This is a genomic window from Pseudorhodobacter sp. E13 (assembly GCF_003991405.1).
In the GTDB taxonomy this organism is placed as follows: Bacteria; Pseudomonadota; Alphaproteobacteria; order Rhodobacterales; family Rhodobacteraceae; genus Pseudorhodobacter.
Genome location: NZ_RPEN01000153.1, coordinates 56,238 through 169,190, shown reverse-complemented (window position 1 = coordinate 169,190; position 112,953 = coordinate 56,238). Strand labels below are relative to the sequence as shown.

Sequence of the window (112,953 nt, the reverse complement as noted above, 5' to 3'; positions counted from 1 at the left end):
GCGTCAGGCTTGTGCCGTGCGGCGGTCAATCTGTTGGCGGATCGGGGGTGCAACGTACATACCCGCCATCATCGCGGCAAGAAAGAGCATTCCGCCCCAACCACCAAAGCTGAGCGAGGCCATCGCCGGGCCGGGGCACAGGCCAGCCAGCCCCCAGCCCATGCCAAACAGCACCGAGCCGATGACCAGATTGGGGCCGATCTGTGTGGTGGGCGGCGCGGGCATGGTATCGCCCAGCAAGGCCGTGCGCCGCCGCGCCGCGATGCGCCAGGCAACGGCCATCGGCAGGATGGCCCCGCCCAGCACGAAAGCCAGCGTCGGGTCCCAATCGCCGAAAACGTCAAGCCAGCCTTGCACCTTGGTCGTATCCACCATGCCAGACACCAGCAGCCCCGCGCCAAACAGTGCCCCCGACAGGAAAGCGAAAATATTGCGTTGCATCAGATCACCCCAAAGACATGGCGGAACAGCACCATCATCATGCCGCCCGCAAGCAGGTAGAACACGGTTGCCACGATGCCCCGGAACGACAGCCGCGAAATCCCGCAGACGCCATGCCCCGAGGTGCAGCCATTCGCCAGCCGCGTGCCGATGCCCACCAGCAGCCCCGCCGCGATGATGACAATCGGGTTGCTGGTGATGTTGGTTTCCGCCCCGCCCATGATCGCAGCCAGCAGCGCCGGGAGCAGCACCAGCCCCGCGATAAAGGCCAGACGCTCGGCCCCGGTGGCGCGGCCGGAACCATCGACCAACCCCCCAAGGATGCCCGACGCGCCCATGATCCGCCCGTTCACAAGCAGAAACAGGGCCGCAGCACTGCCTATCATCAGCCCGCCGACAAGGCCCCAGACCCATGCCATTTCTATCATTCCAAACCTCTGTCTTTGTTGTCGCGCAGGGCAAGCCCCTGTTGCGGCCCCTTAAATACCATTCACCGGCACTTTCAAATAGGTCACACCATTGTCCTCCGGCTCTGGCATCTGGCCTGCCCGCATATTGACTTGCAAGGACGGGATGATCAGGCGCGGCATGGCAAGGGTGGCATCGCGCGCATCCCGCATGGCGATGAACTCCTCTTTGGATTTACCCGCGCCGATATGCACGTTCAACGCCTTTTGCGCGCCGACCGTGGTTTCCCACGCGTATTCCTCGCGCCCTGGTGCCTTGTAGTCATGGCCCACGAAAATCCGGGTTTCATCGGGCAGGGCAAGGATTTTTTGCACCGAGTCAAACAGCGTGGCCGAGGAACCGCCGGGGAAATCGCAGCGCGCGGTGCCGAAATCGGGCATGAACAGCGTATCGCCCACGAAAGCCGCATCGCCCACCACATAGGTCAGGCAAGCGGGCGTGTGGCCCGGCGTGTGCAGCACATCACCGCGCATCTGCCCGATCATGAAGCTGTCACCTTCCTCAAACAGCTTGTCGAATTGCGAGCCGTCGCGCTGGAACCGGGTGCCTTCGTTGAAGACCTTGCCAAAGGTTTCCTGCACCACGGTGATGCGCTGGCCGATGCCGATCTTGCCGCCCAGCCGTTCCTGAATATAGGGGGCCGCGGACAGATGGTCGGCATGCACATGGGTTTCCAATATCCATTGCAGATCAAGCCCTTGATCCTTTACAAAGGCAATCACCGCATCGGCAGACCGGGTATCGGTGCGCCCGGAGGCATAGTCAAAATCCAGCACTGAATCCACGATCGCGCAGGCACGGCCTTCCGGCTCGCGCAGCACATAGGTCAGGGTATTGGTGGCTTCGTCGAAAAATGCGTGAACCTGTGGTTTCATGATCGCCTCTCATTTCAGAACCTTTGCGGCTGATATAACATGGTTCAGACACATTACAAGATTTGAATATGAAATTTTAACGGGTTTTGATATGGGTCAAGGCAGGCCCTGCGGGACCAGCCTAGCATGGGTTCGGACCTGAGAGGAGCACAAGATGGATAGCCACACAGACCGCAAGGCACAGCTTTCCGCCCGTTTAGGCGATCTCGAAGCGCGTCTTGGCGCGATTGAGGTGGAACTGGACAGCCATCAAAGCAAGGATTGGGAGGAGATGGCGACCGAGCGGGAAGCCGATGAGGTGTTGGAAGGGCTTGGAACCTCTGGCCAGCAGGAAATCCGCAAGATCAAGGCTGCCTTGGCGCGGATGGAGGCCGGAACCTATGGGGTCTGCACGAAATGCGGGGCCGATATTGCCGAGGCGCGGCTTGATGTGCTGCCCTATACGCCGTTCTGCGCCACCTGCGCGGCCTGACCTGCGGGGCAGGGCGCACGGCCCAAGCGGGCCAGAAACAACCGAGACGGAGGGGATGAAGATGACAGATCGCAGCGAAACCGGGGCCGCCAACCTGAATCGGCCCACAGCCGAGACGCCTGCCGGGGCAGACACGCTGCTTGCCGAAATGCAGGCCCTGTTCTGCCTGATGCCGGGGGCCCTGCTGGCCCATGAGGGTCCGTTGCCCAGCGATGATGAAGTTGAGGCGATGTTTGACAATATGCCTGTCTAGAACAGGCCAATGCTGCGCAGACCACAGCGGCGGCGGTCGCTTTCTGGCGCAGGCTTTGCGGCTTTGTCTTGCAATATCAGCGCGCAGGCTTGTTAATATGCCCCAAGCGCGGCCAAAAAGCGGGACATGCGGATGCAAGGCAAGACACAGGAGCAGGTAACGCAGGAAACGCGCGGCGGGGTCTGCCTGTTGTGGATCGACAACCCGCCGGTCAATGCGCTCGGCGCAGAGCTGCGGCGCGCGCTGTCGGATGCGCTGACCCGTGCCAATGCCGACCGCGCCATCCGCAGCATCGTGATCCTTGCCAAAGGCCGCAGCTTTCCCGCCGGGGCCGATATTTCCGAATTCGGCAAGCCGCCGCAGGCTCCTTTGCTGCCCGATCTGTGCCGTCAGGTGGAATGCAGCGCCAAACCGGTGGTTGCCGCCTTGCATGGCACGGCCTTGGGCGGCGGGTTGGAACTGGCCTTGGCCGCCCATGCCCGTATCGCTCTTTCCGATTCACAGCTTGGTCTGCCCGAGGTCACGTTGGGCATCCTGCCCGGTGCGGGTGGCACGCAACGGCTTCCGCGCCTGATCGGGGCAGAGCAATCCTTGCGGCTGATGCTGACGGGCCGGCCGATTGCGGCGGCCGAGGCTTTGGCCATGGGGATTCTGGATAAGGTGGTCGAGGCTGATCTGACCGAGGCCGCCGTGACGCTTGCGATGCATCTGTTCGGCGAAACCCCGGTGCAAACCGCCGACCGGCGTGACGGGATGCGTGACGCCAAAGCCTATTTCGCGGCGATTGCGGCGGCGCGGAGGGCTGAGACAGGGGCAGAGTTGCCGGGGCCGGGGCGGATCATTGATTGCGTGGAGGCCGCACAGCTTTTGCCCTTTGAACAAGGGCTTGCCTTTGAACGCGCAGCCTTTGCCGAACTTGTTGTCACCCCCGAAGCCGAGGCGCTGCGGCATGTGTTCTTTGCCGAACGCCGCGCGCGGCAGATGGTCGGGGCCAAGGCCAAGCCGCGCGATGTGGCGCAGGTGACAGTGGTGGGCCATGGTGCGGATGCGGTGGCGCTGTGCAAGGATTTGCTGCGCGCCGATTACGATGTCACCTTGCTGGAACGCGATGCCGAAGCCTTGACCAAAGGGCTGGAGGCGGTGGCGGTATCGCTGGCCGCCGAGGTGAAAAGCGGCAAGCTGAGCCAAGGCGCGCATGATGCGCTGTGGGAACGCTTGTTTCCTGGCCTGCCCGGCGATGATGGCGATGCGGCCGATATGGTGTTTCTGACCGGGGCTTACCGTTTGCCGGGGGCGGATGTGCCATCCGTTTCAGCAGCGGCAGGGGCGGTGATCGTAACAATGGGGCGCGTGGGCGAAGGCGGCGCGCGCGGGGTGGGGCTGGTGCTGATGCCTGCCACCCGCAATGGCCGTCTGGCTGAGGTGCTGATCAGCCCGCAGACGCTGCCTGAAGCGGTGGCCACCTTGCTTGCCGTGCTCAAACGGTTGCGCCGCGCAGTGATACAGGGGCAGGGCACCGGGGTGAATGCCGGGCTAAGCGCGGTGTTTCAGGCTGCATTGCAGGCGTTGGAGGCAACCCATGGCGCCGAGGCGGTGCTGGCCTTGCTGGGCCGCTGGGGCATGTTGCGCGACAAGGATCGTCAGGCCGATGGCGCAGCAGCCCCCACCGGTCCGCAGGACCTGTTTGGCGGGCTGGCCGCCCCGGTGCTGGGGGCTTTGGCCAATGCCGGGCTGCGCATGATCGGGGAGGAACGCGCCCTGCGCCCGTCAGATATCGACCTCGCCTTCATCAGGGGGCATGGTTTTGCACGCCACGGCGGTGGGCCGATGTTCTGGGCGGCGCGGCGCGGGTTGATCGTGCTGCGCGATGATCTGACGCGCTGGGCCGATGATGCCCCCGATATCTGGACGCCCGCACCTTTGCTGGATGATCTGATCCGCCAAGGCATTTCCCTGCGCGATCTGGATGAGGCGTGACCCGCCCGCCGCCGCAAAAACGCCCTGTCAGGCCAGCACGATCCCGGCAACCACCAGCATCAGCCCCAGCGCCGAAATTCCCAGCGCGGCCATGTTATAGACTACGACTTTCTGAAGCGATGCACGCACCGTTTCTTCGGGCAGGCCTGAATTGCGCGCCCGCAGGGCCAGCACGATACACCAACCCAGCCCGGCAACCCCGACCAGAGACACCGCCGCACCAATCCAGACCAGTATTTCCATGATGCGCCCCTCCCTACCGAGCCGCCGCCCAGCGTCCCATCCCTGTGCGGTCATTTTCGCCTATCCGACCGCAGCTTTCCTGACAAGGTGGTCTATACTCCGCGCCCCGATTTTTCTGCCCGCGCCGATAAATCGCGTGGCCTTTGGCGGAAATGGCGAAACCTGCGCTTGAACAGCCCCCCTTGGCCGCGCTAGGGAAAGGCTTCCCTAGTCACGAGGCAAAGATGAGCGATCCAATCGACCAATACTCCGTCACAGCAGATGAATTGCGCGCCTTCATTGAACGGTTTGAGCAGTTGGACGCCGAAAAGCGCGATCTGGCAGAGCAGCAAAAGGAATTGATGGCCGAAGCCAAGGGCCGGGGCTATGACACCAAGGTTTTGCGCAAGGTCGTGGCGCTGCGCAAACGCAAGCCTGATGAAATCGCCGAGGAAGAGGCGGTTCTGGAAATGTATAAAACCGCGCTGGGCATGCAATAAGCCCCCGCCAAGGCCCCCCCGTCACGGCCCCCCCCCGTCATGGCCCCCGGTCAAGGGCGGGCCGTGGCGCAGACCCGTCAGGGTGCAAGAAATGTCACGCCATCCATCGCCATGATGCGCGACACGTCTTGGTCATAGGCCTCGGTGGTGCGCGCAATCAGGTCTTCGGTCCAGCCTTCCATCTCAATCTCGACATCGACCTGATCGGGCAGGGCGAATTTGTCCAGAAAGGCCGAAACCACCCGGCGGCGCTGCGCCACATTCTGCGGCGGATGGGTCTGCATGTAAGATGCCATGCGCTGCATCCCGTCGGCCGACATGATCGAGGCCAGAAGATCATCGGAATCAATCAGTTCAATATCGTCGCTATGGCCGGATACGGCCTGCAACACCTCGGGCCACAGCAGCGGCGTGTCTTCATCGCACCAGACCGTCACCGGAACCTTGGGGTTGATGCTGCGCAAATCGGCGATCAGCCGGGACCAGCGCAAAGACGGCACATCGACCCCGTCCATGAATTCGGCATAGCTGCGCCCGCTTTGCTTTTGGAACACCGCAGGCACAAAAGTTGCCGGGTTGCGGATGGCCAGATGAAATTCGGATTCGATATCGGGAAAGATCAGCCCGAAAGCATGCATCCGTTCCGCGCCGGAACTGTAGATGCCGCGCCGCACCGCACCTTGGGCATAGCCCAGAAAATTATCCCATGACAGGATCAGCCGTTCGGCCTCCGACTCAGACATGATCTGGTCCAGCACCAGTGCCTGCGTGTCCTGCGTTGCCGCCTGCCCCTTGAGCGACATCGCCGTGTCGCGCAGCAGGGTGCGATATTTTGCAGGGCCGGGGACGATAATGCCTTCTTCGGCCAGAACGCCGCGGTTTTTCAGCAAACAGCGCAGCAAGCGCTCTTCATCCGTACAATGGGCACCAAGGTGATAAACGATCCGCATCAAGGCCTTCCGGGTTTGTTCTATGCGACTGCTCTCGCATGGGTTCGGCGCGACTATACGGGCTTTTCTGGACAGATAAACCGCTTTCCTGTATCGCTGCCGATTATGACCGAGCAAAACACTCAACAACCACCCTCTGTGCCGCTTCTCGCGCGGTTTCGCCTTGCGCTGGATATCTGGTCGCTGGGGGCGGGGCTGATTGCGCTTTTGGTGCTGGCACCGGTTCTGTCGGTGATCTGGATCGCTTTTCACCCGGTGGAAAACATCTGGCCGCATCTGATCTCGACGGTGCTGCCGCGCTATCTGGGCAATACGGTGCTGCTGATGGGGGGCGTCGGTGTGCTGACGGCGGTTGTTGGCACGGTGACGGCGTGGCTGGTGGCGATGTATCGATTTCCGGGCAGTCGCTGGCTGGATTATGCGCTGCTGTTTCCGCTGGCCATTCCGGGCTATGTCGGGGCCTATGCGCTGGTTGATTTCTTTGATTATTCCGGCGCTGTGCAAACCGCGCTGCGGGCCAGTTTCGGCTGGGAAACCTCGCGCGATTATTGGTTCCCTGCCATGCGCACGCCGCAAATGGCGGTGTTGGTGTTGTCTGCGGCGCTGTATCCTTATGTCTACCTGCTGGCCCGCGCCGCGTTTCGCGAACAATCCAACTGCACCTATGAGGTGGCGCGCGCGCTGGGCTCTGGCGCGTTGGGGGTGTTCTGGCGCGTGGGTCTGCCCTTGGCGCGGCCCTCCATTGCCATGGGGGTGGCGCTGGCGCTGATGGAAACCGTGGCCGATTTCGGCACGGTGGAACATTTCGGCGTGCAAACCCTGACCACCGGCATCTTTTCGGTCTGGCTGAGCGGGGGGAATGCCGGGGGGGCGGCGCAGATTGCGCTGGTGATCCTGGCCATCGTCGTGCTGCTCTTGGGGATAGAGCGGATCAGCCGCCGCAATGCGCGCTTTCACCGCATGGCCCGCGCCTCGCGCCCGTTGGAGCCGCAGAGCCTGCGCGGGGCAGGGGCTTGGGCCGCCACGTTGGTCTGCGCGGTGCCTTTCGGCTTGGGCTTTGTGCTGCCGGTGGGGGTAATGCTGGGTCATGCGATCCAAAAGCCCGAGGCTTGGGTGTCCAAGGGGTTGTTTCAGGCGCTGGGCAATACCGTTCTGGTGGGCGGGGTCGCTGCCGCGCTGACTGTGGGCGGGGCGCTGTTTCTGGTTTACGGCGTGCGGATGGCGCGGCGCGGCGTGCCCCGCCTGATCTTGCCGGTGACATCGGTGGGCTATGCCGCACCGGGGGCCGTGCTGGCCGTGGGGGTGCTGATCCCGCTGGCCGCGCTGGATCATCGTCTGGCCGATGCCATCCTGCACCTGACGGGGTATGAGCCGGGCCTGCTGCTGACCGGCACCGCCGCGGCCTTGGTGCTGGCCTATGTCGTGCGCTTCTTCGGCATTGCGCAGGGCGCGGTGGATTCGGCCTTTGGCCGTGTCTCGCCGTCCTTGCCCTTGGCCGCGCGCTCCTTGGGGCGGGGGCCATCGGGCACGCTGACGGCGGTTTACCTGCCCCTGATGCGCGGATCGGTCGCCACAGCGCTGCTGATGGTCTTTGTCGATTGCGTGAAGGAACTGCCCGCAACCTTGCTGTTGCGCCCGTTCAATTACAACACACTGGCTACCCGCGTTTATGAACAGGCCAGCCTTGAACGGCTGGGCGATGCCGCCCCGGCGGCGCTGCTGGTGATGCTGGTCGGGCTTGCGGCGGTCTGGGTCATGGCCCACACAAATCGCGCCTGAGGCGATTTTCTGGCCCGCGACCTCTTGCGCGGCGCGGCGACTGCGGTTATTTGAGCGACAGTGCCCCTATAGCTCAGCTGGTAGAGCATCTGATTTGTAATCAGAGGGTCTGCGGTTCGATCCCGTATGGGGGCACCACTTTTTCTGACAGTGACAGCGGTTCTGGCGTGGCATTGGTTGTTCGATGTCAGGGTAAGGTCGGTCATGGCGCGCAAAAAAGCCCGCATGGCGGACCATGCGGGCTTGGGTCTTTGCAGGGGCTGGCGCGGGGTCAGACCTGTGCCAGTGCCTGTTCCAGATCGCCGATGATATCGGTCGCATCCTCGATCCCGATCGACAGGCGCAGGGTGTTGGGGGCGGCGCCTGCGGCTTTTTGCTGCGCCTCCGACAATTGCCGATGCGTGGTCGAGGCCGGGTGAATCACAAGGCTGCGTGTGTCGCCGAGGTTGGCCACATGGCTGAACAGTTTCAGCGCGGCGACCAGTTTCACACATGCCTCATACCCGCCTTTCAGCGACACGGTGAACAACCCGCCCGCGCCTTTGGGGCACACGCTTGCCACCCGCCCATGATAGGGAGAGCTTTGCAGCCCGGCATAGGTGACCGCTTCGACCTTCGGGTGCTTTTCCAGCCAAGCCGCAACCTTTTGGGCGTTTTGCACATGGCGTTCCATGCGCAGCGACAGGGTTTCGATGCCCATCAACGTGTAATGCGCGCCTTGCGGGTTCATCGTCATGCCCAGATCGCGCAGGCCGATGGCAATGGAATGGAAGGTAAAGGCCATGGCGCCCAAAGCCTCGTGGAACTTGATGCCGTGATAGGCGGGTTCCGGCTCTGACAGGCTGGGGAATTTGCCGGATTTCGACCAGTCGAAATTACCGCTATCCACCACGCAGCCACCTGTCACCGTGCCGTTCCCGGTCAGGTATTTGGTGGTGGAATGCACGACCAGCGTGGCCCCCAGTTTGATCGGCTGGCACAGATAGGGCGTGCCGGTGGTGTTATCGACGATCAGCGGCAGTCCCACTTTGTCGGCCACTTTCGCAATTGCCGGAATATCGGTGATATAGCCGCCGGGGTTGGCGATGCTTTCGCAGAAGATGGCGCGGGTGTTGTCATCGACCGCCGCTTCGACTGCTGCGACATCGTCGAAATCGACGAATTTCGCGGACCAGCCGAATTTGCGGATGGTGTTGGTGAACTGCTGGATCGTGCCGCCATAAAGACGGCTGGAGGCGACCACATTGCAGCCCGGCTGCATCAGCGGGAACAGCGCCATGATCTGCGCCGCATGCCCGGAGGAGCAGCACACCGCCCCCACGCCCCCTTCCAACGCCGCGATCCGCTCGCCAAGGGCGGCGACGGTCGGGTTGGTCAGGCGGGAATAGATGTAACCCACTTCGGCCAGATTGAACAAAGCCGCCGCGTGGTCGGCATCGCGGAACACATAGGCCGTGGTCTGGTAAATCGGAATTTGCCGCGCGCCCGTGGCCGGGTCGGGCTTGGCGCCGGCGTGAATCTGTAGCGTGTCAAAACCGTATTGGCTTGCGTCTGACATGTTGTCTCCCCTTGTTTTCCGCCCCAAAGGGCCAGTCTCCGGCGGGAACCTACGGGAAAGACAAGGGCAGCACAATTGCGCAGTTGCAGCGGCGCGCGTGGCGCTGCGGGCGGTTTTCCGGCCTGCGGCCCGCGGCGCGGAACAGTGTTTTGACAGGGGCCATCGGCGGAAAAAAGCCAATCCACCTGCGCGGCATTTGCCAGAATATCCGCACAAAGTTAAGGAAGCTGAATTGACGCTAGGAGAAGCCGATGCAAACCCTGACCCGCCGCGCCACCCTGTTGGGTCTGGTCGCCACGCTTTCCGCCTGTGGCACGCGCCAAAGCGAAGGCCGCAGCCGCCCCGAGACGGGGCCGTTCGACCCGCCTTTGCATGTGAATGAAACCCCCGGTTTGCGGCGGTTGATCGACCAATATGCCGACCAGTATGAGGTGCCGCGCAGCCTTGTCCACCGCATCATCATCCGCGAAAGCCATCACCGCCCCGGCGCGCGCAACGGCCCCTACTACGGGTTGATGCAGATTCTGCCCGCCACGGCGCGCGGCATGGGTTTCCGTGGCCCGGATCAAGCCTTGTTGGATGCCGAAACCAACCTGAAATACGGGGTGAAATACCTGCGCGGCGCTTGGCTTTTGGCCGATGGCAGCCAAGACACGGCCGTAAAGTGGTATTCAAAGGGCTATTACTATGAAGCCAAGCGCCGTGGCATGTTGAAGGAAACCGGCCTGCGCAGCTAAGGCGCAGCCTAGGCGCGTTCGTCCTTGGGTGAGCCCATCACGACATAAGAGGTGATGGAATTGACCTGCGGCAGCACGCCCAGCACCTCGGTATGAAAATGCTTGTAGGCGGCAAGGTCTGCCGCCTCGACCCGCAGCAGATATTCCACGGTGCCGGTGATGTTATGGCATTCGCGCACCTCGGGCGCACGGCTGACGGCGGTTTCAAACGCCTCTTGCGCGGCTTTGGTGTGCAGGTTCAACCCCACGCTCATATAAGCCACAAAGCCTATGCCCAGCTTGGCCGGATCCAGCACGGCGCGATAGCCCTTGATCACGCCGCTGCGCTCCAGCTCTTGGACGCGGCGCAGGCAGGCCGAAGGCGACAGGCCCACCCGATCCGCCAGATCAAGGTTGCTGATGCGGCCATCGCGCGTCAGTTCCTGCAATATCTTGCTGTTTATCTGGTCCAGTTTCGGCATTTGTTGCGTTTTTTTCTCTGATGCGGGGCAAATCGCAACTACACCCTGCCGAATATGGCCTATTGTTGCAAGCATGACCCTTGATATTCTGCTTGCCCTTCTGGCCTTTGCCTTCGTCACCTCGATCACGCCGGGGCCCAATAACATCATGCTGATGACGTCGGGCGTGAATTTCGGCTTTCGCCGCACGCTGCCGCATATGCTGGGGGTGGGGCTTGGCTTTGTGCTGATGGTGGCGCTGGTCGGGCTGGGGCTTGCGGGGGTGTTCAAGGCCGAACCGCGTGCGGAGCTGGTGCTCAAGGCGGTCAGCACCGCTTATATCCTGTGGCTGGCTTGGAAGATCGCGGGGGCGGCGGCACCACGGGCGGGGGCGGCTGCGGGCAAGCCGTTCAGCTTTGTGCAAGCGGCGGGGTTTCAATGGGTCAACCCCAAGGCCTGGGCGATGGCGCTTTCGGCCACGGCCAGCTATGCGCCGGGGCAAACGGCGCAAGAGATGGTGCTGGTGGCCTTGATCTTTGGCGCGGTGAACCTGCCTTCGGTGTCTGTCTGGGTGGTGATGGGGCAGGGGCTGCGGCATCTGCTGACCAAGCCGCAATGGCTGCGGGCCTTCAACTGGACGATGGCGCTGCTGTTGTTGGCCTCGCAATGGGCGGTGCTGCGGCTGTGATGCCAGTTGCGAGTCATTCTCATTCCAATTGACTTTGCGAAGCATTCGCAATATATACAGAGCATGACATATCAAAGCCGCCTGTCCCGCCGAAGCTTTCTTGCCACGATGCCCGCCGCACTGTTGGTGCCGCGTCTGGGTTTTGCTGCTGCACCCCCCAAAATCGTTGCCACCACCGGGATGATCGCCGATGCCGCGCGCCGCATCAGCGGGGCCGAGGTGACGGGCCTGATGGGGCCGGGGGTGGACCCGCATAGCTATCGCCAGACCCGGTCGGATATTGCCGCCATGGTGCGGGCCGATCTGGTGCTGTGGCACGGCTTGCGACTGGAGGCACAGCTGGTTGATTTCATGGGCGATCTGTCGCGCCGCGTCCCGGTGGAGGCGGTGGCCGAAACCATTCCGCAAGACCGTTTGCTGGCCTGGGCCGGATATGCCGACCATCACGACCCGCATGTCTGGATGGACCCGATGCTGTGGCTGGAGGCAGTGCGCGGGGTTGAGGCAGCGCTGATCCGCGTGATGCCCGACCGTGCGGCAGAGCTTGCCGCCAATGCTGCCACTTACCGGGCCGAGATCGAGGCGCTGGATGCCTATGCCCGCAGCGCGTTGGGCAGCATCCCGCAGGGGTCGCGCATCCTGGTCACGGCGCATGACGCGTTTTCCTATTTTGGCCGCGCCTATGGGTTCGAGGTGGAAGGCCTGCAAGGGATTTCCACCGAAAGTGAGGCCGGGCTGGCCCGGATCGGGGAATTGGTCGAGCTGCTGGTCAGCCGCAAGATCAAGGCGGTCTTCGTGGAAAGTTCGGTGCCGGACCGGGCGATGCGCGCCTTGGTCGAAGGGGCCGCCGCGCGGGGCCATCAGGTTGCCATCGGCGGAGAGCTTTATTCCGATGCCATGGGCAGCGAGGGCAGTTATGAAGGCACCTATCCCGGCATGATCGACCATAATGTGACGCTGATCGCGCGGGCCTTGGGCGGTGATGCCCCGGCGCGTGGGTTGTCTGGCAAATTGGCGGCGGGCGCGTAATGACGCAGGCGGCCCTGGCGTTTGACGCAATCTCGGTGCGCTATGGGGCAGTGACGGCGGTGGATGCGGTGACGGCGCAAATCCCTTCGGGCGCGATGACAGCGATTGTCGGGCCGAATGGAGCGGGCAAATCCACCTTGCTGAAGGCTGCGCTTGGTGTGGTTGCCCCGCAATCCGGGCAGGCGTTGTTTTTTGGGCAAGCGCTGGATGCGGTGCGGGAAAAGGTGGCCTATATGCCGCAACGCGCCTCGGTCGATTGGGATTTCCCGATCCGGGTGATTGATGTGGTGTTGATGGGTATGCAGCGGCAATTGGGCCTGCTGCGCCCGGTGCGCGCTGCTGACCGGGCCTTTGCGATGGACTGTCTGGCCCGCGTGGCGATGACGGATTTCGCCAAGCGCCAGATCGGCGCTTTGTCGGGCGGGCAGCAACAGCGGGTGTTTCTGGCCCGGGCGCTGGCGCAGCGGGCCGCGCTTTATCTGCTGGACGAACCTTTTGCCGGGGTGGATGCCAAGACCGAAGCCGCGATTGTCACCGTGCTGCAAGCGCTCCGCGATGAAGGTGCTGCGGTTGTTGCCGTGCATCACGATCTGGCCACGGTGCCGGAGTGGTTTGACCGCGTTTTGTTGCTGAACCGTAAGCTGATTGCGGCGGGGCCTGTGGCCGAAACCTTTACGCCCGATTTGCTGCGTCAGACGTATGGCGGTCAGTTGCCGCCGCAGAAAGTTGCCTGAGATGTGGGGGGCGTGGCCAATGGCAGATGCCTCCGGCGGGGATATTTTTGAATAGATGAATTTGGGTGCCCATCATGTTTGAGGCGCTGCTGTTGCAGTCTGGCTATAACGCCACTTTGGTGACGCTGGGCGCGGCGGCGCTTGGGTTGGCAACCGGGGCGGTGGGGTCGTTTCTGTTCTTGCGGCGGCGGTCTTTGGTGCCGGATGCGATGGCCCATGCCACTTTGCCGGGTGTGGGGATCGCCTTTCTGGTCATGGTTGCCATGGGCGGCGAGGGGCGGTTTTTGCCGGGCCTGTTGCTGGGGGCGGGTTGCACGTCATTGCTGGGCCTGTGGGTGTTGCAAGGCCTTGTGCGGGGCACGCGCCTGCCCGAGGATGCAGCGATTGGCGCGGTGCTATCGGTGTTTTACGGCGCGGGGATCGTGCTTTTGACCTATATCCAAGGATTGGGGGCCGGGCGGCAGGCGGGGTTGGAGGGGTTTTTGCTTGGCTCGACCGCGGGGATGCTGCGGGCGGATGTTTATCTGATTGCGGGTGGCGGGATCGTGGTTTTGCTGGCGTTGCTGGCGTTAAGGCGAGCTTTGGTGATGGTGGCCTTTGATCCGGGCTATGCGCGCGTGATGGGGTTGCGCCCGGAATGGGTTGATCTGGCGCTGATGGCGCTGGTGTTGGCGGTGGTGCTTCTGGGCATCCGTGTGGTGGGCGCGATATTGGTGGTGGCCTTGCTGATAACCCCTGCCGTTTGCGCCCGGATGTGGACCGACCGCGCCGGGGTGATGGCGGTGATTGCCGCTGCGATTGGCGGGCTGGCGGGCTATGGCGGGGCGGCGGTTTCGGCGGCGGTGCCGGGGGTGCCGACCGGGCCGGTGATCGTGGCCCTGTGCTTTGCGGTCTTTCTGGGCTCGGCCTTGATTGCGCCGCGTCATGGTTTGATCGGGCGCATGCGCGGGGGGCGGGGCTGATGGGGGCGGATTTCGTCGTTCTGTCGCTGGTGCCGATGGCCATTGCCGTTCTGGCCGCGATGGCTTGTGCCTTGCCGGGCAATTTCCTGCTGCTGCGCAGGCAAGCCATGATGGGCGACATGATGGCCCATTCGGTGCTGCCGGGGCTGATCCTTGCCTTTCTGCTGACGGGGCAGGTTGCGGGTTGGGCGATGTTTGCCGGGGCAGGGGCGGCGGCGCTGGTGTCTGCTTTGATGGTGGAGGCGATTGTGCGGCTAGGCCGGGTGGACCCCGGTGCTGCCATGGGCATGACCTTTACCACCATGTTTGCCGCTGGGGTGTTGTTGTTGGAACTGACAGGGGCCTCGGGCGTGCATATTGATGTGGAGCACGCGCTTTACGGCAATCTGGAAAGCCTGATCTGGCTGGATGCTTCGGGCTGGGCCTCGGTTATTGACCCTGCGGCCTTGCGGGGGCTGCCACCGGAACTGGGGCAACTGGCACTGGTGGTGGCGCTGCTGGCGTTGCTGATGCGGGTGTTCTGGCGGGTTTTGGTGATGGCGTCTTTCGATGCGGGTCATGCGGCGGTGATGGGGCTGCCGGTGGCGCTGATCTCCTTGGGGGTGGTGGCGGCCACGGCGATGGCCTCGGTCGCGGCCTTTACGGCGGTGGGGTCGATCCTGACCATCGCGATGCTGATCTGCCCGCCTGCCGCCGCGCGCCTGCTGACCAACCGCTTGGGCGTGCAGGTCTGGCTGAGCCTGCTGCTGGCCGCGCTCTCGGCCATTCTGGGTTATGTGCTGGCCGGATACGGGCCGTTCTGGCTCGGGATGTCGGCCTCTGTCTCGGCGGCGGGGATGATTGCGGTGGTGTCAGGCGTGATGCTGGGGCTGGCCGCGCTGTTCGGCCCGCATCGCAAAGCGGGCTAACCCCTTCCCAAGCGCAGCCCCCGCGCCTATAACCGCCGCAAACCCTGTCCCAGACCCGGAGCCCGCGATGCGCAAGGCCAGCCTGTCCCGCAACACCAATGAAACCAAAATCACTGTCGCGCTGAACCTTGATGGCAGCGGCCAGTCGGACATGCAGACGGGCGTTGGCTTTTTCGACCATATGCTGGACCAGCTTGCCCGCCATTCGCTGATTGATATGGAGGTCAAGGCCAAGGGCGATCTGCATATCGACGATCACCACACGGTAGAGGATTGCGGCATCGCTTTGGGTCAGGCGCTGGCACAGGCGCTGGGCGACAAGCGCGGCATCCGCCGCTATGGCAGCTTTCACCTTGCGATGGATGATGCGCTGCTGCGCTGTGCGCTGGACCTGTCGGCGCGGCCCTATCTGGTGTGGAACGTGCCGTTTCCGACCGCCAAGATCGGCAGCTTTGATACCGAATTGGTGCGCGAGTTCTTTCAGGCCTTGGCCACCCATGGCGGCATCACGCTGCATGTCGATATGATCCACGGCATCAACAGCCACCACATTGCCGAAGCCGCTTTCAAATCCGTTGCCCGCGCCCTGCGCGAAGCGGTGGAGCCTGACCCCCGCCGCGCCGATGCCATACCGTCGACTAAAGGCAGCCTGTGAATGCTGACAGTTCTGGTTGATTACGATAGCGGCAATCTGCATTCGGCGGAAAAGGCCTTTCAACGCATGGCGCTGGAGGTTGGCGGCGGTGAGGTGCTGGTGTCGTCGCGCCCCGAGGATGTGGCCCGCGCCGACCGGATCGTCTTGCCCGGCGATGGGGCGTTTCCGGCCTGTCGGCGCGCGCTGGGCAGCTATGGCGGCTTGTTCGAAGCGATTGAGGACGGCGTGACCCGCCGCGCCGTGCCCTTCCTTGGCATTTGCGTCGGTATGCAGATGATGGCGACTTGGGGCCGCGAATATGCGGACACCAAAGGCTTTGACTGGATCGGCGGCGAGGTGGTGCAGATCACCCCCAAAGACCCGGCGCTGAAAGTGCCGCATATGGGTTGGAACGACCTTGTGCTCAGCGGGGCAGGGCAGGTGCATCCGGTGCTGGAAGGGCTGCAAACCGGCGATCACGCCTATTTCGTGCATTCCTACCATTTCCGCGTCGATGACCCCGCGCAGCGGCTGGCGCATGTGGAGTATGGCACTGATATCACCGCCATCATCGGGCGTGATACGATGGTGGGCATGCAATTCCACCCCGAGAAAAGCCAAGCCAACGGATTGCGCCTGATCGGGAATTTTCTGCGTTGGGCCCCCTGAGCGCCGAGAGCGGGATGGACATGCAAGCCATCCTTGACCGCATCACCGAAACCGCGCGCGCGGCGACAGATCGCGGCAAGGTCGCAACCTATATCCCCGAACTGGCAGGCGTCGATCCGCAGCGCTTTGGCATCGCGGTGGCGCTGGCCGATGGGCAGGTGCTGCATGCCGGGGACGCGCAAGTGCCATTCTCGATCCAAAGCATTTCCAAGGTCTTTACCCTTGCCATCGCCTTGGGCCGCTTGGGGGACCGCTTGTGGAAAGGCGTTGGCCGAGAGCCTTCGGGGCAGGCGTTCAACTCCATCCTGCAACTGGAACATGAACATGGCCGCCCGCGCAATCCGTTCATCAACGCAGGGGCGATTGCGGTGACGGATGCGATTCTGGCGGGCCATAAGCCGCGGGAAATGCTGGGGGAATTGTTGCGCTTCATCCGCACGGCGGCAGGCGATGACGATATCCATATCAATGACGCCGTGGCCCGGTCCGAACAGGCAACCGGGCATCGCAACATGGCGCTGGCGCATTTCATGCGGGCGCATGGCAATCTGGCCAATGCGCCGGAGCTGACCTTAGGGGCCTATTTCCACCAATGCGCGGTGGAAATGTCGGCCGTGCAACTGGCGCTGTCGGGGCGGTTTTTGATGGCGGCCCCGGGCGCGCCGCGCATGGTGTCACCTGCCCGGGTGCGGCGGATCAATGCGATGATGATGATGTGCGGCCATTACGATGCCTCGGGCGATTTCGCCTATCGCGTCGGCCTGCCCGGCAAAAGCGGCGTTGGCGGCGGAATTCTGGTGGTGGCCCCCGGTCGCGCCTCTATCGCGGTGTGGTCGCCGGGGCTGAATGCGCAAGGCAATTCCAAACTGGGCACCGAGGCGATGGAACATCTGGCCCGCGAAACCGGCTGGTCGGTGTTCGGCTAACCCTTCAGTCGCCGCGCCAGCCGCCCGTCAATCACCACCAGCCCCAGCGTGATCAACCCCATCCCAAGGATATGGCGCAGGGCCAGCACCTCTCCCAGCACCACAATCGCCAGAAAAATCGCGCTGACCGGGATCAGGAATGTCACCAAGGCAAGGTTCACCGCCCCGGCAGAGGAAAGCAGCCGGAAATAGATCAGATAGGCCAGCGCCGTGGACAGCAGCGCCAAGCCGCCGATCGCCGCCAGTGGCACCACCCCGGCAAAAGGCTGCGTCCAAGGTTGGTCAACCAGCAGCACAAGCGGCAACAGCATCCCGCTGGAACTGGCCAACATGCCGAAAGCCGTTGCCAAAGGCGGCACACCCATCCGCTTGAACCGCCGCCCCCAGACGCTGGCGAAAGCATAGCACAGCGCCGCCGCCAGACAGGCCGCCTGCGCCAGCACCGTCCCGGCCCCCGCCGTCAGCGCCGCCGCCCCCATCATCACCACAACCCCGCCAAAGCCCAGCAACAGCCCCGCGCCCTTGGCCCCGGTCAACCGCTCATCCGACGTGGCCAGATGCGCCACCATCAGCGTGAACAGCGGCGTCGTCGCGTTCAGAATGGCGGCAAGGGCGCTGCCAATCTCGCCCTGTGCCAGCACGAAAAAGGTAAAGGGCAGCGCATTGTTCAAAAACCCCATGACCAACAGCGCCCGCCACACCGCCCCACCTTTCGGAAACGGCGTGCCTGTCAGCCACAGCACAAAGGCAAGGGCCGATGCCGCCAAGGCCACCCGCAGAAAAACGATGGTAAAGGGCGGCAGATGCCCCACCGCAAGCTGCACAAAAAAGAAAGACCCGCCCCAAAGCAGGGACAGGCCACAGAGCAGCAACCAGTCAAGGCCGCTCATCTTCATCTGGGGCGCGTTGGGCATCGTAATCTCCTTACCGATGCCCCGCCATAGCAAGCGCGCCCGCTGCGGGCGACCCGAAAGCTGCGCTTATTTCACGCGGCTCCAGACCTGCTTTTTGCAGATCGGCCCAAAACAGCCTGACACGTTCAACGTGTTCCCGCTCAGCGCCATCTTGGATTTGTATTCCTTCCCGGTTGATGGCTGCCAGATCCGCCCCCCCGCATAGGCACCATCGCCGCCGGGGGCCATATCCCAGACCAGACGCTTGCCGATATTGGGGGATTTGTATTCGCCCTTGTCGTTGAAGGTCCGCGCGATCACGCCGCAAATCTTGTCGCCACAGGCCGACATTTTCACATGGGCATAGGCCCCGTCATCCACCTGCGTTTTCCAGGTGCCGATCACCGGGTCCGCAGCCTGCGCCATGCCCGCGACCATTGCCAAAGCGGCGGCCAGAATAAAATGCTTCATCGTTGCTCCTCCCAAAGCCAGTTTTCATAGCATTGCGGCGAAAGACCGCGCCAATCAAGCGTGACGTGGGGTCGCGCGCTTATGGCCCGCCGCCCTTGGCATTTCCCCCCCTCTGTGCGAAAGACGCGGCCAACGCCAATCCACCGCCGAAACCGGAGCGCATGATGATCCTATACCCCGCCATCGACCTCAAAGACGGCCAATGCGTGCGCCTGTTGCGCGGCGAGATGGAGGCAGCGACCGTCTTTGGCGATGACCCCGCCGCCCAAGCCGCCAGTTTCGAGGCCGCAGGCTGCGAATGGGTGCATCTGGTCGATCTCAACGGTGCTTTCGCAGGCCAACCCGTCAACGCCTCGGCGGTGGAGGCGATCCTCGCCCGTGTCACGGTGCCCTGCCAATTGGGCGGCGGCATCCGCGATATGGCAACGATAGAGGCGTGGCTCGCCAAAGGCCTGTCGCGCGTGATCCTTGGCACCGTCGCCGTGGAGAACCCCGCATTGGTGCGTGAGGCGGCACTGGCCTTCCCCGGCAAAGTCGCCGTGGGCATAGATGCCCGCAATGGCCGCGTCGCCACCAAAGGCTGGGCGCATGAAACCGATGTCATGGTCACAGACCTTGCCCGCAGCTTCGAAGACGCTGGCGTGGCCGCCATCATCTACACCGACATCGACCGCGACGGCGCGATGCAAGGCCCCAATATCGCCGCGACCGAGGCTCTGGCCCGCGCTGTCTCTATCCCTGTGATCGCCTCGGGTGGCGTCTCCTCCATGGCAGACCTGATCGCGCTGCGCGACACAAATGTCATCGCAGGCGCCATTTCAGGCCGCGCGCTCTATGACGGGGCAATTGATCTTGCAACGGCGCTCAAATCCCTGAAACCTTGATTTCATCTTGGTGAAAATACCTTGGGGGGAATTGGCCGTCAGGCCAAGGGGGGCAACGCCCCCGCTTCCCTTCCCGACCCATCTCGGTTAAGAAAACCCATGCTTAAAACCCGCATTATCCCTTGCCTTGATGTTGCCGATGGCCGTGTGGTCAAAGGCGTGAATTTCGTCGGCCTGCGCGATGCGGGCGACCCGGTGGAGGCGGCGCGCGCCTATGACGCCGCCGGCGCGGATGAGCTGTGTTTCCTCGATATCCACGCCACCCATGAAAACCGCGGCACCATGTTCGATCTGGTCACGCGCACCGCCGAACAATGTTTCATGCCACTGACCGTCGGCGGCGGCGTGCGGACGCATGATGATGTGCGGGCGCTGTTGCTGGCAGGCGCTGACAAGGTCAGTTTCAACTCGGCCGCCGTTGCCAATCCCGATGTGGTGGCCGAGGCCGCAGACCGGTTCGGCAGCCAATGCATCGTGGTGGCGATTGATGCCAAAACCGTCTCCCCCGGCAAATGGGAAATCTTTACCCATGGCGGGCGCAAATCCACCGGGATTGATGCGGTGGAATTTGCCCGCACCGTGGCCGCCAAAGGCGCAGGGGAAATTCTCCTGACCTCGATGGACCGGGACGGCACGCGCGCAGGCTTCAACCTGCCGCTTACCCGTGCGATTTCGGATGCGGTGTCGGTGCCCGTCATCGCCTCGGGCGGGGTTGGCAATCTCGATCACCTTGTCGAAGGCGTCACCCTTGGCGGCGCATCCGCCGTGCTTGCCGCCTCGATCTTCCATTTTGGCGATTATACCATCGGGCAGGCCAAGGCCCATATGGCCGCCGCTGGCATCCCCATGAGGCTGACATGACCGCATCCGACCCCAGCGCCCTGGCCCGGCTTGCCGCCACCATCGCCGCCCGCAAAGGCGCAGACCCTGACAGCAGCTGGACCGCCAGGCTTTTGGCCAAAGGCCCGGAAAAATGCGCCGAGAAATTCGGAGAAGAGGCGGTAGAGGCGATCATCGAAGCCGTCAAAGGCGACCGCGCCAAATTGACCTCCGAGGCAGCGGATGTGCTGTATCACTTGCTGGTCATGCTTGCCGCCCGTGATGTGACGCTGACCGAGGTCGAGTCAGAACTCGCCCGCCGCGAAGGCACCTCCGGGCTGGCCGAAAAAGCCGCGCGGGGCTAAAGCCCCAACCGCGCCCATTCGATCTTGGGGCAGCGGTTTTCCACCCAAGCCACATCATGCGCCCGCGCAAGGCCGGGACCTGCGGCATAGGTCACGCCCAGTTGCAGCCAGATCGTGCGCAATTGCGGCAAATCGGCCAGCGCCTGTTCCACAATCGGCGGCACCGCATCGGAGGCGCGGAATACATCGACCATATCGACGGCAAAATCCTTCGGAATATCCTTCAGCGTGGCATAGACCCGCGCGCCTTGCAGCATCTCGCCCGCATGGCCGGGGTTCACCGGGATCACCCGCAGCCCCTTGCCAAGCAAAAACTGCATCACCCCATAGCTGGGCCGCGCGGGGTTCATCGAGGCCCCGACCATGGCGATCACCTTGGTATTTTGTAAAATCTCGCGGATCTGGGCATCAGGGGCGATCATTGGGGGGCTCCTTACAGAAAAAAGCGCCCGTGCCAAACTGGCCGGGCGCAAGTCGCGGAACGAGGGACAGTAAAGGGACAACGGGGGTTCCGAACCCGTGGTCGTCTTTCAGAAATGGGGTGCCGTGGCCGCAAATGAAGGGGCACTCGCGCAACTGTGATCGCATCTGTGATCAGCCCTTGCGCGAGGCTGCCGCATAAAGCGAAATCGCTGCCGCATTGGATACGTTGAGCGAGCCAAATCCGCCCGCCGCCGGAATCTGCACCAGAAGATCGCAGGTTTCGCGGGTTTTTTCGCGCAGGCCGGGGCCTTCGGCGCCCAGAACCAGCGCGACGGGGCGGGTGGCGGCCTGTTCCAAGCCTGCGGACAGGGTCAGATCGCTTTCCCCCGCCAGTCCGATCAGAAAATAGCCCATCGCGCGCAATTCTTCCATTGCATCCGACAGGTTGCCGACCCGCAGATAGGGCTGGCGTTCCAGCGCGCCGCTGGCGGTTTTGGCAAGCGCGCCGGTTTCGGGGGCGGAATGGCGATGCGGCGCAATCACCGCGCGCGCGCCGAACACCTCGGCCGAGCGCAGGATCGCGCCGACGTTATGCGGGTCTGTCACCCGGTCGAGCATCACGATCAAGGGCGCGCCCTTGCCGGAAATCGCCACCTCATCCAGCGCGCCCCAGTTCAGGGGCCGTGCCTCCAGCGCTGCCCCTTGATGCACCGAGCCTTCGTCGATCGGCACGTTGAACTTGCGCGGGTCGACGATTTCAGGCTCCAGCCCGGCGGTTGCAATGGCTTCGCCCAGCTTGTCGGCGGCGTTCTTGGTCAGCACCAGCCGCAGCTTTTCGCGCGCGGGGTTCATCAGCGCATCGCGCACCGCATGCAGGCCGAACAGCCAGACGGTTTCATTCGCGGCCTGCCGCTTGGCGCGTTCTTTTTCGATCACCCATGCGGGCTTTTGCGTTGCCATCTGATCTATCCCTTTCGGGGCGGGGTTTGCCCGCCCGATTGCGGCCAGAGAATGAGGGTTGGGGCTGATCGGTGCAAGCAGATTTCTGTGGGCGGCCCCATTTGCACGCATGTGACTTTTTCCGTCGCTTTGCGCTTGACGCCCCGAAAGCCCCGCATTATTCACCCCCCTCAGTGGGCGATAGGCCGCAAGGTGTGGCAGGGGACTGTAACTCCCTCGAGGCGACTCACGCCTGGTTCGATTCCAGGATCGCCCACCATTCTTTCCGCAAGGAAGGGGTGACAAAAACAAGGGGCCGGCAGAGCGATCTGCGGCCCCTTTTTTCATGCGGTTTCGCGCGGAAACCTGCGGTGAATCGCACGCGGAATGGCGTGCAAGTGGTTGTTTTTGAACATTAACACCTGATTTTTTAACCAATTTTTAATGCGAGATCGCGGCCCGAACCCACCGAATCTCGCACCCCAGCCAGACCCCAAGGCTTGCAACGCGGCAAGGGCGGCTTGGCCCGCATCAGGTCAAGCGCGCTACGCGTTAACAGACCCCGTCTTGCGCCTTGTAGGCGGCGAAGCTTTTGTCCGGCTCCGCTGCAAATCGGGTGTCCAGCAGGGTCATCCGTTCGATCCTGTCCAAGCGGAAATTGCGGAAATCGCCGCGCAACTCGCACCAAGCGGCCAAAAGCCAGACCGGGCTGGCGAAGATCAGCGCGAGCGGGCGCAGGGTGCGGCTGCTGGCCTGCGCATCGCCGTCCTTATAGGTGATGTCGATCTTGCGGCTTTGGCGAATGGCGCCGCGCAAGTCGGAAAAGCTGACCCGCCAGGGCAGGGCAGGCGCGGGAACGCCCGAGGGAATCGAATAGGTTGTGATTTCCTCTAGCTGGCCTTGCAGGGCTGTGGGCAGGGCGGCTTGAATTTTCGTCAGGGCCTCAAGCGCTTGCGCGGCAAAGCGATCATCTGTCCAGTGGCGCACCATGCTGATGCCAAGGCCGATGGCCTCCAGCTCCTCGACCGTGAAGGTGATGGGGGGCAGATAATAGGCGGCGTCGATCATATAGCCCACGCCTGCCGCGCCGCTGATCGGCGCGCCTGTCGCCATCAGGGTCTCTATGTCGCGGTAGATGGTGCGGGTGCAGACTTCACATTCCGCGGCGATTTGTTGCGCTGTCACGGCCCGCCGCCGCCCCCGCAGGAAATGCACGATTTTCAAAAGCCTGTCCGCGCGCCGCATGCTGTGCCTTTCGATTGGGGTGTTTTTTGTAGCTTACCGCATCACTGCTGACACCATGCTGTCAGCACAGGGGGGTTAAGAAGGCGGTAGTGTTGCAGTTATGTAAGGAAAACCGAGATGCAAAGAACCGCTGTAAACCCTTGGAATTGGTCGCTGCCCTTGGGCTACAATCAGGCCGAGGTGATTGAAGGGGCCACAAGGCAGGTGATCTGCGCGGGCCAGACGGCTGTGGACGCGACCGGGGCACCGCAGCATCCGGGCGATATGCGCGGCCAGATTGCGCTGACGCTGGACAATCTGGAAACGGTGCTGGCGGGGGCGGGGATGGGCCTTGGCGATGTGATCCGGCTGGTGATTTATACCACTGATGTGGATGCGGCCTTGCCGCAGTTTGATCTATTGGGGCAGCGGTTTGGCCGCTTTGGGGTCGCGCCCCCGATGACCTTGGTGGGGGTGCCGCGTCTGGCGGTTCCGGGGTTGATGTTTGAAATGGAGGCAACCGCAGCGGCCTGACGGCAGCATTGGGGCCCGTGCTGTGGGGCCCCGCCGGGGGGGTGGGTGAATCACCCACCCTACGCCTGGCGCGGGGCTTCTTGGCCGCTGCGGTCGTGAAGCGTCGGAAGGGGGCGTTTGGGGGTCGCTGGCATGGCTTGCGGCTTGTGGCTGGGCTGTGCATGATACTGCCAGAACCGCAGAGACAGATCAGGAGAGCCGCCCATGATGCGCACCCGTGCCGCCGTTGCCCTTGCCCCCGGAAAACCGCTGGAGGTGATGGAGGTCAACCTTGAAGGCCCGAAAGCCGGCGAGGTTTTGGTGGAGATCAAGGCCACGGGGCTGTGCCACACCGATGAATTCACCCGCTCTGGCGATGACCCGGAAGGAATTTTCCCGGCTATACTGGGGCATGAGGGCGCGGGTGTGGTGCTGGCGGTGGGTGAAGGCGTCACCACGTTGGAGGTGGGCGACCATGTGATCCCGCTCTATACGCCGGAATGTCGTCAGTGCGAATATTGCCTGTCGGGCAAGACCAACCTGTGCCAGGCGATCCGGGCGACCCAAGGCAAGGGGCTGCTGCCCGATGGCACGACGCGGTTTTCCATGCTCGATGGCACGCCGATCCATCACTATATGGGGTGTTCCACCTTTGCCAACCATACCGTGATCCCCGAGATTGCGCTGGCCAAGGTGCGCAAGGACGCGCCGTTTGACAAAATTTGCTATATCGGTTGTGGCGTGACCACCGGTATCGGTGCTGTGATCAACACCGCCAAGGTCGAGATTGGCGCGCGCTGTGTGGTCTTTGGCCTTGGTGGTATCGGGCTGAACGTGATCCAAGGGTTGCGGATGGCGGGGGCGGACCAGATTGTCGGGGTCGACCTGAACGACAGCAAGGAAAAGATTGCGCGCTATTTCGGCATGACCGATTTTGTGAACCCGACGAAGGTAGAGGGCGATATGGTCGCGCATTTGGTTGAGCTGACCAAGGGCGGTGCCGATTATACGTTTGACGCCACCGGCAACACCAAGGTCATGCGCACCGCGCTGGAGGCAGCACACAAGGGCTGGGGCGAAAGCATCATTATCGGGGTGGCACCTGCGGGGGCCGAGATATCGACCCGGCCGTTCCAGCTTGTCACGGGGCGGGTATGGCGCGGCACGGCCTTTGGTGGGGCCAAGGGGCGGACGGATGTGCCAAAGATCGTCGATTGGTATATGAACGGCAAGATCGAGATTGACCCGATGATCACCCATAAGCTGACCTTGGACCAGATCAACGAAGGCTTTGATTTGATGCACAAAGGCGAATCCATTCGCGCGGTGGTTGAATTCTGACACGGCGGGCCAGATCAGCACGCGAAACGGGGGCGGCCCATCGGGCGCGCCCCCCGATTTTTTTGCCAGAAATTCTACCAAAGCCATGATATCGCCACATCCAGACGTCAAAAACCGGGGGCAGATAGTGCGGTTCCGGCCCATTCGGGGCGGGGCGGCTTGCTGCATGCCCGGTCAGTCGTGTTCAAGGCGTTGTGAAAAATGAGTGATGAGCCTTTGGCCTTTCAGCCCCCGAAAACGGGGATCATGTCGCGTGCCGCGCGTGGCTCGGCCTGGACGGCGCTGTCTTTTGTGGCGGCGCAGGGGTTTCGGCTTGGCTCTAACCTGATCCTGACGCGGCTGCTGTTTCCCGAGGCGTTCGGCATCATGGCGCTGGTCACGGTGTTGCTGGTGGGCTTGACGCTGTTTTCCGATATGGGCGTGGGCCCCGCGATCATGCAAAGCAAGCGCGGGGATGAGGCGGATTTTCTGGATACCGCCTGGACGATCCAGATTGCGCGCGGGGTGATCCTGTGGTTGGCGGCCTGCGGTTTGGCCTATCCGGCGGCGCTGTTTTATGACCAGCCGATGATCGCCTGGCTGTTGCCGGTGGCCAGCCTGTCGCTGCTGTTCGCGGGGTTTGAGCCGACGCGGGTGGATACGGCAAACCGGCATTTGCTGCTGGGCCGCTTGACGGTGCTGGACCTTGTGGCCACGCTGATCGGGATTATCGTGATGCTGGTGCTGGCGGCGGTGACGCGGTCGGTCTGGGCCTTGGCCTTGGGCGGTGTGGTGACGGCGGCGCTGCGGCTGGCGCTGCTGACGCTGATGATGCCGGGGCATCGCAACCGCTTGCGCTGGGAAAAGGCGGCGGGGTCGGAACTGCTGAATTTCGGCTTCTGGATCTTTTTGTCGTCGGTGTGCGGGTTCCTCGTCTCGCAAGGCGATCGGGCGGTTCTGGGCAAGTTTCTGTCGATTGACGGCTTGGGCATTTACAATATCGGGGCCTTTCTGGCGATGTTCCCGATCATGCTCGGCTCTGCCGTCACGGCGCGGATATTGATCCCGATTTACCGCGAGCATGATGACGCGGCGGGGCAAGCGGCCCATGCGCGGCTGGTGCGGTTGCGGTTTTTCCTGACGGGGGGGCTGATATGCTGCCTGTGCTTTCTGTCGCTGGCGGGGCCGTTCATCGTCGAGCTGCTGTATGATCACCGCTATGCCTCGGCGGGTGGGGTGATGGTGGCGATTTCAGCGGTGCAGATGATCGCGGTTGTGTCGCTGACCTATGATCAGGCGGCGCTGGCGCGCGGGGATTCGCGCGGGTTCTTCATTGTCAGTCTGGCCAAGGCCAGTTTGCAGACCTTGGGCTTTCTGATCGGGGCGCTGTATCTGGGGCTTGCCGGGGCGTTGCTGGGGCAAGCGATCGGGATGCTGCTGTATTTCCCGGTGATTGCGCATCTGGCCGCGCGGCACAAGGTCTGGGATATGCGGCATGACCTGCTGTATCTGGCCTTGGCCCTTGCTTTGGGCGTGTTGGCGCTTTGGGTGAATTGGGACCATGTGGCGCTGCTTGTGCCCGGCTCTGGGGGTGGGTTCCACGGAGGTGGCGGTATATGAGTCACCCCGAAACCTCGTCCCTGCCCGAAAAGCCTGAAAGCGGTTTTGCCCTGACCCCGGTGCAGGCGGGCATGATCTATGAGACGCTGGCAAACCATGATCCGGCGGTCAATCTGGAGCAGATCGTTCTGCATCTGGAGGATGAGCGTTGGGATGAAGCCGCGATGCGCGCGGCCTGGGGCGCGGCGATTGCGCGGCACCCCGCCTTGCGGCTGTCGTTCCGGCAGGGGCCGAACGGGCATATTCTGCAACGGGTGGAACCGGTGTTTGATGCCCCCTTGCAGGCAGAGGATTGGACCGGGTTGCAAAGCCCCGATGCCGCCCTCGCGCACCTGTTGCAAAGCGACCGGGCGCGCGGGGTCGACCTGTCGGCGGGGGGCTCTTGGCGGTTGATCTGGCTGCGGCTGGGGCCGCGCCGCTCGGTGCTGATCTGGACCTTCTCGCACGCTATTCTGGATGGGCGCAGCTTCCGTCAGGTGTTGGTCGAGGTGTTTGCCGATTATGACGGCAGCGGGACCGCATGGCCGCAAGCCCCTGATTTCGGCGCGCATTGCCGCGCTGTGGCCAAGGCCGACAAGGCCCCGGCGCAGGCGTTTTTCCAATCTTACCTGCGCGGGTTTGACCGTCCGACGCCGCTTGGCTTTGTGCATGGCCCGCCTGTGGCGGCTGATGGCACAGGGGCCACCGTGCTTTCTGCCGCGCTGACCGCGGATCAAACCCGCGCGCTGACTGATCGCGCCACCGCTGCGGGCGCAAGCTTTGCGACCATGGTGCAGGCGGCTTGGGGGATTGTGCTGGCGCGGGTTGCGGGGCAGGGCGATGTGGTCTTTGGCATCACCCGTTCGGGCCGCTATCTGACGCCGCAATCGCGCGATATGGTGGGCTGCCTGATCACCACCCAACCGCTGCGCATCGCTATCGGGCCGCAGGTGACGCTGGATGCCGTGTTGGCCCAGATCCGGCAAGACCTGATCGCACAGCGCCCCTATGAGGGGGTGGGGCTGGCCGATATCAGCGCGGTGACGGATATTGAGGCGGGCAAACCGCTGTTTGACAGTCTGGTCATGGTTGAGCGGGCCAGCCTTGGCGCAGGGTTGCAAAGCCTTGGTGGCACTTGGGCGCGGCGGCGGGTTGACTTGCGCGAACAAGGGGCGATGCCCTTGATGCTGGCTGCCTATGGCGATGCCGCGTTGCAGTTGCGGCTGGAATATGCGCCGGGGCGGATCGCGGCGGCGGATGCGGCGCGCTATCTGTCTTATTTGCACAGGTTGCTGGTGGCCATGGCGGCGGCCCCCGAAGGGGCTTTGCTTGCGGATTTGTCGATGCTGCCAGAGGCAGAGCATGCGGATTTGCTGGCCCGTGCCGCCCCCGCTGTGCCGATCCCGGCAGAGCGCCCGGACTGCCTTGCCACCGGCTTTGAGGCGGTGGTCGCGCGGCAACCGGAGGCGCCTGCGCTGACCGATGTGGAAACCGGCCAAAGCCTAAGCTATCTGGCCCTTGACCAGCGCGCCAATGCCATGGCGCAGCGGCTTGCGGCGAAAGGTATCGGGCCGGGGGATATCGTGGGCCTGTGCCTGCCACGCAGCGCCGATTTCGTCGCCCTGATCTTGGCGGCGGCCAAGGTGGGGGCCGCTTTCCTGCCGATGGACCCTGCCTATCCCAGTGAAACCCTTGCTCATATGGCCAGTGACAGCCAGCTTGCGCTGATCGTCAGCCATGCGCCCTTGCCGTGGATCACGGATCGCGCGGTGCTGGACCTGTCAGCCGACCCGGTGGCAGAGGGGGGCGAAACCGCCGCCCCCAGCCGCAAAGGCTTTGATCCGGGGCGGGCGGCTTATGTGATCTATACTTCGGGCACCACCGGAAAGCCCAAGGGCGTGGTGGTGTCACAGACCAGCCTTGTCGCCCATGCCTTTGCTGCGATTGGCTTTTATGATCTGGGTGTGACGGATCGCGCGTTGCAATTTGCCGCGCTCAGCTTTGACGTGGCGCTGGAGGAGATTGTGCCTGCGCTGCTGTCGGGTGCAACCTTGGTGCTGCGGGATGAGGCGATGACCGCCTCGCCTCAAGCCTTTGTGCAAGTGGTGGCGGGGCAGGGGATCAGCGTGCTGAACCTGCCAACCGGGTTCTGGCAGGTGCTGCTGGGGGCGATGGAAAGCGGGGCGGCGCCCTTGCCGCCCTGTGTCCGGCTAATAGTTGTGGGCGGTGAACGGATGCCGCCCGATGCGCTGGCCCGCTGGCAGGCCTTGCCCGCTGTGCCGCGCCTGATCAACGGCTATGGCCCGACCGAGGCCACGATCACCAGTGCCGCGTTTGAACCGCGTGGCCCGGTGCGCGGGGCCGAGGTGCCCGTGGGCCGTGCCTTTGGCCATGCCCTTTGCTATTTGCTGGCCCCTGACCGCAGTCTTGCCCCCATAGGGGCAGAGGCAGAGTTGTGGCTGGGCGGTGTGGCCGTGGCGACAGGCTATCTGAACCAGCCAGAGTTGACGGCGCAGCGTTTTATCCCGGATCGGTTTGCCGGGCAGGGGCGGCTTTATGGGTCTGGCGACCGCGCCTATTGGGATGCGCAGGGCCAGATTACCGTGCTGGGCCGCAGCGATCGGCAGATCAAGCTGCGCGGCTATCGCATCGAACCCGGAGAGATCGAGGCGCTGCTGGAATCGCTGGAAGGCGTGGCGCAGGCCCATGTTGGCCTTGTGGATGCGGGCAAACCCGGCGCGCGGCTGGTGGCATGGTTGCGCCCGTCCGCCCCCGACCGCCTGCCAGACCTGCAAAGCGCGCGGGCCGCCGTCAAGGCGCATTTGCCAAGCGCCAAGCATCCCGAACTGGTCTTTGTCGAGGATTGGCCGCAAACCCCCGGCGGCAAGACCGATGTAAAGCGCCTGCCCGTGCCGCGCCGCATCGTTCCGGTGGCCAGCCTTGGGGTGGCCGACCCGCAAACCGCGCGCATCTCGGATATCTTTGCCAGCGTCTTGGGCGGCGAGGTGCCGGGGCCGGATGACTCCTTCTTTGATCTGGGCGGGCATTCGCTGCTGTTGCTGACCCTGATCGGCCATATCGAGGCGGCGTTTTCGCAACGCCTGTCGGTGGCGCAGGTGCATGCCGAACCCACGCCGCGCGGCTTGTCGTCTTTGCTGTCGGGGCCGGCCAAGCTGGGGCGCGGGGCGGATTTGTTCGATTGCCTGATGCCTATTCAGCCGCTGGGCACCGGGGTGCCGATTTACGGTGTGCATGTGCTGGGGGTGAATGGCAGCTTTTTCCGGCCTTTGGCGCAGGCGATGGGGCTGGACCAGCCGATTTTCGGGCTGACGGTCGGGTTGCTGAGCGCGGACACGCCGACCTCGGTCGAGGATATTGCCGATCTTTACTACCGCGTCATTCAGGCCCATCGCCCGCAAGGGCCGGTGGGGTTGGTGGCGGTGTCGCTGGGCAGCTATATGGCGCTGGAACTGGCGCGGCGTTTGCAAGCCGAAGGGCGCGAGGTGCGCATGTTGGCGATGATGGATGCCGAAGGGCCGGGCGGACGCGACAAGATCCGGGGCTTTGCCTGGGTGCAGGTGCATCTGCGCCAGTTGCGGCGGGGTGGCTTTGGCCATGGCTGGGCGCTGATTTGTGCCAAGGCACGGGGGCTGCGGCACCGGTTGGGGCGGCTGTGGATCGCGGCCAAGGAAAGCCTGAGCCAGGATGCGCCGGTTCTGAACTCGGTCGATGGGTTTGTCGCCGCCAATGAAGTGGCGATCCGCAACTATGAGCCACAACCCTATCCGGGCCACATGACGATCATCCGCGCGGCCAGCAACGCCTTTGACAGCGATAAGGCGATTGCTGAAGGGTTGGGCTGGGCCAGCGTGGCGCAGGGCGGGTTTGATGTGGTCAGCGTGCCGGGGGATCATCTGTCGATTCTGGAAGAACCGGGCATCACGCAGGTCGCGCAGGCCTTTGCGACCGTGCTGAAACAAAGATAACGCGCAATCCGGGTGAATATGATCAAAAATCTGGCTGTGTTGCGGGGCAAAACCCGCTATGCTGGTGGAACATGATCCGTGATGAGGCTTGGATGACCGCCCCGAACGCGCCCACCCCTAACCTGCCCGCGCATGAAATCGTCTATCGTCAGATCCGCGAGATGGTGCTGTTTGGTGAATTGGCCCCCGGCCAGCCTGTGACCATTCAGGGGCTGGTGGCGCAGCTTGGCACTGGCATGACCCCGGTGCGCGAGGCGATCCGCCGCCTGACCGCCGAAGGTGCGTTGGAATTCAAGGGCAACCGTCGGGTCTGCGTGCCGGACCTGACCGCGCAGCACCTGCATGAACTGGCCTTTGCCCGTGTCGCGCTGGAACCGCATCTGGCCGAACTGGCCATCAAACAGGCCACGCCTGCCGATATCGACGCGTTAGAGGCCACGGATGCGCGGGTGAATGCGGCGATCAGCGCCGGGGATATCCGCAGTTATCTGGAACAGAATTACCTGTTTCACACCGCGCTATATGCGCTGTCGGGGGCCGATATCCTTTGCCCGATGGTGCAGGGCCTTTGGCTGCGGGTCGGGCCATCCTTGCGGATCGTTTGTGGCCGTTATGGCACGCTGAACCTGCCCGACAAACATGCCGAGGCGATTGCCGCCTTGCGCGCGGGGCGTGCCGCCGATCTGTCTGCGGCCATCCGCGATGATATCGTGCAGGGGCAAGACCAGATCGCCGCGGCCTTGGCCGAGGCAGGGGGCGACAGCCTTGCCTGACCGCGCGGCAAGCGCGTTGCCATTTCGATTGACAGGACATAATTTGATCATATTATTGACCGCAGCAAAACATCGGCGCGCCGCTTGCCCGCCAAAGCCTTTGCCGCGCGTTGCGCCGCACCCTGATCCCATCCAGCCCAAAGGATAGACGCCATGACCCCGATCACCAATCACATGCCCACCAAAGAGCTTCAGGCGCTGGATGCCGCCCATCACATGCACCCCTTTACCGAGGCCAATGCGCTGGAAGCCGCAGGCGCGCGCATCATCACCCGTGCCAATGGCGTGATGCTGACCGATAGCGAAGGCAACCATATCCTTGACGGCATGTCCGGCCTGTGGTGCGTCAATATCGGCTACGGGCGCGAGGAACTGGCCCAGACCGCGCTGCGCCAGATGCGCGAACTGCCCTTTTACAACACGTTTTTCATGACAAGCCATGTGCCCGCGATTGCCCTGTCGGCCAAGATTGCCGAACTGGCCCCCGGCCCGTTGAACCATGTGTTCTTTGCCGGATCGGGCTCTGAGGCGAATGACACCAATATCCGCCTTGTGCGGCATTACTGGGCCAAGAAGGGCAAGCCGTCGAAATCCATCATCATCAGCCGCAAGAATGGCTATCACGGCTCTACCCTTGGGGGCGGGTCGCTGGGGGGCATGACCTACATGCACAACCAAGGCTGCCCGGTAATCCCGGATATTCACCATATCGACCAGCCGCATTGGTATGCCGAAGGCGGCGATATGACGCCCGAGGAATTCGGCCTTGCCCGTGCGCAGCAGTTGGAAGCCGCGATTCTGGAACTGGGTGAGGACCGCGTTGGCGCCTTTATCGGAGAGCCTATTCAGGGTGCAGGCGGCGTGATCATTCCGCCCAGCACCTATTGGCCGGAAATTCAGCGCATTTGCGACAAATATGAAATTCTGCTGATCGCGGATGAGGTGATCTGCGGGTTTGGCCGCACGGGCCAGTGGTTCGGCTCGCAAACCGTGGGCATCCGCCCCGATATCATGACCATCGCCAAGGGGCTGACCTCGGGCTATGTGCCGATGGGTGGGTCTATCGTGTCGGATGAGATTGCGCAGACCATCGCGGATGATGATTTCAACCACGGTTACACCTATTCCGGCCATCCGGTTGCCGCCGCCGTGGCCTTGGAAAACCTGCGCATCATCCAAGAGGAAAAGCTGGTGGAGCGGGTGCGCGAAGATGTCGGCCCCTATCTGGCCGAAAAGTGGAAAACGCTGGCTGAGCATCCGATGGTGGGCGAGGCCCGCTCGCTTGGCTTGATGGGCACGCTGGCGCTGACCCCGCATAAGGAAAGCCGCGCGAAATTCGCGGGCAAGGAAGGTGCTATCGGCCTGCGCACCCGGACGCGCTGCTTTGAAAACGGGCTTGTGATGCGCCATGTCGGTGATCGCATGATCATCGCGCCGCCGCTGGTCATCAGCCATGCCGAAATCGACCGTCTGGTCGAATTGGCGCATAAGTCGATTGATGAGGCTTATATCGCCGCCAAGGCCGATGGGTTGATGGTTCCGGCGTAAAGCGGTCCAGATCAACGTAAAAGGCCCGGCACAACAGCCGGGCCTTTTACCATTCAGGGCAGGGTGCTGGCCTGATGCGTGGCGCGCGCCAGCCAGTCGGGGTTGATGTCTACCCCCCAGCCGGGGCGTTGCGGAATTTGAACCTTGCCCTCGGTCACGGCGAAAGGATTGCCAAGGAACAGACCTTCCTGCCACGGGTAGTAATCCGGCCCCTCAATCGAAAACTCCAGATATTTGCCCGCATTCGGTATAGCGCCCAGCAGATGCATGGTGCAAATCGTCACCAGCGACAGATTGGCGGAATGGGGCGTGCAGGGCAGCCCCGCCTTTGCCGCCATATCCGCCACCAGCAGCGTGCGCGACAGCCCGCCCATATACATCACATCGGGTTGCACCACATCGACCGCGCGCATGTCGATCATCCGCGCCCATGTCGCCAGATCCCAATCCTGCTCGCCCCCGGTCACGTCAATCTCCAGCGCCGCGGTGACTTGGCGGGTTTGCTCCAGCTCCCAATAGGGGGTGGGTTCTTCGAAATGTGAAATGCCGTTGTCGGCCAACAGCTTGCCAACCTCAATCGCCCGTTTCACCGAAAAGCCGGAGTTGCCGTCGACCAGTTTCGCCACCCCATCGCCAAGCGCGCGCGAAACCACGGGGATTACGGCCTCGGTGCGGCCCGGCCATTCGTCGATGTCGCGGCCACATTCCGCGCCCACCCGCCACTTGAACGCGTCATAGCCATATGTATCGCGCAGTTTCACAAAGCGCGCGGCCTCGTCCTCGGGGGTGATGTCGCGTTTCATCGAACTGGCATAGGCGCGCAAACGCCCCGCCACCCCGCCCAGCAATTCCACCACCGGCTTTTGCGCCCGCCGCCCCGCCATATCCCAAAGCGCGGTATCCAGCCCCGCATTGGCGCGGCAACGGTAAGAGCCGGGGAATTTATGCTCGCGCTCCTCGATCCGCTGGATCAGGGGCAGGATGTCATCGGTGCTGTTGATCTCGGCCCCCAAGGCCCAAGGGGCGACCTGACGGTGCAAAATCTGTGCCGTGATATCGGCGTTATAGGTCGAAGTTTGGCCCCAGCCCACCGCGCCATCCTCGGCGGTGAGTTTGGTGAAACAGACGAATTCATTGGTGAAGGTTTCGATTTTGGTCAATCTGGGCATGGCGCACCTGTGTTTGGGATGCCCGAGTATGGCCGGGGTAACGCCAGACCCGCAAGCCGGGAAAACTGCTGCGGGCGGCCTTTCAGCGCGGGGCCGAAGCTGCTAATCATGATGCCCCAAGCCGGGTTGTCTGGGGCGACGCCCTTGATCGCCAAGCGGCAGCGGCTGGGGGGAGCGAACAGACAAGGCGGCAAGACATGGTGGATGAACAAAAACACGAGCGCGTGCGCAGGGCCGCCCGCCTGTCGGTCGCGCCGATGATGGATTGGACGGATCGGCATTGCCGTTATTTCCACCGGCTGATGACGCGGCACGCGATGCTTTACACCGAGATGGTCACGGCGCCTGCCGTGCTGCATGGGCCGCGGGACAGGCTATTGGCCTTTGACGCGGCAGAGCATCCGGTTGCCTTGCAACTGGGCGGTTCGGACCCGCGCGAATTGGCGCAGGCGGTGAACCTGTCGCGGCCCTTTGGTTATGATGAGGTGAACCTGAATGTCGGTTGCCCGTCGGACCGGGTGCAATCGGGCTGTTTTGGCGCGGTATTGATGGAGCGACCCGCCTTGGTTGCCGAATGTGTGGCGGCGATGCAGGCGGAAACCGATGTGCCCGTCACGGTGAAATGCCGCATCGGCGTGGATGAGCAAGACCCGGAACAGGTGCTGCCCGCGTTTATCGAGGCGGTGGCCGGGGCAGGGGTGCGCCATATCATCATCCACGCGCGCAAGGCGTGGCTGAAAGGCCTGTCGCCCAAGGAAAACCGCGAAATCCCGCCCTTGGATTACGGCTTGGTGCTGCGGATGAAGCAGCACTTCCCCGCGTTGACGATTTGCATCAATGGCGGCATTGCCTCGCTCGATCAGGCGCGTGCGTTGTTGGAGCAGGGGCTGGACGGGGTGATGATCGGGCGGGCGGCCTATCATGATCCGGCCTCGGTGCTGATCGGGGCGGATGCGCTGTGGGGGGATGGGCCGGGGCGCGATGCCTTTGCCACCGCCGCCGATATGCGGCCCTATATCGCGGCGCATCTGGCCAGCGGCGGGCGGTTGCATCAGATCACGCGGCATATGCTGGGCCTGTTCCATGGCCGCCCCGGCGCGCGGGCCTTTCGTCGGGTCTTGTCCGAAGGGGCCAGCCGTGAAGGTGCGGGGCTGGCGGTGTTTGATGCCGCCTTGGCCGAGGTTCTGGCGCAGGTTCCGGCGGAATAATCGGGGCAAGGGTCACAGGCTCTGGCACTTGGCGGGGGGGCGGGCTATGTCTGCCTAAACGCACAGGAACCGAAGGGGCGCGCCAATGCCAGATATTGCCAGTTTGCTGCCGATGATTGCCCTGCTGATGGCAATCGGGGCCTTTGCCGGGGTGATTGCGGGATTGCTGGGGGTGGGCGGTGGCATCGTGCTGGTGCCTGCCTTTTTCTATGCGTTCAGCCACTTGGGTTACGGCGGGCCGGAGTTGATGCAGGTCTGTCTTGCGACCTCACTTGCCACGATCATCGTGACATCGGCGCGGTCGGTCATGGCGCATCACAAAAAGGGCGCGGTGGATTGGGATGTGCTGCGCGGCTGGTGGCCATTCATCGGCAGCGGTGCGGTGGCGGGGATGCTGGTCGCCTCCAGCCTGCGGTCCACCACCTTGCAGATCATCTTTGGCGTGCTGGCGCTGATCGCGGGGCTGTATATGGCTTTTGGCAAATCGCATTGGCGGTTGGGGCAAGCGATGCCGCTGGGGCCGAAACGGGCGGGAATCGGCGCGGCTGTGGGCTTCTTTTCGGTGTTGATGGGCATTGGCGGCGGGTCGTTCGGGGTGCCGACGATGACGCTTTACAACATGACGATTCACCGCGCGGTGGCCACGGCTGCCGGGTTTGGCATTATCATCGCGGTGCCTTCGGTGATTGGCTTTCTGTTTGTCGATATCGTCAACCCGCCGCCCTATACGCTGGGCGCGGTCAACCTGCCTGCCTTTGCTGTGATTATCGCGATGACGCTGCTGACAGCGCCTTTGGGCGTGAAGCTGGCCCATACGATGGACCCGGCACCGCTGAAACGGGTGTTTGCGGTGTTTATCACGCTGGTCGCGCTGAACATGCTGCGCAAAGTGTTCTTTGGCTGACAGCGCCTAGCCCTGTTGCAGCCGCGCCCCGCGCCCACCGCGGCGTTTGGTCAGCAGGCTGGCGCGGGCGGGCAGATCGGCCATCACCGCGCGCCGTGCCTCGGCAGACATGCGCGACCAGGCCGAAATCTCGTCAATGCTGCGATAACATCCGACACAGAGCCGCGCCTCTGGATGCACCACGCAAAGCTTGACGCAGGGGCTTTCGACCTCTTGGCGTTTCCAGATCTCATCCGTCACCTGCAGTCCCCCGCGCGATATGGGCCAAACGGTCCAAGGCCCCTTGCAAGATATACCCGGCGGCGACGTGATCAATCAGCTCTTTGCGACGTTTGCGCGACGTATCCGCCTCGATCAGCGCGCGCTCGGCGGCCACGGTCGACAGGCGTTCATCCCAAAAGACCAGCGGCAAGGGCGTCAGCCGGGCAAGGTTGCGGGCAAAGGCGCGTGTGGCCTGCGCGCGCGGCCCCTCAGAGCCGTCCATGTTGCGCGGCAGGCCCAGCACCATGCCCGCCACCTCGCGTTCGGTCAGCAGTTTGATCAAGGCTTCGGCGTCCAGCGTGAATTTCACGCGGCGGATGGTCAGAACCGGGGTCGCCACCCCGCGCAGCCGGTCCGAAATCGCGACCCCGATCGTCTTGTCGCCGAAATCCAGACCTGCCAGCGCGCCCATGCGGGGCAGTTCGGCGGCAAAGCCTTCCATCGCCTCATGCTGGCTCATGGGGTGATGCCAGCTTGCACGGCGGCGTCTTTCAGCCCGCTCAACTCCACCGTGCGGCCTTCGAATTTCTTTTGGGCCTCGGCATAGATGGCGGCGGCGCGGTCTTTCTCGCCCAGATTGCCAAGGGCAAGGATCAGCCGCGCCCATTCCTCGGCGCTGCCGCCTTCGGTGGCCAGACGGTCATTCAGCCCTTCGACCATGCTGCGGATCATGGCTTGGCGGTCCTCCGCGCTCATATCCTCGGCGGCGGCCACGTCATCGGCGCTCGGCCCGCGCAGGCCCGGTTCCTCGGGCAGTTGATAGCGCACGCCTGCCACCTCGGCGAGGCTTTCAATCCGCGCCCGCACCTCGGGTTTCCACGGGCTGCTGTCGGGGGCGTTTTCCATCACATCGCGCCAATAGCGGAAGGCAAGGTCATAGCGGCCCACCTGCATATTCACGATCCCGGTGAAAAACAGCGCGGTATCATCCTTGGGCGACCGGGCCAGCACCTTGGCAAACAGCGCCTCTGCCTCGGGCGAGACCTGCCCATCGGCGGCTTGCACCATCAGCGTGGCCTGCGTCAGCACATCGGCATCGCTGGCCGCATCGCCCTTGATCGCAATCACCCGTTCCTGCGCCTTATAGGCGGCGGTCAGATTGCCCAGATTTGCCTCATTGCGGGCCAAAAGCTGCTGGCCTTGCAAGTCATCGGGGCGCTGCGCCACCGCTGCGCGCAGCTTTTCAACCAGGTCCAGAAAGGATGGGTCAACCTGCTGCAAAGGCGGGCGCGGCGGCAAGGCGCTTTCAAGCGCTGCCTGCGCGGGGCGGTCGGCGCGGCGTTCCTCGGCCACGGTGATGCGCGCCTGAAGTGGCAAATCGCCATAGCCGGGCTGGCCCAGATAGGCATAGCCGCCAAAACCCGCCGCCAAAACCACAGCCACCACCCCGATGACCACAGCGGATTGCGGACCAACCGCTGAGACTTCGGGCACAGCCTCGGCCCGGTCTGCCGCCAGCAAGCGCCGCGCCACTTCCGACCGCAAGCGCTGCGCCTCATCCTCGGCAATCACGCCGCGCGCCTGATCCCGCTCAATCTCGCGCAATTGGTCGCGGTAAACCTGGCTGTCAAACACCGCCGATTGCGCCGCCTCTGCGGGCTTGCGCCGCAAAGCCTTGATCAGGATCACCGCAACGACCAAGGCAATCGCCGCCGCCGCTGCCCAAAATACCGTATCTGCCACGCGAAACCCGCCCTTTGTTCAACTCTTGCCCTGATGTAATGCCTCTGCGCCCAAGGCAAAAGCCTTAATCGCCACAAGACTTGAGACCTCTGGACGCAGGCCAATCCGGGCCTATGTCGCAAATATCCCCATTGTGCCGCTCTCAGGTGCGGATATATCTCTGCCCCGTATCAAAAGGCATCCAAGCAACCCGGACCAACGGAGAGTCGCGCATGAGACGCTATTCAGTTTTCGCCATCGCACGCGAGGCGCTTCGCTATCACAGCGGCTGGGAACGGGCCTGGGCCTCGCCGACGCCCAAAGCGTCCTATGATGCGATCATCATCGGGGCAGGCGGGCACGGGCTGGCAACCGCCTATTACCTTGGCAAGAACCACGGCATTACCAATGTCGCCGTGATCGAAAAAGGCTGGCTCGGCGGTGGCAACACGGGCCGCAATACCACGATCATCCGGTCCAACTACCTGCAAGACCCGTCCGCCGCGATCTATGAAAAGGCCCGCAGCCTCTATGAGACGATGAGTCAGGATCTGAACTATAACGTGATGTTCAGCCCGCGCGGTGTCATCATGCTGGCCCAAACCCACCATGAGGTGCGCGGCTATCTGCGCACGGCCCATGCCAATGCGCTGCAAGGCGTGGAAACCCAGTTCATCAATGCCGCAAAGGTCAAGGAACTGGTGCCGATCATCAATATCGACGGCCCGCGCTACCCCGTCTTGGGCGGCCTGTGGCAACCCCGCGGCGGCACCGCGCGGCATGATGCCGTGGCTTGGGGCTATGCGCGCGCCTGTTCCGATATGGGGATGGACATCATCCAGCAATGCGAAGTCAAAGGCGTGCGCTCCGAAGGCGGCAAGGTCGTTGGCGTGGAAACCACCAAAGGCTATATCGGCACCAAGAAACTCGGCATTGTGGTCGCAGGCCATTCCGGCCAAGTCGCTGATATGGCAGGCTTCCGCCTCCCGGTAGAGGCGGTGGCCCTGCAAGCGCTCGTCTCCGAACCGATCAAGCCGTGCATGGATGTGGTGGTCATGGCCAATACCGTCCACGGCTATATGTCGCAATCGGACAAAGGCGAAATGGTCATCGGTGGCGGCACGGACGGGTTCAACAACTACACCCAGCGCGGCTCTTTCCACCATATCGAGGAAACCCTGCGCGCATTGGTCGAAACCTTCCCGATGATCTCCCGACTGAAAATGCTGCGCCAATGGGGCGGCATCGTCGATATGACGGGGGATCGCTCGCCGCTCATCTCCAAAACCCCGCTTGGCAATTGCTTCATCAACTGCGGCTGGGGCACAGGTGGCTTCAAGGCCATCCCCGGCTCTGGCTGGGCCATGGCCGAACTGATGGCCAAAGGCGAACCCGGCCCGCTGGCCGCCGCTTTCTCGCTCGACCGCTTCAAAGAAGGCCGCTTCATCGACGAATCCGTCGCGGCAGGGGTCGCCCACTGATGCAGCGCTCTTATCCACATCATCTATTCAAAAATATCCCGGGGGTCCGGGGGCAGCGCCCCCGGCCGTTGCAATCCAGCGAGGCCCAAAAATGCTGACCCTTCAATGCCCCTATTGCGGCGTGCAAGCCGATGAAACCGAACTCTCCCCCGGATATGAGGCGCATCTGAAACGCTTTGGCCCCGGCTCCACCCCCGAGGAATTCGAATCCTACATGTTCGCCCGGAAGAACCCCAAAGGCGTGCATTTCGAACGCTGGCGCCATGCGTATGGCTGCGGCAAATGGTTTCTGGCCGCCCGCGACACCAATACGCTCGAAGTGTTCGGCACCTATCCCGCGCAATCCTCGGCCCCGCCCGCTGATCTGATCGCTAAAATCAAACAGAAACGACCGGATTGGGAGGGTTACAAATGAGCACACGTCTCCAGAAGGGCGGCCGCCTGATCGACCGCTCCACCCGCGCCGAATTCACCTTCAACGGGCGCCGCCTGATCGGCCATGCCGGTGACACGCTGGCCTCGGCGCTTTTGGCCAATGATCAGATGCTGGTGGGCCGTTCGTTCAAATATCACCGCCCGCGTGGCATCGTCGCCGCCGGACCAGAGGAGCCGAACGCGCTGGTCAATCTGGGCCGCGCCGACCGGTTGGAGCCCAACCAGCGCGCCACGACCACCGAACTTTACGCGGGGTTGGAAGCCGCCAGCCAGAACCATTGGCCCAGCCTCGATTTCGATATCGGTGTGGTGAACAATTATCTGGCCCGCTTCCTGCCTGCCGGGTTTTACTACAAAACCTTCATCCATCCCCGCGCGGCATGGAAACATCTGTTCGAACCGATCATCCGGCAATCGGCGGGGCTCGGCTCTGCCCCCAAGGAAACCGACGCGGATCGCTATGAATTCGTCTATGCTTTCTGCGATGTGCTGATCATCGGCGGCGGCATTGCGGGCCTGCAAGCGGCGCTGACGGCAGGGCAGGCGGGCAAGCGCGTGATCTTGCTGGAACAAACCGCCCATTGGGGCGGGCGCGCGGTGGTCGATGGTGACACCGTCGAAAACGAATCCGCCGAGGAATGGGTGACATCTGCCGTGGATGCGCTGAAAACCATGGAAAACGTGACCCTGCGCAATCGCTGCATGGGCGCGGGTGTTTATGACCATGGCTATGTGCTGGCGAATGAGCGTCTGGCCGATCACACCCCCGGCGATGGCCGCCCGAAACAGCGGGTCTGGCGTATCCGCGCGGGTCATATCATCAGCGCCACGGGGGCGATTGAACGCCCCTTGTCCTTTGCGGGAAATGATATTCCGGGGGTGATGCTGGCGGCTTCGGTGCGCGACTATGTCGTGAATTACGCCGTCTCGCCCGGTGATCGCACCGTGGTTGTCACCAATAATGATGATGCCTACCTGACCGCGATTACGCTGGTCGAGGCGGGGCTGTCGGTGCCGGTGGTGCTTGATGCCCGTGCGCAGGCCGATGGCCCGTTGCCCAGCCGCGCCCGTGCGCTGGGGATCCGGGTCGAGACCGGGCGCGGGATTGCATCGGTCAAAGGTGGCAAGCGCGTGACGGGGGTGCAGATTTGCCTGCAAGCCGGCGAAGGCGCGGTGATGGAGGAGATCGCTTGCGATGCGGTGGCCATGTCGGGTGGCTGGTCGCCGGTGGTGCATCTGTGGTCGCATTGCGGCGGCAAGCTGATCTGGTCCGAAACACTCTCGGCCTTTGTGCCCGACAGCGCGCGCCCACCGCTGAACCATGACGGGTCGGCCATGGTCAGTTGTGTCGGGGCGGCGGCAGGGGTCTATGACCCGGCGGATATTATTGCGGGCACCGATAGCGACGGCGCTGCGACTGCCATTGTGCCGGTCTGGATGATGCCACAAGGCGCACCCATCGGGCTGCGGTCCAAGATGTGGCTGGATTACCAGAATGACGTGAAAGTGTCGGATGTGCAGCTTGCGGCGCGCGAAGGCTATGAATCCGTGGAACACACCAAGCGTTATACCACGCTGGGCATGGCGACAGACCAAGGAAAACTTAGCAATATCAACGGTCTTGCGGTGCTTTCTCAGGCCCTCGGGGCCGAGATTCCGCAAGTCGGCACCACCACTTTCCGCCCGCCCTATACCCCTGTTACCATCGGGGCCTTGGCCGGTGAGGCACGGGGCGAGATTTTCCAGCCGCTGCGCCGCACGCCCATGCATGACTGGCACGACCAGAACGGCGCCTATTGGGAACCGGTGGGCCTGTGGCGCCGCCCCTATTGCTATCCGCGCGCGGGCGAAACCCATGATCAGGCGGTGCAGCGCGAGGTGATCAACACCCGCGAAAAGCTGGGCCTGCTGGATGCCTCGACCCTTGGCAAGATCATCGTCAAAGGGCCGGATGCGGGCCGGTTCCTCGACATGCTTTACACCAACATGATGTCCAATCTGGCGGTGGGCAAATGCCGATATGGGTTGATGTGCAACGAGCAGGGCTTTTTGTCGGATGACGGCGTTGTCGCCCGCATTGATGAGGATACCTGGCTGTGCCACACCACCTCGGGCGGGGCAGACCGGATTCACGGCTGGATGGAAGACTGGCTGCAATGCGAATGGTGGGATTGGAAGGTGTATACCGCCAATGTGACCGAGCAATATGCGCAAGTTGCCGTTGTCGGCCCCAATGCCCGGAAATTGCTGGAAAAGATCGGCGGTATGGATGTCTCGAAAGAGGCGCTGCCCTTCATGCAATGGGCCGATGGCAGCTTGGGCGGCTTTCCGGTGCGGGTGTATCGGATCAGTTTCTCGGGGGAACTGTCTTATGAAATCGCGATCCCGGCCAGCCATGGCGCGGCCTTCTGGGACATGCTGCACCGGGAAGGCGCGGAGTTTGGCGCGATGCCTTACGGCACCGAATGTCTGCATGTTCTGCGCGCCGAAAAGGGCTTTATCATGATCGGCGATGAGACGGATGGCACCGTCACCCCGCTGGATCTGGGGCTTGGTTGGGCCGTGTCCAAGAAGAAGGCCGATTTCCTTGGCAAGCGCGGGATGGAGCGGACCTATCTGGCCGACCCGGAGCGGTGGAAACTGGTCGGGCTGGAAACGCTGGATGGGTCTGTGCTGTCCGATGGCGCCTATGCCGTGGCCCCCGGCACCAATGAGAACGGCCAGCGCAACACCGAAGGCCGCGTCACCTCAACCTATTACAGCCCGACCTTGAAAAAGGGCATCGCGATGGGGCTGATCAAGAATGGCCCCGACCGCATGGGCGAGGTGGTGGAGTTGAACAAGGTGGACGGCGGCACCGTCAAGGCGCGCATCGTCGATGCCGTTTTCTTTGACAAGGAAGGGGAGAAGGGCAATGCATAACCCTGTCAGCGCGCTTGGCGGAGAGATGTTCGAAGGCTTTGCAACCATCCGCGAGGTCGGCCCGATGGGCATGATTACCCTGCGCTGCAAGATGGATGAAAAACCGCTTGCAACCACCTTGAAAAAGCTTGGTTTTTCGTTGCCAGATCAGCGCCGCATCAGCCATGGCAAGGATCGGTCTGCGGGCTGGATGTCACCGGATGAGCTGTTGCTGATCCTGCCCTATGCCGATGTCGCCGCGACGATGGAGGGGCTGGCAAGCGGGCTTGCCAAGACGCATCATCTGGCCGCCGATGTGTCAGACGCCCGCGCGATGTTCCGCATCGAAGGCGAAAAGGCCGATCAGGTGCTGGCAAAGCTGTGCCCCGTGGACCTGAAAACCCTTGCCCCGGCAGAGCTGCGCCGCACCCGCGCCGCACAGGTGGCCGCCGCCTTCTGGGCGCAGGACGGGGGCTATACGCTGGTCAGCTTCCGCTCGGTCGCGGGCTATGTGATGGGCATTCTGCGCCATGCTGCCGCCAAAGGGGCAGAGATTTAGGGCGGGCTTTGTGCCTGACAGGCGTTTTCGATATCGCTGCCCATGATTCCCGGCTATGTCCTGTCTGGTATCCGGTTCGGTTGCTGGACAGGGCTTAACAATGGGCTGCATGTAAATGAAATTGCTTTGTTTTTCCTTGGTGACGCTGTTCGTGGCTTCGGCCGCTATGGCCAAGGATGTCACCTATGTCTGTCGGTTGGATGTGCCGGTATCGCAGCAATGGGTGCCATCACAGATTGCCATTCTGCACACAGAGGGCAGCGAAACCGCCGTGGTGAATGACCCGATCATCGTTTACTTTCTGAAAAAGCCTGCCACGGCCAAGGTGGCGGCGGATAACCCCCAGCGCATCACCTTTACTTGGGAATTGCCAAGGGTTCGCAACACTGCCGGGCAGGAAACCCCGCGTTTTCTGTATAGGGCCAGCTATTTCAAGAAAACCGGCAAAGTAAGCATTTCCGCCACCCCGGCGGGATATCCGAACAACTTCAACGCCTTTGGCACCTGCAAGCTCGGCTGAGCGGCGCAGATTTCTTTGGCGGCCCCTTGACGTCCGGAACCGAAGCGCTCTTATTCGCGTTGACAGATGAAACTTCTGAAAGGAAACGACATGGCTTTTACACTTCCCGATCTTCCCTATGCCCATGATGCACTTGCCGCGCATGGCATGTCCAAGGAAACGCTGGAATATCACCATGACCTGCACCACAAGGCCTATGTCGACAACGGCAACAAGCTGATCGCTGGCACCGAATGGGAAGGCAAGTCGGTCGAAGAGATCATCAAAGGCACCTATCAGGCGGGCGCTGTGGCGCAGAACGGCATTTTCAACAATGCCAGCCAGCATTGGAACCATGCCCAGTTCTGGGAAATGATGGGGCCGGGCGGCAAGGCGATGCCGGGCGCGCTGGAAAAGGCGCTGGTGGAGAGCTTTGGGTCGGTTCAGAAATTCAAGGATGATTTCTCGGCGGCGGGGGCAGGGCAGTTTGGCTCTGGCTGGGCTTGGCTGGTCAAGGACAAGGACGGCAGCTTGAAGGTGACCAAGACCGAAAACGGCGTGAACCCGCTGTGCTTTGGTCAGACCGCGTTGCTGGGCTGCGATGTGTGGGAACATTCCTATTACATTGATTTCCGCAACAAGCGCCCGGCCTATCTGACCAATTTCCTTGATAATCTGGTCAATTGGGAAAACGTCGCCTCGCGCATGTGATCGGCGGCTGATCTGACGGTAACGGCCCGCAATCTGATTGGTTGCGGGCCGTTTCTGTTGCATCCATGCGGGTTTTGCCTTGGCCCCGCCTTCGGGTCAGTTCAGCCCTGTCTTTAACGCCTTTGTCAAAGTGTCGATATCCGGCACAACCTCCACAAAGCCGCGCATCGACGCATCGGCAAAGCCTTGATCCACCACATGATCCAGCAGCGTGACCAGCGGTTGCCAATAGCCCGCCACATCCAGCAGGAAAATCGGTTTGGCATGCATGCCCAGTTGCCGCCATGTCAGCACCTCAAAAAACTCATCCAACGATCCGCCGCCGCCGGGCAGCACCACAATCGCGTCCGAGTTCATGAACATCACCTTTTTACGCTCATGCATGGTTTCGGTCAGCACCAACTGGTCCAGATCGCGTTTGGCAATTTCGCGTTTGACCAGATGGGTCGGCATCACGCCCAATGTGCGCGCGCCTGCGGTTTGGGCCGCGCGGGCGACCTCGCCCATCAAACCGGTATCGCCAGCGCCGTAAACCAGCCGCCAGCCGTTCGCGGCGATCATGGCACCTGTGGCTTGGGCGGCGGTGGTGAAGGCGGGGTTGGTGCCGGGGCGCGCGCCGCAAAAGACGCAGATAGAGGCTGACATCGGGGCTGTTCCTGAAAAAACTTGCTTTGGCAATTGATATCGGGGTTCTTGTAAAAGGGAAAGCCGAAGGGCGCTGCGCGGGTTTGCAGGGGGGATTTATGGCAGGATGGGCGGGTTGGGGGGCAGGGGCCAGACTGGCAGCCGTGCTTGGCGGTGCGGCAGCGGCGGGGGGGCTTGTGCTTCTGGTGCTGGCGCTTTTGCCCGCACCGCAGCCAGAGCCGCAACCAGAGCCGGTGCCACAGCCTGCGGCGATTGCCGCGCCCGAGGCTGCTGCACCTGCTGCCGCGCCTGATGCAACTGTCGTGGCGCCTGCCCCCACAGCCCCGCCTGCGCCCAAGCCGCCCAGCTTTGACGTGGTGCGGATCGAAAAGGATGGGGCGGCGCTGATTGCGGGCAAGGCGCATCCGGGCAGCGCGGTTTCGGTTTTGCTGGATGATCTGGTGGTCTCTACCGTGATCACCGATCCTTCGGGCGCATTTGCCGCTTTGTTCGAGGTGCCCCCCAGTAGCGCGCATCGGTTGATCACCTTGCGGATGCGGCTGGCGGATGGGCAGGAACTGGCCTCAGAAGAACAGGTGATCTTGTCGCCCGGCGATGTGATGCCGGTGGAAGGTGCCGACCCTGCGCCAGTGGCAGAAACCCTTGCTGCGCCGGAAGCCGCAGACCCCGCCGTGACAGACCCCGCCGCAACAGAACCGGTGGCCGAGGCTGCCCCAGAGCCCAGCACAGCTGCTGCGGTGGCCACCGCCGCCGCCACCGATGCCACCGCCACCGTTGACCCTGACGTAGGCGCTGGGGCCAATGCGGCGACTGAAACGGCGGCGATCTTGTTGGGGCCGGGCGGCGTGCGGGTTTTGCAGCCGGGGGGCGATGCGGCACAGGCGGCAGGCAAGCTGCGCCCTGTGGTGATTGATGCGATTTCCTATACTGCCAGTGGCGCTGTGCAGATGGGCGGGCGCGGGATGCCGGGGGCGCGGGTGCGGCTGTATCTTGACGGGCGTTATCTGACCGAATTCGCCATCGGGCCGGATGGCGGCTGGGGCGGCGTGCTGCCCGAAGTGGCACCGGGCGTCTATACGCTGCGCGCCGATCAGATCGATGCCGAGGCCAAGGTGACGGCGCGGTTCGAAACCCCGTTCCAACGCGAAACGCCCGAGGCCTTGGCCGCCCTTGCCGCGCCAAGCGCCACGGCAGAGGCGCAAGCCGCGCCGGAACCAGTGCCAGAGGTGGTGGCCGCACAGCCCGAGGTCGCCGTGCCGCCTGCCGCGCCGCCTGCTGGGGGCCAAGCCAGCACCGTGCAAGCGACAGATAGCAGCGCCGGGGCGGATGCCGCAGCGCAGGCCCCGCAACCCGAACCGGTCGCCGCAGCGCCTGCACCCAATGCCACGGCCCCTGTGCAGCCCGCGCCGGGTGTCGCGGCGCAAGGTGCTCAGGTCAATGTGACGGCCGCAACGGCACCGCAACCGATGCCCGCCCCGGCACCGTTTGCGCCCGCGCCCGGTGCCGCGCCACAACCCATTCGCGTGCCAGAGCCTTTGGCCCCCGTGGCACCCTCTGCCACCCCCAGCCAAGCCGCCGCCCAATCCCCGGCGGCCCCGGTCACGGTGACGGTGCAACCGGGTTTCACGCTTTGGGCCATTGCGCGGGATCAGTTTGGCGATGGGATCCTGTATGTGCAGGTTTATGAGGCGAACAAAGACCGTATTCGCGACCCGGATCTGATTTACCCCGGTCAGGTCTTTGCGCTGCCCGAGGCCCCGAGCACCGCCGCACCCGCCGCAGATGCCTCTCGCTGAGCCGGGGGCTCTGGCCTTTGCTGTTCGGGGCGACTAAACAAACCAGATCACAGACCCGCCGCCGCCCAATGGGCCGCTGCCGGGGCAGGGCCCGCCACGCACCGGGGCGCGGCTTGCCGATTGCAGAAATGAGGATGGAATGCGCAGATTGACCAGCACCGCGACAAGCGCCGACGCCAAAAGTGAGAGTGCGTCCGGCATGCAAACCATTCGCCGCGTTCTGCCCTATCTGTGGCCCAAGGATGTGCCTTGGGTGCGCCACCGTGTCACGATTGCGCTGGTGTTGTTGCTTTGCGCCAAAATCGTCTCGGTCAGCACGCCGTTCTTTTACAAAGCCGCTGTGGATGCCTTGGCGGGCGAGGCCCCGTCGCAAAGCGCGCTGCTGATGTTTGGGGCCGTGGGGCTGACCATCGCTTATGGTGTGGCGCGCTTGGGTGCGGTGGGCTTTGGGGAATTGCGCGATGCGGTCTTCGTGCGCGTGGGGCAGCGGGCCTTGCGCAAGCTGGCGCTGGAAACCTTTACCCATATTCACCGCTTGTCGATGCGCTATCACATCACCCGCAAAACCGGGGGCCTGTCGCGCATTATCGAACGCGGGGTCAAGGGCGTCGACTTTCTGCTGCGTTTCATGCTGTTTTCGGTGGGGCCGCTGATCCTTGAGTTGTCCATGGTTGCGGTGATCTTTGCGCTGCTATTCGGCTGGCTTTACATGGTGGTCGTGGTTGTCACCATCACGCTTTACGTCACCTTCACGCTGAAAGTGACCGAATGGCGGGTGAAGATTCGCCGCCAGATGAACGATCAGGACACCGATGCCAACCAAAAGGCCATCGACAGCTTGCTGAACTTTGAAACCGTGAAATATTTCGGGGCCGAGTTGCGCGAGGCGCAGCGCTATGACGGCGCGATGCAGAAATATGAGGTGATGGCCGTCAAGACCGGGCAAAGCCTGTCCTTCCTGAACTTCGGGCAATCGCTGATCATCACCACCGGGCTGGTGATCGTGATGGTCATGGCCGCGATGGGGGTCGAGGATGGCACCCTGACCGTGGGCGATTTCGTCATGGTCAACGCCTATATGATCCAGATCACCATGCCGCTGAACTTTCTGGGCACGGTCTATCGCGAAATCCGGCAGGCGCTGGTCGATATGGGCGAGATGTTCGGCCTGCTGGGCCAACCCGCCGAAGTGGTGGACAAGCCGGGGGCCACGGACCTGAAGGTTTCGGGCGGCGAAGTGGTGTTTGACAATGTGCAATTCGGCTATGACGCCGCGCGCCCGATCCTGAAAGGGGTGACCATCCGTGTCGCACCGGGGCAGCGGGTGGCGCTGGTGGGGCCGTCCGGGTCTGGCAAATCCACGGTCGGGCGCTTGCTGTTCCGGTTTTACGATGTGGTGGGCGGGGCTGTGCGGATTGATGGCCAGGACCTGCGCGATGTCACCCAAGACAGCCTGCATGCGCAAATCGGCGTGGTGCCGCAGGATACGGTTTTGTTCAATGATACCGTGCTTTACAACATCGCCTATGGCCGCCCTGAGGCCTCGCGTGCCGAGATTGAGGCCGCCGCCCGCGCCGCAAAGATCCATGATTTCATTCTGTCCTTGCCGGATGGCTATGAAACCACCGTGGGGGAACGTGGCCTGAAACTGTCGGGCGGGGAAAAGCAGCGGGTCGGCATTGCGCGCACCTTGCTGAAAAACCCGCCGATCCTGCTGTTGGATGAGGCGACCTCGGCGCTGGATACCCAGACCGAGCGGGATATTCAGGACAGTCTGTTGGCCATGGGCGAAGGGCGCAGCGTGATCACCATCGCGCACCGTCTGTCGACGATTGCCGATGCCGATCAGATCATCGTGCTGGAAGCGGGCAATATCGTCGAGCAAGGCACCCATGACCAGCTTTTGGCCAATAACGGGCGCTATGCGGCCATGTGGGCGCGGCAATCCTCGGAGGAGGAAGACGCGGGCGACGCGGCCTGAACGGGCTTAGCCCTGCGGCAGCGGGGTCAGGGTGATCATGCTGGGCGTCAGGTCTTGGCCGCCGATGATATTGGCGATGGCGGTGCCGTTGAACAGGATCATCGCGCCGGTGCTGTCGCTGTTTTGCAGCAAGGTGATGACGGGCAGAATCTCGGCCCCGGTGTCGTCGCGTTCGGGGGTGTATTGCACCTCTAGCTGGTCGCCTGCGCTATAGTCATTGACCCGCGCCACATCGGTCAGGTCGGGGCGGCCATAGTCGATGCGGAACAGATCATCGCCCGCGCCGCCTTCGCCGATGTCACCGGGGCCAAGGACCAGCGTGTCATCGCCTTCGCCGCCTGACAGCCCGTCGACACCGTCAATCGTGGTTTCGCCGGCTTCGCTGGACAGGGTGGCCGACATGCCGAACAGCGTGTCATTGCCCGCGCCGCCATAGAGCAGATCGGCGCCAGAGCCGCCGCGCAATTCGTCATTGCCATCATCACCGTGCAGAATGTCATTGCCGCCATTGCCGGTCAGCAGGTCATCATCCGCACCACCGTAAACCGTATCAAAGCCAATGCCCGCGTCGATGGTGTCATTGCCATCGCCGCCATAGGCCAGATCGCGGCCATCGCGCATCGACATCACGTCATCGCCCGTGCCGCCTTCGGCGTAATCGCTTTCGGTGCTGCCGATCAACGTATCGTCGCCTGCATTCAAAAACCATGCCAGCGCGTTTTCTTCATCGGTCGACAGGGCATCATCGCCTTCGGTGCCGGTGATCACATCGCTGTAAAGGCTGGCATCAAATTCGCCCGGCACAGCCACATCTTCGGTTTCCGCCTCTGTTTCGGGGGCGGCTGCGGTATCGGTCGGGGCGGCATCTTCATCGCTGTCATCGCTGCGATTGAACAGGCCCAGATCAATGCCAATCGTGCCAAGAAACAGCAGCAGGAAGGGGGCGGTTACAGGGTCCATGGTCAACAGCCTTCTGGCAAGGGCGGGGCGATTGTTTCCGGATATAGATCAATATTGATGAAAATGCGGCAGGTTGGCGGCAACCGCGCGGCAATGCGCGCGGCTGCGATTAAGGCGCTGCCCCGGAAGGGGGGGCCTTATTCGGCGGCGCGCAGGGGCGGGCGGGGCATGCCTTGCACGGCGCTGCGCTGGCTGTTGTCGCCCTCGTCATCGGGCGCGGTATCGCTTGTCTCTGCGGTCGGTGCGCCTTCGGGTGCCGGGGCGTCATCCCAGATCAGCACCGGCGAGGCGATGCGCCGCGCCGCACGGTTCAGCGCCATGTCGCGTGCCGCTGCACTGCTGGACCCGCTGGACAGCGCCGACAGCGCACCAAAGCTGCGATAGGCCCCGATCCCGATCCAGACGCGCAGCGCCAGCAGCGCCGGGGTAAAGATCAGCGTCAGCACAGTGGCAATGCCAAGGCCAAAGACCACGGCGGTGGCCAGTTGCTTCCACCACAGGGCGGTCGGGCTGTCGATGGAATAGCCGCCCCCGATGAAATCAAGGCTTAGCCCGAACATCATCGGCGCAAGCCCTGCCATGGTGGTGATCGTGGTCAGCAGCACGGGGCGGATGCGTTGTTCCGCTGTGCGCACGATGGCCTCGATCTTGGGCATGTAGCGGCTGAATTCCTGATAGGTGTCAATCAGCACGATATTGTTGTTCACCACGATCCCGGCCAGGGCCACGATGCCGGTGCCTGTCATGATGATGCTGAAGGTCTGGTCCATCACCAGCATCCCGATCAGCACGCCCGTGGTCGACAGAACCACCGCGATCAGCACAAGGACCGAGTTGTAAAAACTGTTGAACTGCGCCAGCAGGATGATGAACATCAGCCCCAGCGCCCCGGCAAAGGCCTTGGCCAGAAACGCACCGCTTTCGGCCTGGTCTTCCTGATCACCGGTCCATTCCCATTCCACACCGCTGGGCAGCGGGGTTTCATCGGTCAGCCATTTCGACAGCAGGGCGATGCGCTCATTGGCGTTGATCGGTTCCACCGTCAGGCTGAACAGACGTTCGGACACTTCGGGCTTGGTCAGCTCTACCAGATCATAGCCGTAATCGCCGCCTTCAATCGCGGCGCTGCCCGTGGAATCGATGTCGCGCGCGCGGGCGATGCCAACGGTGGCAAAGCTGCCATCGGCCTGCTTTTCCTTCAGCATGACCAGACCGGGCGTCACATCGGCCTTGATGTCGAAATAGCGCTGCTGATCCACCCGGTCGATGCGGCCCAGCTTTTGCACCGGGCTGCGGGTGACGAAGTTGGACAGCGGCACCAGACCATCGCGGGTCCGCACCTTCAGCGTGTCGAGCGTGGACAGCACGCGGTCCTGTTCCGGCAGGCGGACGCGGATCTCAATCTCCTCGTCCGAGCTGTCGACCCGCATCGTATCCAGCAGGATGCCGCGCGTCACAAGCTGCACCATGCCGCCCACGGTTGCCACATCGGCGCCAAAGCGCCCGGCCTTTTCCACATCCACATCAATCTGCCAGTCGATGCCGGGCAGGGGGCGGGTGTCTTCGATATCAATCACCCCGGCGGTGGTTTCAAAGCGGTCGCGCACAATTGCCACGGCTTCGGCGATCTGGGTGAAATCATCGCCTTTCAGCCGCAGATGCAACGGCTTGCCCGAGGCAGGCCCGCGGCTTTGGCTCAGCGCTTCCAACTGGATGCCGGGCAGATTGGCAAGTTTTGCCATGATCCGCGCCAGCACCAAATCGCCGTCCAGTTCGGGAATATCGGCGCGGTCTTCCCATGGGATCACCTCGATCTGCATCTGGCCCACGGTATCCAGCGGGGCCTGCGCGCCGCCATTGTTGGAATTCAGCCCCCCCGCACCCGCAAAGGAGAACACCGAATCCACGCCTTCGGTGGCCAGCACGATATCTTCGGCCTGTTTCAGCAAGGCATCCTTTTCCGGCAAGGACAGGTTGCCCCGCGCGCGGACATAGATGATCGCCTGTTCCGTCTCAGACTCGACAAAGAATTCCACCCCTTTGGAATGGGTGCCGAAATAGCTGAAGGTTGCGACGACAAAGGCCAGCACCGCCACGATAGAGACGACCGGCATCACCGGGTTGCCCGCAATCGCCTTGGTGAAATAGCCAAAGGGCGTGCGGCGATAGCTGCCCCGGATTTTGCGGGGTTTCCGCTCTATCCGGGCGGCGGTCATGGTGATGGTGGTCAGCACAGCACCTGCCGTGAACAGCACGGCCCCCGGCAACACGGCCATCCCCCCGGACGGGGCGACCCCGCCCATCAGATAAGCCGGGTTCAGCATCTGCATCGCGCCCAGAAAGATCAGATACATCGAGGGGGGCACCATCACGGCACGCAGCCACCACGGCAGCGGGCGCAGCTTTGCTGCCGTGCGGTCGAATATCCGGCTGATCCGGCCCGACACGCCGCCCAGAACCGGCAGATAGACCAGCGCCACGATCAGGCTGGCCGATAGCACGAAGATCAGCGTGACAGGCAGCATCCCCATGAATTCGCCCGGAACCCCGGGCCAGAACAGCATTGGCAAAAAGGCGCAAAGCGTGGTCGCGGTAGAGGACACAACCGGCCAGAACATCCGCTTTGCGGCCTCGGTATAGGCGGCCATCGGGCCAGAGCCTTCGGAAATGCGGGTATCGGCATATTCGACCACCACAATCGCGCCATCCACCAGCATCCCGACGGCCAGAATAAGCCCGAACATCACGATGTTGGACACGGTGATGCCCATCACCGCCAGCAGCACAAAGCACAACAGGAACGAGGTCGGGATCGCAAAACCCACCAGCAGCGCAGAGCGCGTGCCAAGCGAGGCCAGAACCACAATCATCACCAGCGCAATCGCCGTAAGGACGGAGCCTTCCAACTGGCTGACCATGCTGTTGACCTGACTGGACTGATCCAGCGAGGCGCGCACTTCCACCGCTTCACGCAATTCCTGCGGCCATGTCGCGCGTTCCAGTTCCACCTGCCGGCGCACCTCGGCGGCGGTGTCGATCAGGTTGAAACCTTTGCGCTTGACGACCTGAATGGCCACCGTGGTTTCACCGTTAAAACGCGCGGTGCCGGTGCGGTCTTCAAAGGTCAAGCGGATATCGGCCAGATCGCCAAGCGTCACCACCCGGTCGCCATTCACCTTGACGGGCAGGCCGTAAACCTGTTGCGGGGTCTTGAAAGACGAAGGGATTTTGACCGCATAGGCACCGCTTGCGGTTTCCACCTCCCCCGCCGCGATCAACTGGTTGTTGTTGCGCACAACCGAAATCAACTCGGCGGCGGTGACGTTATAAGCCTCCAGCCGCAGCGGGTCGATCACCACTTCCAGCATCTCATCGCGGTGGCCGGCCAATTCCGCCTTCAGCACCGCATCCATGCCTTCGATCCGGTCTTGCATATCCTTGGCGGCGCGCAGCAGCGTGCGTTCCGGCACTTGGCCCGACAGCGCGATGATGATAATCGGGAATTCGGAAAAGTTGATCTCGTTGATCGAATATTTATCCGCCCCGTCCGGGAATTTCGCCTCGGCGGTGTTCATCTTGTCGCGCACATCGGCGATGATCTTGGTCTTGTCCCAGCCGAATTCAAATTCTAGCGCCACGCCGCCATAGTTTTCGGCGGCGGTGCCGGACATCTTCTTCAACCCGTCAAGGCCAGAAAGCTCTGTCTCCATCACCTTGACCAGCAGGGTTTCGCTGTCTGCCGCCGAAATGCCGGGGAAGGGGACCGACACGAACAGCGCCGGAATTTCGATATCCGGCTCGCCTTCCTTGGGCAGCGAATAATAGGCAAAGCCGCCCGCCAGAAGGGACAGGGCGACAAAGGCAATGACCATGCGGGCGCGGCTGGCGGCCCAGTCAACAATTCCGATCATTGCGCCTGTTCCTTGTAAGTGACCGTCACGGCCACGCCCTCGGTCACGAATTCCTGCCCCACGACAATCACATCCGCCGCATCCGGCAGGCCGGTCAGCCAGACCCCATCGACCGTGTCGCGGATCAGCGTGACGGGCACGAATTCGGCGCGGCTGTCGCCGTTGACGATGCGCAGGCCAAGCCGCCCCTCATCATCCAGCGTCAGCGCCGAGGCGGGCAGCAGATGCGCCGGTTTGCCTTCGGTGGCGATCATCAGTTCGGCGGTCTGGCCGTCGCGGATGTTCAGCCCGTCATTGGCCACCGTCACCTCCACCCGGAAGGTGCGGGTCAACGGATCGGCGGACCGGCTGAGGAAGGTCACACGCCCCAGCGCCTCGCGCCCCGAGGCCAGACGCGCCTGCGCCATCGCGCCCACGCTGACCTTGTCGACATCGGTTTCGGCCAGAAACCCCACCAGCTTGATCGGGTCCAGCTGGATCACGGTGGCACAAGCTGCGCCGGGTTGCAGCAAGGCGCCCAATTCGGCGGTATCGGTTTCCAGCAAGCCACCAAAGGGCGCAACCAGCGTCAGCCGCTTCAGCTCCCGCTCTGCCGCTTCGACGGCGGCTTCGGCCGAACGGATGCCCGAAGTGGCCGCAGACACACCCGATTCCGCCGAACTGACCCCGGCGCGCGCGCTTTCCACGGCGGCGGTGGTCGCAGCGACCCGGGTTTCCGAGGCAAAACCATCTTGGCTGAGTTGCGAGGCAGCGCGGGCGTTGATCTCGGCCTCGGCCAGCCGGGCTTGTGCCTCGACCAGCCGCGATTGCGCTTCGGGCAGGCGGCTTTTGGCCTCCATCAGGCGCGATTCTGCCTCTTTCAACTGCGCGTCACGGGTGCCCACATCCAGAACACAAAGCGGCTGATCCTTGGTCACATAGGCCCCCCGGCGCAAGGGTTCCGACACCACCAGCCCCGAGGTTTCGGATTTCACCTCGACCTGCCGCGCGGCTTCGGTGCGGCCACGGGCCAGAATGGCGCTGTCGACCGGTTGCACCTTGCTGCGCTGCACCAGAACCGACACCTTACGCTCGGCTTTCGCAGGCTCTTCGACCGGGGCAGGGGTGGCGGCGGCGTCGGTGCTGCTTTCAGGTGAAGGTTCCCCCGCGGCAAAAGCCAGCAGCTTTTCGCGTTCAAACACCAAAAGAAACAGCGATATCGTTACAATCGCAGCCGTAATCAGGGGGAAAATCCGCATTCAATCGCCTCTTGTGCATATGCCGCCTGCGGCCCCAAGGTGAAAGGCCGCGGCCCGTGCATATGATATTCGTCTGGTCATACGCTAAACTATCTGGTTCAGATTAAACTTTTTGTCCCCCAGTCACAAGTCACCATTCCCGAGCCGGGACCGGACTGCAAGCCCCAGCCTGCGTTGCCGCGCAGAACAGGGCCGAAACCGGCCCCACCGGTCCGAAAAGCGCCGATTTCGGGCCGCAGAACGGGCTTGAAAACCGGGCAGGGCTTGGCAAGCCCTTGGCCTTGCGTGTAAGACGGTGGGAAAGAATTGGAGACAGGCGTGAGCAATCCAGAAAGCTTCATCGAAGAGGTGACAGAAGAGGTCCGTCGTGATCGTCTGTTTGCGACCTTCCGCAAATATGGCTGGATCGGCATTTTGCTTGTCGTTCTGGTGGTTGGCGGGGCGGCCTATACCGAATGGCAAAAGGCCAGCCGTGCAGCGGCGGCGCAGGCCTTTGGCGATACATTGCTGGATGCGCTGGATCAGGAAACACCCGAGGCGCGGCGCGCGGCACTGGTTGCGGCGGGTGATGCTGCCAATGGGGTGAATGACAAGCTGGCCATCCAAAAGCTGCTGCTGGCTTCGGACCCCGAGGCTGACAAGCCGGGCACGCTGGCAGCGCTGGATGCGATCATCGCAGACCCCAAACTGCCCAACGCTTACCGCGATCTGGCCGTGTTGCGCCGTGTGGTGGTGGCCGGGGCGGATATGGAAATCGCGGAACGCCGCGCCGCGCTTGATACGATTGCGATCCCGGGCCGCCCGTTCCGCACGCTGGCGCTGGAACAGATGGCCTATCTGTCGGTCGAGGCAGGCGATATGGAAGCCGCAATCACGCAGCTTCGCGCCTTGTCCACCGATCAAGAGGCCCCTGCGGGCCTGCGTCAGCGCGCGTCACAGATGATCGTGGCCTTGGGCGGCGAGACGAAAGACAGCTAACACCACGCGGCGGCTGCCGGGCGACGCCCTGTGCCTGCCGCGTGTCAAACGAAAAACCTGCGCATCGCGCGCTGGACATGGGCAGGACAAGGGGCAGACATAAGATGAACTCTTTCTCTGACACTCGGAAAAAGGCGGAGATTCGGGCCAAGGCGGGCAAAGGGTTTTGCCTTGTGGTCGGGTTGGCGCTGCTGGCTGGCTGCGAAAAAGAACTGATCCTTGAAGGAGAGCGGTTCAACCCCCGCACGCCGCTGGAGGCCAGTGTCCGCGCAGAGGGCGAGGCCCAACCGACCGACAGCTTCGGCCAGATTGAAAATCAATCGGTCGCGATCAGCTTGCCCGCCGCGCGCGCCAATGCGGATTGGACGCATCGTTCGGCCAATGTGGCGCATCTGATGCCGCATGCCAGCCTGTCGGCGGCCCCGGTGCGGGTGTGGTCGGTGGATATCGGCGCGGGTAACAGCCGTAAATACCGCATCACCGCCGCCCCCATCGTGGCGGATGGTCGTGTGTTCACCATGGATGCCACCACCGGCGTTTCGGCTGTTGCGACCTCGGGCGCAAAGCTGTGGTCGGTGAACCTGATGCCTGCCGGCGCGCGCGGAGAGGTTTCGGGCGGCGGCTTGGCCTATGGCGGCGGGCGTTTGTTCGTCTCTACCGGACATGCCGAACTGGTCGCGGTTGATCCGGCCAGCGGTGGCGTGATCTGGCGCCAGAACCTTCTGTCCCCCGCCGCAGGCACCCCAACGGTGGCCGATGGCGTGGTTTATGTGGTCGGACGCAATGGCATGGGCTGGGCGATTGATTCCAAGGATGGCAAGGTGCTGTGGCAATTGCCGGGCACCCCATCGAATAACGGGATCGTCAGTTCTGCCGCGCCTGCGGTGACGGCACGCACAGTGCTGTTCCCCTTTGGCAATGGCGATCTGGCCGCCGCGCTGAAATCCGGGGGCGTCAAACTCTGGACGGCCAGCATCGCCGGAGCGCGTCTGGGCCGTGGCTATAACAGCGTCACCGATATTGCGGGCGATCCGGTTGTTGACGGCGCCACCACCTATGTCGGCAACCAAAGCGGGCGGCTGTCGGCCTTGGATACCGCCTCGGGCAGCGAGAAATGGTCCGCGCGTGAGGCGGCTTATGGCGCGGTTCTGCCTGTCGGCGGCTCGGTCTTTCTGATCTCGGATGAGGCAAAGCTGGTGCGGCTGGATGCGGCCACCGGGCAGCCGATCTGGGCGGTGGATATGCCCTATTACGAATCCGCCAAGGAAAAGCGCCGCGCGGCGATCACCGCGCATTATGGCCCGGTTCTGGCCAGCGGTCGGCTTGTCGTGGTGTCGGGGGATGGCGTCGTGCGCCTGTTCAACCCGACCAATGGCGCGCTGGTGGGCACGGCAGACCTGCCGGGCGGGGCGGCCTCTGCCCCGGCTTTGGCGGGCGGAGTGCTCTATGTCGTTTCCGGCAATGGGCAACTTCACGCTTTCCGTTGACCGGGGTTCCGTGTATGGCCACGGATTGATGCACTGACCCAAAGCCCCCGGAGGGGCCAAAATGAGCTTTACCCTCGCCATCGTTGGCCGCCCCAATGTGGGCAAATCCACCCTGTTCAACCGCCTTGTCGGGCGCAAACTGGCGCTGGTCGATGACCAGCCCGGCGTCACCCGTGACCTGCGCGAAGGCGATGGCAAGATCTTTGACTTGCGCTTTACCGTGATTGATACGGCGGGGCTGGAAGATGTAACCGATGACAGCCTGCAAGGCCGGATGCGCCGCCTGACCGAACGCGCGGTTGGCATGGCCGATGTCTGCCTGTTCCTGATCGACGGGCGCACCGGGGTCACCGCCACGGACGAAGTGTTCGCCGATATCCTGCGCAAAAAAGGCGCGCGGGTGATCCTTGGCGTGAACAAATCCGAAGGCAAAGCCGGGGATGCAGGCGCGATTGACGCGTGGTCGCTGGGTCTGGGCGAACCCTTGCGCCTTTCGGCGGAACATGGCGAAGGGATCGACGATCTTTATCGCCTGCTCCGCCCGATCTCGGATGAATTTGCCGAACGCGCCGAGGCTGATGCCCCGATCGTGGATGTCGATATCCCCGAGGACGAAGCCGATACCGAGGCCGATCCCGAATGGCACAAGCCCTCAGCCACCAAGCCGCTGCAAATTGCCGTGATTGGCCGCCCGAATGCGGGCAAATCCACCCTGATCAACAAGATCATCGGCGAAGACCGTTTGCTGACCGGCCCCGAAGCAGGCATCACCCGCGATGCTATCTCGGTGAAAACCGACTGGTTCGGCACGCCGACCCGGATTTTTGACACCGCAGGCATGCGCAAGAAGGCCCGGATCAACGACAAGCTGGAAAAGATGTCCGTCTCTGACGGTTTGCGCGCCGTGCGTTTTGCCGAAGTGATCGTGGTGCTGCTGGATGTGGAAATCCCCTTCGAACAGCAAGACCTGCGCATCGCCGATTACGCCGAAACCGAAGGCCGCGCGGTTGTGGTGGCGGTGAACAAATGGGATCTCGAAGGCGAAAAGCAGGAAAAACTGGCCGAGCTGCGCGAAAGCTTTGAACGCCTGCTGCCCCAGCTTCGCGGCGCCCCGCTGGTGACTGTTTCGGCCAAGACAGGCCGCGGCCTCGACCGTCTGCACAGCGCCATCCTGCGCGCGCATGATATCTGGAACCGCCGCATCCCGACCAACCGCCTCAACACCTGGCTTCAGGCCATGACCGAGGCCCATCCGCCCCCCGCGCCGGGCGGCCGCCGCATCAAACTGCGCTATATGACCCAGGTGAAAACCCGCCCGCCGGGCTTTGTGGTCATGTGCAGCCATCCTGATCTGATGCAGGAGAGCTATAAACGTTATCTTGTCAATGGCTTGCGTGATCACTTTGATATGCCCGGCACGCCCATCCGCATCACGCTGCGCGGTCAAGGCGACAAGAACCCGTTCAAAGACAAGAAGTTCCACACCCCCAGCCGCTTGCGCAAACACAAAGCGTCCAAAGACCCGGATCAACGCTTCTAAAGCGCATCGCGTCTAGCGGGGGGAGTGCGAGCGTAGGAAGGCAGCGCCACTCCACCGCGTCCCGCTTTCTTTTCGGCACAAATATCCACGGGGGGTCCGGGGGGCAGTCAGCCCCCCGGCTTTTGTTTTGACACGGGGGGGCAGTCAGCCCCCCGGCCTTTGTTTTGATACGGGGGGGCAGTCAGCCCCCCGGCCTTTGGTTTGCACTCAGCGCGCGCGTTTCTACTCCGCCGCGATGGTGATCACCGGCTCCATCTCGGCCAGAATCGCATCCGACAGATGGCATTTGATCTGATGCCCGGTGGCCAGATGTTTGACAGGTGGCACCTCGCGGTCACACAGCCCGTTGGGCACTTGCGCTTTCCAACGGCAGCGTGTCTGGAATGGGCAACCCGATGGCGGGTTCATCGCGGATGGAATGTCACCTTCCAGCACGATCCGCTTTTTCTTCACCTTGGTATCGGCAATCGGCACGGCTGACAGCAGCGCCTCGGTATAGGGGTGATAGGGCGGGCTGAACACCTGATCGGTGGTGCCCAGTTCGACCACATGGCCCAGATACATCACCATCACCCGGTCGGCCAGATAGCGCACGATGGAAAGATCATGGCTGATGAACAGCAGGGTCGTGCGGTTCTTGCGCTGAATTTCCATCAGCAAATCGGTCACAGCGGCCTGCACCGACACATCCAGCGCCGAGACAGGCTCGTCCGCGACCACGATCTTGGCATCCCCCGCAAAGGCGCGCGCGATCCCGACGCGTTGCTTTTGCCCGCCTGAAAGCTGGCGCGGCATGCGTTCGGCAAAGGCGCGGGGCAGTTTCACAAGGTCCAGCAGTTCCAACATGCGGGCATGACGCTCGGCGTCGGAATTGCCTTCACCAAAGATTTCCAGCGCCCGTATGATCTGCCGCCCCACGGTCATCGAAGGGTTGAGCGTATCAAACGGGTTCTGGAACACCATCTGCACCGATGACACGGTATCCACCGCGCGCTGTTCAATCGGCGTGTCCTGAATATCTTGATTATACAGGAAAATCTTGCCGCTGGTCGCAGTTTCCAAACCCATCAGAACCTTGGCAAAGGTGGATTTGCCGCAACCCGATTCCCCCACGATGGCAAGGGTTTCCCCTTCGCGGGCCTCAAAAGACAAGGTTTCATTGGCCTTGACCACTTTTTGCGCGCCGCCGCCAAACAAGGAGCCGCCAGAAACCTCGTAATATTTGCGCAGGTCCTCCATCTTCAGCACGACATCGCCAACCGGGGTCTTTTCCTGCTGCTTCACAGCGGCCAGCGGGGCGTCCCAGTCAATCTCCTGAAACTTCACGCAGCGGGAATGATGGCGGTCGCCGCCGGTGTCGACCATGCGCACATCGCCTGCATCACAGCGTCCGGCCTCAAAGTAATCGCAGCGCGGGCCAAAGTTGCAGCCTTTGGGCCGTTCATGCGGCAGCGGGAAGTTGCCCGGAATGGCCACCAAGGGGCGGGAATTCTTGTCAGCCGAAGGCAGTGGGATCGAGCGGAACAGCGCTTGGGTATAGGGGTGGCGCATCTTGTCAAAGACCTCGGCCACGTTGCCGGTTTCCACCGCCTCGCCGGAATACATCACGCAAAGCCGGTCACAGACATCCAGCACCAGCCCAAGGTTATGGCTGATGAACAGCATGGAGGTGCCGTATTTCTGGCCCAGTTCCTTGACCAGATCGACGATCCCTGCCTCGACCGTCACATCCAGCGCGGTGGTGGGTTCATCAAGGATCAGCAGCGCGGGTTTTGACATCAAGGCCATGGCGATGACGATGCGCTGTTGCTGGCCGCCGGAAAGCTGATGCGGATAGGCGTTCACGATACGGTCGGGGTCGGGCAGGCGCACATCGGCGACGATCTGGCGCGCAAGCTCCCATGCCTTTTCTTTGGCCATGCCTTCATGGATCATCGGCACTTCGGCCAATTGCGCGCCCACGGTCATGGCCGGGTTCAGCGAGGCCATGGGTTCCTGATAGATCATCGCGATTTCAGAGCCGCGAAGCTGGCGCAGTTCCTCCTCGCCCATATTGGTCAGGTCGCGGCCTTTGAATTTGATGGAACCCGCGACGATTTTGCCGTTCTTGCCCAGATCGCGCATGACGGCCAGCGCCACGGTGGATTTACCGCAACCGGATTCGCCGACCAGCCCCATCGCCTCACCCGGCATGACGGTGCAGGAAAAATCCATCACCGCCGGGATCTCGCGCAGGCGGGTGAAGAAGGAGATCGAGAGGTTGGTGATCTCGAGGATGGGTTGGGACGGATCCCAGTCAGGTTTGGTCATTGTGGACTCCCTATACGGCGAGGCGCGTGGCGAGCGCCGGGGGCTGTCTGCCCCCGGACACCCGAGGATATTTGGACCGAAAAGAAAGCATCAGGCATCGGGCGTTGCATCAGTCTTTCAGGCTTTCTTCGCGCAACCCGTCTGCAAGCAGGTTGAGGCCGAGGACGAGGCTCATGAGTGCGATGGCCGGGACAACGGCGGGATGCGGGAAGATCGACAGCAGGCGGCGGCCATCATTGATGGTGGAGCCCCAATCGGGGGATTCCGGCGAGACGCCGAGGCCGAAGAAGCCGAGTGTGCCCAGCAGAATGGTGGTATAGCCGATGCGCAGGCAGAAATCGACGATCAGAGGGCCGCGGGCGTTGGGCAGGATTTCCCAAAGCATGATATACCATGGCCCTTCGCCGCGGGTTTGGCCTGCTGCCACATAGTCGCGTGAGCGCAGGTCCAGCACGATGCCGCGCACGATGCGGAACACGGTGGGGGCGTTGACGAAGACCACGGCGACAAAGACGTTGAGCAGGTTCGGGTCCATCGACCAGATGCCCAAGGGATCGGCGTTGAAGGCAAGGCCGGAATAGGCCCAGAGGCCCAGCACCAGCGTGATACCGACATAGAGGTTGCGCCGTGCGGGCACGGTGAAGTAGCGGCTGTGGAACAGCGTCACGAGGAAGATGATCGGGAAAACGAACAGCACCGCCGCAAGGATGGTGGGAATTCCGGTATCGCGGATTTCCGGGGTGACGAGCAGGTAAAACAGCAAGATCACCGGGAAGGCCAGCACGAGGTTGGCAAGGAAGGACAGCCCCGTATCCAGTTTGCCCGCGAAATAGCCTGCGGGCAGGCCCAAGGTAATGCCGACCATGAAGGCAAAGAGCGTGGCGGCGGGGGCGATGGCCAGCACGCGGCGTGCGCCCATCACCACACGGCTGAACACATCGCGGGCAAGGTTATCACCCCCCAGCAGGTAATATTCATAGCTGCTGCCATCGGGGGCAGGGGTGCCCGGTGGTTTGTTCTTCATCCCCGAAAGCTGGCCCAGCGGGTCATGGGTGATGATGATATCGGCGAAAAACGCCGTATAGACCCAGAACATCACGATGCCAAAACCGATCATGCCGACGGTGCTGTCGAACAGCTTGCCATAAAGGCCCAAGCGGCGGCGGTAATGGATCGACACCGCATAGGTGATGATCAGGGCGGCCCAGACGGGCCAGAACTGGATGAACATGCGGGCGAAGATGCTGCCCCAGCCAATCGGTTCCATGTAGGCTCCTCCTCAGGAAATCCGGATACGGGGGTTCAGGAATGCATAGCCGATATCAGAGATCAGCTGGGTGACCAGCACCACGATCACGGCCACAACCGAGCAGGACAACAGCAGCTCAATGTCGTTATTGCCCGCGCCCTGCACAAGTGTCCAGCCGAAGCCCTTGTAATTGAACAGGGTTTCCACAATCACCACGCCGTTCAGCAGCCACGGAAATTGCAGCATGATCACCGTGAAGGGCGCGATCAGCGCGTTGCGCAGCGCGTGGCGGATGACGACCTGACCAAAGCTGACACCTTTGAGCCGGGCAGTGCGGATATATTGCGCGGTCATCACCTCGGTCATCGAGGCGCGGGTCATCCGGGCGATATAGCCCATGCCGTAAAGGGCGATGGTGACAACGGGCAGGGCAAAGTTCCAGAAGGTGATGTCATCCATGGCGCTGGTGGCGGTGCCTTGGAACAGGGTTTTGCCTTCGATCAATCCCATGCTGGCCAGCAGCGGCGAGATGCCGACAGTGGCGCTGGCCAAAAGCACGATCAGGATTACGCCCGACACATATTCCGGCGTGGCGGTGGTTGCGATGGCGATGGTGGAAAGCACACGGTCCATCCGCGAGCCTTCGCGCATGCCCGCAAGCACGCCAAGCGCCAGTGCCGAGGGCACCATGACGATCATCACCCACAGCATCAGCCAACCTGTCGCCCCCAAGGCGCGGCCCAGAATTTCCGCAACCGGGCGCTTGAACACGGTTGAATCACCCCAATCGCCTTGCAGAATACCGCAAAAGCGCGGGGCCTGCGCGGCAGGAACATCGCTGCTGATGCAACGCCCGGTGATCTCCCCGTCTTTTTCCAGCGTCCAACCCGGCATTACGCCCAGCCATTCACCATAGCGCAAGATCAGTGGCTGTGCGTAGCCATGCTCTTTCAGCCATGTGGCCACCTGCTCATCCGACATCCGGACAGAGCCTTCGGACCGGGCCAGTTTTTCAAGGTTGGGGGAAAGGTTGGTCAGGAAAAAGACGATAAAGGTCAGGCATAGCGCGGTAAGCAGCATGATCCCGAAACGTCTGAGCAAAAACATCAACATAGGTCATCCTTCCCCTGCAAAGCGCAGGAGCTGCTGAAGGTTGCGGGGCATCAACGCCCTGCTGGTGTCGTCATAAACGGGGCAGGGACAGCGAATGCTGCCCCTGCACAAGCCTTTGCAATCAGGCGGCGATCCACCACTTGTAGTGGTGATGCTCAAAGGTCGGGTGCATATCGGCACCTTTCACCTTGGCGTCATAGTGACGATAGAGCGAGCGCCAGAACGGCTGGATCAACACGCCTTCTTCCTGCATGATCTCTTCGATCCGCTTCATCACTTCGCGGCGTGCATCCGCATCGGCGATGGAATTGGCCTTGGCCAGCAGCGTGTCGAATTCTTCATTCTTGAAGGCGGTTTCGTTCCAGGCCTCACCCGAGCGGTAGGCCAGCGACAGAACCTGCACGCCAAGCGGGCGCATGTTCCATTCGGTGGCCGAGAACGGGTATTTCAGCCAGTCGTTCCAGAAGGTCGAGCCCGGCAGAACCGTCCGCTTGATCTTGATGCCCGCATCGCGGATCTGTGCTGCAACCGCGTCACAGGTGGCGGCTTGCCACGCATCGTCAATCGACTTCAGTTCAAATTCGAAATCGGCTTTGCCTGCTTCGGTCAACAGGGCCAAGGCGCCTGCCGGATCGGCCTTGAGCGGCGGAAGTTCGGCATATTCCGGGTGAATCGGGCAGACATGGTGGTTTTCGGCAACCGTGCCCAAACCGTTATAGCCCAGTTCCAGAATGACGTTGTTATCCACCGCCATCGCAAGTGCCCGACGCACGCGCACATCCTTGAATTCTTCGGCATCCTGGTTGAAGCGCACAGCCAGCGTGGCCGAGGTAACGGCCTGCGATTTTTCCCAGCCCAAGCCATCCAGAATATCGACGAAATCGCCGGTGGTCTGATAGGTGGCGTCAATCTCGCCCGAGCCTGCGGCGGCAACGGCGGCGGACGGGTCGGTGCCAAGGTCGATATATTCGATCTTGTCCAGATACGGCCCGCCATAAACCTCGGTGCCCCACCAGGTGTGGCCTTCGTTGCGGGCCAGAACCTGCCGCACGCCAACTTCGTTGGTTTCTGGCAGATAGGGGCCAGTGCCGATCGGGTTATTGGCCGGGTCGCCATTGTCATAGCTGGAATGCACCACAGCCGCCGGGTAATCGGCCATGCCGACGATCACCGAAATATCCGGCGAGGCCAGCTTGATCTTGACGGTATGGCTGTCCACAACCTCGATCGCACCGTCATTGGCCACCTTGGTTTCCGGGTTGACCAGCGCATTCATCCGCGCGGCCATGGAGTTGCCTTCGACATTGCCATCGCACCAGCGAGTGATGTTGCGGGCCACATCCTCGGCGGTGAAGTCATCGCCATTGTTCCACTTCACACCCTTGCGGACGTTCAGCATATATTCGGTGGCGTCGTCATTGGTGGTCCAGCTTTCCAGCAACATGCCGCGCAAAGACCCATCACCATTGTATTCGACCAGATATTCCAGCCAGCCACGGGTGAAGTTTGCAATCTGCGACCAGTCGGCGGTGCGCGGATCTTTCAGGCCCTTGGTTTCCATTTCCATGCGCAGCGTGCCGCCTGCGGTCGGGGTCTGGGCATTGGCGGCAGGGGCAGCAAGGCCCAGCAAGCCATACGCCGCAGGGGCGGCAACACCCAGCGCGCAGGCCCGGGTCAGGAATTCGCGGCGGCCCATGGTGCCTGCTGCAACCTCTGCCGCATAGGCGCGCGCCGCCGGATGCACCGTTTTGGTAATCGTCTCATGCTTGGTCATTCATATCTCCCTGATGGTCCTGGTCTCCGCTTCGGCAGATGCGCGTGGGGAACCGTTTATTTTGTGTCGCCCGTCCACAGACGCAGGCGGGCAAGGTTTACACTTCCGCACGGATTTCCTTGGCGGTCAATGTTTGGTTTCGCCTCTTAATGTCCCAAAAACGACATTGGTCCAAAAACGACATATGTCGCTTTTAGGCGCAAGATGCGGAATTGGCAAGGCAACTGCCTATATTTGTTAGGTTTCTTTACGGAAGGCCGAAGGCGACTTGCCGGTTTTATGCTGAAAGGCCCGCGTGAAATAGGCCGGCGAGGCAAAGCCAAGCGCACCGGCAATCTGCCCCACGGGGATCTTGGTTTCCGCCAGCAGCGTGCGGGCTTCAAAGATCAGCCGGTCATGCAGCAGCGCCGAGGCAGGCTTGCCGCAGGCCAGCTTGCAGCAGCGCGTCAGATGGGTCGGCGTCACCCCCAGGGCACTGGCGAAATCGGCAACCCCCATGCCAGACCGGAAATTCCGCTCCAGCAGGTTGGCATAGCGGGCGACAAGGCGATGGGCGGCATCGGGGCGCTTGACCTCCTCGGCCCCTTTTTCCACTTGCCGTTCCAGCCAGACGCCCAGCAGGCCAAGGTAATGCCGGGTCGCACGGTCATGGGCGGGGGTGTCGCTGTTCATCTCCCGCAGGATCGCATCCAGTGTCACGTTCAGCTCTTGCTGCACATAAGTTTCCCGAATGCGCAGATGATGCGGCGCTTTCGGCAAGGTCACATCGCAATTCTTGCCAAAGAACACGGCGGTGCCGAACACCTGCGGCCCCACCTCAAACCCGTGCATGACCCCCGGCGGAATGAACACCGCGTTATTGGCGGTATAGCCACGGGTGGACCCTGCAATCGTGATCCGGCCCTGACCCTTGGTGAACCACAGCAGCATCGGCTCTGACAAGGATCGCATCGCTTCCACCCGCCAGCGGCCATTCGCGGCAAGACGAGGGATGGCAACAACGCGCAATTGGGAAAGGGCAGAGAGATCTTGCATAATAAGGCCGTCCGGGTTCAGGAAGCCCAAGTTAAGCAGCCCCGCGCCCCATTCCCAAGCCTTAATTTGCCATAATCGAACCAGTCCACAGACCTATCCACAGGTTTGGCACAAAGCCGCCTTACCAGCGCGCCGGATCAAGCGCGATCCAGCTTTTCATCCGGTTGCGAAACCATGTGCGTTGCCGTTTGGCATATTGCCGAGAGGCAAGCTTGGCCTGCGCAACCGCTTCCTCCAACGGGATTTCGCCGCGCAGATGGGCCACCAACTCCGGCGCGCCGATCGCGCGTGCCGAAGGGCGCAGCGGCTCCCAAGTCGGCAGTTCCGCCTGCACCTCGGCCAATGCGCCCTGCGCCATCATCCCATCAAAGCGTTGATTTATCCGGGTATTCAGCCAATCGACATCGGGGCGCAAAACAATAGGCTGCACCTGATCCAAGGGCAAAAGCGCGGGGCCTGTGCTGTCTTGCCAATCGGCCAGCCCGCGCCCGGTGGCCTGCAACACCTCCCAGGCGCGCTGCACCCGCGCCGGATTGGCCGAATCGATTCGCGCCACAGTCGCTGCGTCCAATTCGGCCAGCAATGCCGCGCCCCCTTCGGCCTGCATCCGCGCATCCGCCAGCTTGCGCACTGCCGCCGGGGTGGGGGGGATTTCGGCCAAACCTTCGGTCAATGCGCTGAAATACAACCCCGTTCCGCCCACAATCACCGGGCGCAGCCCTTCGGCCAGAACCGCCGCCACCTCGCGCAGCCAATGCCCCACGGAATAGGCCTCATCCCGCCCGATATGACCGTAAAGCCTGTGGGGCAGGGCGGCTTCCTCCTCGGCATTGGGGCGCGCGGTCAGCAGCCGCCAACAGCCATAAACCTGCAACGCATCAGCATTGACCACCACACCGCCGCCCCGCGCCACGATCCGCGCCGCCAAGGCCGATTTGCCGCTGGCCGTCGGCCCGGCAATCAAGACCGCCTTGTCTTGGGGCAGTGCTGCAATCAACGCTTCCACAGCTTGCATGTTTCTTTGGTCTTTCTGTTCGGCAAAAATATCCTCGGGGGGGGCCCGTTTGCCCGTGGCAAACGGGATGGGGGGCAGACAGCCCCCCGCACCGCTTTCCACCCGAACTGCCGGATCATCGGTTGAACCCCGCCCCGTTTTGCGACATTTTACGCCGCAGTCCAAGCCGTGATCTGTCACAGGTCGGCCTCAGTCAGTCAGGAACCCCAAAATGTCCGTATCCGCCCCCGACCACCCCGCAACCACCCATGGCCGCGTCATGCTCAAGATTTCGGGAGAGGCTCTGATGGGCGATCAAGGCTACGGCTTGCATCCGCCCACCGTGGCCCGCATCGCGCAAGAGGTGAAAACCGTGCATGATCTGGGGGTTGAGATTTGCATGGTGATCGGCGGCGGCAATATCTTCCGCGGTCTTCAAGGCTCTGCCCAAGGGATGGAACGCACCACCGCCGATTATATGGGCATGCTTGCCACGGTGATGAACGCGCTGGCCATGCAGGCCGCCCTTGAGGCGCTGAAAATCCACACCCGCGTGATTTCCGCGATTCCCATGGATCAGGTCTGCGAGCCCTATATCCGCCGCCGTGCCGTCCGCCACCTTGAGAAAAAGCGCGTCTGCATCTTTGCCGCAGGCACCGGCAATCCCTATTTCACCACCGATACCGCGGCCACCCTGCGCGCCAATGAAATGGCCTGCGAGGCGATTTTCAAAGGCACCAAGGTCGATGGCGTCTATGACAAGGACCCCAAGAAATTCGCGGATGCCAAGCGTTATGACACCGTGACCTATGACGAGGTGCTGCAAAAGCATCTGGGCGTCATGGATGCCAGCGCCATCGCTCTGGCGCGCGACAATAACCTGCCGATCATCGTGTTTTCGCTGGATGAGCCGGGCGGCTTCCGGGGTATTCTGGCCGGCAAGGGCACCTATACAAAGGTGCATGGCTAACCTGTTTTTCTGATCGGCGTTTAAACGGCAGCCCTCAAGGACTGCCGTTTTTTCATGGCCGCCGATGGCTTTGAAAAGCCCAATGTTTTCCTAAAATTGTGCCTTTAACCCTGCCTTTAGGCCGGCATGTCAAAACCATTGCCATCTGTGAAAAGGGCAAGGGGCGCATGGCACAAGTCGGGATGATCTATATCGGCCAATTCGCGCAAGCGGATACGACGGAAACCAACTGGTCGGCGGAAAACCCGAACCTGTTTCTGGGCACCTATTCCAAAAGCAGCCTGAAACCGCTGACAACCTCTGTCACCACGCCAAAGAATGACGGCATCGCCTATGATGATGACAATGGCCAAACCGCCAGCCAGATCACCTATAACCTCGGCAGTGGCAACCTGACAGCCAATCAGGATTCGGTAGAGGCGTATTACGCCACCATTACACTGGGCAATGGAACGGTGATCCAGACTCAGGTCAATGTGATCCAACTGACCAATGGCGCAACCTTTATCAATGAAACTCGCGATGGCATCGCGCTGGACAATCTGTCGATCCAATCGGTCAAGATCACCGGGCTTGCCACCGCAAACGGGTCTGGTTGGTATACGACCCGCTCGATCAACAATGCCCGCATTGTCTGTTTCGCGCGCGGCACGCCGATCAAAACACCCAAAGGCTTTGTTCCGGTTGAGGCGTTGCTGATCGGCGACCGGGTGCTGACGCAAGATCACGGCGCGCAACCTCTGGTCTGGCGGGCAAAATCCCGTATCCTGACAGATGAGCGGACCGCGCCGATCGTGATAGAGCCGGGCGCGCTTGCCCCCGGCATCCCCACGCAGCAGGTCGCCCTGTCACCGCAGCACCGTATCCTTATCGCCGCACCCGAGGTTGAGGCGCTTTTGGGCCTGCGCCAAGTGTTGATACCGGCCAAGAAACTGCTGGGGCGGCCGGGTATCAGCCGGGGGGCTATCGGGGAGGTTGTTGAATATCACCATATCATGTGCCCCCGACATGCCATCCTGCGCGCAGGCGGTGCGGCCTGTGAAAGCTTTTTTCCCGGCCCCATGGCGCTTGCCGCCCTCGAAGGCCCGGCGCTGCATCAATTGATGCGCTATTTCCACAAGGGTGGCATCGGCCCCGATGATTACCCGCTGTGCCGAGAAACGCTTTCCGGCAAAGCTTTGCGCAAATTGCTGGCCCGTATTGGGCCCTTGCAACCGGGGTTTTTGCCACAGATCGGCGCGGCCTGATCGGGGTTTGCGCGCGGCGGGTCTGTTTCAGCGTCTATACAACCCCGGCCCTGTGGATTAAAACCAACGCAGTTTTGGAACACTAATCTGCCCGAGGGACCCTATGTCAGACGATTTCATGCTCGATACCGATGATCTGGAACGCCGGATGGAGGGCGCTCATACCGCCTTGCGCGCTGAATTCGGGACCCTGCGCACCGGTCGCGGCTCTGCCTCGATGGTGGACCCGATCATGGTGGATGCTTACGGCGCGATGACCCCGCTCAACCAGGTTGCCACCGTCAACGTGCCAGAGCCGCGTATGGTCACCATCAACGTCTGGGACAAGGGCCTTGTCGGCAAGGTCGAAAAGGCGATCCGCGAAAGCGGCTTGGGCATCAACCCGCAGCTCAATGGCACCATCATCATGCTGCCGATCCCCGAGTTGAACGAGGAACGCCGCCGTGAATTGACCAAGGTTGCGGGCCAATATGCCGAACAGGCCAAGGTCGCCATCCGCAACATCCGCCGCGATGGCATGGACCAGATCAAGAAGGCCAAGGCCGATGGGATTTCGGAAGATGACCAGAAATTCTGGGAAAGCACCGTGCAGGAATTGACCGACAAGGCTATCGCCGCCGTCGACAAGGCACTGGAAGCCAAACAGCAAGAGATCATGCAGGTCTGATCCGGCCTTTAAAAACAAGGGCTTAACCCGTGTCATCAGCAAATCCCCCGAAAAAGGGCCAGCCGGTCGAACATGTGGCCATCATCATGGATGGCAATGGCCGCTGGGCCACCAACCGTGGTTGGCCCCGGCTGGTCGGCCACCGCAAAGGGGCAGAGCGGGTCAAGCAGATCGTCGCCGCCGCGCCCGATATGGGGATCAAATGGCTGACGATCTATGCGTTTTCCACCGAGAACTGGAAACGCTCCACCGAAGAAGTGCTGGGCCTGATGGCGATTTTCGCCCGCTACATCCAGCGCGAGGCGGATCGCATGTCCAAGGAAGGCGTGCGGATGCGTTTTATCGGCGACCGCTCAAAGCTGGACCCAAAGCTGCAACGCCTGATGACCGGGATCGAGGCGCGCACCGCCGGGTTTTCCCGCCTCAACCTGACGGTCGCCATCAATTACGGTGGCCGGGATGAGATTTTGCGCGCCACCCGTGCGCTGGCGCAGGAAGTTGCCGAAGGCAGGCTGGACCCTTGCGATGTGACCGAGGCCGCGATTGCCGAGCGGCTGGATACCGGCGGCATCCCCGACCCGGATCTGGTTATCCGCACCTCGGGGGAAACCCGCACCTCCAACTTCCTGATCTGGCAATCGGCCTATGCCGAATATGAATTCACGCCGACCCTTTGGCCCGATTTTTCGCCCGAAGAGTTGGAAGCCATCCTTGTCCGCTTTGGCAATCGTGAGCGGCGCTTTGGCGGGGTGGCCCCGGTATGACCGCTGCATCCAACCGTTGGGCCGATCTGCGCCCCCGTATGATTTCGGCGGCGGTGATGGCCGGTGTCGGCGCGGTGGAAATCTGGGCCGGGGGCTGGACCTTTTCTGTGCTGGTCGTCGCCTTGACCGGATTGATGCTGTGGGAATTGGGCGCGATGACACGGCCGGATGTTGCGGCCCGCGATGACCGCCCGCGCCGCCGCCCGCAGGGGCGCTTGTCGGCGGCTTTGGGGGTCTTGGGCGCGCTTTGCCTTGCGCTGACGCTGGTGTCACCGCAGGAATATGCCAGCTTTTTGCTGCTGGTCCCGGCCTTGGCCTTTGCACTGACCGCGCGCCGCGACCGCAGGCTGTCTACGCTCTGGGCCGCTGGGGTGATGGTGGCGGGGTTCGGGTTGATGGCCTTGCGCAACGACTCTGGCACACCGGCCATTGTCTGGCTGGTTCTGGTGGTCGTTGTCTCTGATATCATGGGATATTTCGCCGGGCGTATCCTTGGCGGGCCGAAGTTCTGGCCCGCGATCAGCCCCAAGAAAACCTGGTCTGGCACCGTGGCGGGCTGGTTGGGGGCCGCTGTGGTGGGGGCGGTGTTCTGGCAGATGGGCTATGCCTCTGCGGGGCTGATCCTGCTGTCGGCGCTGGTGTCTTTTGCCGGGCAGATGGGTGATATTGCCGAAAGCTGGATCAAGCGGCGCACCGGGGTAAAGGACAGTTCCAACATGATCCCCGGCCATGGCGGCTTTCTGGACCGGTTTGATGCGATGACAGGGGCGGTTGTGGCGGTGATGCTGTTGTCGCTGCTGATGCCTTTGCCGCTGCCGGTTGGGGGCTAGGGTTTGCGCTCCATTTCCATTTTCGGGGCCACAGGCTCTATCGGTGAAAGCACCTTTGATCTGATCATGCGCGGCGGCGGGCCAGAGGCGTTTCGCACCGTGGCCTTGACGGGCGCGCGCAATATCAATCGCTTGGCCGAGATGGCCCGCGCGCTGCGGGCCGAGGTTGCCGTGACCGCGCATGAAGACTGCCTGCCTGCCTTGCGTGCGGCGCTGGCGGGCACGGATACGGTTTGCGCCGCAGGGCAGGCGGCATTGGCCGAGGCAGCCGACCGGCCTGCGGATTGGGTGATGTCGGCCATCGTCGGGGCGGCGGGGCTGGTGCCCGGCCTGCGCGCGCTGCGCCATGGTGGCACCCTGGCCCTGGCGAATAAGGAAAGCCTTGTCACCGCTGGCCCCTTGCTGATGGCCACGGCGGAACAATACGGCGCGACGCTGTTGCCGGTGGATAGCGAACATTCCGCCGTGTTTCAGGCGCTGGCAGGCGAGCAAAAGCAAGCGGTGGAGCGGGTGATCATCACCGCCTCCGGTGGGCCGTTCCGGCAGTTCAGCATGGAACAGATGCGCGCGATCACGCCTGCGCAGGCGGTGGCGCATCCGAATTGGTCGATGGGGCAACGGATTTCCATCGACAGTGCCTCCATGTTTAACAAAGCCTTGGAACTTATTGAAACTCGCGAGTTTTTTGGGTTTGCGCCCGATCAGATCGAGGTGATCGTTCACCCGCAATCCATCGTGCATGCCCTGATCGGCTTTTGCGATGGTGGCATCATGGCGCATCTTGGCCCCGCCGATATGCGCCATGCCATCGGCTTTGCGCTGCATTGGCCGCGGCGTGGCCCTGTGCCCGTCGAACGGCTGGACCTTGCGCGCCTTGCTGCCCTGAACTTCGAGGCACCGGACCCCGCGCGCTTTCCCGCCCTGCGGCTGGCGCGCGATGTGATGGCGCTGCGCGGCCTGTCCGGCGCGGCCTTCAACGCGGCCAAGGAAATCGCGCTGGATCACTTCATCGCGGGCGATCTGGCGTTTCTGGGCATGGCCGAGGTGGTGGAAACCACGCTTGCCCGGCTTTCGCGCGAAAATAGCCTTCAAATTGCCGCGACCACCCTTGATGATGTGCTTGATATGGACCATCTCGCAAGAAAGACCGCCACGGAAGCGGTCAAATCGTGGCAGCAAGGAAGTAAAGCGTAGTGGAAATTCTGAACATGATCCCGTCCTTTGGCAGTTTTGCCTGGACGATCGCCGCCTTCGTTGTCGCCTTGTCGATCATCGTCGCCGTGCATGAATACGGCCATTATATCGTGGGCCGCTGGTCTGGCATTCATGCCGAAGTGTTCAGCCTTGGCTTTGGCCCGGTGCTGTTTTCCCGGGTGGATAAACATGGCACGCGCTGGCAGATGGCGGCCTTGCCTTTTGGCGGCTTCGTGAAGTTTCTGGGCGATGCGGATGCTGCCTCGGGCAAGGATGGTGAGGCGATGCGCTCGCTGTCCCCCGCCGAGTTGCGCCGCACCATGCATGGCGCCCCGCTTTGGGCGCGGGCGGCCACCGTGCTGGCGGGGCCGATGTTCAACTTTATCCTGACCTTCCTGATCTATTGTGCCGTGATCCTGCATTTCGGCGTCTCGGTCGATCGCGCGGTGGTGGGAGAGGTGAAACCCCTGCCCAATGACGCGCAAACCCTGCTGCCCGGCGATGAGATTCTGGCGATCAACGGCGTTGAAACCCCGGATATGGAAAGTTTCATGCTGACCGCGCGCGATTTGCCTGCCGCCGTGACCAGCGATTACACCATCACCCGAGATGGCCGCGATATCGCCCTTCAGGGGCCTTACCCCTTCCCGGCGATGATCGGCTCTGTCGCGCTGGAATCGGCGGCGCAGGATGCCAAACTGGCCGAAGGCGATGTGATCCTGTCGGTGAACGATCAGCCTGTCGTGGCCTTCACCGATCTGGTGGAGATTGTGAAAGCGTCAAAGGATGCGCCGCTGTCGCTGAAAATCTGGCGCGATGACGGGCAGGGCGGGGCCGAGTTTGAAACCACCCTAACCCCCCGGATGACGACGATTCCGGCGCGCGATGGCGGGTTTGAGGAACGCTATCTGATCGGCCTGACCGATGGCATGGTTTTCACGCCCGAACTTTACACCCCCGGCCCGCTGGAAACCGTCTCGCTCAGCGTGGAACGGACTTGGAGCCTGATCACCACCAGCCTGTCGGGGCTTGGCCATATCGTCTCGGGGGCGATTTCAAGCTGCAACCTGCGCGGCCCGATTGGCATCGCCAAAACCTCCTCGGCGGCGGCAAGTCAGGGTGGTTTGACCTTCATCATGATGATCGCGGCTTTGTCTACGGCGGTGGGCCTGATGAACCTGTTCCCGATTCCGGTGCTGGATGGCGGCCATCTGGTGTTTCACGCCTATGAGGCGGTGACGGGCAAGCCGCCATCGGATCGGGCCTTGCGCGCCATGATGATGGTGGGGCTGACGCTGCTTTTGTCGCTGATGGTCTTTGCGCTGAGCAATGATCTGTTCTGCCCCTGATCCCGCAGGGCAGGCGTCAACCTTTTCGCAAGATTTGGCCCGTCTGCCCTAATAGCGCCACAATTATGGGCTATTTTATCCGGACAACAGTCTGGAAACGGGTATCAACCATGCAAACGATGATTCAAGGCTATCGTGGCTTTTCGCTTCTCGTCGGTCTGAACTGGGATCGGCTGTTCAGCGTTGGCACCATCATTGTCGGCCTGCTGGCAGGCGCATTTTTGGGCAATGTGATCATCAATCCCTAGGCTTATATTGTGTTAGTTTAACACATTGAAACAATATGCCGCTTTGGCCTTTTGACAAGCTGATCCATTCCCGGTAGTCAGGGACGCAACTGGATTAGTGAATGGGGCAAGACAATGCATATTGCGGAACGGGTTTTGATCTCCCGCAACATATTGCGCAAACTTGGGCAGCGGACAGCGCTGGTTTCAGTTTTTGCAATCGCCTCAATGGCTTGTTTTGATGTGGTGCAGCCAGCACAGGCGCAAACTTACAGCTTCTCCTCCGTCAAGGTCGAAGGGAATGAACGGGTAGATGCCGCGACAATCCTGTCTTATGCAGGAATCGGGCGCGGGCAGGCCGTCTCGGCGGGCGAGTTGAATGACGCGTTCCAGCGCATTTCCAACGCGGGCCTGTTCGAAGATGTGCAAATCATCCCCTCGGGCAACACGCTTGTCATCAAGGTCAAGGAATTTCCGACCATCAACGTCATCAACTTCGAAGGCAACAAGCGCCTGAAGGATGAAGTGTTGGCCAAGATCGTGAAATCGCAGTCGCGCCGGGTCTTTTCACCCGCGCAGGCCGAAGCGGATGCCGCCGAGATTACGCGCGCCTATCAGGAAGGCGGGCGCTTTGCCGTGACCGTCGATCCGCGTATCATCCGCCGCTCGGGCAACCGTGTCGATCTGGTGTTCGACATCAAGGAAGGCAAGGTCGTCGAGGTGGAGCGTTTGTCCTTCGTCGGCAACCGCGCCTATTCGGATCGCCGTTTGCGGCAGGTTCTGGCCACCAAACAGGCGGGTATCTTCCGCCGTCTGATCCAGTCGGATACGTTCATCGCGGACCGGATCGAATTTGACAAGCAACTCTTGCGCGATTTCTACCTCGCGCGCGGTTATGTCGATTTTCAGGTGCTGGATGCGGTGGGCGAAGTCACCCGCGAACGGGACGGCTTTTTCGTAACCTTCACCATCCGTGAAGGCCAAAGCTTCAAGATCGGCAATGTGACCACCACATCGGAAATCCCCGAGGTGGACGCGGCAGAGTTTGAAAAGGTGCTGAAGCTGCGCTCTGGCATCACCTATTCGCCGACCGTGGTGGAAAACAACATCGCGCGGATGGAAAATCTGGCGCTGAACAAGGCGCTGAACTTTGTCAGCATCGAACCGGTCATCACCCGCAACGAACGCGATCTGACGCTGGATGTTGAATTCGTCATCAAGCGCGGCCCGCGGATCTTCGTGGAACGCATTGATATCGAAGGCAACACAACCACGCTGGACGAGGTGGTGCGCCGTGAATTCCGCAATGCCGAAGGCGACCCCTTCAACCCGCGTGAGGTGCGCCGCGCCGCAGAACGTATCCGCGCTCTTGGCTATTTCTCGGATGCCAAGGTTGAGGCAGAGCAGGGCAGCGCCGCCGATCAGGTGGTCGTGAATGTGGATGTGGAAGAACAACCCACTGGCTCTTTGTCCTTTGGTGTCAGCTATGGCGCGGATGCCGGGGTCGGTTTTTCGGCAGGCTTTTCCGAAACCAACTTCCTTGGGCGCGGCCAGACTTTGGCGCTGTCTCTCGGCACGGCCTCGGACAGCCGGAGCAGCAGCTTTACCTTTATCGAGCCAGCCTTCCTTGGGCGCGACCTGCAATTCTCGTTCAGTGCAGGCTATTCAGAATCCAATAGCGACAACGCCGATTATGATACCCGTGCCGGAACGCTTGGGGTTGGCATTGCCTTCCCGGTTGGTGAAAACAGCACGTTGTCGTTGAATTACAAGCTGTCGGATACCCGCATCAAGAACGTCGATGCAGGTTCGTCGCAAATCCTGCATACAGAAGCAGCCGCAGGGGGGCAGGTTGCCTCCTCTATCGGCTATGGGTTTGAGTATGACACCCGCACCACCGGGCTTGATCCGAATGGTGGTCTGTTGCTGCGCTTCAATCAGGATTTTGCCGGGCTTGGCGGTGATTTGCGCTATATCAGCACAACCGGTCTGGCCTTGGCCGAACGCCGTGTGTTGAATGATGACGTGACGCTGCGCGCCATTCTGGAAGGCGGCATGATCAATATGGTCAAAGGCAATTCCCGCGTGACCGAGCGTTTCTTCCTTAATTCCAAGATCCGGGGCTTTGAAGGCAACGGGATCGGGCCGCGTGATCTGAACGCGACCAATCAAGACGCTTTGGGCGGCAATATCTTTGCCGTGGCCCGGTTTGAGGCTGAATTCCCGATTGGTTTGCCGGATGAATACAATATCACCGGCGGTGCCTTCTTTGACGTGGGTTCGGTCTGGAGCTTGGACAATGCGATTGGTGGGGTGCAGAACTGTGGCACTGGCTCGCTGGCTGCCTGCGCGGCGGTGGATGACAGCATGAACCTGCGCGCCTCTGTCGGGGTTTCTGTGTTCTGGGATACACCGATTGGGCCGCTTCGCTTTAACCTTGCACGGGCGATCCGCAAGGAGAGCTATGACAAGCCGCGAACCTTCGATCTGACGATCAAATCGGAGTTCTGATGTCTGGCGCGCGTGCAACAGCGTCTCTTTGGGCGCTGCTGGCCGCGTTTGGCGCCAGTGCTTTTCCCGCACTGGCGCAAGACAACCCGGCGGCCACGGTTCCGGCGCTGACCGAGGCTGCGGATGTGCCGTTTCAATCGCAGGTGCTGACCATCAACCAGCAGCGTCTGTTTGAGGATTCGGCGTTTGGCAAGGCCTCTCTAGCGCGGTTGGAGGCCGATTCCCGTAATTTGCAGGCCGAAATCCGTCAGATCGAATCCGATCTGGAGATCGAGGAACGCATGCTGACCGAGCGCCGCGCCGAATTGCCGACGGCAGAGTTTCAGCCGCTGGCCCGGGCCTTTGATGAAAAGGTCGAAAATATCCGGGCAGCGTGGAGCGCGAAAGACCGCGACCTCAAGCGCCAGCGCGAGGCCGACCAGCAAGCGTTTTTTGAAACCGCCGTGCCCATTCTGGCGGCTTTGATGCGGGATATGGGGGCGGTTGCCTTGATCGACCAATCCTCGGTTGTGCTTAGTCTTGACCGCGTGGATGTGACCCAGATGGCGATTGACCGGCTGGATGCAGCCTTTGCCACCCAGCAAGACGCCGCACCAGAGGCGCCAGTGCCGGAAGCCGCCACCCCCACAGACGCGCCCAGCCAACCCTGATCCTGCCCGCAGCCCGCGCTTGTCTCGCAGCGGGGGAGTTGGTAGTCAAAGCAAACCGAAGTGACCCGGCCCAAAGGAATGCCCCATGAGTGATGCCGCCAAAGACCTGCCGACAACGGCCGATATTGACCTTATTCAGCGCATTCTGCCGCATCGTTATCCCTTCCTGCTGGTCGACAAGGTGCGCGACATCGTGCCCAACCAATCCGCCGTTGGCATCAAATGCGTCACTATGAACGAGCCGCAGTTTCAAGGCCATTTCCCCGGCAAACCGGTGTTTCCCGGTGTGCAGATCATCGAGGCGCTGGCCCAGACCTCGGGCATCCTTGTCGGCGTGTCCATGGACCTCGCGGATAAGAACCTGCTGGTCTATTTCATGGGCATCGACGCGGTGAAATTCCGCCGCATGGTGGTGCCGGGCGATGTGATGGAGCTGCATGTGACGGTGAAACGTGGCGGCGGCAAGGTCTGGAAATTTGAAGGCCGCGCCACCGTGGACGGCGAACTCTGCGCCCAGGCCGAATTCACCGCCATGATGGACCTGCCAAAAGCATGAGCAGCCAGATTCACCCCTCCGCCATCGTCGAACCCGGTGCCACCATCGGCGAAGGCTGCACGATCGGCCCGTTCTGCATCGTCGGCCCCGAAGTCACCCTTGGCGCGGGCGTTGTGCTGAAATCCCATGCCGTTGTCACCGGCTGGACCGAGATCGGCGATGAAACCATTGTGTTCCCCTTCGCCTGCGTCGGCGAAGTGCCGCAAGACCTGAAGTTCAAAGGCGAGCGCACCCGGTTGATCGTGGGCAAACGTTGCCGCATCCGCGAAGGCGCGACCCTGAACACCGGCACGGCAGGTGGCGGCGGCATCACCCGCGTGGGCGATGATTGCCTGCTGATGACGGGCAGCCATGTCGGCCATGACGCGACCTTGGGCAACCGGGTCATTCTGGCCAATCAGGCCGCGATTGCGGGCCATTGCCAGCTTGGCGATGATGTCATCATCGGCGGCCTCTCAGGCGTGCATCAATGGGTGCGCATCGGGCATGGCGCGATCATCGGCGCTGTCACCATGGTCACCAATGACGTGCTGCCGCATGGGCTTGTGCAAGGGCCGCGCGGCGATCTGGACGGGCTGAACCTTGTCGGCCTCAAACGCCGTGGCGTGGACCGGGCCGAGATTACCGCCCTGCGCGCGGGCTATCAGATGCTGGCACAGGGCGAAGGCACCTTCCTTGACCGCGCCCGCAAACTGGCCGAGGAAACCGAAAGCAAACATGTGCGCGAGATGACCGATTTCATCCTCTCCGCCACTGATCGCTCCTTCCTGACCCCGAAATGACCGATACCGCGATCATCGCAGGGGCCGGGGCCTTGCCCGCCACGCTGGTTGCCGCCATGGCGGAAAAGCCGCTGGTGGCGGCACTGCATGGCTTTGCACCTAGCGGGCTTGCGCCGGATATGACCTTCCATATCGAACGCTTGGTCCCCTTTCTGCATGCGCTGCAAGATCAGGGCATCACCCGCGTCTGTTTTGCCGGGGCGGTGCAACGCCCGAACCTTGATCCGTCATTGTTCGATCCCCTGACCGCGCAAATGGTGCCGCGCCTCTTGGCCGCGATGCAGGCGGGCGATGATGCCACCCTGCGCGAAGTGCTGGCGATCTTTGAGGAATTCGATCTGCGCATCCTCGGCGCGCAGGAAATTGCGCCGGGCCTCTGCCCGCAAGCGGGCCTGATCGCAGGCAGCATCACCCCGCAGGATGAAGCAGACGCCACCCGCGCCGCCGCCATCGTGCGGGCCTTGGGTGCTGTGGATGTGGGGCAGGGGGCGGTGGTGCAGGCCGGGCTTTGCCTTGCCGTGGAAACCCTGACAGGCACCGATGCGATGCTGGCACACACCGCGCTGATCCCGGCGCATCTGCGGCCCAAATCCACCAAGGGGCTGTTTTTCAAAGCGCCCAAGCCGGGGCAGGACCAGCGGATTGATCTGCCCACCATCGGGCCGCACACCCTTGAAATGGTGCAAAAGGCGGGCTTGGGCGGCATCGCCTTTCAGGCTGGTGCGGTGATCTTGCTGCCCCCGGCGGCGCTGGCCGCACAGGCGCGCGCGCTTGGCCTGTTCCTCTGGGCGCGCCCTGCTGACCCGTCATGAAACTGACCCTCATCGCGGGGGAGCCTTCGGGCGACCGCCTTGGCGCGGCCCTGATGGCGGCGCTGAAAACCCTTGTGCCACAGGTCAGTTTTCACGGTGTCGGCGGCCCCTTGATGCAGGCCGAAGGGCTGACCTCGCTCTTCCCGATGGAAGAGCTTTCGGTGATGGGCATCGCCGAAATTTTGCCGAAATACCGCCATCTGAAACGCCGCATCGCAGAAACCGCTGCCGCCACGCTGGCCGAAAACCCGGCCGCGCTGATCACCATCGACAGCCCGGATTTCTGCCTGCGAGTGGCGAAAATTGTCAAATCCGCGCGCCCCGATTTGAAAACCATCCATTACGTCGCCCCCTCGGTCTGGGCGTGGCGCCCCGGTCGCGCCGCCAAAATGGCCCGCCATATTGATCATGTGCTGGCGCTGCTGCCGTTTGAGCCGCCCTTGATGCAGGCCGCCGGCATGACATGCGATTTCGTCGGGCATCCGGTGGTGGCCGAACCGCTGGCCGCCAAAACCCCGCAATCCAGCCCCTTGATCCTCGCCTTGCCCGGATCGCGCCGGGCCGAGGTGACGCGCCTCGCCCCCGTGATCGGCGAAACCTTGGCCCATATCAAGCTGCTGCACCCCGATGCCCGCGTGGCCCTGCCCACACTGCGCGGTGTGGCCGATCTGGTGCGCGACCTGTCAAAAGACTGGCCCATCCCGCCGGATATCATTCAAAACCCAGCGGAAAAGCGCGCAGCCTTTGCCAATGCCAGCGTGGCCCTTGCCGCCTCGGGCACGGTGTCGCTGGAACTGGCGGCCAATGGCTGCCCGATGGTCATCGCCTATAAGATGAACCCGCTGACCCTGTGGCTGATGCGCCGCGCGGCGTTGATTGATACGGTAACGCTGGTCAATCTGGTGTCCGAAACCCGCCATGTGCCGGAATTTCTGGGGGCCGACTGCCGGGCCGAGCTGATCGCTCCGGCGCTGCTGGGCCTGATGCAGCCCGGCCCTGAACGCAGCGCCCAACAGGCTGCAATGTCCCTGACCATGGACCGTCTGGGCCGTGGCGGGGAGGCACCGGGCCTGCGCGCCGCCCGCTCGGTCCTGTCACAACTCGCCCCCGGTTGAGCCTGCCCACCGCCTGATTTCATCTTGGCAAAAATACCTGCGCCGCAGGCAACCTATGAATATTTCGTAAAGAAAAAGGAGAAAGCCAAGGCTTTACAAGGGCTTGCTTGCCATTCCGCGCGCGATTCCCTGCGGTTCAGCGCAGCCTATTTCCCGCGCCAGATCCAGCCACCGCCCAGCACCCGGCTTCCCGTCGGTTCATAGAACACACAAGCCTGCCCCGGCGACACCCCTTCCTCAGGGCTCAGCAATTCCACCTCGGCCTCCGTCGCCGAAATTGGCCGCAGAATCGCATCCCGCGGCGGGCGCGTGGACCGCACCTTGACCATCAACGGCCATTCCTTGCGGCTCTCCAACGGGGCGTCGCCCAGCCAGTTGATTTCCCGCAAGGGCACGATCCGGGTGGAAAGCGCCTCTTTCGGCCCCACCACGATCCGCTTGCTGTCGGCATCCAGCTTGACCACATAGAACGGGTCCTCCAACCCGCCGATGCCAAGGCCCCGCCTCTGCCCGATCGTGTAGTGGATGACCCCGCGATGGGTGCCCAGCACGCGGCCTTCCATATCCACAATCTCACCGGGGTCCGCCGCACCGGGGCGCAGCTTCTCGATCACGGCGGCATAATTCCCGTTCGGAACAAAGCAGATATCCTGACTGTCCGGCTTGTCCGCCACCGTCAGCCCAAACTTCGCCGCCAGCGCCCGCGTTTCCGCCTTGCTTTCCAGATGTCCCAGCGGAAAGCGCAAATAGGCCAATTGCTCGGCCGTGGTTGAAAACAGGAAATAGCTCTGATCGCGCGCGGGGTCCGCCGCCATATGCAGCTCTGGCCCCACATCGCCCATTTTGCGCTGAATATAATGCCCTGTCGCCATGCAATCGGCATCCAGATCGCGGGCGGTGTTCAGCAGATCCTTGAACTTCACCCGCTCATTGCAGCGGATGCAAGGCACCGGAGTGGCCCCCGCCAGATAGGCATCGGCAAATTCGTCGATCACCGCCTCGCGGAAGGTGTTTTCATAATCCAGCACATAATGCGGAAAGCCCATGACCTCGGCCACGCGGCGCGCATCGTGAATATCACGCCCGGCACAGCAAGCGCCTTTTTTCGCCAAGGCCGCGCCGTGATCGTAAAGCTGCAAGGTCACGCCGACCACGTCATAGCCTTCAGAGGCCAGTTGCGCCGCCACGGCAGAACTGTCGACCCCACCCGACATGGCAACCACCACCCGCGTTTCGGCAGGCGGCTTGGCAAAGCCAAGAGAATTCAGCGGATGGTCAAGCGACATTGGGCAGCCTTTATGTTGATGTCTCGCAATATAGGAAAATGCAACACACTCTCAACCCCACGTTTCACCCTTGATTAAGCCTGATGCCGCAAAGTGGCTGCACGCAAAGAGGGTTGTGTGATGTATCTGAAAAAAGTTGATGGACCGCGTCAGGTGACGCTTCCCGATGGCAGCGTGCTCAGCCGCGCCGATCTGCCCCCAGCCGAAACACGCCGCTGGGTTGCAAGCCGCAAGGCGATTGTGGTCAAGGCGGTGATCTATGGCCTGATCCCAGAATCAGAGGCGTTGCAACGCTATTCCCTGTCGGAAGAAGAGTTTGCGATGTGGCGCGCGGCGGTTGAAACCCATGGCGAAAATGCCTTGAAAGTCACGGCAATCCAAAAATACAGACAACTTTAGATTGTATTTCGGATTGGTCATGTCAAAGTAACTTCCAATTAACCATTGGTCTGCAAGGTGGTTAACGAACAGCATTAGAGCCGGAGTTACCCACGATGCGAATCCTGTTGGTTGAAGATGACCCCACAACATCACGCAGTATTGAACTGATGTTGACCCATGCAAACCTGAATGTGTTTTGCACCGATCTGGGGGAGGAGGGGATCGACCTTGCCAAACTCTATGATTACGACCTGATTTTGTTGGATATCAACCTGCCGGATATGAGCGGGCATGACGTGTTGCGGCAATTGCGGCTGGCGCGGATTGACACGCCGATCCTGATCTTGTCGGGCGCCGATGATACCGAAAGCAAGCTCAAGGGCTTTGGCTTTGGCGCGGATGATTACATGACCAAACCGTTCCACCGCGAAGAACTGGTCGCCCGGATTCACGCGATCATCCGGCGGTCCAAGGGTCATTCGCAATCGGTGATCAAAACCGGCAAGGTATCGGTGAACCTTGATGCCAAGACGGTGGATGTGGAAGGCAAATCGGTGCATCTGACCGGCAAGGAATATCAGATGCTGGAATTGCTCAGCCTGCGGAAAGGCACCACGCTGACCAAGGAAATGTTCCTTAACCACCTTTACGGCGGCATGGATGAGCCGGAGTTGAAGATCATCGACGTGTTCATCTGCAAGCTGCGCAAAAAGCTGGCCGAAGCGACAGGTGGTGTGAACCATATCGAAACCGTTTGGGGCCGCGGCTATGTTCTGCGCGACCCGGGCCCGGGGGAGGGCGAGACACGTTTTGCCATCGGTGCCTGACTGCCGACTGGACCTTGCTGCGACAGCGTCCTAAACCTGTATTGATGCTGGTATGGGGGATGGAATGGCGCGGGCAGTTGAAAATCGGTCAGTTGCGGATGCAGAGCCAGACGCGCTGAGCGAAGCAGAAGCCACGGAAGAACTTGCGCGTCTGTCGGGGCTGCTGCGGGCGGCCAACACGGCCTATCACACCGATGACGCGCCCGAAATATCGGATGCCGAATACGACAGGCTGAAACGCCGCAATCTGGCGATTGAGGCGCGGTTCCCGCAGTTGAAACGCAGCGACAGCCCCAGCGATCAGGTTGGCGCAGCACTGGCCGAGGGGTTTTCCAAGGTCACGCATGAGGTGCGGATGCTCAGCCTCGAAAATGCGTTCGAGGCGGCAGATGTCGCCGATTTTGTTGACCGGGTGCGGAAATACCTTGGGCTTGATGGGCCTTTGGCCTTTACCGCCGAACCAAAGATCGACGGTCTGTCGCTTTCCTTGCGCTATGAACAGGGGCGGTTGGTGCAGGCGGCGACGCGCGGTGATGGCGAAGTGGGGGAAAATGTCACCGAAAACGCGCGCCGGATTGCCGATATCCCGCAGCGTTTGGAAGGTGCCCCCGATGTGCTGGAAGTGCGCGGCGAGGTTTATATGAGCCATGCCGATTTTCAGGCGCTGAACGCGCGGCAGGCCGAACGTGGCGGCAAAACTTTTGCCAATCCGCGCAATGCCGCGGCGGGGTCTTTGCGGCAATTGGATGCCAATATCACCGCCGCGCGCCCGCTGAAATTCTTTGCCTATGCTTGGGGGGCGCTGTCTGCCCCGCTGGCGGAACAGCAATTCGCGGCGATTGAAAAGCTGGCGTCGCTCGGCTTCAAAACCAATCCGCTGACACGGCGCTTTGACACCGCCGAGGCGCTGCTGCACCACTATGCCGAGATCGAAGCGCAACGCGCCAGCCTTGGCTATGACATCGACGGGGTGGTCTATAAGGTCGATGATCTGGCGCTGCAACGGCGGCTTGGCTTTCGGTCCACCACCCCCCGCTGGGCAATTGCGCATAAATTCGCGGCGGAACTGGCCTGGACGCGGCTTTTGGCAATCGACATTCAGGTGGGGCGCACCGGCGCGCTGTCCCCGGTGGCGCGGTTGCAACCTGTGACGGTAGGCGGGGTCGTTGTGTCCAACGCCACCTTGCACAATGAAGATTACATTCAGGGCCGGGATAGCAAAGGTGCCCCGATCCGCGAGGGCAAGGATATCCGCGTCGGCGATTTCGTGCAGGTCTACCGTGCGGGGGACGTGATCCCGAAAATCGCGGATGTGGATCTATCGCAGCGCCCAGATGATGCGCAACCCTTTGACTTTCCAACGTTTTGCCCCGAATGCCAATCGCCCGCGCTGCGCGAGGAAGGCGATGCGGTGCGGCGTTGTTCCGGTGGGTTGATTTGCCCGGCCCAAGCGGTAGAGCGCCTGCGCCATTTCGTCAGCCGTGCGGCCTTTGATATCGAAGGTCTGGGCGCGAAACAGGTCGAGGCGTTTTTCAAGGACGGCTGGATCGCCACGCCCGCCGATATTTTCACGCTGAAGGCCCGGTTCGGCACGGGCATCCAGCAGTTGAAAAACCGCGAAGGCTGGGGGCCGAAATCCGCCGAAAACCTGTTCGATGCCATTGATGAAAAACGGAAAATTCCGCTTAACCGCTTGATCTTCGCGCTGGGGATTCGCCATGTCGGCGAAAGCTCTGCCAGTCTGTTGGCCACCCATTACGGCAGTTGGGCCGCGTTTGAAGCGGCGATGACCGGGGCCACGATTGGTGAAGGCCCGGTTTGGGCCGATCTGCTGAGCATTGATGGCGTGGGCGCGGTGCTGGCGGCCTCGGTCGTTGCTGCTTTTCAAAACCCGCGCGAACGGGCCGCGATAGATTCGCTTGTCGCGGAGCTGGAGGTGCAATCCGTCACCGCCCGCGCCCCGGTGGATAGCCCGGTGGCGGGCAAGATCGTGGTGTTCACGGGCACGCTGGCGAAAATGACGCGGGCCGAGGCGAAGGCGCGCGCCGAAAGTCTTGGGGCCAAGGTGGCGGGGTCCGTCTCGGCCAAGACCGATTTGCTGGTGGCCGGGCCGGGGGCCGGGTCCAAGGCAAAGGCGGCAGAGGCCTTGGGCGTTGAAATTCTGGATGAAGATGGGTGGCTTGCCCTGATCGGATCGGCATGAGCAGGCCGGAACTCCTTTTTCCGCTGTTTGCGGATCTGGAAACGCTGGAAGGGGTGGGGCCCAAATCAGCCAAGGCCCTTGCGGCTTTGGGCGTTGAAAAACCAAAGGATTTGCTGCTGCTTTTGCCGCATTCGGGGATTGACCGGGCCAGAAAACCCTCGGTCCGGGATGTGGTGCCGCCGACGACCGTCACGGTAGAGGTGGTGGTTGGCGCGCATTTTCCGCCGCGCAGCAAGGGCCGCCCCTACCGCGTGATGGTGCAGGACAGCGCGTTGGAATTTCAACTGGTTTTCTTTCACGCGCGCGGGGATTACCTGCAAAACCTGCTGCCGACCGGGCAAAAACGCCTTGTATCCGGCCGGGTAGAGGTGTTTGACGGTATCGCCCAGATGGTGCACCCCGACCATGTCTTGCGGGTGGAGGATGCGGCGGAGCTGCCGGAGTTTGAGCCGGTCTATCCGCTGACCGCAGGGGTGACGCAAAAGCTGGTCGCCAAGGCGGCGGCGGGGGCGATGGCGCGGATGCCCGACCTGCCGGAATGGGTGGATGCGGGGCAAAAGGCGAAAGCGGGCTGGCCGGATTGGGCCGATGCCATTCGCGCCGCCCATAAGCCGCAATCCAACGCCGATTTCGCGGAAACCACCCCCGCCCGCCAACGCCTTGCTTATGATGAGTTTTTTGCCCATCAGTTGACGCTGTCTTTGGCGCGCGCCTCGTTGCGGCGGGGCACGGGGCGCGAAAGCCGGGGCACGGGCGCGTTGCAGCGCATGGTGCTGGCGGCGCTTCCGTATCAGCTGACCGCTGCGCAAACCCGCGCTGTGGCCGAGATCAGCGCCGATATGGCCGCGCCCAGCCGGATGAACCGCTTGCTGCAGGGCGATGTGGGGTCTGGCAAAACCCTCGTGGCGTTCATGGCCTTGTTGGTCGCGGTGGAGGCGGGTGGGCAAGGCGTGATGATGGCCCCGACCGAGATTTTGGCGCGCCAGCATCTGGCGGGGTTGGTGGATCTGGCTGCCTTGGCCGGGGTGCGGCTGGAGCTGCTGACCGGGCGCGACAAAGGGGCTGAGCGGGGGCGGAAGCTGGCCGATCTGGCCGAGGGTCGGATACAAATTCTGGTCGGCACCCATGCGGTTTTTCAAAAAGACGTGGTTTTCCAAGACCTTCGTTTGGCGATCGTAGATGAACAGCACCGTTTCGGTGTGGCGCAGCGGATGGAGTTGGGGGCCAAGGGGCAATCGGCGGATGTCTTGGTGATGACGGCGACGCCAATTCCGCGCAGTCTGGCGCTGGCGAGTTACGGCGATATGGATGTGTCGGTGCTGGATGAAAAGCCACCGGGGCGCAAACCGGTGCAGACGGCGCTGGTGTCCACCACGCGGATGGATGAGGTGGTGGAAAAGCTGCGTCATGCTGTGGGCGAGGGGCGGCAGGCCTATTGGGTCTGCCCCTTGGTCGAGGATAGCGAGGTGCTGGACTATGCCTCTGCCGAAGCGCGGTTCCAGCATTTGCGCGCGGCCTTGGGCGAAGGCGTGGTGGCTTTGGTGCATGGCCAGATGCCCGCCAGCGAAAAAGATGCGGCAATGGCAGGGTTTGTCGCCGGGCAAAGCAAGGTGCTGGTTGCGACGACGGTGATCGAGGTGGGCGTGAACGTGCCCAATGCCTCGATCATGGTGATAGAGCGGGCCGAGACGTTTGGTCTGGCACAGTTGCACCAGTTGCGCGGGCGGGTGGGGCGCGGATCGGCCCATTCCACCTGTTTGCTGATGTATCAGGCCCCGCTGTCCGAAGGGGGGGAGCGGCGTTTGAAAGTGCTGCGCGACACCGAAGACGGCTTCCGCATTGCCGAGGAAGACCTTGCCATGCGCGGGGCAGGCGATCTGATCGGCACCGCCCAATCCGGTTTGCCCCGGTTTCGGGTGGCGGATATGGAACGGCAAACCGCCTTGATGGCCGTCGCGCAATCTGACGCCCGCAAGCTGCTGCATGATGACCCCGGACTGACATCGGACCGTGGGAAAGCTGTGCGAAACCTCCTTTGGTTACTGGATCAGGACCGCGCGATCCGGTTGATTTCGGTCGGTTAACCGCTTTTGTTCTCAAATGTTCTCAAAAAGTTCTTTACAAGGCGTAAAGAAAGTGAGAACAATATAGCAACAAGCAAGGAGGTTCCCATGATCGCAGATATCAAAGCCGTCGCCGCCCGTTCGTCCAAGACCCTGTTCGAAGATATGATCGGTGTCGTGTCGTTGTTTGCTGTTCTGGTTATGGGCCTGTCCTTGCCTGCCTTGTTCTGATCACTGCCTGCGTTCTGAACGCCCGGGCGCGCGCACCTGTCCCAACCTGTGCCATGCGTTCATCCGCCGGGGTTGTCCCACCCCGTTTGTCGCGCCCGTCAGACACGCTTCCTTGCCGCCGCCATCCCTTTCGGATGCGCGGCGGTTTTTTTATGCTTGGGCGGCGGCCTCGGCAGCGGCGTCGATTGCCAGCAGGATAGAGGCGTGGCGGTTCTTAAACTCCCGTGCAGGTTCCAGCACGGCAAAACCATCGAAAGGGGCAGGCGGCACGGGCCCGCCCTCGGCCAGCATGGCGCGCAGCGCATCGCGCGCGGCCAGCAGTTCGGCGCTGCTGCGCCCGATCACAGCACCTCCCACAACCGCCGCCGCCGCCTGACCCAAGGCGCAGGCCTTCACATCCTGCGCGAATTGCGTGACCCGGCCATCCGTCATCACCAGATCCACCGTCACCACAGACCCACATAGCGGCGAGCGCTTGCGCACGGTCGCTTGCGGCGCGGGCAGGCGGCCCAGATGCGGAATATCGGCGGCCAGTTCCAGAATGCGCCCGGAATACAGCTTCATCATCGCGGCGTCGCTCATGGCTTTTCTCTCCGTGCTTTACCGCATAGATAGTCGGCCAAGCGCGCGTTGCAAAGGAAAAGCCCGATGTCATTTGATCCAGCAAGCCTAAAGTATGATGCCAAGGGGCTGATCCCCGCGATTGCGCAGGACCATGCGACGGGTGAGGTGTTGATGATGGCCTGGATGAACGCCGAAAGCATCGCGCGGACCTTAAAGACGGGGCAGGTGACCTATTGGTCACGCTCGCGTCAGGACTTCTGGGCCAAGGGCGAAACCTCGGGCCATGTGCAGCGATTGGTGGAATTGCGGGTCGATTGTGATCGCGATTGCCTGCTTTTGAAGGTCGATCAGACCGGGCCTGCCTGCCACACCAACCGCCGCTCTTGCTTTTACACGCTGGTTGCGGAGGGGGCAGAGGTGATTACCGCAGACCCGATGCACGGCTGATTTTTCGGCAGCAAGCCGGCCCTACAGCCCCACCATGCGCCGGATATCAGCAGGGCTTGCCCCCTCGGCCCGGAACTTCGACAAAGCGCGCGCATCATCACGCTTTGCCAACCGCTTGCCATGCGCATCGCGGATCAGGCGGTGATGGTGGTAGATCGGCGTTGGCAGGTCGAAAAGCCGTTGCAAGATCACTTGAATGGGCACGAAGTCGAACAAATCCTCGCCCCGGATGACATGGGTGATCCCCTGATCGGCATCATCAAACGCCGAGGCGAGGAAATAGGCGACGATATCCTCGCCCTTTCGGCTCAGGACGATGTCGCCGATTGTCGCCTGTGCCGCCATGGGGTCCACAAGATGCACGCCGCGATGGGCGGGGCCGGTTTCGGTGAAAATCAGCGCCGTCAGCGAAAGCTGGGCCAGTGCCGCGTTCAGGTCCAGCCGCAGCGCATCCTCCGCACGCCGGCTGTCCATGCTGCGGCCCCGACAGGTGCCGGGATAGACCGCATGCGCAACGCCTTCTTGTGGGGCAGCCAAAGCGGCGCGGATATCGGCACGGGTGCAGCAGCAAGGATAGATCAACCCGCGCGCAGCGAGCAGATCGAGCCGCGCGTTATAGGCCGCAATATTTGGCGATTGCCGTAAGATCGGCCCATCCCAACACATGCCAAGCCAGCGCAGATCATCAGCAATGGCATCTTCATATTCCGGTTTGCAGCGCTCCAGATCGGTATCTTCGAACCGCAGAAAAAAGGCACCGCCTTCGGCTCGCGCCATGTCATGCGCCAGCAGGGCCGAATAGGCATGACCCAGATGCAAAGGCCCGGTGGGAGAGGGCGCAAAGCGCGTTACGAAAGCCATGCCGAAAAGGCCTCTTTGGCGCGGTCGGTATAGGCTTTGTAGCGGTCCTTACGGCCCCGGCGCCCCCCCTTGGCGTCAATCGGCGGAAACAGCCCAAAGTTCACATTCATCGGCTGAAAGGTCTTTGCCTCCGCCCCGCCGGTGATATGGGTAATCAACGCGCCCATCGCGGTTTCGGGGGGGGGCGGCGGCAGCTCACGCCCCAAAATCTCCGCCGCGGCCATCCGCCCGGCAAGCAAACCCATGGCGGCAGATTCAACATAGCCTTCGACGCCCGTGATCTGCCCGGCAAAGCGGATATTGGGACGGCTATGCAACCGCATCTGCGCATCCAAAAGCGTGGGAGAGTTGATGAATGTGTTGCGATGGATGCCGCCAAGCCGCGCAAAGCTGGCATCCTGAAGGCCGGGAATCATTTTGAAAACAGCGGTTTGCGCGCCATACTTCATCTTGGTCTGAAAGCCCACGATATTGTAAAGCGTGCCCAGCTTGTTGTCGCGCCGCAACTGCACCACGGCATAGGGCTTTTGCGGATTATGCGGGTTGGTCAACCCCACCGGCTTCATCGGCCCAAAGCGCAAGGTCTCGCGGCCGCGTTCGGCCATCACCTCAATCGGCAGGCAGCCGTCAAAATATCCTGCCGTCTCGCCTTCATGAAATTCGGTTTTCTCCGCCGCCAGCAAGGCATCAACAAAGGCCTCATATTCCGCTTTGGTCATCGGGCAGTTCATATAGGCGGTCTGTTCTTCCTCCGTCTCGCCCTTGTCATAGCGGCTTTGCATCCAGGCCACCGACATATCCACCGTCTCGGCATAGACAATCGGCGCGATGGCATCAAAAAACGCCAGCGCCTCGGCCCCCGTCACCGCACGAATGCTGTCGGCCAAAGCGCCAGAGGTCAGCGGCCCCGTTGCCACGATCCAGTGCCCCTCGACAGGCAGCTCCGTAATCTCCTCATAAGACACGGAAATCAGCGGATGTGCTTTGATCTTCGCGGTCACCGCTTCAGCAAACACATCCCGATCCACCGCCAAAGCCCCGCCTGCGGGCAAACGATTGGCGCGCGCGGTTTCCATGATGATCCCATTCGCGGCCCCCATTTCCCAATGCAACAAGCCCACGGCATTGCGCTCATCATCATCCGACCGGAAGGAATTGGAACAGACCATCTCGGCCAGATTTCCGGTGCGATGCGCAAAGGTTTCCACCTTTGGCCGCATCTCATGGATCACCACGCGCACCCCCATCTGTGCAGCCTGCCACGCCGCTTCCGATCCGGCCATCCCGCCGCCAATGATGTTGAGTGTCTTTGTTTCCACGCGGTCCATCGCTTTCTTTTCGGCACAAATATCCTGCGGGGGGTCCGGGGGGCGCAAAGCCCCCCGGCGCTCTCCCCCCGCAAGAGGCTGATCTAGCGCAGCCCCGCCGCTTTGAAAAGCGCCGCCCGCTCTGCTGTGACAAATGCGGCGGCCTCCGTTCCATCAAAGCGGCCCAATGCCCGTGCCACGTCAAAAAACCCTTTGGCGGGCAGGTCGCTGCCCCTTGCATGGCACAGGGCGGCCCGCAAAGGCCGCCCCGCCATGACATCTTCGGCCATCATCGCCTCCAGCGCCGCTGTCAGCTTGGCAATACTGCCGGGGCCGGGAACCGCCAAGTGCTGCGCCAAAGCCCCATAGCCAACGGTTTTGCCGCCACGGGCCAAGTCATCCAAAGCCGCCTCAAGCCCCGGCAGGCTCATTCCGTGGCGTGTCCCTCAGACGGTGCCGCTGTCACGGCCTCGCCCTCCTCCTCGCCACTTTCCGCAACCCGCGCGACCGAGACAACAACCTCACCCGCACCGGTGTTGAACACCTTGACCCCCCCGGCCGAACGGGAGCGGAAGGAAATCCCCTCCACCGGCACCCGGATGGATTGCCCGGTCGAGGTGGCCAGCATCACCTGATCCGAACGCTCAACCGGGAAGCAGGCGACCAGCGCGCCATTGCGGCCCGCCATCGCTTTCACCCCTTGGCCGCCACGCCCGCGCACCGGGTAATCATGGCTGGATGACAGCTTGCCCGACCCGCCTTGCGTAATCGTCAGGATCAGGTCCTCATAGGCTTTCATCTCGTTAAACCGCTCTTGCGACAATTCACCCGCCACAGCGACCTCATCGTCTTCGGCCTCTGGCTCGTCGATCACGCCTTCTTGCTGACGCCGCATCTTCAGATAGGCCGCCCGCTGATCCGGCGTCGCCTCGAAATGCCGGATCACGGACATAGAGACAACCGTGTCGCCGTCCTGCAAACGAATGCCGCGCACACCGGTCGAGCCACGGCTCTTGAACACGCGCACTTCGGTGGTCGGGAAGCGGATTGCACGGCCCCCGGCTGTAACCAGCATGATATCGTCATTTTCATCGCAAATCCGCGCGTTTACCAGCGAAACCCCGTCTGGCAGCTTCATCGCAATCTTGCCGTTGCGCATCACATTGGTGAAATCCGAAAGCGCGTTCTGGCGCACATCACCATCCGAGGTGGCAAAGAATATCTGCAAATCATCCCATTCATCATCCGGCACATCAACGGGCAGAATGGCCGCAATGGAAACCCCCGCCACAATCGGCAGAATGTTTACCATCGCCTTGCCGCGCGCATTGCGGCCCGCCAAGGGCAGACGCCAGGTTTTCAGCTTGTAAACCATGCCATCGGTGGTGAAGAACAGCAGTTGCGTATGGGTATTGGCCACAAACAGCGTCGTGACCACATCATCTTCCTTGGTCGACATCGACGAAAGGCCCTTGCCACCCCGCCGCTGCGCCCGGAATTCATGCAAAGCCGTCCGCTTGATATAGCCGCCGCTGGTGATGGTAACGACCATATCTTCGCGCTCGATCAGGTCCTCATCTTCCATATCGCCCGACCAGTCCGAAATCTCGGTCCGGCGCGGCACGGCGAACAGGTCTTTGACCTCTTGCAACTCCGCCGCGATGATCGCCATGATCCGCTCGCGGCTGCCCAGAATTTCAAGGTAATCCTTGATCTTGCCAGCCAATTCGGCCAGCTCGTCGGTAATCTCGCTGACACCAAAGGCTGTCAGACGCTGCAAACGCAAATCAAGGATCGCGCGGGCCTGAATTTCCGACAGGTTATAGGTGCCATCCTCATTGACCTTATGGGATGGGTCATCAATCAGCTTGATGAAGGGAATAATCTCGCCCGCAGGCCAGCGCCGCGTCATCAACCGCTCCCGCGCCTCACCCGCATCGGCCGAGGACCGGATGGTCTGCACCACCTCATCCACATTCGACACAGCGACCGCCAGACCACATAGAATATGGCTCCGCTCCCGCGCTTTGCGCAGCTCATAGGCCGTGCGGCGCGCCACCACATCTTCGCGGAAGCTGATGAAATAGGTCAGGAAGTCGCGCAGCGTCAACTGCTCCGGCCGCCCGCCATTCAGCGCCAGCATGTTGCAGCCAAAATGGATCTGCATCGGCGAGAACCGGAACAACTGGTTCAACACCACTTCCGCCGTCGCATCGCGCTTCAACTCAATCACCACGCGCACGCCGATCCGGTCAGATTCGTCCTGCACATGGGCAATGCCTTCGACGCGCTTTTCGCGGACCAGCTCGGCAATCTTCTCGATCATCGAGGCTTTGTTCACCTGATAGGGGATTTCATCAATGATGATCGCCCAGCGGTCCTTGCGAATCTCCTCCACCCGCGTCTTGGCCCGCACGATCACCGAGCCGCGCCCCTCCAGATAGGCCTTGCGCGCACCCGAGCGTCCAAGGATCACGCCACCTGTGGGAAAGTCAGGGGCGGGGATAATTTCCATCAAGGCTTCGGTCGACATATCCGGATCGGCAATCAGCGCCAGCGTGCCGTCAATCACCTCGCCAAGGTTGTGCGGCGGAATATTGGTCGCCATACCAACGGCAATCCCCCCCGCGCCATTGACCAGCATGTTCGGAAAACGCGCCGGCAACACCGTTGGCTCTTTGTCCTTGCCGTCATAGTTGTCTTGGAAATCAACGGTTTCCTTGTCGATATCGGCCAGCAGGAAATTTGCCGTCTTGGCCATCCGCACTTCGGTATAGCGGAAGGCCGCCGCCTTATCGCCATCCATGGAGCCAAAATTGCCCTGACCATCCAACAGCACCAAAGACATGCTGAAATCCTGCGCCATCCGCACCAGCGCGTCATAAATCGCGCCGTCGCCGTGGGGGTGATACTTACCCATCGTATCCGCCACCGGGCGCGAAGATTTGCGGTAAGGCTTGTCGAATGTGTTGCCTACCTCGTTCATCGCATAAAGGATGCGGCGATGCACCGGTTTCAAGCCATCGCGCAGGTCTGGAATGGCCCGGCTGACGATCACGCTCATCGCGTAATCCAGATAGGCCGTCTTCATCTCATCAATGATACTTACCTGCGGGCCGTCATGGGCCATGCGCTCGATAATTTCATCAGTGTTTTCAGTATCTTCCGGACGGTCTGCCACGTCTTCCGCTCTTTCTTTCCCGGCCCCCATGCAAGGGGCTATATCTAGTTGCCCGGACTATAGACCATCCCAGATACAGGGTGCAATGCCGCCGGCCCACCCAAGCTGCCCAGGGGCTTTGTCAGCCAATGCGCCATAGTGATAACAATATGTTTTCATTGAAAATTATAAGATTCGTGGCAATCTGAACTCTCTAAAAAAAGCAATGAGGCACCCAATGACACGCGCTGAAACGGAACTCATGCTCAAAGGCTATGGGCTGACGACCGCGGAATTCTTTTACCGAATGCCCGATTACACCCATGTTCTGAACAGCTATATCTGGCAGGATTACGATCTCGCGCCCGATTACCCCAATCTCTTCAAGTTTATCGAGTTTTGGCAGGAGAAACTCGATGGCCCGCTACATTCCGTGCGCTTCACCCATCGCAAGCTGATCCATCCCGGCGAATGGCGCCATGTCGTGGGGGAATTCACGTTGCACTGACGCGCCTTCCGTTTTCATCTATTCAAAAATATCCCGCGGGGGTCCGGGGGTGTGAAACCCCCGGCCTTTGCGTCAGGCCGCGCCTTCGTTTCACGCAGACCGAAGGATCATCCCGAACAAATCGCGCGGCTCGTCGGGGTCGGCGATCATGTCCAATTGCTCGAACATGCCGGTTTCGGCCAGCTTGCCGTGAATATAGCGCAGGGCCGCGAAATCCTCGATGGCAAAGCCCACGCTGTCAAACAGCGTCACCTGCGACGAACTGGTCCGCCCCGCCACCGCGCCGGTGATGACCTGCCACAGCTCTGTCACCGGATGGTCCGAGGCCAATTGCTGAATTTCCCCTTCCACCCGGGTTTGCGGCGGGTATTCCACGAAGATCGAGGACCGCAGCAGAATGTCGCGATGCAACTCGGTCTTGCCGGGGCAGTCGCCGCCAACCCCGTTGATATGCACGCCCGCGCCGACCATGTTATCGGTCAGAATGGTGGCATATTGCTTGTCGGCAGTGACCGTGGTGATGATCTGTGCGCCTTCGATCGCCTCTTGCGGGCTTTGGCAGGGCGTCAGCGTGATGCCGCGCCCTTGCAGGTTTGTCACGCATTTGCCGGTGGCGGCGGGGTCGATATCAAAAAGCCGCACCTCCTCAATCCCGCAAATCGCCTTGAAGGCCAGCGCCTGAAATTCGGCCTGCGCGCCATTGCCGATCAGCGCCATCACCCGCGCGCCCTTGGGGGCCAGCCATTTCGCCGCCATCGCAGAGGTGGCCGCCGTGCGCAGCGCGGTCAGGATGGTCATTTCCGACAAAAGGATCGGATAGCCCGTTTGCACATCGGCCAAAAGGCCAAAGGCTGTAACGGTTTGCAAGCCTTTCTTCATGTTGGACGGATGCCCGTTCACATATTTGAACCCATAGGTTTCCCCGTCCGATGTCGGCATCAGTTCGATCACGCCCACATCGGAATGGCTGGCAACCCGCGGTGTCTTGTCAAACGCCCCCCAGCGGCGGAAATCATCTTCGATTTCCTGCACAAGGTCTGCCATCATGCGTTCGACGCCCAGATGAAGAACAATCTTCATCATATTGGCAACGCTGACAAAAGGCACAAAGGCCTGTTTCGAGGGGGCTTTCATTCTCGTCTCCGGGGCTCAGCCAAAACTGCGTGTGGGGCGGTCAAAGACTTTGCGGCCCATCAGGCTGGCGACAAGGTCGACCATCAGCCGTGCGGTGCGCCCGCGTTCGTCCAGAAACGGGTTCAGTTCCACCAGATCAAGCGAGGTGACAAGCCCGCTTTCGTGCAGCAGTTCCATCACCAGATGCGCCTCGCGGATGGTGGTGCCGCCGGGAACCGTGGTGCCAACGGCGGGCGCGATCGACGGGTCCAGAAAATCCACGTCGAGCGAGACATGCAGCATCCCATCAGCCGCAACCACCCGCTCCAGAAAATCGCGAAGGGGTTTCACGATGCCATGTTCATCCAGCACCCGCATATCGTTGATCTCGATATCATGGTTCAACAGTGCGGCATGTTCCGCAGGGTCGACCGAGCGGATGCCGAACAGGCAGATATTTTCCGGCGGGATCACGGCGGGGAAGGGGCCGAAGGCATCGAAGCCATCGCGCCCGGCAATATAGGCCACAGGCGTGCCATGCAGATTGCCGCTGGTTGTCGTCATTGGCGTGTGAAAATCGGAATGAGCATCCAGCCACAACAAAAACAAGGGCTTGCCCTTGGCGGCGGCATGGGCGGCAGCCCCTGCCACCGAGCCAAGCGCCAGCGAATGATCGCCGCCCATGATGATCGGAAAGCCGCTGTCCAAGGCGGTGTCGGTCGCCGCGCGCAGGGCATGGGACCAGCCCGCAACCTCGGCCAGCGAATGCACGGCGGGGTTGTCGCAGCGCGCATCGGTATCCGGTGTCATCGCGACATCGCCGCGATCTTCGACCCCGTGGCCCAGATCGCGCAGCGTTTGCGCCAGCCCTGCCACACGATATGCCGCCGGTCCCATCAGGCAACCGGGGCGGCGTTGGCCTTCATCAATCGGGGCGCCGATCAGGATGCAGTGTTTTGCCATGGGGAAACTCCGTTTTCTGTTGGATCAGATTTGCTTTGTTATACTGGCCGAAAGAACCTATATTTCTGCCAATTCGAACACTATTACACGCAAAACGGTGCAAGGATATGCCAAATTGGATGATACAGATCAGGCTTTGATTGCCGAGCTGCGCCGCGATGGCCGCGCGTCCTTGTCGGATCTGGCGGCCCGGCTGGGCGTGGCGCGGGCCACTGTGCGCGCCCGGATGGAACGCTTACAGGCCAGCGGTGAGATTGCGGGCTTTTCGGTGCTGACGCGCGGCGATGTCACTGCCTCGCCGGTGCGGGCGCTGATGATGATCGGGATTGAGGGGCGCGGTGCCGAAAAGACCATGGCGCGGCTGACCGGGATTCCGGCGGTGCATGCGGTGCATTCCACCAATGGCCGCTGGGACCTGATCGCCGAGATCGGCACCGCAACCTTGCTGGAACTGGACGAGGTGATGTTCCGCATCCGCGAGATTGACGGGGTGGTCACGTCCGAGACCAATTTGCTGCTGTCGACCCGTCGGGCCGGGCGGCGCATCGGGGCCTGACGGCAGCCTTTGCATGCGACGGCTTAGCGCATCCCCATTGGCCCCGGCGTCATTCCGGCGTAAGTTAAACCGACCCTAGCAGACAGGACCATTCTGATGATCGTTGAATTCGGCCATTTTGCCCTGATCCTTGCGTTTTTCGTGGCGCTGATCCAGACCGTTATGCCCTTGATCGGCGCACAAAAACGCTGGTCTGGCTGGATGGCCGTGGGCGAATCCGCTGCCGTGGTGCAGGTTTTGCTGGTCACGGCCAGCTTTGCCGCGTTGACCTACGCCTTTGTGACCTCGGATTTCTCGGTCGCGCTGGTGGTTGCCAATTCCCACACGCTCAAGCCGATGCTGTATAAAATCTCGGGCGTCTGGGGCAACCACGAGGGGTCTTTGCTGCTGTGGGTGCTGATTCTGGCTGTGTTCGGGGCCTCGGTCGCGTGGTTTGGCGGCAACCTGCCGCCGACGCTGCGGGCGCGGGTGATCGCGGTGCAAGGCTCTATCGGGGTGGCCTTCATGGCCTTCATGCTGCTGACATCAAATCCGTTTCTGCGGCTGGAAACCCCGCCTTTCAACGGCAAAGACCTGAACCCCTTGCTGCAAGACCCAGGTTTGGCCTTTCACCCGCCTTTCCTGTATCTGGGCTATGTTGGCCTGTCGGTGGCGTTTTCCTTTGCTGTGGCCGCGCTGATCGAAGGCCGCGTCGATGCTGCCTGGGGCCGTTGGGTGCGGCCATGGACATTGGCCGCCTGGGTGTTCCTGACCATCGGCATCGCGCTGGGGTCGTGGTGGGCGTATTATGAACTGGGCTGGGGTGGTTTTTGGTTCTGGGACCCGGTGGAAAATGCCAGCTTCATGCCTTGGCTGATTGGCGCGGCCCTGCTGCATTCCGCCATCGTGGTGGAAAAGCGTGAGGCGCTGAAGGCTTGGACCATCCTGCTGGCCATCCTTGCCTTTGGCTTCTCGCTGATCGGCACATTCATCGTGCGCTCGGGCGTTATCACCTCGGTCCATGCGTTTGCCAATGACCCGGAACGCGGCGTGTTCATCCTGCTGATCCTTGGGTTCTTCATGGGCGGCGCGCTGATGCTGTTTGCCGCCCGCGCCAGCGCGATGGAGGCAAAGGGCCTGTTTGCCCCCGTCAGCCGTGAAAGCGCGCTTGTCGCCAATAACCTGCTGTTGGCAGTATCTTGTTTCGTGGTTTTTGTCGGCACGATCTGGCCCTTGGTGGCTGAATTGCTGTGGGACAGAAAGCTGAGCGTGGGGGAACCCTTCTTCAACGCCGCCTTCACGCCGTTCATGGTGGTTCTGGCGCTGTTGCTGCCGATTGGGGCGATCATGCCGTGGAAACGCGCGTTGTTGGGGCGCAGCCTGCGCGCGCTTTGGCCTGCGGCTGTGTTGGCCTTGTCGCTGATGCTGCTGGCCTATGCGGTGCAAACCGGGCGCTCGGCTTTGGGGCCGATTGGCCTTGGCCTTGGTGCTTGGGTGGTGTTTGGCGCGCTGACAGAGTTGTGGCAACGCGCAGGCCGTGGGCCGCTTGCAGGCCGCCTGGGGCGAATAGCACGTCTGCCGCGCGCCGATTGGGGCAAAGCGGTGGCCCATGGTGGCTTTGGCGTCACCACCTTTGCAGTGGCCGCGATGATGGCGTGGCAGGTTGAAGATATTCGCACCATGAATGTGGGCGAAAGCTATGATCTGCGCGGCTATACCGTCACGCTGGCCTCGGTGGAAAAGGAAACCGGGCCAAACTATTTCACCACCAAAGCGGCCTTTGACATCACGCGCAATGGTGCTGCGGTGGCCACGGTTTACCCCGAAAAGCGGGTGTATCCGGTGGCCGGCATGCCCACGACCGAAGCCGGGATCGACTATGGCTTCACCCGTGATCTTTACATGGTGATCGGCGATGCGCAGGAAAATGGTTCTTGGGCGGTGCGCAGCTATTTCAAACCTTTCGCCAACTGGATTTGGGGCGGGGCCTTCCTGATGGCATTGGGCGGGGTGATCAGCCTTGCCGACCGGCGCTACCGCGTGGCGGCGGGGCAGCGGGCGCGCAAGCTCAACGCGGTGCCTGCCGAATGATCCGCGCGCTGACCCTCTCGCTTGCGTTGATCGCGACACCCGTTCTGGCCGTGCAACCGGATGAGATTCTGGCCGACCCCGTGCTGGAGGCCCGCGCGCGCGATTTGTCCAAGGACCTGCGCTGCCTTGTCTGCCGCAATGAAAACATCGACGACAGTAATGCCGATCTGGCGCGGGATCTGCGGCTTTTGCTGCGCGAACGGCTGGTGGCAGGCGATACGGACGCCGAGGCGATGGATTATATCGTGGCCCGCTATGGTGAATATGTGCTGCTGAACCCGACCTCGCAAGGCGCGAACCTGCTGCTGTGGATCGCGGGGCCGTTGATGCTGGTGCTGGGGGGCGGCATCGCCTTTGCCTATCTGCGCCGCCGCCGCCAGGACGGGGATGCCCCGCCCGAGGCATTGACCCCCGAGGAAGAAAAGCGCCTCGCGGAATTGCTGGCCCCCAAGAAGTAACCGGTATTTCGCAGGACTGACGTATCGTCCCGCTTTTCCTCTGCGCGCGGGGCGCTATTGTGCAGGCGCGGCACCGATGTGGAACAAAGGACAAAGCGCATGCAATACGAAACCATCACCTATTCAGAAACCGACGGTCTGGGCCTGATCACGCTGAACCGCCCCGAGGTGATGAATGCGCTGTCCACCCAGATGCGGGCCGAATTGCTCTTTGCGGTGAAAGAGGCGGGCAAGACCGCGCGCGCGCTGGTGCTGACCGGGGCCGGGCGGGCGTTTTGTTCGGGGCAGGATTTGGGCGACCGCGCCAAACTCGCCAATATTGACCTAGAGCGCACTCTGCGTGACGAATATGAACCCTTGCTGCGTGCGATCTATGACAGCCCGATCCCCACGATTTCCGCTGTGAACGGGGCGGCTGCGGGGGCAGGGGCCAATCTTGCGCTGGCCGCCGATGTGGTGATCGCGGCGCAATCGGCCAGCTTCATTCAGGCATTCACCCGCATCGGCCTGATCCCGGATGCGGGTGGCACCTATTGGCTGCCGCGCCAGATCGGGGCCGCGCGCGCCATGGGGGCTGCCCTTTTCGCCGACAAGATCAGCGCCGATCAGGCGGCAAGCTGGGGCATGATCTACGAATCCATTCCCGATGACGGGTTTGCGGCGCATTGGCGCGCCCGGGCTGCCCATCTCGCCGCTGGTCCGACCGCGGCCTATAAGGCGGTGAAAACCGCCATCCGCGCCAGCCATGGCAACAGTCTCGATGCGCAATTGACGCTGGAGGCGCAGTTGCAAGGGGCCTGCGGCATGACGCATGACTTCAAGGAAGGCGTGATCGCCTTTCTGGAAAAGCGCCCCGCCCGGTTCGAAGGGCGCTAAAGCGCCCCCCTCAGGGGCAGCGCTGCAACAGTCTGATCCCCTGCGGGGTGACAATCACCAAGACCTCCTCGGCCAGCGGGCCCTCCGCCCCCAACAACGGCCCGCGCGTGGCAAGCACCCGGCCTGCGGGCTCATTGGCGCCTTCTTCGGTGATCACGCCCTCAAACAACAGCGCGTTCAACCCTTTGACCGATTGCGCATCGGTCAGCGCCATCACCCCGGCCTCGCCGCCCGGAAACCAGCGCTCGCGGTCATACTCCGCCTGCGCATAGGCCCCGCATTGTTCGGGCTTGCCATAATCGGCATAGGGCGCGGCAAGGGCCGCTGCCGCCAGACATGGCAACAAAGCCCCCGCCCATAGACCAGATCGCATCATGCCCCGCGCGCCAGCGCCGCAACCCCGGTCCGCGCAATCTCGCGCAGGCCCAAAGGCCGCATCAACTCGGCAAAGGCGTCAATCTTCTCCGGCGTGCCTGTCATTTCAAAGACAAAGCTTTCCAACGTGCTATCCACCACATTGGCGCGGAAAATCTCGGCCAGACGCAGCGCCTCGATCCGCGCATCACCTTTGCCCGCAACCTTGAACAGCGCCAGCTCGCGCTGCACCGATGGCCCCTCCACCGTCAGGTCATGCACCTCATGTACCGGCACAATCCGGCCCAATTGCGCTTTGATCTGCTCAATCACCGGCGGCGTGCCCCGGGTGACAATGGTGATGCGGCTGCGATGCCCCTCATGGTCCACCTCCGCCACGGTCAAACTGTCGATGTTATAGCCGCGCCCGGAAAACAACCCGATCACCCGCGCCAGAACACCGCTTTCATTCGCGACCAGAACCGCCAGCGTATGCTGTTCGATCACCTCGCCATTCGGATCGCGCAGATCATAGGCAGAATGGCTGGTAGAGCCTTGTTTAATGTTCAACGGCGACATCCTGCGCCCTTTCTTTTCGGTAAAAATATCCCACGGGGGTCCGGGGGTGTGAAACCCCCGGCGCTTTCAACTTGGCAAGGCCTCAGACCAGCACAGCGCCCTTGGCCCCGATCACGCCCTGCGTATCGGCATTGCCCAACAGCATCTCATTATGCGGTTTGCCAGAGGGGATCATCGGGAAGCAGTTTTCATGCTTTTCCACCAGACAATCAAAGATCACCGGCCCGTCATATCTGATCATCTCCATGATCGCATCATCCAGATCCTTCGGGTCCGAACATTTGATCCCCTTGCAGCCAAAGGCTTCGGCCAGTTTCACGAAATCCGGCAGGCTTTCCGACCAGCTTTGCGAATAACGCTCGCCATGCAGCAATTGCTGCCACTGGCGCACCATGCCAAGCCGCTCATTGTTCAGGATGAACTGCTTGGCAGGCGCGCGAAACTGGATCGCGGTGCCCATTTCCTGCATGTTCATCAACCAGCTTGCCTCGCCCGCCACGTTGATCACCAGCGCGTCAGGATGCGCCAGTTGCACCCCGATCGAGGCCGGCAAGCCATAGCCCATCGTGCCCAAGCCACCGCTTGTCATCCAGCGGTTCGGGTCTTCAAAGCCCAGAAACTGCGCCGCCCACATCTGGTGCTGGCCCACTTCGGTGGTGATATAGCGGTCCATACCTTTGGTCAGCGCTTCCAGCCGCTGCAAGGCATATTGCGGTTTGATCACCGTGTCCGAGGGCGTGTAATCAAGGCAGTTCACGGCCCGCCATTCAGCGATCTGCTTCCACCATTTCGCCAGCGCAGGCTTGTTGACCTTGCGGCCACGGGCCTTCCACAGGCGCAGCGCATCTTCCAGCACATGGCCAACATCGCCCAGGATCGGCACATCCACCCGGATCACCTTGTTCAGGCTGGACGGGTCGATATCCACATGCACCTTGCGGCTGTTGGGCGAGAAATCGGCAATCCGCCCGGTGATCCGGTCATCAAACCGTGCGCCGATGTTCAGCATCAGGTCGCAGCCATGCATCACCAGATTGGCCTCATATGTGCCGTGCATCCCCAACATGCCCAGCCATTTGTCACCCGATGCCGGATAGCAGCCCAGCCCCATCAGGGTCGAGGTGATCGGAAAGCCCGTCGCCTCGACAAATTCGCGAAGCAATTGGCTGGCAGCGGGGCCAGAGTTGATGACGCCACCGCCGGTGTAAAACACCGGGCGCTCGGCGGTTTCCATCATCTCTACCATGCGGGTGATCGCGTCGATATCGCCCTTCAGCTTGGGCTGGTAATGCGACACCTTGGCTTTGGGCGGCGGCATGTAATCGGCGGTGGCGAATTGCACATCCTTGGGAATGTCGATCAGCACCGGGCCGGGGCGGCCATGGGTCGCCACATGAAACGCCTGATGGATCACTTCGGCAAGGTTGGCCGTGTCCTTGACCAGCCAGTTATGCTTGGTGCAGGGCCGCGTGATACCTACGGTATCGGCCTCTTGGAACCCATCCGTGCCGATCATGAAGGTCGGCACCTGCCCGGTGAACACCACCAGCGGAATGCTGTCCATCAGCGCATCGGTCAACCCGGTCACCGCATTGGTGGCACCGGGGCCTGATGTCACCAGAACAACGCCCGGCTTCCCGGTGGAACGCGCATAGCCTTCGGCCATATGCACGGCCCCTTGTTCATGCCGCACGATGACATGGCGAATATCATTCTGTTGGAACAGCGCGTCATAGATGGGAAGGACGGCACCGCCGGGATAGCCAAAGACCACCTCCACGCCTTGATCCTTCATGGCCTGAACCACCATTTCCGCGCCCGTCATCGCCTGCGTTCCAGAATTCGCCATCGTCTCTTTCCTCTATCGCCGCAGATCGCGGCCCTATCGCAACAAAAAGCCCCCGGGGGTGAAGCGGGGGCGCATGGGGTTTGGAAGGGGTTTCCGCTACCGGCCCATACGCCTTTTTAAAATGACCACGACAAGATCGTTCATGTGCCTACCCCTCTGGTGCGAAGCGGACCATATGGCGGGTGAAAAGGCAGGTCAACACCCAAAACACGGAATAAAGTGTCGCAGGGGCGATTAAAACATATCGAAAATTTCAAAACATGGGGGTTCAGGCGTAAGAAGCGCGAAATTGGGGCGGGTTTAGCGCCGCGTTTCGGCGCAGTTTCGGCCCCAGTCTTGGTCCCAGTCTTGGGCCAGCGCGCGGGCATGGGCCGGCTCGGCCTGCCAGCAACAGGCAATTTCCCATGCCAGACGGGCGGCATGGGCGGGCGCATCCGCGGGCGGCAAATCGAACAGCGGCAGGTCGCGGCGGGCCTCGTCCCAATCTATCAAGGCCGGGCCTTGATCGGTCAGGATCAGGTTGCCGGGGTTGATATCGGCGTGGATCAGCGTGTCTTCGCCCTCCAGCGCGGCCCAAGCGGCGCGGCAGCGCGCGGCAAGCGCCGGGGCAGGGCGGTCAGATCGACATCGCCCCCCTGCGCGGCCCCTGAGGCAAAGCCACGGGCCGAGGTGAAACCGGGGCGCTGCCCCGCCTGCGGCGCGTCCTTGCCTGCGTGCCGGTGCATTTGCTGCAAACGCGGTTGCACGGTCGCCAGATCAGCAGCCGTGGCGGCGCGGCCCGCAACAAAGGGTTCCAGCGTCCAGCCGTTGCACAGGTGCTGGCCCGTTGCGGTTTGCGCCATCTGCGGCAGGATGAACCCGGCGGCGCGGGCATGGCGGTGTAAGGGCTGCAACCATGTCAGCGCCGCCTCGGTCCGGGCAGAGGATTTCGCGACCCAAAGCACTTCCCCCTGCGCCACAAGCCATACCGCGTTGCGATGCCCGCCTTGCAGCGGGCGCAGCGGGGTGAAAGGGCCAAAGCCCGAAAGCTCCGGGCGGTCAGCCCGCAGCGGCATAGCAAACCACGTTGAACTTGTTGCCGTCCGGGTCGCGCAGGTAGGCGGCATAGAAGCTTGGGCCATATTGCGGGCGCAACCCCGGCGGGCCTTCGCACAGCGCGGCATGGGCGCGGGCGGCGGCATAGGCGGCATCGACCTGCGCGCGGCTCTGGGCCAACAGCGAAAACATGCTGCCATTGCCGGGGTTTGCCGCGCGGCCATCAAACGGGGTGGTGACCCAGAGATGCGGGCCGGGATCATCCAGCCCCCATGTTGCATTGCCGCCCAGCAGATCAAGGTCAATCCGAGCATGACCCAAAGGCGCCATCACCGCATCATAAAAGGCCACCGCGCGCGGCAGATCATTGGTGCCGATGCAGATATAGCTGAACAAAAGCCGCCCCCCGTTGATGACATGGCGCAAACCCTGCGCAAGCGCCGCGCGTCAGATACCCGTGCCCTGCAACACCCCGTGTTCCATCGCATAGCGCGTCAGCCCCGCGGTCGAGGAAATGCCCAGCTTGCGCTTGATGTTCTTGCGATGGGTTTCCACGGTGCGCACGGAAATATCCAGCGCAAGTGCCACATCCTTGTTGCTTTTGCCCTGCGCCAGTTCCAGCAGGATGGTTTGTTCCCGGCTGGTCAGGGCCTCGCGCGCGCCATCGGTTTCGGGTTTGATCGCGCTCGCCGCCCCGGCGCAAAGATAGCGTTTGCCCTGCATCACTGCGTCGATGGCCAGCTTGATCTCTTCGGTCGGCACATCCTTGAGCAGATAGCCCATCGCGCCATGGTTCAGCGCGGTGGTGATATATTCCGGGCTTTCATGCATCGACAGGATCAGGATACGCGTGTCGGGACGCTTTTCCAGAATGATCTCGGACGCGGTCAACCCGTTCATCTGCGGCATGTTCAGGTCCAGCAACATCACATCGGGGTCTATCGCCTCGATCTGCTCGATCGCCTCGCGCCCGTTGCACAGGGTGCCCACCACGTCGATATCGTCATAGGTTTCCAGAATGGCGCTGATACCTTGGGCGACCATCGGGTGATCGTCGACAATCAGAACACGGATACGGGGGGTCATGCGCTTACCTTTGTTCGGCCTGCCGGGGGCAGCATATGGGTCAATGGCACCTGCGCTTCGATCGTGGTGCCGGTTTTGGTGGACAGGATGCGCAGGGTGCCGTCCAGACGTTCCATCCGCTCGGCCATGTTGCGCAGGCCAAGGCCTTGCACTTCGGCGCGCTGGGGTGGCATGCCGCGCCCGTTGTCCTGTATGCGCAGAATCGCGCCATTCTTGGTGCCGCGCACCAGAACCGCCACCTCGGTCGCGCCTGCGTGGCGTTCGATATTGGTCAGCGCCTCTTGGGCAATGCGGTAAAGCGCGATCTTGGCATCCTGATCCAAGCGGTTGCGAAAGACCACGGTTTCAAATTCCACCTTGATTCCGGTGCGCTTGCCGAATTCCTCGGCCAAGGATTGCAGGGCAGGGCCAAGGCCCAGATCGTCCAGCACGCCGGGGCGCAGATCGCGGCTGATGCGGCGCACTTCCTGGATGGCGCCGTTCAGATGGTCGATGCCGGAATTCAGGCTTTCACCCGCCCGCGCATCGCCGGTGGCCTGCCTGCGCCGCGCCAGTTCCAGCGTATAGCGCACACCGACAAGGATCTGGCTGATGCTGTCATGCAATTCGCGCGCCACGCGGCCGCGTTCTTCTTCTTGGGTGTCAAACACCCGTTGGGTCAGCGCCTTCAGCTTGTCCTCGGCCAGCCTGCGTTCGCGCAGGTTCAGCATCAGCCCCGACAGAAACACCACCAAGACCGAGGCCAGCGTGATCGCCCCGATATAAAGAAAGGTGCGCTGCACGCGCGCTTCGGTTTCTGCGCGGGCCGCGGCGACCGATGTCAGCACATCGTCGATGAAAATCCCGGTGCCGATGGCCCAACGCCAATCCTGCAAGCCGATGACATAAGACACCATATTGGCATTCTCGCCCGTGCTGGGCTTGGGCCAGACATAGCTGTGATAGCCCGCGCCTTGCCGCGCCAGCCGGATCACCTCATCCACCACGGGGGTGCCTTCGGGGTCTTTCAACCCGGCCCAATTGCGCTCGATCAGCCATGTCTGGCGCGGGCTGACAAGGTTGTTGCCTTCGTAATCATAGACGAAATAAAAGCCTTCGTTGCCATAGGTCATGGCCGCAAGGATTTGCAGCACCTCCCGCTTGGCAGCCTCATCATCGGGCAGGGCGTTGCCATAGATCGGGCCAAAGGCCGTGCGGGCGATGGACAGATAGTTGCGCAGCTCGGCCTTTTTGGCGGCGATCAGTTGCGCCTCCAGCCCCGCGATTTCGCGATCCGCCATCTCTCGCGACTCGCGCTGGACCAGAAAGCCGACCGTCAGCATCGCCAGCACAAGCGGCAGCGTTGCCAGAAGAAAAATCTTCTGGCCATAGCTTAGCTTCACGCTGATGTCCTGCCAGACGCCCTTGGCCAACCCGATCCCCCGCCGCAATGCGAATCGTAGAATGCCGTTGTTGGCGCGCCTGCGTCAATGCCAGCAAGGGTCGCGGGGGATTGGCCTTGCCACTATGGTGTAAATCGCGAAACTGGTCTGAAAATTTGTCCAGTTTGCGCGGGCTCTACGTAGTAGTAGGTATTCCTTGCGCGGGATTCCGCCGCTATGGTCGGTCTCACGTATAAACGGCCCCGCCAGTTCAGGAGGGGTAATCTCATGGGAGGAGACTACATGGATCGTCGTTCATTCTTGACGAAAGCCACCATCGGTGGCGCAACCGCAGCAGCCGCATCCACGCTTGCCGCGCCGATGTATGCGCAGGGCAACCGCACCCTGACGATGGTAACAACCTGGGGCCGTGGCCTTGCTGGCGTGCATGACAGCGCGCAGCGCGATGCCGATATGATCACCGCGATGACCGATGGTCAGTTGACCGTTGATCTGAAAGCCGCAGGCGAACTGGTTGGCGCATTCGAAGTGTTTGACGCTGTGACCTCGGGTCAGGCTGATATGTATCACGGCGCTGACTATTACTTCGTCGGTCAGCACCCGGCTTACGCCTTCTTTACCTGCGTTCCGATGGGCATGACCGCGCAGGAACTGGTGAACTGGTATTATCACGGCGGCGGCCATGAATTCCACGACGAGCTGGGCCAGACCTTTGGTCTGAAATCCTTCCTCGGCGGTAACACCGGCGCACAGGCTGGTGGCTGGTTCCGCAAGGAAATCACCTCGGCTGATGACTTCAACGGCTTGAAATTCCGTATGCCGGGCCTTGGCGGCAAAGCGCTGGGCAAACTGGGCGCATCGGTGCAGAACCTTCCGGGCGGCGAAGTGTATCAGGCGCTGGCCTCCGGCGCGATTGACGGCACCGAGTGGATCGGCCCCTGGGCTGACGAAAAGGCCGGTTTCCAGGAAATCACCAAGTTCTACTATACCGCTGGCTTCCATGAGCCGGGTGCAGGCCTGTCGCTGGCAATGAACCGTGAAGTGTTCGAATCGCTGACCCCGGCACAGCAAAAGATCGTCGAAGTCGCCGCAGGCGAAGGCCATCAGTGGAACCTCGCGCAGTTCTTGTCGAACAACTCCTCAGCTTTGACCCGCCTGCAATCGGCTGGCGTGAAAACGCTGGAATTCCCGGACAGCGTCTGGGATGCCTTTGCAAAGGCCAGCCAGGAAGTGCATGACGAGAACATGGGCGATGAGCTGTATAAGCGCGTCTATGACAGCTACACCGCGTCGATGAAGTCCTCGGCAGCTTGGATTGACAAGTCCGACGGCGCCTATACCCGTCAGCGGACCCGCACGCAGTCGATGTAATCGGACCTGTGACCATCTGAAAACACCCCCGGCCACTGGCCGGGGGCTCTGTCTTGGCACCTGAACGGCCGGGATTTTCCTGTAGGGGGGGATCGAAATGCTCGACGGCATTTTCGCACTATTTTCCAACATCGCCATGTCTTTTGTCCATTTCTTCTATGCGATCACGCATCCGGGGGAATGGCTGGGCTGGCTGGGCGAGTTGGGCCAGCTTGAAACGGTCGAAGCCAAAGAAGCCTTGGGGCGCTTTATCTTTTACGGCGCAAGCAAGGATTTCTTTTTCGTCGTCTTTACCGCCTTTCTGGTTCTGACGGCGGTCGGCATCTGGCGCAAATCCATCATGTGGGCTGTGGTGCGCGGGTTGGAATGGTTTGCCAATACGCTGGGCCGCGCGGTGGCATGGGTTGGCTTGCTGATGGTGCTGCAACAGATTTTCATCGTCTTCCTGCAACGGATTTTCAGCGCCTCGGCCATCGAATTCGGCCCCTTTGCCCCGTTCGGCTACAAGCTGATGGATGGGTTCACCTTCGTTTCGCATGACGTGAGCTGGTGGTCGGAAGAGTTGAAGCTTTACAACGCCATGATCGTTTGCCTGTGCGTCACCTACACCTTCGTGCAGGGCGGCCATGTGCGGGTGGATCTGGTTTATGCCCGGCTCAGCTACCGCGCCAAGCGGGTGGTCGATATGGCGGGCACGCTGGTGTTCATGATGCCTGCGGCGATCATGACATGGCTTTTCGCTTGGTTCTTCATGTGGCGCCATCTGCTGACGCCGAAAATCTCGGCCTCGGACAGCATCGACCAGATCATGCGCAAGGCGAAAGTGTTGAAATGGAACGTTGAAACCATCGGCTTTTCGCCCAACGGGTTCGATGCCTATTACCTGTTCAAGATCCTGATGCTGGCCTTCACGGCGCTTGTGTTCCTGCATGCCATCGCCTTTTTCTACCGCTCGATGCTGGAATGGCGCGAGGGGCCGGAAGAGGACGGCAAATATCTTGATCTCGATTCGTCGGTGGATGCCTCTGCCACTGGCACGCATTAAGGCCCCCAACAAAGGACTGTCACATCATGTTATTCGGACTTGACGGGATTGAGGTTGGCCTCATCATCGTGTTCCTCTGCCTCTTTTCGGGCATCATCTCGGGCTTTCCGGTGGCGTTTTCCATCGGGGGCGCGGGGGTTATTGCCTTTGGCATCATCGCCGCACTCGATAGCTCTGGTCTGTTGATCCATAACGCGGTCGATACCTCCTCCGAGGCCTATCGCGCCTTGCAGGCGGCTGGCGTCAACCAGATCGACATCACCCATTTCAGATATCCGGAACTGCCGCTGATCGCGCAGCCCTTGTTCCCGCAGGGCTGGGAAGTGGCGATGGATCGCAACCTGTCCTTCATCGTGAACCGCATGAACGAGCGGGTCATCGCAGGCGCCTCGATCGAGACGCTGCTGGCGGTGCTGATGTTCGTGATGATGGGGATCGTGCTGGAACGCTCCAAGATCGCCAATGACCTGCTGACCACCATGGCCCGCGTGTTTGGCCCGCTGCCGGGCGGTCTGGCCGTGGCGGTTGTTGTTGTGGGCGCGTTTCTGGCGGCATCGACCGGGATTGTGGGCGCGACCGTTGTGACCATGGGTCTGTTGTCGCTGCCGACCATGTTGCGCGCAGGCTATTCGCCGCAGCTTGCCACCGGGGTGATCGCGGCTTCGGGCACTTTGGGGCAGATCATCCCGCCCTCTATCGTGATCGTTTTGCTGGGCACCATGGCGGGTGACCTTTATGCCGCCGGGCAGGAAATCCGCGCGCAAACCGCAGGCTGTTCCGATGCGCTGACCTATCTGGGGTCGGCGGCGGTTGTCTCGGTCGGGACGCTGTTTCAGGCGGCGATCCTGCCGGGCATCATGCTGGCGGTGCTTTATGCCTCTTATGCCTTTGGCTTTGCGATGCTGAACCCGTCCAAGGCGCCGGCTGTGCAGATCGAGGCCAGTGGCCGCGGGGAGATTATCACCCGCAAGGAAGCAACCACGTGGTTCCTTGGCGTGCCAGTCGCGTTGATCGGCGGGCTGTTGTTGGCCATGCAAGTGGGCATGATCGGCAGTCAGAACCTGACGGTCGACAGCTATTCCGATGCAGGCCAGACCGCCGATCTGCGCACCCGTGTGTCGGATCAGTGCAAGGCGTCGATGATCGCCTTGCACGGGCAAGAGCGTTGGGATGCCGCTGTGGCCCAACAGGCCGAGATTGACGCCGCAGGGGGCGTTGCCAAATCCGTGCAACTGACCCCGGAAGAACTGACTGCCGCGCAGGCTGAAAAGCTTGCGACCCGCGCACCGATTGGCACGGGTGTGGGCGTGATCTTCTTGCTGCTGGCGCTGATGCTGACCACGGCGCGCGGTGTTGCCCCTTCGGCAGACCATCGCCCGCTGATGATCGGTGCGGGCGGTATCGTGTTGGGCTTGCTGGCCGATATCGTCTTTATCGCGCCCAATGCCACACCGGGGATGACGCTTGTCATTCTGGCCATTCCCTTTGCGCTGGCACTTTACGGGGCCTATTTCGCCGCCGGAATGCTGGCCCGGAATGAACTGATCCGCGTGGTGTTTCCGCCGCTGATCCTGATCATCGCGGTGCTTGGTTCCATCCTTGGCGGCATCACCAACCCGACCCCGGCCGCTGGGCTTGGGGCAGGGGGTGCGATCTTGCTGGCGGCGTATCGCAAGCTGGGTGATCTGAACAAATCGGGCAGCATCATCATCATGACGGCCTTTGCCATTGTGATCATGATCCTTGTGGGCGTGAACTTTGACCTGCGGGTCGGCGTTGGCGTCACCACGACCGAGCAGTGGATCGCCTGGGCCGTGGCACAGGCCACCTATTCCTTTGCCATGCTGGGCTTGCTCTATGCCTGCTGGGTGTTGTGGCGGAACAAGGTGCTGACCCCGGTGGTGCGTGAAACCACCAAAGTCACCTCGATGGTGTTCGCCATCCTGATCGGCAGCCAGATTCTGAACCTTGTGCTGATCTCCTTCGGCGGTGAGCATTATATCCAGAGCTTCCTGCGCAGCTTTGACAATGAGCTGACGGTGTTCCTGATCGTGATGCTGGTGTTGTTCGTCCTTGGCTTCGTGCTGGATTTCCTTGAAATCATCTACATCGTGGTGCCAATCGTCGGCCCCGTGATCTATGGCGGCACGTTTGATCCGTCTTGGGTGACCATCATGATCACGGTGAACCTGCAAACCTCGTTCCTGACCCCGCCTTTCGGCTTTGCGCTGTTCTATCTGCGCGGCGTGGCCCCGAAAGAGGTGACAACCGGGCATATCTACAAAGGCGTGGTGCCTTTCGTCCTGATCCAGGTGGGGGCGCTGTTGCTGCTCTATCTGTTCCCAAGCGTGGTCACGATTGTGCCAAACCTGTTGGCAGGCTAAACCCCGGCCAAGATGAAACCGCAAAAGGCCGCCCGAACCGGGGCGGCCTTTTTCATGCGGCGCATGGGTTCTGGGGGCGTTATTTATGCTTGGGGTGTCGGAAGCCCGGCGATCAGTTCTTCGACCATGACCGAGACAAGCTCTGCCCGGCTCGACACCCCGGCCTTGCGATAGATGGCAGCGGTTTGTGCCTTGATCGTGCCATCGCGGGTGGCGCGCAGGGCTGCGATATCGGCATTGCTAAGCCCTTTGATCGACAGCAACGCCACATCGCGTTCGGCGGCTGTCAGGCCCCAGCGATCAAAATGGTGGGTAATCACCTCATGAAATGCGCCGGAGGCAACGCCCAACTCGCGTTCCACCTTGGTGTTGCGATGCAAAAGGCTGCGGTATTCGCGCAGGGTCAGGCTGGCCCCGACGCCAAGCCCGATGACGGCCAGAAACTCCAGCACGCCATGCAGGTGCAGCCCTTCCCATTCAAGAAAAACATCGGTCAGGAACACGATCCCGCACCCGATCTGTAAACCTGCGGCGGCAAGG

At 62.0% G+C, this 112,953-nt stretch carries 107 protein-coding genes and 2 tRNA genes (1 of these 109 cut by a window edge); 66 read left to right on the top strand and 43 right to left on the bottom strand.

Annotation, left to right across the window (positions count from 1 at the left end; translation table 11 throughout):
• Positions 1 to 3 precede the first annotated feature (3 nt).
• Genes EGN72_RS08700 through EGN72_RS08690 form a run of 3 tightly spaced genes read right to left on the bottom strand, consistent with a single transcriptional unit; the run spans position 4 to position 1,784 of the window.
• On the bottom strand, positions 4 to 441 hold the full coding sequence (locus tag EGN72_RS08700; RefSeq protein ID WP_127046595.1) for a YeeE/YedE family protein: 438 nt from the start codon (positions 439 to 441) through the stop codon (positions 4 to 6).
• Positions 441 to 866: a YeeE/YedE family protein gene (locus EGN72_RS08695; RefSeq protein ID WP_127046635.1), complete on the bottom strand. Its 426-nt coding sequence runs from the start codon at positions 864 to 866 to the stop codon at positions 441 to 443. The genes EGN72_RS08700 and EGN72_RS08695 overlap by 1 nt, the downstream gene beginning before the upstream one ends.
• Before the next feature lie 54 nt (positions 867 to 920).
• A complete protein-coding gene (locus EGN72_RS08690; RefSeq protein ID WP_127046593.1) occupies positions 921 to 1,784 on the bottom strand; it encodes an MBL fold metallo-hydrolase in 864 nt (287 codons plus the stop codon).
• Positions 1,785 to 1,938: 154 nt separating this feature from the next.
• Between EGN72_RS08690 and EGN72_RS08685 the strand changes: the two genes are divergently transcribed.
• From EGN72_RS08685 to EGN72_RS08675, 3 genes are all read left to right on the top strand, one after another.
• Entirely contained in the window at positions 1,939 to 2,256 is a 318-nt protein-coding gene (locus EGN72_RS08685; RefSeq protein ID WP_127046591.1) for a TraR/DksA family transcriptional regulator, read from the top strand.
• Between the two features lie 61 nt (positions 2,257 to 2,317).
• Positions 2,318 to 2,509, top strand: a complete 192-nt coding sequence (locus tag EGN72_RS08680) for a hypothetical protein (protein WP_127046589.1) — start codon at positions 2,318 to 2,320, stop codon at positions 2,507 to 2,509.
• A gap of 126 nt (positions 2,510 to 2,635) precedes the next feature.
• Complete coding sequence (locus EGN72_RS08675; protein ID WP_127046587.1) at positions 2,636 to 4,486, top strand: enoyl-CoA hydratase-related protein; 1,851 nt, start codon at positions 2,636 to 2,638, stop codon at positions 4,484 to 4,486.
• Between the two features lie 27 nt (positions 4,487 to 4,513).
• Here the strand turns inward: EGN72_RS08675 and EGN72_RS08670 are convergent, their stop codons facing one another.
• The gene (locus tag EGN72_RS08670) at positions 4,514 to 4,729 is read right to left on the bottom strand and encodes a hypothetical protein (protein ID WP_127046585.1); all 216 of its coding nucleotides are present in this window, start codon (positions 4,727 to 4,729) and stop codon (positions 4,514 to 4,516) included.
• Positions 4,730 to 4,953: 224 nt separating this feature from the next.
• Between EGN72_RS08670 and EGN72_RS08665 the strand changes: the two genes are divergently transcribed.
• The gene (locus tag EGN72_RS08665) at positions 4,954 to 5,208 is read left to right on the top strand and encodes a DUF2312 domain-containing protein (protein WP_127046583.1); all 255 of its coding nucleotides are present in this window, start codon (positions 4,954 to 4,956) and stop codon (positions 5,206 to 5,208) included.
• Positions 5,209 to 5,285: 77 nt separating this feature from the next.
• Here the strand turns inward: EGN72_RS08665 and EGN72_RS08660 are convergent, their stop codons facing one another.
• A complete protein-coding gene (locus tag EGN72_RS08660) occupies positions 5,286 to 6,158 on the bottom strand; it encodes a hypothetical protein (RefSeq protein ID WP_127046581.1) in 873 nt (290 codons plus the stop codon).
• Positions 6,159 to 6,263: 105 nt separating this feature from the next.
• On the opposite strand from EGN72_RS08660, the gene EGN72_RS08655 reads away from it, so the two are divergent.
• Together EGN72_RS08655 and EGN72_RS08650 are read left to right on the top strand one after the other, a co-directional pair.
• Complete coding sequence (locus EGN72_RS08655; protein ID WP_127046579.1) at positions 6,264 to 7,937, top strand: iron ABC transporter permease; 1,674 nt, start codon at positions 6,264 to 6,266, stop codon at positions 7,935 to 7,937.
• Positions 7,938 to 7,999: 62 nt separating this feature from the next.
• Positions 8,000 to 8,075: transfer RNA gene (locus EGN72_RS08650), tRNA-Thr, on the top strand.
• Between the two features lie 133 nt (positions 8,076 to 8,208).
• Here the strand turns inward: EGN72_RS08650 and EGN72_RS08645 are convergent.
• Positions 8,209 to 9,495 carry an O-acetylhomoserine aminocarboxypropyltransferase/cysteine synthase family protein gene (locus tag EGN72_RS08645; RefSeq protein ID WP_127046577.1) on the bottom strand — a complete coding sequence of 429 codons (1,287 nt, stop codon included), beginning with the start codon at positions 9,493 to 9,495 and terminating at the stop codon, positions 8,209 to 8,211.
• A 251-nt stretch (positions 9,496 to 9,746) separates the two neighbouring features.
• Here EGN72_RS08645 and EGN72_RS08640 point away from each other — a divergent pair, with 251 nt between their 5' ends.
• On the top strand, positions 9,747 to 10,232 hold the full coding sequence (locus EGN72_RS08640; protein ID WP_127046575.1) for a lytic transglycosylase domain-containing protein: 486 nt from the start codon (positions 9,747 to 9,749) through the stop codon (positions 10,230 to 10,232).
• Between the two features lie 8 nt (positions 10,233 to 10,240).
• Here the strand turns inward: EGN72_RS08640 and EGN72_RS08635 are convergent, their stop codons facing one another.
• Positions 10,241 to 10,693 carry an Lrp/AsnC family transcriptional regulator gene (locus EGN72_RS08635; protein WP_127046573.1) on the bottom strand — a complete coding sequence of 151 codons (453 nt, stop codon included), beginning with the start codon at positions 10,691 to 10,693 and terminating at the stop codon, positions 10,241 to 10,243.
• 73 nt (positions 10,694 to 10,766) lie between these two features.
• Here EGN72_RS08635 and EGN72_RS08630 point away from each other — a divergent pair, with 73 nt between their 5' ends.
• From EGN72_RS08630 to EGN72_RS08595, 8 genes are all read left to right on the top strand, one after another.
• A complete protein-coding gene (locus EGN72_RS08630; RefSeq protein WP_127046571.1) occupies positions 10,767 to 11,360 on the top strand; it encodes a LysE family translocator in 594 nt (197 codons plus the stop codon).
• Between the two features lie 63 nt (positions 11,361 to 11,423).
• Positions 11,424 to 12,389 carry a metal ABC transporter solute-binding protein, Zn/Mn family gene (locus tag EGN72_RS08625; protein WP_199743725.1) on the top strand — a complete coding sequence of 322 codons (966 nt, stop codon included), beginning with the start codon at positions 11,424 to 11,426 and terminating at the stop codon, positions 12,387 to 12,389.
• Positions 12,389 to 13,123 (top strand): metal ABC transporter ATP-binding protein, encoded by a 735-nt coding sequence (locus EGN72_RS08620; protein WP_127046569.1) that lies wholly within the window; start codon positions 12,389 to 12,391, stop codon positions 13,121 to 13,123. Before EGN72_RS08625 ends, EGN72_RS08620 begins: the two co-directional genes overlap by 1 nt.
• Before the next feature lie 74 nt (positions 13,124 to 13,197).
• Positions 13,198 to 14,085: a metal ABC transporter permease gene (locus tag EGN72_RS08615; RefSeq protein ID WP_233587087.1), complete on the top strand. Its 888-nt coding sequence runs from the start codon at positions 13,198 to 13,200 to the stop codon at positions 14,083 to 14,085.
• Positions 14,085 to 14,993 carry a metal ABC transporter permease gene (locus EGN72_RS08610; protein WP_127046567.1) on the top strand — a complete coding sequence of 303 codons (909 nt, stop codon included), beginning with the start codon at positions 14,085 to 14,087 and terminating at the stop codon, positions 14,991 to 14,993. The genes EGN72_RS08615 and EGN72_RS08610 overlap by 1 nt, the downstream gene beginning before the upstream one ends.
• A 67-nt stretch (positions 14,994 to 15,060) precedes the next feature.
• Positions 15,061 to 15,648, top strand: a complete 588-nt coding sequence (gene hisB / locus EGN72_RS08605) for an imidazoleglycerol-phosphate dehydratase HisB (protein WP_127046565.1) — start codon at positions 15,061 to 15,063, stop codon at positions 15,646 to 15,648.
• Positions 15,649 to 16,296, top strand: coding sequence for an imidazole glycerol phosphate synthase subunit HisH (gene hisH / locus EGN72_RS08600; RefSeq protein ID WP_127046563.1), 648 nt, complete (start codon positions 15,649 to 15,651; stop codon positions 16,294 to 16,296).
• A gap of 20 nt (positions 16,297 to 16,316) precedes the next feature.
• Complete coding sequence (locus EGN72_RS08595; RefSeq protein WP_127046561.1) at positions 16,317 to 17,222, top strand: glutaminase; 906 nt, start codon at positions 16,317 to 16,319, stop codon at positions 17,220 to 17,222.
• Here the strand turns inward: EGN72_RS08595 and EGN72_RS08590 are convergent.
• Both EGN72_RS08590 and EGN72_RS08585 read right to left on the bottom strand, forming a co-directional pair.
• Positions 17,219 to 18,136 (bottom strand): DMT family transporter, encoded by a 918-nt coding sequence (locus tag EGN72_RS08590; RefSeq protein WP_233587086.1) that lies wholly within the window; start codon positions 18,134 to 18,136, stop codon positions 17,219 to 17,221. The two genes, EGN72_RS08595 and EGN72_RS08590, sit on opposite strands and share 4 nt — an antisense overlap.
• A gap of 66 nt (positions 18,137 to 18,202) precedes the next feature.
• On the bottom strand, positions 18,203 to 18,586 hold the full coding sequence (locus EGN72_RS08585) for a DUF2147 domain-containing protein (RefSeq protein WP_127046559.1): 384 nt from the start codon (positions 18,584 to 18,586) through the stop codon (positions 18,203 to 18,205).
• 164 nt (positions 18,587 to 18,750) lie between these two features.
• On the opposite strand from EGN72_RS08585, the gene hisA reads away from it, so the two are divergent.
• The 3 genes from hisA (at position 18,751) to EGN72_RS08570 (ending at position 20,654) form a co-directional block, all read left to right on the top strand.
• The gene (hisA, locus tag EGN72_RS08580; protein WP_127046557.1) at positions 18,751 to 19,470 is read left to right on the top strand and encodes a 1-(5-phosphoribosyl)-5-[(5-phosphoribosylamino)methylideneamino]imidazole-4-carboxamide isomerase; all 720 of its coding nucleotides are present in this window, start codon (positions 18,751 to 18,753) and stop codon (positions 19,468 to 19,470) included.
• 99 nt (positions 19,471 to 19,569) lie between these two features.
• Positions 19,570 to 20,331, top strand: a complete 762-nt coding sequence (gene hisF / locus EGN72_RS08575; protein WP_127046555.1) for an imidazole glycerol phosphate synthase subunit HisF — start codon at positions 19,570 to 19,572, stop codon at positions 20,329 to 20,331.
• Positions 20,328 to 20,654 carry a phosphoribosyl-ATP diphosphatase gene (locus EGN72_RS08570; protein WP_127046553.1) on the top strand — a complete coding sequence of 109 codons (327 nt, stop codon included), beginning with the start codon at positions 20,328 to 20,330 and terminating at the stop codon, positions 20,652 to 20,654. Before hisF ends, EGN72_RS08570 begins: the two co-directional genes overlap by 4 nt.
• Here the strand turns inward: EGN72_RS08570 and EGN72_RS08565 are convergent.
• The gene (locus EGN72_RS08565) at positions 20,651 to 21,076 is read right to left on the bottom strand and encodes a CoA-binding protein (RefSeq protein ID WP_127046551.1); all 426 of its coding nucleotides are present in this window, start codon (positions 21,074 to 21,076) and stop codon (positions 20,651 to 20,653) included. The two genes, EGN72_RS08570 and EGN72_RS08565, sit on opposite strands and share 4 nt — an antisense overlap.
• 172 nt (positions 21,077 to 21,248) lie before the next feature.
• Entirely contained in the window at positions 21,249 to 22,037 is a 789-nt protein-coding gene (gene rlmB / locus EGN72_RS08560; RefSeq protein ID WP_127046549.1) for a 23S rRNA (guanosine(2251)-2'-O)-methyltransferase RlmB, read from the bottom strand.
• 175 nt (positions 22,038 to 22,212) lie between these two features.
• Between rlmB and EGN72_RS08555 the strand changes: the two genes are divergently transcribed.
• Positions 22,213 to 22,296 (top strand) — tRNA-Tyr (locus tag EGN72_RS08555).
• Between the two features lie 272 nt (positions 22,297 to 22,568).
• Here the strand turns inward: EGN72_RS08555 and EGN72_RS08550 are convergent.
• Positions 22,569 to 23,261, bottom strand: a complete 693-nt coding sequence (locus EGN72_RS08550) for a YafY family protein (RefSeq protein WP_127046547.1) — start codon at positions 23,259 to 23,261, stop codon at positions 22,569 to 22,571.
• 117 nt (positions 23,262 to 23,378) lie between these two features.
• Here EGN72_RS08550 and EGN72_RS08545 point away from each other — a divergent pair, with 117 nt between their 5' ends.
• The 6 genes from EGN72_RS08545 to EGN72_RS08520 all read left to right on the top strand — a co-directional run bounded on the left by EGN72_RS08545 (position 23,379) and on the right by EGN72_RS08520 (position 32,979).
• On the top strand, positions 23,379 to 23,774 hold the full coding sequence (locus EGN72_RS08545; protein ID WP_127046545.1) for a RidA family protein: 396 nt from the start codon (positions 23,379 to 23,381) through the stop codon (positions 23,772 to 23,774).
• A gap of 207 nt (positions 23,775 to 23,981) precedes the next feature.
• Positions 23,982 to 25,094 carry an S-(hydroxymethyl)glutathione dehydrogenase/class III alcohol dehydrogenase gene (locus EGN72_RS08540; RefSeq protein ID WP_127046627.1) on the top strand — a complete coding sequence of 371 codons (1,113 nt, stop codon included), beginning with the start codon at positions 23,982 to 23,984 and terminating at the stop codon, positions 25,092 to 25,094.
• Between the two features lie 201 nt (positions 25,095 to 25,295).
• On the top strand, positions 25,296 to 26,693 hold the full coding sequence (locus EGN72_RS08535) for an oligosaccharide flippase family protein (protein WP_233587085.1): 1,398 nt from the start codon (positions 25,296 to 25,298) through the stop codon (positions 26,691 to 26,693).
• A complete protein-coding gene (locus tag EGN72_RS08530) occupies positions 26,690 to 30,658 on the top strand; it encodes a non-ribosomal peptide synthetase (protein WP_127046543.1) in 3,969 nt (1,322 codons plus the stop codon). Before EGN72_RS08535 ends, EGN72_RS08530 begins: the two co-directional genes overlap by 4 nt.
• 92 nt (positions 30,659 to 30,750) lie before the next feature.
• Positions 30,751 to 31,431: a GntR family transcriptional regulator gene (locus EGN72_RS08525; protein ID WP_127046541.1), complete on the top strand. Its 681-nt coding sequence runs from the start codon at positions 30,751 to 30,753 to the stop codon at positions 31,429 to 31,431.
• 153 nt (positions 31,432 to 31,584) lie between these two features.
• A complete protein-coding gene (locus EGN72_RS08520; RefSeq protein ID WP_127046539.1) occupies positions 31,585 to 32,979 on the top strand; it encodes an aspartate aminotransferase family protein in 1,395 nt (464 codons plus the stop codon).
• A 53-nt stretch (positions 32,980 to 33,032) separates the two neighbouring features.
• Here the strand turns inward: EGN72_RS08520 and EGN72_RS08515 are convergent, their stop codons facing one another.
• On the bottom strand, positions 33,033 to 34,178 hold the full coding sequence (locus tag EGN72_RS08515) for a mandelate racemase/muconate lactonizing enzyme family protein (RefSeq protein WP_255417431.1): 1,146 nt from the start codon (positions 34,176 to 34,178) through the stop codon (positions 33,033 to 33,035).
• Between the two features lie 167 nt (positions 34,179 to 34,345).
• Here EGN72_RS08515 and dusA point away from each other — a divergent pair, with 167 nt between their 5' ends.
• Together dusA and EGN72_RS08505 are read left to right on the top strand one after the other, a co-directional pair.
• A complete protein-coding gene (gene dusA, locus EGN72_RS08510) occupies positions 34,346 to 35,356 on the top strand; it encodes a tRNA dihydrouridine(20/20a) synthase DusA (protein ID WP_127046535.1) in 1,011 nt (336 codons plus the stop codon).
• Between the two features lie 85 nt (positions 35,357 to 35,441).
• Entirely contained in the window at positions 35,442 to 36,260 is an 819-nt protein-coding gene (locus tag EGN72_RS08505) for a sulfite exporter TauE/SafE family protein (RefSeq protein ID WP_127046533.1), read from the top strand.
• Positions 36,261 to 36,266: 6 nt separating this feature from the next.
• On the opposite strand, the gene EGN72_RS08500 is transcribed toward EGN72_RS08505, so the two are convergent.
• From EGN72_RS08500 to ccmI, 3 genes are read right to left on the bottom strand one after another with little or no spacing between them, the layout of a single operon-like run.
• Positions 36,267 to 36,500, bottom strand: a complete 234-nt coding sequence (locus tag EGN72_RS08500) for a DUF1289 domain-containing protein (RefSeq protein ID WP_127046531.1) — start codon at positions 36,498 to 36,500, stop codon at positions 36,267 to 36,269.
• Positions 36,490 to 36,981 (bottom strand): Holliday junction resolvase RuvX, encoded by a 492-nt coding sequence (gene ruvX / locus EGN72_RS08495; protein ID WP_127046529.1) that lies wholly within the window; start codon positions 36,979 to 36,981, stop codon positions 36,490 to 36,492. Before ruvX ends, EGN72_RS08500 begins: the two co-directional genes overlap by 11 nt.
• On the bottom strand, positions 36,978 to 38,204 hold the full coding sequence (ccmI, locus tag EGN72_RS08490; protein ID WP_127046527.1) for a c-type cytochrome biogenesis protein CcmI: 1,227 nt from the start codon (positions 38,202 to 38,204) through the stop codon (positions 36,978 to 36,980). The genes ruvX and ccmI overlap by 4 nt, the downstream gene beginning before the upstream one ends.
• A 212-nt stretch (positions 38,205 to 38,416) precedes the next feature.
• Here ccmI and EGN72_RS08485 point away from each other — a divergent pair, with 212 nt between their 5' ends.
• The 6 genes from EGN72_RS08485 (at position 38,417) to EGN72_RS08460 (ending at position 44,769) form a co-directional block, all read left to right on the top strand.
• Positions 38,417 to 39,664 carry a sarcosine oxidase subunit beta family protein gene (locus EGN72_RS08485; protein ID WP_127046525.1) on the top strand — a complete coding sequence of 416 codons (1,248 nt, stop codon included), beginning with the start codon at positions 38,417 to 38,419 and terminating at the stop codon, positions 39,662 to 39,664.
• A 91-nt stretch (positions 39,665 to 39,755) separates the two neighbouring features.
• Positions 39,756 to 40,079 (top strand): sarcosine oxidase subunit delta, encoded by a 324-nt coding sequence (locus EGN72_RS08480; RefSeq protein WP_127046523.1) that lies wholly within the window; start codon positions 39,756 to 39,758, stop codon positions 40,077 to 40,079.
• Positions 40,076 to 43,021, top strand: a complete 2,946-nt coding sequence (locus EGN72_RS08475) for a sarcosine oxidase subunit alpha family protein (protein WP_127046521.1) — start codon at positions 40,076 to 40,078, stop codon at positions 43,019 to 43,021. The genes EGN72_RS08480 and EGN72_RS08475 overlap by 4 nt, the downstream gene beginning before the upstream one ends.
• A complete protein-coding gene (locus EGN72_RS08470) occupies positions 43,014 to 43,559 on the top strand; it encodes a sarcosine oxidase subunit gamma (protein WP_127046519.1) in 546 nt (181 codons plus the stop codon). Before EGN72_RS08475 ends, EGN72_RS08470 begins: the two co-directional genes overlap by 8 nt.
• Before the next feature lie 115 nt (positions 43,560 to 43,674).
• A complete protein-coding gene (locus EGN72_RS08465) occupies positions 43,675 to 44,079 on the top strand; it encodes a hypothetical protein (RefSeq protein WP_127046517.1) in 405 nt (134 codons plus the stop codon).
• Between the two features lie 90 nt (positions 44,080 to 44,169).
• A complete protein-coding gene (locus tag EGN72_RS08460) occupies positions 44,170 to 44,769 on the top strand; it encodes a superoxide dismutase (RefSeq protein ID WP_127046516.1) in 600 nt (199 codons plus the stop codon).
• A gap of 96 nt (positions 44,770 to 44,865) precedes the next feature.
• Here the strand turns inward: EGN72_RS08460 and EGN72_RS08455 are convergent, their stop codons facing one another.
• On the bottom strand, positions 44,866 to 45,414 hold the full coding sequence (locus EGN72_RS08455) for a TIGR00730 family Rossman fold protein (RefSeq protein ID WP_127046514.1): 549 nt from the start codon (positions 45,412 to 45,414) through the stop codon (positions 44,866 to 44,868).
• 98 nt (positions 45,415 to 45,512) lie between these two features.
• Between EGN72_RS08455 and EGN72_RS19480 the strand changes: the two genes are divergently transcribed.
• Together EGN72_RS19480 and EGN72_RS08445 are read left to right on the top strand one after the other, a co-directional pair.
• On the top strand, positions 45,513 to 47,210 hold the full coding sequence (locus EGN72_RS19480) for a LysM peptidoglycan-binding domain-containing protein (protein ID WP_233587084.1): 1,698 nt from the start codon (positions 45,513 to 45,515) through the stop codon (positions 47,208 to 47,210).
• Positions 47,211 to 47,409: 199 nt separating this feature from the next.
• Entirely contained in the window at positions 47,410 to 49,191 is a 1,782-nt protein-coding gene (locus EGN72_RS08445; protein ID WP_370323228.1) for an ABC transporter ATP-binding protein/permease, read from the top strand.
• Positions 49,192 to 49,197: 6 nt separating this feature from the next.
• On the opposite strand, the gene EGN72_RS08440 is transcribed toward EGN72_RS08445, so the two are convergent.
• From EGN72_RS08440 to EGN72_RS08430, 3 genes are all read right to left on the bottom strand, one after another.
• Entirely contained in the window at positions 49,198 to 50,151 is a 954-nt protein-coding gene (locus EGN72_RS08440) for a calcium-binding protein (RefSeq protein ID WP_127046511.1), read from the bottom strand.
• 137 nt (positions 50,152 to 50,288) lie between these two features.
• A complete protein-coding gene (locus EGN72_RS08435) occupies positions 50,289 to 54,062 on the bottom strand; it encodes an efflux RND transporter permease subunit (protein WP_127046509.1) in 3,774 nt (1,257 codons plus the stop codon).
• Positions 54,059 to 55,300 carry an efflux RND transporter periplasmic adaptor subunit gene (locus tag EGN72_RS08430; protein ID WP_127046507.1) on the bottom strand — a complete coding sequence of 414 codons (1,242 nt, stop codon included), beginning with the start codon at positions 55,298 to 55,300 and terminating at the stop codon, positions 54,059 to 54,061. The genes EGN72_RS08435 and EGN72_RS08430 overlap by 4 nt, the downstream gene beginning before the upstream one ends.
• A 318-nt stretch (positions 55,301 to 55,618) precedes the next feature.
• Between EGN72_RS08430 and EGN72_RS08425 the strand changes: the two genes are divergently transcribed.
• The 3 genes from EGN72_RS08425 to der all read left to right on the top strand — a co-directional run bounded on the left by EGN72_RS08425 (position 55,619) and on the right by der (position 59,305).
• Positions 55,619 to 56,278: a hypothetical protein gene (locus EGN72_RS08425; RefSeq protein ID WP_127046505.1), complete on the top strand. Its 660-nt coding sequence runs from the start codon at positions 55,619 to 55,621 to the stop codon at positions 56,276 to 56,278.
• A gap of 104 nt (positions 56,279 to 56,382) precedes the next feature.
• On the top strand, positions 56,383 to 57,765 hold the full coding sequence (locus tag EGN72_RS08420) for a PQQ-like beta-propeller repeat protein (protein WP_127046503.1): 1,383 nt from the start codon (positions 56,383 to 56,385) through the stop codon (positions 57,763 to 57,765).
• 61 nt (positions 57,766 to 57,826) lie between these two features.
• Positions 57,827 to 59,305 carry a ribosome biogenesis GTPase Der gene (der, locus tag EGN72_RS08415; RefSeq protein ID WP_127046501.1) on the top strand — a complete coding sequence of 493 codons (1,479 nt, stop codon included), beginning with the start codon at positions 57,827 to 57,829 and terminating at the stop codon, positions 59,303 to 59,305.
• A 222-nt stretch (positions 59,306 to 59,527) separates the two neighbouring features.
• Here the strand turns inward: der and EGN72_RS08410 are convergent, their stop codons facing one another.
• The 6 genes from EGN72_RS08410 to miaA form a co-directional block, all read right to left on the bottom strand.
• A complete protein-coding gene (locus EGN72_RS08410; protein ID WP_127046499.1) occupies positions 59,528 to 61,615 on the bottom strand; it encodes an ABC transporter ATP-binding protein in 2,088 nt (695 codons plus the stop codon).
• 109 nt (positions 61,616 to 61,724) lie between these two features.
• Entirely contained in the window at positions 61,725 to 62,882 is a 1,158-nt protein-coding gene (locus tag EGN72_RS08405; RefSeq protein ID WP_127046497.1) for an ABC transporter permease, read from the bottom strand.
• A 12-nt stretch (positions 62,883 to 62,894) separates the two neighbouring features.
• Entirely contained in the window at positions 62,895 to 63,977 is a 1,083-nt protein-coding gene (locus EGN72_RS08400) for an ABC transporter permease (RefSeq protein WP_127046495.1), read from the bottom strand.
• A 121-nt stretch (positions 63,978 to 64,098) separates the two neighbouring features.
• Complete coding sequence (locus EGN72_RS08395) at positions 64,099 to 65,751, bottom strand: ABC transporter substrate-binding protein (protein ID WP_127046493.1); 1,653 nt, start codon at positions 65,749 to 65,751, stop codon at positions 64,099 to 64,101.
• 237 nt (positions 65,752 to 65,988) lie between these two features.
• Entirely contained in the window at positions 65,989 to 66,759 is a 771-nt protein-coding gene (locus EGN72_RS08390; protein WP_233587083.1) for an AraC family transcriptional regulator, read from the bottom strand.
• 148 nt (positions 66,760 to 66,907) lie between these two features.
• The gene (gene miaA / locus EGN72_RS08385; protein ID WP_127046489.1) at positions 66,908 to 67,801 is read right to left on the bottom strand and encodes a tRNA (adenosine(37)-N6)-dimethylallyltransferase MiaA; all 894 of its coding nucleotides are present in this window, start codon (positions 67,799 to 67,801) and stop codon (positions 66,908 to 66,910) included.
• A gap of 211 nt (positions 67,802 to 68,012) precedes the next feature.
• On the opposite strand from miaA, the gene pyrH reads away from it, so the two are divergent.
• From pyrH to lpxB, 14 genes are all read left to right on the top strand, one after another.
• Complete coding sequence (gene pyrH / locus EGN72_RS08380) at positions 68,013 to 68,750, top strand: UMP kinase (protein WP_127046487.1); 738 nt, start codon at positions 68,013 to 68,015, stop codon at positions 68,748 to 68,750.
• A 167-nt stretch (positions 68,751 to 68,917) separates the two neighbouring features.
• Positions 68,918 to 69,997: a Hint domain-containing protein gene (locus tag EGN72_RS08375; protein WP_127046485.1), complete on the top strand. Its 1,080-nt coding sequence runs from the start codon at positions 68,918 to 68,920 to the stop codon at positions 69,995 to 69,997.
• Between the two features lie 103 nt (positions 69,998 to 70,100).
• The gene (gene frr, locus EGN72_RS08370) at positions 70,101 to 70,664 is read left to right on the top strand and encodes a ribosome recycling factor (RefSeq protein WP_127046483.1); all 564 of its coding nucleotides are present in this window, start codon (positions 70,101 to 70,103) and stop codon (positions 70,662 to 70,664) included.
• A 29-nt stretch (positions 70,665 to 70,693) separates the two neighbouring features.
• Positions 70,694 to 71,428: a polyprenyl diphosphate synthase gene (gene uppS / locus EGN72_RS08365; RefSeq protein ID WP_255417430.1), complete on the top strand. Its 735-nt coding sequence runs from the start codon at positions 70,694 to 70,696 to the stop codon at positions 71,426 to 71,428.
• Positions 71,425 to 72,258: a phosphatidate cytidylyltransferase gene (locus EGN72_RS08360; protein WP_127046481.1), complete on the top strand. Its 834-nt coding sequence runs from the start codon at positions 71,425 to 71,427 to the stop codon at positions 72,256 to 72,258. The genes uppS and EGN72_RS08360 overlap by 4 nt, the downstream gene beginning before the upstream one ends.
• A gap of 3 nt (positions 72,259 to 72,261) precedes the next feature.
• Positions 72,262 to 73,452, top strand: a complete 1,191-nt coding sequence (gene dxr, locus EGN72_RS08355) for a 1-deoxy-D-xylulose-5-phosphate reductoisomerase (protein ID WP_127046479.1) — start codon at positions 72,262 to 72,264, stop codon at positions 73,450 to 73,452.
• Positions 73,452 to 74,801 carry an RIP metalloprotease RseP gene (rseP, locus tag EGN72_RS08350; RefSeq protein WP_127046477.1) on the top strand — a complete coding sequence of 450 codons (1,350 nt, stop codon included), beginning with the start codon at positions 73,452 to 73,454 and terminating at the stop codon, positions 74,799 to 74,801. The genes dxr and rseP overlap by 1 nt, the downstream gene beginning before the upstream one ends.
• 110 nt (positions 74,802 to 74,911) lie before the next feature.
• A complete protein-coding gene (locus EGN72_RS19300) occupies positions 74,912 to 75,049 on the top strand; it encodes a hypothetical protein (RefSeq protein ID WP_199743724.1) in 138 nt (45 codons plus the stop codon).
• 207 nt (positions 75,050 to 75,256) lie between these two features.
• Positions 75,257 to 77,539: an outer membrane protein assembly factor BamA gene (gene bamA, locus EGN72_RS08345; protein WP_233587082.1), complete on the top strand. Its 2,283-nt coding sequence runs from the start codon at positions 75,257 to 75,259 to the stop codon at positions 77,537 to 77,539.
• Entirely contained in the window at positions 77,539 to 78,189 is a 651-nt protein-coding gene (locus tag EGN72_RS08340) for an OmpH family outer membrane protein (RefSeq protein WP_127046473.1), read from the top strand. Before bamA ends, EGN72_RS08340 begins: the two co-directional genes overlap by 1 nt.
• Positions 78,190 to 78,274: 85 nt before the next feature.
• Positions 78,275 to 78,745: a 3-hydroxyacyl-ACP dehydratase FabZ gene (fabZ, locus tag EGN72_RS08335; RefSeq protein WP_127046471.1), complete on the top strand. Its 471-nt coding sequence runs from the start codon at positions 78,275 to 78,277 to the stop codon at positions 78,743 to 78,745.
• Positions 78,742 to 79,527 carry an acyl-ACP--UDP-N-acetylglucosamine O-acyltransferase gene (gene lpxA / locus EGN72_RS08330; protein WP_127046469.1) on the top strand — a complete coding sequence of 262 codons (786 nt, stop codon included), beginning with the start codon at positions 78,742 to 78,744 and terminating at the stop codon, positions 79,525 to 79,527. The genes fabZ and lpxA overlap by 4 nt, the downstream gene beginning before the upstream one ends.
• The gene (locus EGN72_RS08325) at positions 79,524 to 80,339 is read left to right on the top strand and encodes an LpxI family protein (RefSeq protein ID WP_127046467.1); all 816 of its coding nucleotides are present in this window, start codon (positions 79,524 to 79,526) and stop codon (positions 80,337 to 80,339) included. The genes lpxA and EGN72_RS08325 overlap by 4 nt, the downstream gene beginning before the upstream one ends.
• Entirely contained in the window at positions 80,336 to 81,454 is a 1,119-nt protein-coding gene (gene lpxB / locus EGN72_RS08320) for a lipid-A-disaccharide synthase (protein WP_127046465.1), read from the top strand. Before EGN72_RS08325 ends, lpxB begins: the two co-directional genes overlap by 4 nt.
• 146 nt (positions 81,455 to 81,600) lie before the next feature.
• Here the strand turns inward: lpxB and mnmA are convergent, their stop codons facing one another.
• The gene (gene mnmA / locus EGN72_RS08315; RefSeq protein WP_127046463.1) at positions 81,601 to 82,740 is read right to left on the bottom strand and encodes a tRNA 2-thiouridine(34) synthase MnmA; all 1,140 of its coding nucleotides are present in this window, start codon (positions 82,738 to 82,740) and stop codon (positions 81,601 to 81,603) included.
• Positions 82,741 to 82,860: 120 nt separating this feature from the next.
• Between mnmA and EGN72_RS08310 the strand changes: the two genes are divergently transcribed.
• The 5 genes from EGN72_RS08310 to EGN72_RS19570 all read left to right on the top strand — a co-directional run bounded on the left by EGN72_RS08310 (position 82,861) and on the right by EGN72_RS19570 (position 88,445).
• On the top strand, positions 82,861 to 83,139 hold the full coding sequence (locus EGN72_RS08310) for a DUF1153 domain-containing protein (protein WP_127046461.1): 279 nt from the start codon (positions 82,861 to 82,863) through the stop codon (positions 83,137 to 83,139).
• A gap of 95 nt (positions 83,140 to 83,234) precedes the next feature.
• Entirely contained in the window at positions 83,235 to 83,948 is a 714-nt protein-coding gene (ctrA, locus tag EGN72_RS08305) for a response regulator transcription factor CtrA (protein WP_127046459.1), read from the top strand.
• A 64-nt stretch (positions 83,949 to 84,012) separates the two neighbouring features.
• The gene (gene ligA / locus EGN72_RS08300) at positions 84,013 to 86,151 is read left to right on the top strand and encodes an NAD-dependent DNA ligase LigA (RefSeq protein WP_127046457.1); all 2,139 of its coding nucleotides are present in this window, start codon (positions 84,013 to 84,015) and stop codon (positions 86,149 to 86,151) included.
• Positions 86,148 to 88,235 (top strand): ATP-dependent DNA helicase RecG, encoded by a 2,088-nt coding sequence (gene recG, locus EGN72_RS08295; protein ID WP_127046619.1) that lies wholly within the window; start codon positions 86,148 to 86,150, stop codon positions 88,233 to 88,235. The genes ligA and recG overlap by 4 nt, the downstream gene beginning before the upstream one ends.
• Positions 88,236 to 88,322: 87 nt before the next feature.
• Entirely contained in the window at positions 88,323 to 88,445 is a 123-nt protein-coding gene (locus EGN72_RS19570) for a hypothetical protein (protein WP_255417429.1), read from the top strand.
• A gap of 150 nt (positions 88,446 to 88,595) precedes the next feature.
• Here EGN72_RS19570 and EGN72_RS08290 read toward each other — a convergent pair whose 3' ends face one another.
• On the bottom strand, positions 88,596 to 89,027 hold the full coding sequence (locus EGN72_RS08290) for an iron-sulfur cluster assembly scaffold protein (RefSeq protein WP_127046455.1): 432 nt from the start codon (positions 89,025 to 89,027) through the stop codon (positions 88,596 to 88,598).
• 66 nt (positions 89,028 to 89,093) lie between these two features.
• Here EGN72_RS08290 and hisI point away from each other — a divergent pair, with 66 nt between their 5' ends.
• Positions 89,094 to 89,456: a phosphoribosyl-AMP cyclohydrolase gene (hisI, locus tag EGN72_RS08285; protein ID WP_127046453.1), complete on the top strand. Its 363-nt coding sequence runs from the start codon at positions 89,094 to 89,096 to the stop codon at positions 89,454 to 89,456.
• A 21-nt stretch (positions 89,457 to 89,477) separates the two neighbouring features.
• Here hisI and gluQRS read toward each other — a convergent pair whose 3' ends face one another.
• The 4 genes from gluQRS to gyrA all read right to left on the bottom strand — a co-directional run bounded on the left by gluQRS (position 89,478) and on the right by gyrA (position 94,805).
• Positions 89,478 to 90,317: a tRNA glutamyl-Q(34) synthetase GluQRS gene (gene gluQRS, locus EGN72_RS08280; protein WP_127046451.1), complete on the bottom strand. Its 840-nt coding sequence runs from the start codon at positions 90,315 to 90,317 to the stop codon at positions 89,478 to 89,480.
• Positions 90,305 to 91,636 carry a methylenetetrahydrofolate--tRNA-(uracil(54)-C(5))-methyltransferase (FADH(2)-oxidizing) TrmFO gene (trmFO, locus tag EGN72_RS08275; RefSeq protein ID WP_255417428.1) on the bottom strand — a complete coding sequence of 444 codons (1,332 nt, stop codon included), beginning with the start codon at positions 91,634 to 91,636 and terminating at the stop codon, positions 90,305 to 90,307. The genes gluQRS and trmFO overlap by 13 nt, the downstream gene beginning before the upstream one ends.
• A gap of 92 nt (positions 91,637 to 91,728) precedes the next feature.
• The gene (locus EGN72_RS08270) at positions 91,729 to 92,055 is read right to left on the bottom strand and encodes a hypothetical protein (protein ID WP_127046447.1); all 327 of its coding nucleotides are present in this window, start codon (positions 92,053 to 92,055) and stop codon (positions 91,729 to 91,731) included.
• On the bottom strand, positions 92,052 to 94,805 hold the full coding sequence (gene gyrA, locus EGN72_RS08265) for a DNA gyrase subunit A (RefSeq protein ID WP_370323222.1): 2,754 nt from the start codon (positions 94,803 to 94,805) through the stop codon (positions 92,052 to 92,054). The genes EGN72_RS08270 and gyrA overlap by 4 nt, the downstream gene beginning before the upstream one ends.
• Positions 94,806 to 95,022: 217 nt before the next feature.
• Here gyrA and EGN72_RS08260 point away from each other — a divergent pair, with 217 nt between their 5' ends.
• Positions 95,023 to 95,292: an usg protein gene (locus EGN72_RS08260; RefSeq protein WP_127046443.1), complete on the top strand. Its 270-nt coding sequence runs from the start codon at positions 95,023 to 95,025 to the stop codon at positions 95,290 to 95,292.
• Positions 95,293 to 95,382: 90 nt separating this feature from the next.
• Here the strand turns inward: EGN72_RS08260 and EGN72_RS08255 are convergent, their stop codons facing one another.
• Together EGN72_RS08255 and rocF are read right to left on the bottom strand one after the other, a co-directional pair.
• On the bottom strand, positions 95,383 to 96,426 hold the full coding sequence (locus EGN72_RS08255; RefSeq protein ID WP_127046441.1) for an ornithine cyclodeaminase: 1,044 nt from the start codon (positions 96,424 to 96,426) through the stop codon (positions 95,383 to 95,385).
• A gap of 15 nt (positions 96,427 to 96,441) precedes the next feature.
• Complete coding sequence (rocF, locus tag EGN72_RS08250) at positions 96,442 to 97,368, bottom strand: arginase (protein WP_127046439.1); 927 nt, start codon at positions 97,366 to 97,368, stop codon at positions 96,442 to 96,444.
• A gap of 115 nt (positions 97,369 to 97,483) precedes the next feature.
• On the opposite strand from rocF, the gene EGN72_RS08245 reads away from it, so the two are divergent.
• The 4 genes from EGN72_RS08245 (at position 97,484) to EGN72_RS08230 (ending at position 101,328) form a co-directional block, all read left to right on the top strand.
• Positions 97,484 to 97,924, top strand: a complete 441-nt coding sequence (locus tag EGN72_RS08245; RefSeq protein ID WP_127046437.1) for an Lrp/AsnC family transcriptional regulator — start codon at positions 97,484 to 97,486, stop codon at positions 97,922 to 97,924.
• 96 nt (positions 97,925 to 98,020) lie between these two features.
• Positions 98,021 to 99,994: a heme lyase CcmF/NrfE family subunit gene (locus EGN72_RS08240; RefSeq protein ID WP_127046435.1), complete on the top strand. Its 1,974-nt coding sequence runs from the start codon at positions 98,021 to 98,023 to the stop codon at positions 99,992 to 99,994.
• Positions 99,991 to 100,452, top strand: a complete 462-nt coding sequence (locus tag EGN72_RS08235) for a cytochrome c-type biogenesis protein (RefSeq protein ID WP_127046433.1) — start codon at positions 99,991 to 99,993, stop codon at positions 100,450 to 100,452. Before EGN72_RS08240 ends, EGN72_RS08235 begins: the two co-directional genes overlap by 4 nt.
• Before the next feature lie 99 nt (positions 100,453 to 100,551).
• Positions 100,552 to 101,328 (top strand): enoyl-CoA hydratase-related protein, encoded by a 777-nt coding sequence (locus tag EGN72_RS08230; RefSeq protein ID WP_127046431.1) that lies wholly within the window; start codon positions 100,552 to 100,554, stop codon positions 101,326 to 101,328.
• A 10-nt stretch (positions 101,329 to 101,338) separates the two neighbouring features.
• On the opposite strand, the gene EGN72_RS08225 is transcribed toward EGN72_RS08230, so the two are convergent.
• The 8 genes from EGN72_RS08225 to EGN72_RS08190 form a co-directional block, all read right to left on the bottom strand.
• Complete coding sequence (locus EGN72_RS08225) at positions 101,339 to 101,704, bottom strand: hypothetical protein (protein ID WP_127046429.1); 366 nt, start codon at positions 101,702 to 101,704, stop codon at positions 101,339 to 101,341.
• The gene (ilvN, locus tag EGN72_RS08220) at positions 101,701 to 102,261 is read right to left on the bottom strand and encodes an acetolactate synthase small subunit (protein ID WP_127046427.1); all 561 of its coding nucleotides are present in this window, start codon (positions 102,259 to 102,261) and stop codon (positions 101,701 to 101,703) included. The genes EGN72_RS08225 and ilvN overlap by 4 nt, the downstream gene beginning before the upstream one ends.
• Before the next feature lie 82 nt (positions 102,262 to 102,343).
• Positions 102,344 to 104,110: an acetolactate synthase 3 large subunit gene (locus EGN72_RS08215; protein ID WP_127046425.1), complete on the bottom strand. Its 1,767-nt coding sequence runs from the start codon at positions 104,108 to 104,110 to the stop codon at positions 102,344 to 102,346.
• Positions 104,111 to 104,410: 300 nt separating this feature from the next.
• A complete protein-coding gene (locus EGN72_RS19160) occupies positions 104,411 to 104,656 on the bottom strand; it encodes a phosphotransferase (protein ID WP_233587088.1) in 246 nt (81 codons plus the stop codon).
• Positions 104,656 to 105,165 carry a hypothetical protein gene (locus tag EGN72_RS08205; protein WP_127046421.1) on the bottom strand — a complete coding sequence of 170 codons (510 nt, stop codon included), beginning with the start codon at positions 105,163 to 105,165 and terminating at the stop codon, positions 104,656 to 104,658. Before EGN72_RS08205 ends, EGN72_RS19160 begins: the two co-directional genes overlap by 1 nt.
• Positions 105,149 to 105,541, bottom strand: a complete 393-nt coding sequence (locus tag EGN72_RS08200; protein ID WP_127046419.1) for a VOC family protein — start codon at positions 105,539 to 105,541, stop codon at positions 105,149 to 105,151. The genes EGN72_RS08205 and EGN72_RS08200 overlap by 17 nt, the downstream gene beginning before the upstream one ends.
• 51 nt (positions 105,542 to 105,592) lie before the next feature.
• The gene (locus tag EGN72_RS08195) at positions 105,593 to 106,231 is read right to left on the bottom strand and encodes a response regulator transcription factor (protein ID WP_127046417.1); all 639 of its coding nucleotides are present in this window, start codon (positions 106,229 to 106,231) and stop codon (positions 105,593 to 105,595) included.
• The gene (locus EGN72_RS08190; protein ID WP_127046617.1) at positions 106,228 to 107,553 is read right to left on the bottom strand and encodes a cache domain-containing protein; all 1,326 of its coding nucleotides are present in this window, start codon (positions 107,551 to 107,553) and stop codon (positions 106,228 to 106,230) included. The genes EGN72_RS08195 and EGN72_RS08190 overlap by 4 nt, the downstream gene beginning before the upstream one ends.
• Before the next feature lie 342 nt (positions 107,554 to 107,895).
• On the opposite strand from EGN72_RS08190, the gene EGN72_RS08185 reads away from it, so the two are divergent.
• From EGN72_RS08185 to EGN72_RS08175, 3 genes are all read left to right on the top strand, one after another.
• A complete protein-coding gene (locus tag EGN72_RS08185) occupies positions 107,896 to 108,984 on the top strand; it encodes a TRAP transporter substrate-binding protein (RefSeq protein ID WP_127046415.1) in 1,089 nt (362 codons plus the stop codon).
• 97 nt (positions 108,985 to 109,081) lie between these two features.
• Positions 109,082 to 110,029 (top strand): TRAP transporter small permease subunit, encoded by a 948-nt coding sequence (locus EGN72_RS08180; protein WP_127046413.1) that lies wholly within the window; start codon positions 109,082 to 109,084, stop codon positions 110,027 to 110,029.
• Positions 110,030 to 110,055: 26 nt separating this feature from the next.
• Positions 110,056 to 112,413, top strand: coding sequence for a TRAP transporter large permease subunit (locus EGN72_RS08175; protein ID WP_127046411.1), 2,358 nt, complete (start codon positions 110,056 to 110,058; stop codon positions 112,411 to 112,413).
• A gap of 83 nt (positions 112,414 to 112,496) precedes the next feature.
• Here EGN72_RS08175 and EGN72_RS08170 read toward each other — a convergent pair whose 3' ends face one another.
• Positions 112,497 to 112,953, bottom strand: partial view of a LuxR C-terminal-related transcriptional regulator gene (locus EGN72_RS08170; protein WP_127046409.1) — the 3' portion only. The gene runs 56 nt beyond the window's last position; the window shows 457 of its 513 coding nt (coding positions 57-513); the start codon falls outside the window, past its right edge; the stop codon is at positions 112,497 to 112,499.

Bases quoted from the DNA above. Each gene is read 5' to 3' on its own strand.
- EGN72_RS08570 (WP_127046553.1), top strand. From the start codon at position 20,328: ATGACCGCATCCGACCCCAGCGCCCTGGCCCGGCTTGCCGCCACCATC.
- EGN72_RS08565 (WP_127046551.1), bottom strand. From the start codon at position 21,076: ATGATCGCCCCTGATGCCCAGATCCGCGAGATTTTACAAAATACCAAG.
- frr (WP_127046483.1), top strand. From the start codon at position 70,101: ATGTCAGACGATTTCATGCTCGATACCGATGATCTGGAACGCCGGATG.
- EGN72_RS08630 (WP_127046571.1), top strand. From the start codon at position 10,767: ATGACCCTTGATATTCTGCTTGCCCTTCTGGCCTTTGCCTTCGTCACC.
- ligA (WP_127046457.1), top strand. From the start codon at position 84,013: ATGGCGCGGGCAGTTGAAAATCGGTCAGTTGCGGATGCAGAGCCAGAC.
- EGN72_RS08680 (WP_127046589.1), top strand. From the start codon at position 2,318: ATGACAGATCGCAGCGAAACCGGGGCCGCCAACCTGAATCGGCCCACA.
- ilvN (WP_127046427.1), bottom strand. From the start codon at position 102,261: ATGTCGCCGTTGAACATTAAACAAGGCTCTACCAGCCATTCTGCCTAT.
- EGN72_RS08675 (WP_127046587.1), top strand. From the start codon at position 2,636: ATGCGGATGCAAGGCAAGACACAGGAGCAGGTAACGCAGGAAACGCGC.
- EGN72_RS08175 (WP_127046411.1), top strand. From the start codon at position 110,056: ATGTTATTCGGACTTGACGGGATTGAGGTTGGCCTCATCATCGTGTTC.
- bamA (WP_233587082.1), top strand. From the start codon at position 75,257: ATGGCTTGTTTTGATGTGGTGCAGCCAGCACAGGCGCAAACTTACAGC.
- gluQRS (WP_127046451.1), bottom strand. From the start codon at position 90,317: ATGGCTTTCGTAACGCGCTTTGCGCCCTCTCCCACCGGGCCTTTGCAT.
- EGN72_RS08290 (WP_127046455.1), bottom strand. From the start codon at position 89,027: ATGAGCGACGCCGCGATGATGAAGCTGTATTCCGGGCGCATTCTGGAA.
- EGN72_RS08670 (WP_127046585.1), bottom strand. From the start codon at position 4,729: ATGGAAATACTGGTCTGGATTGGTGCGGCGGTGTCTCTGGTCGGGGTT.
- EGN72_RS08465 (WP_127046517.1), top strand. From the start codon at position 43,675: ATGAAATTGCTTTGTTTTTCCTTGGTGACGCTGTTCGTGGCTTCGGCC.
- EGN72_RS08215 (WP_127046425.1), bottom strand. From the start codon at position 104,110: ATGGCGAATTCTGGAACGCAGGCGATGACGGGCGCGGAAATGGTGGTT.
- EGN72_RS08610 (WP_127046567.1), top strand. From the start codon at position 14,085: ATGGGGGCGGATTTCGTCGTTCTGTCGCTGGTGCCGATGGCCATTGCC.
- EGN72_RS08185 (WP_127046415.1), top strand. From the start codon at position 107,896: ATGGATCGTCGTTCATTCTTGACGAAAGCCACCATCGGTGGCGCAACC.
- EGN72_RS08685 (WP_127046591.1), top strand. From the start codon at position 1,939: ATGGATAGCCACACAGACCGCAAGGCACAGCTTTCCGCCCGTTTAGGC.
- pyrH (WP_127046487.1), top strand. From the start codon at position 68,013: ATGTCCGTATCCGCCCCCGACCACCCCGCAACCACCCATGGCCGCGTC.
- EGN72_RS08310 (WP_127046461.1), top strand. From the start codon at position 82,861: ATGTATCTGAAAAAAGTTGATGGACCGCGTCAGGTGACGCTTCCCGAT.
- dusA (WP_127046535.1), top strand. From the start codon at position 34,346: ATGGTGGATGAACAAAAACACGAGCGCGTGCGCAGGGCCGCCCGCCTG.
- EGN72_RS08180 (WP_127046413.1), top strand. From the start codon at position 109,082: ATGCTCGACGGCATTTTCGCACTATTTTCCAACATCGCCATGTCTTTT.
- EGN72_RS08225 (WP_127046429.1), bottom strand. From the start codon at position 101,704: ATGATGCGATCTGGTCTATGGGCGGGGGCTTTGTTGCCATGTCTGGCG.
- lpxA (WP_127046469.1), top strand. From the start codon at position 78,742: ATGAGCAGCCAGATTCACCCCTCCGCCATCGTCGAACCCGGTGCCACC.
- EGN72_RS08550 (WP_127046547.1), bottom strand. From the start codon at position 23,261: ATGCGGCGCGCGGACAGGCTTTTGAAAATCGTGCATTTCCTGCGGGGG.
- EGN72_RS08405 (WP_127046497.1), bottom strand. From the start codon at position 62,882: ATGGAACCGATTGGCTGGGGCAGCATCTTCGCCCGCATGTTCATCCAG.
- der (WP_127046501.1), top strand. From the start codon at position 57,827: ATGAGCTTTACCCTCGCCATCGTTGGCCGCCCCAATGTGGGCAAATCC.
- EGN72_RS08470 (WP_127046519.1), top strand. From the start codon at position 43,014: ATGCATAACCCTGTCAGCGCGCTTGGCGGAGAGATGTTCGAAGGCTTT.
- EGN72_RS08240 (WP_127046435.1), top strand. From the start codon at position 98,021: ATGATCGTTGAATTCGGCCATTTTGCCCTGATCCTTGCGTTTTTCGTG.
- EGN72_RS08435 (WP_127046509.1), bottom strand. From the start codon at position 54,062: ATGATCGGAATTGTTGACTGGGCCGCCAGCCGCGCCCGCATGGTCATT.
- EGN72_RS08535 (WP_233587085.1), top strand. From the start codon at position 25,296: ATGAGTGATGAGCCTTTGGCCTTTCAGCCCCCGAAAACGGGGATCATG.
- EGN72_RS19480 (WP_233587084.1), top strand. From the start codon at position 45,513: ATGGCAGGATGGGCGGGTTGGGGGGCAGGGGCCAGACTGGCAGCCGTG.
- EGN72_RS08255 (WP_127046441.1), bottom strand. From the start codon at position 96,426: ATGAAAGCCCCCTCGAAACAGGCCTTTGTGCCTTTTGTCAGCGTTGCC.
- EGN72_RS08485 (WP_127046525.1), top strand. From the start codon at position 38,417: ATGAGACGCTATTCAGTTTTCGCCATCGCACGCGAGGCGCTTCGCTAT.
- EGN72_RS19300 (WP_199743724.1), top strand. From the start codon at position 74,912: ATGCAAACGATGATTCAAGGCTATCGTGGCTTTTCGCTTCTCGTCGGT.
- rlmB (WP_127046549.1), bottom strand. From the start codon at position 22,037: ATGGCAACGCAAAAGCCCGCATGGGTGATCGAAAAAGAACGCGCCAAG.
- fabZ (WP_127046471.1), top strand. From the start codon at position 78,275: ATGAGTGATGCCGCCAAAGACCTGCCGACAACGGCCGATATTGACCTT.
- recG (WP_127046619.1), top strand. From the start codon at position 86,148: ATGAGCAGGCCGGAACTCCTTTTTCCGCTGTTTGCGGATCTGGAAACG.
- EGN72_RS08260 (WP_127046443.1), top strand. From the start codon at position 95,023: ATGACACGCGCTGAAACGGAACTCATGCTCAAAGGCTATGGGCTGACG.
- EGN72_RS08410 (WP_127046499.1), bottom strand. From the start codon at position 61,615: ATGACCAAACCTGACTGGGATCCGTCCCAACCCATCCTCGAGATCACC.
- EGN72_RS08690 (WP_127046593.1), bottom strand. From the start codon at position 1,784: ATGAAACCACAGGTTCACGCATTTTTCGACGAAGCCACCAATACCCTG.
- hisI (WP_127046453.1), top strand. From the start codon at position 89,094: ATGTCATTTGATCCAGCAAGCCTAAAGTATGATGCCAAGGGGCTGATC.
- EGN72_RS08395 (WP_127046493.1), bottom strand. From the start codon at position 65,751: ATGACCAAGCATGAGACGATTACCAAAACGGTGCATCCGGCGGCGCGC.
- EGN72_RS08590 (WP_233587086.1), bottom strand. From the start codon at position 18,136: ATGCCCAACGCGCCCCAGATGAAGATGAGCGGCCTTGACTGGTTGCTG.
- EGN72_RS08455 (WP_127046514.1), bottom strand. From the start codon at position 45,414: ATGTCAGCCTCTATCTGCGTCTTTTGCGGCGCGCGCCCCGGCACCAAC.
- mnmA (WP_127046463.1), bottom strand. From the start codon at position 82,740: ATGTCGCTTGACCATCCGCTGAATTCTCTTGGCTTTGCCAAGCCGCCT.
- EGN72_RS08400 (WP_127046495.1), bottom strand. From the start codon at position 63,977: ATGTTGATGTTTTTGCTCAGACGTTTCGGGATCATGCTGCTTACCGCG.
- EGN72_RS08520 (WP_127046539.1), top strand. From the start codon at position 31,585: ATGACCCCGATCACCAATCACATGCCCACCAAAGAGCTTCAGGCGCTG.
- EGN72_RS08205 (WP_127046421.1), bottom strand. From the start codon at position 105,165: ATGCCGCTGCGGGCTGACCGCCCGGAGCTTTCGGGCTTTGGCCCTTTC.
- EGN72_RS08360 (WP_127046481.1), top strand. From the start codon at position 71,425: ATGACCGCTGCATCCAACCGTTGGGCCGATCTGCGCCCCCGTATGATT.
- ruvX (WP_127046529.1), bottom strand. From the start codon at position 36,981: ATGAGCCAGCATGAGGCGATGGAAGGCTTTGCCGCCGAACTGCCCCGC.
- EGN72_RS08195 (WP_127046417.1), bottom strand. From the start codon at position 106,231: ATGACCCCCCGTATCCGTGTTCTGATTGTCGACGATCACCCGATGGTC.
- EGN72_RS08545 (WP_127046545.1), top strand. From the start codon at position 23,379: ATGCAAAGAACCGCTGTAAACCCTTGGAATTGGTCGCTGCCCTTGGGC.
- EGN72_RS08230 (WP_127046431.1), top strand. From the start codon at position 100,552: ATGCAATACGAAACCATCACCTATTCAGAAACCGACGGTCTGGGCCTG.
- EGN72_RS08660 (WP_127046581.1), bottom strand. From the start codon at position 6,158: ATGCGGATCGTTTATCACCTTGGTGCCCATTGTACGGATGAAGAGCGC.
- EGN72_RS08235 (WP_127046433.1), top strand. From the start codon at position 99,991: ATGATCCGCGCGCTGACCCTCTCGCTTGCGTTGATCGCGACACCCGTT.
- EGN72_RS08625 (WP_199743725.1), top strand. From the start codon at position 11,424: ATGACATATCAAAGCCGCCTGTCCCGCCGAAGCTTTCTTGCCACGATG.
- EGN72_RS08700 (WP_127046595.1), bottom strand. From the start codon at position 441: ATGCAACGCAATATTTTCGCTTTCCTGTCGGGGGCACTGTTTGGCGCG.
- EGN72_RS08615 (WP_233587087.1), top strand. From the start codon at position 13,198: ATGTTTGAGGCGCTGCTGTTGCAGTCTGGCTATAACGCCACTTTGGTG.
- EGN72_RS08325 (WP_127046467.1), top strand. From the start codon at position 79,524: ATGACCGATACCGCGATCATCGCAGGGGCCGGGGCCTTGCCCGCCACG.
- EGN72_RS08480 (WP_127046523.1), top strand. From the start codon at position 39,756: ATGCTGACCCTTCAATGCCCCTATTGCGGCGTGCAAGCCGATGAAACC.
- EGN72_RS08340 (WP_127046473.1), top strand. From the start codon at position 77,539: ATGTCTGGCGCGCGTGCAACAGCGTCTCTTTGGGCGCTGCTGGCCGCG.
- EGN72_RS08445 (WP_370323228.1), top strand. From the start codon at position 47,410: ATGCAAACCATTCGCCGCGTTCTGCCCTATCTGTGGCCCAAGGATGTG.
- EGN72_RS08640 (WP_127046575.1), top strand. From the start codon at position 9,747: ATGCAAACCCTGACCCGCCGCGCCACCCTGTTGGGTCTGGTCGCCACG.
- EGN72_RS08460 (WP_127046516.1), top strand. From the start codon at position 44,170: ATGGCTTTTACACTTCCCGATCTTCCCTATGCCCATGATGCACTTGCC.
- EGN72_RS08620 (WP_127046569.1), top strand. From the start codon at position 12,389: ATGACGCAGGCGGCCCTGGCGTTTGACGCAATCTCGGTGCGCTATGGG.
- EGN72_RS08420 (WP_127046503.1), top strand. From the start codon at position 56,383: ATGAACTCTTTCTCTGACACTCGGAAAAAGGCGGAGATTCGGGCCAAG.
- lpxB (WP_127046465.1), top strand. From the start codon at position 80,336: ATGAAACTGACCCTCATCGCGGGGGAGCCTTCGGGCGACCGCCTTGGC.
- hisA (WP_127046557.1), top strand. From the start codon at position 18,751: ATGATCCTATACCCCGCCATCGACCTCAAAGACGGCCAATGCGTGCGC.
- rocF (WP_127046439.1), bottom strand. From the start codon at position 97,368: ATGGCAAAACACTGCATCCTGATCGGCGCCCCGATTGATGAAGGCCAA.
- EGN72_RS08665 (WP_127046583.1), top strand. From the start codon at position 4,954: ATGAGCGATCCAATCGACCAATACTCCGTCACAGCAGATGAATTGCGC.
- EGN72_RS19570 (WP_255417429.1), top strand. From the start codon at position 88,323: ATGATCGCAGATATCAAAGCCGTCGCCGCCCGTTCGTCCAAGACCCTG.
- EGN72_RS08645 (WP_127046577.1), bottom strand. From the start codon at position 9,495: ATGTCAGACGCAAGCCAATACGGTTTTGACACGCTACAGATTCACGCC.
- EGN72_RS08595 (WP_127046561.1), top strand. From the start codon at position 16,317: ATGCAAGCCATCCTTGACCGCATCACCGAAACCGCGCGCGCGGCGACA.
- EGN72_RS08505 (WP_127046533.1), top strand. From the start codon at position 35,442: ATGCCAGATATTGCCAGTTTGCTGCCGATGATTGCCCTGCTGATGGCA.
- hisF (WP_127046555.1), top strand. From the start codon at position 19,570: ATGCTTAAAACCCGCATTATCCCTTGCCTTGATGTTGCCGATGGCCGT.
- EGN72_RS08440 (WP_127046511.1), bottom strand. From the start codon at position 50,151: ATGGACCCTGTAACCGCCCCCTTCCTGCTGCTGTTTCTTGGCACGATT.
- EGN72_RS08540 (WP_127046627.1), top strand. From the start codon at position 23,982: ATGCGCACCCGTGCCGCCGTTGCCCTTGCCCCCGGAAAACCGCTGGAG.
- EGN72_RS08270 (WP_127046447.1), bottom strand. From the start codon at position 92,055: ATGAGCCTGCCGGGGCTTGAGGCGGCTTTGGATGACTTGGCCCGTGGC.
- EGN72_RS08525 (WP_127046541.1), top strand. From the start codon at position 30,751: ATGACCGCCCCGAACGCGCCCACCCCTAACCTGCCCGCGCATGAAATC.
- EGN72_RS08635 (WP_127046573.1), bottom strand. From the start codon at position 10,693: ATGCCGAAACTGGACCAGATAAACAGCAAGATATTGCAGGAACTGACG.
- EGN72_RS08190 (WP_127046617.1), bottom strand. From the start codon at position 107,553: ATGCTGACGGTCGGCTTTCTGGTCCAGCGCGAGTCGCGAGAGATGGCG.
- hisH (WP_127046563.1), top strand. From the start codon at position 15,649: ATGCTGACAGTTCTGGTTGATTACGATAGCGGCAATCTGCATTCGGCG.
- EGN72_RS08530 (WP_127046543.1), top strand. From the start codon at position 26,690: ATGAGTCACCCCGAAACCTCGTCCCTGCCCGAAAAGCCTGAAAGCGGT.
- EGN72_RS08475 (WP_127046521.1), top strand. From the start codon at position 40,076: ATGAGCACACGTCTCCAGAAGGGCGGCCGCCTGATCGACCGCTCCACC.
- EGN72_RS08585 (WP_127046559.1), bottom strand. From the start codon at position 18,586: ATGAAGCATTTTATTCTGGCCGCCGCTTTGGCAATGGTCGCGGGCATG.
- ctrA (WP_127046459.1), top strand. From the start codon at position 83,235: ATGCGAATCCTGTTGGTTGAAGATGACCCCACAACATCACGCAGTATT.
- EGN72_RS08430 (WP_127046507.1), bottom strand. From the start codon at position 55,300: ATGCGGATTTTCCCCCTGATTACGGCTGCGATTGTAACGATATCGCTG.
- EGN72_RS08375 (WP_127046485.1), top strand. From the start codon at position 68,918: ATGGCACAAGTCGGGATGATCTATATCGGCCAATTCGCGCAAGCGGAT.
- hisB (WP_127046565.1), top strand. From the start codon at position 15,061: ATGCGCAAGGCCAGCCTGTCCCGCAACACCAATGAAACCAAAATCACT.
- EGN72_RS08655 (WP_127046579.1), top strand. From the start codon at position 6,264: ATGACCGAGCAAAACACTCAACAACCACCCTCTGTGCCGCTTCTCGCG.
- miaA (WP_127046489.1), bottom strand. From the start codon at position 67,801: ATGCAAGCTGTGGAAGCGTTGATTGCAGCACTGCCCCAAGACAAGGCG.